At 70.8% G+C, this 114,647-nt stretch carries 110 protein-coding genes and 1 tRNA gene (2 of these 111 cut by a window edge); 68 read left to right on the forward strand and 43 right to left on the reverse strand.

Annotated elements, in window-relative coordinates; genetic code table 11:
- Both SOM35_RS05575 and SOM35_RS05580 read left to right on the forward strand, forming a co-directional pair.
- Positions 1 to 986 carry the 3' portion of a class I adenylate-forming enzyme family protein gene (locus SOM35_RS05575; RefSeq protein WP_320514675.1) on the forward strand. The gene continues 613 nt to the left of window position 1, outside the view, so the window shows 986 of its 1,599 coding nt (coding positions 614-1,599); its start codon lies off the left edge, out of view; it ends in the stop codon at positions 984 to 986.
- Positions 983 to 2,137, forward strand: a complete 1,155-nt coding sequence (locus SOM35_RS05580) for an acyltransferase (protein ID WP_320514676.1) — start codon at positions 983 to 985, stop codon at positions 2,135 to 2,137. The genes SOM35_RS05575 and SOM35_RS05580 overlap by 4 nt, the downstream gene beginning before the upstream one ends.
- 84 nt (positions 2,138 to 2,221) lie before the next feature.
- Here the strand turns inward: SOM35_RS05580 and SOM35_RS05585 are convergent, their stop codons facing one another.
- Entirely contained in the window at positions 2,222 to 3,553 is a 1,332-nt protein-coding gene (locus tag SOM35_RS05585) for an MFS transporter (protein WP_320514677.1), read from the reverse strand.
- 143 nt (positions 3,554 to 3,696) lie between these two features.
- Between SOM35_RS05585 and uvrB the strand changes: the two genes are divergently transcribed.
- From uvrB to SOM35_RS05640, 11 genes are all read left to right on the forward strand, one after another.
- On the forward strand, positions 3,697 to 5,787 hold the full coding sequence (gene uvrB / locus SOM35_RS05590; RefSeq protein WP_111073547.1) for an excinuclease ABC subunit UvrB: 2,091 nt from the start codon (positions 3,697 to 3,699) through the stop codon (positions 5,785 to 5,787).
- Positions 5,777 to 6,712 carry an SDR family NAD(P)-dependent oxidoreductase gene (locus SOM35_RS05595; protein ID WP_320514678.1) on the forward strand — a complete coding sequence of 312 codons (936 nt, stop codon included), beginning with the start codon at positions 5,777 to 5,779 and terminating at the stop codon, positions 6,710 to 6,712. The genes uvrB and SOM35_RS05595 overlap by 11 nt, the downstream gene beginning before the upstream one ends.
- Before the next feature lie 48 nt (positions 6,713 to 6,760).
- A complete protein-coding gene (gene uvrA, locus SOM35_RS05600; RefSeq protein ID WP_253463200.1) occupies positions 6,761 to 9,769 on the forward strand; it encodes an excinuclease ABC subunit UvrA in 3,009 nt (1,002 codons plus the stop codon).
- On the forward strand, positions 9,770 to 11,899 hold the full coding sequence (gene uvrC / locus SOM35_RS05605) for an excinuclease ABC subunit UvrC (protein WP_320514679.1): 2,130 nt from the start codon (positions 9,770 to 9,772) through the stop codon (positions 11,897 to 11,899).
- 151 nt (positions 11,900 to 12,050) lie between these two features.
- Positions 12,051 to 12,938 (forward strand): RNase adapter RapZ, encoded by an 888-nt coding sequence (rapZ, locus tag SOM35_RS05610; protein ID WP_111073544.1) that lies wholly within the window; start codon positions 12,051 to 12,053, stop codon positions 12,936 to 12,938.
- Between the two features lie 78 nt (positions 12,939 to 13,016).
- On the forward strand, positions 13,017 to 13,997 hold the full coding sequence (whiA, locus tag SOM35_RS05615; protein ID WP_320514680.1) for a DNA-binding protein WhiA: 981 nt from the start codon (positions 13,017 to 13,019) through the stop codon (positions 13,995 to 13,997).
- Between the two features lie 253 nt (positions 13,998 to 14,250).
- The gene (gene gap / locus SOM35_RS05620) at positions 14,251 to 15,255 is read left to right on the forward strand and encodes a type I glyceraldehyde-3-phosphate dehydrogenase (protein WP_111073543.1); all 1,005 of its coding nucleotides are present in this window, start codon (positions 14,251 to 14,253) and stop codon (positions 15,253 to 15,255) included.
- 4 nt (positions 15,256 to 15,259) lie between these two features.
- On the forward strand, positions 15,260 to 16,477 hold the full coding sequence (locus SOM35_RS05625) for a phosphoglycerate kinase (protein WP_320514681.1): 1,218 nt from the start codon (positions 15,260 to 15,262) through the stop codon (positions 16,475 to 16,477).
- Positions 16,478 to 16,520: 43 nt separating this feature from the next.
- A complete protein-coding gene (gene tpiA, locus SOM35_RS05630; protein WP_320514682.1) occupies positions 16,521 to 17,300 on the forward strand; it encodes a triose-phosphate isomerase in 780 nt (259 codons plus the stop codon).
- Between the two features lie 141 nt (positions 17,301 to 17,441).
- A complete protein-coding gene (gene secG / locus SOM35_RS05635) occupies positions 17,442 to 17,693 on the forward strand; it encodes a preprotein translocase subunit SecG (RefSeq protein WP_110825023.1) in 252 nt (83 codons plus the stop codon).
- A 1-nt stretch (position 17,694) separates the two neighbouring features.
- Entirely contained in the window at positions 17,695 to 18,057 is a 363-nt protein-coding gene (locus tag SOM35_RS05640; protein ID WP_111073540.1) for an RNA polymerase-binding protein RbpA, read from the forward strand.
- 184 nt (positions 18,058 to 18,241) lie between these two features.
- Here the strand turns inward: SOM35_RS05640 and pgl are convergent, their stop codons facing one another.
- The 6 genes from pgl to tkt all read right to left on the reverse strand — a co-directional run bounded on the left by pgl (position 18,242) and on the right by tkt (position 26,599).
- Complete coding sequence (pgl, locus tag SOM35_RS05645; RefSeq protein WP_111073539.1) at positions 18,242 to 19,012, reverse strand: 6-phosphogluconolactonase; 771 nt, start codon at positions 19,010 to 19,012, stop codon at positions 18,242 to 18,244.
- A gap of 112 nt (positions 19,013 to 19,124) precedes the next feature.
- A complete protein-coding gene (locus tag SOM35_RS05650) occupies positions 19,125 to 20,069 on the reverse strand; it encodes a glucose-6-phosphate dehydrogenase assembly protein OpcA (protein WP_221849493.1) in 945 nt (314 codons plus the stop codon).
- Complete coding sequence (zwf, locus tag SOM35_RS05655; RefSeq protein WP_290156466.1) at positions 20,066 to 21,604, reverse strand: glucose-6-phosphate dehydrogenase; 1,539 nt, start codon at positions 21,602 to 21,604, stop codon at positions 20,066 to 20,068. Before zwf ends, SOM35_RS05650 begins: the two co-directional genes overlap by 4 nt.
- Positions 21,605 to 21,623: 19 nt before the next feature.
- Entirely contained in the window at positions 21,624 to 23,228 is a 1,605-nt protein-coding gene (locus tag SOM35_RS05660; protein ID WP_320514683.1) for a glucose-6-phosphate isomerase, read from the reverse strand.
- Positions 23,229 to 23,230: 2 nt separating this feature from the next.
- Complete coding sequence (tal, locus tag SOM35_RS05665; protein WP_253463198.1) at positions 23,231 to 24,343, reverse strand: transaldolase; 1,113 nt, start codon at positions 24,341 to 24,343, stop codon at positions 23,231 to 23,233.
- A gap of 156 nt (positions 24,344 to 24,499) precedes the next feature.
- Positions 24,500 to 26,599 carry a transketolase gene (gene tkt, locus SOM35_RS05670; protein WP_320514684.1) on the reverse strand — a complete coding sequence of 700 codons (2,100 nt, stop codon included), beginning with the start codon at positions 26,597 to 26,599 and terminating at the stop codon, positions 24,500 to 24,502.
- Between the two features lie 414 nt (positions 26,600 to 27,013).
- Here tkt and SOM35_RS05675 point away from each other — a divergent pair, with 414 nt between their 5' ends.
- Positions 27,014 to 27,943: a heme o synthase gene (locus SOM35_RS05675; protein ID WP_414648556.1), complete on the forward strand. Its 930-nt coding sequence runs from the start codon at positions 27,014 to 27,016 to the stop codon at positions 27,941 to 27,943.
- A gap of 361 nt (positions 27,944 to 28,304) precedes the next feature.
- On the opposite strand, the gene SOM35_RS05680 is transcribed toward SOM35_RS05675, so the two are convergent.
- Entirely contained in the window at positions 28,305 to 29,270 is a 966-nt protein-coding gene (locus tag SOM35_RS05680) for a COX15/CtaA family protein (protein WP_111073532.1), read from the reverse strand.
- 250 nt (positions 29,271 to 29,520) lie between these two features.
- Between SOM35_RS05680 and sufB the strand changes: the two genes are divergently transcribed.
- The 5 genes from sufB (at position 29,521) to SOM35_RS05705 (ending at position 33,731) form a co-directional block, all read left to right on the forward strand.
- A complete protein-coding gene (gene sufB, locus SOM35_RS05685) occupies positions 29,521 to 30,939 on the forward strand; it encodes a Fe-S cluster assembly protein SufB (protein ID WP_110902235.1) in 1,419 nt (472 codons plus the stop codon).
- Positions 30,940 to 32,238 (forward strand): Fe-S cluster assembly protein SufD, encoded by a 1,299-nt coding sequence (sufD, locus tag SOM35_RS05690; protein WP_320514686.1) that lies wholly within the window; start codon positions 30,940 to 30,942, stop codon positions 32,236 to 32,238. It abuts the gene before it with no gap.
- Positions 32,238 to 32,564, forward strand: coding sequence for a non-heme iron oxygenase ferredoxin subunit (locus SOM35_RS05695; RefSeq protein WP_374609630.1), 327 nt, complete (start codon positions 32,238 to 32,240; stop codon positions 32,562 to 32,564). The genes sufD and SOM35_RS05695 overlap by 1 nt, the downstream gene beginning before the upstream one ends.
- A gap of 61 nt (positions 32,565 to 32,625) precedes the next feature.
- Positions 32,626 to 33,399: a Fe-S cluster assembly ATPase SufC gene (gene sufC / locus SOM35_RS05700; RefSeq protein ID WP_111073529.1), complete on the forward strand. Its 774-nt coding sequence runs from the start codon at positions 32,626 to 32,628 to the stop codon at positions 33,397 to 33,399.
- Positions 33,400 to 33,401: 2 nt separating this feature from the next.
- Entirely contained in the window at positions 33,402 to 33,731 is a 330-nt protein-coding gene (locus SOM35_RS05705) for a metal-sulfur cluster assembly factor (RefSeq protein WP_111073528.1), read from the forward strand.
- A 455-nt stretch (positions 33,732 to 34,186) separates the two neighbouring features.
- On the opposite strand, the gene SOM35_RS05710 is transcribed toward SOM35_RS05705, so the two are convergent.
- Positions 34,187 to 34,786, reverse strand: coding sequence for a biotin transporter BioY (locus SOM35_RS05710; RefSeq protein WP_204607775.1), 600 nt, complete (start codon positions 34,784 to 34,786; stop codon positions 34,187 to 34,189).
- 116 nt (positions 34,787 to 34,902) lie between these two features.
- On the opposite strand from SOM35_RS05710, the gene SOM35_RS05715 reads away from it, so the two are divergent.
- The gene (locus SOM35_RS05715; RefSeq protein WP_111073526.1) at positions 34,903 to 36,501 is read left to right on the forward strand and encodes an ABC-F family ATP-binding cassette domain-containing protein; all 1,599 of its coding nucleotides are present in this window, start codon (positions 34,903 to 34,905) and stop codon (positions 36,499 to 36,501) included.
- Between the two features lie 86 nt (positions 36,502 to 36,587).
- Here SOM35_RS05715 and SOM35_RS05720 read toward each other — a convergent pair whose 3' ends face one another.
- The 3 genes from SOM35_RS05720 to SOM35_RS05730 are packed head-to-tail and all read right to left on the reverse strand — an operon-like array spanning position 36,588 to position 38,358.
- A complete protein-coding gene (locus tag SOM35_RS05720; RefSeq protein ID WP_320514687.1) occupies positions 36,588 to 37,571 on the reverse strand; it encodes an SURF1 family cytochrome oxidase biogenesis protein in 984 nt (327 codons plus the stop codon).
- Positions 37,568 to 37,843 (reverse strand): hypothetical protein, encoded by a 276-nt coding sequence (locus tag SOM35_RS05725; RefSeq protein ID WP_111073524.1) that lies wholly within the window; start codon positions 37,841 to 37,843, stop codon positions 37,568 to 37,570. Before SOM35_RS05725 ends, SOM35_RS05720 begins: the two co-directional genes overlap by 4 nt.
- On the reverse strand, positions 37,843 to 38,358 hold the full coding sequence (locus SOM35_RS05730) for a DUF3099 domain-containing protein (RefSeq protein ID WP_221849501.1): 516 nt from the start codon (positions 38,356 to 38,358) through the stop codon (positions 37,843 to 37,845). The genes SOM35_RS05725 and SOM35_RS05730 overlap by 1 nt, the downstream gene beginning before the upstream one ends.
- A gap of 165 nt (positions 38,359 to 38,523) precedes the next feature.
- Between SOM35_RS05730 and fabG the strand changes: the two genes are divergently transcribed.
- Positions 38,524 to 39,237, forward strand: a complete 714-nt coding sequence (gene fabG / locus SOM35_RS05735) for a 3-oxoacyl-ACP reductase FabG (protein WP_253463190.1) — start codon at positions 38,524 to 38,526, stop codon at positions 39,235 to 39,237.
- Positions 39,238 to 39,395: 158 nt separating this feature from the next.
- Here the strand turns inward: fabG and serB are convergent, their stop codons facing one another.
- Both serB and glgC read right to left on the reverse strand, forming a co-directional pair.
- Positions 39,396 to 40,034: a phosphoserine phosphatase SerB gene (gene serB / locus SOM35_RS05740; RefSeq protein WP_320514688.1), complete on the reverse strand. Its 639-nt coding sequence runs from the start codon at positions 40,032 to 40,034 to the stop codon at positions 39,396 to 39,398.
- A 66-nt stretch (positions 40,035 to 40,100) separates the two neighbouring features.
- On the reverse strand, positions 40,101 to 41,342 hold the full coding sequence (gene glgC, locus SOM35_RS05745) for a glucose-1-phosphate adenylyltransferase (RefSeq protein WP_111073521.1): 1,242 nt from the start codon (positions 41,340 to 41,342) through the stop codon (positions 40,101 to 40,103).
- A gap of 47 nt (positions 41,343 to 41,389) precedes the next feature.
- Between glgC and glgA the strand changes: the two genes are divergently transcribed.
- The 3 genes from glgA (at position 41,390) to SOM35_RS05760 (ending at position 43,874) form a co-directional block, all read left to right on the forward strand.
- Positions 41,390 to 42,586 (forward strand): glycogen synthase, encoded by a 1,197-nt coding sequence (gene glgA / locus SOM35_RS05750; protein ID WP_290156474.1) that lies wholly within the window; start codon positions 41,390 to 41,392, stop codon positions 42,584 to 42,586.
- Between the two features lie 138 nt (positions 42,587 to 42,724).
- The gene (locus SOM35_RS05755; RefSeq protein WP_320514689.1) at positions 42,725 to 43,507 is read left to right on the forward strand and encodes an ABC transporter ATP-binding protein; all 783 of its coding nucleotides are present in this window, start codon (positions 42,725 to 42,727) and stop codon (positions 43,505 to 43,507) included.
- Between the two features lie 118 nt (positions 43,508 to 43,625).
- A complete protein-coding gene (locus SOM35_RS05760; RefSeq protein ID WP_071275272.1) occupies positions 43,626 to 43,874 on the forward strand; it encodes a type B 50S ribosomal protein L31 in 249 nt (82 codons plus the stop codon).
- Between the two features lie 96 nt (positions 43,875 to 43,970).
- Here SOM35_RS05760 and SOM35_RS05765 read toward each other — a convergent pair whose 3' ends face one another.
- From SOM35_RS05765 to treS, 13 genes are all read right to left on the reverse strand, one after another.
- Entirely contained in the window at positions 43,971 to 44,789 is an 819-nt protein-coding gene (locus SOM35_RS05765; protein ID WP_320514690.1) for an HAD family hydrolase, read from the reverse strand.
- Positions 44,786 to 47,512, reverse strand: coding sequence for a phosphoribosyltransferase domain-containing protein (locus SOM35_RS05770; protein WP_320514691.1), 2,727 nt, complete (start codon positions 47,510 to 47,512; stop codon positions 44,786 to 44,788). Before SOM35_RS05770 ends, SOM35_RS05765 begins: the two co-directional genes overlap by 4 nt.
- Positions 47,509 to 48,675 (reverse strand): HpcH/HpaI aldolase/citrate lyase family protein, encoded by a 1,167-nt coding sequence (locus tag SOM35_RS05775; protein WP_221849507.1) that lies wholly within the window; start codon positions 48,673 to 48,675, stop codon positions 47,509 to 47,511. The genes SOM35_RS05770 and SOM35_RS05775 overlap by 4 nt, the downstream gene beginning before the upstream one ends.
- A 3-nt stretch (positions 48,676 to 48,678) precedes the next feature.
- Positions 48,679 to 49,122 (reverse strand): hypothetical protein, encoded by a 444-nt coding sequence (locus SOM35_RS05780; protein WP_320514692.1) that lies wholly within the window; start codon positions 49,120 to 49,122, stop codon positions 48,679 to 48,681.
- Between the two features lie 473 nt (positions 49,123 to 49,595).
- Positions 49,596 to 50,156: a TerD family protein gene (locus SOM35_RS05785; RefSeq protein ID WP_111073514.1), complete on the reverse strand. Its 561-nt coding sequence runs from the start codon at positions 50,154 to 50,156 to the stop codon at positions 49,596 to 49,598.
- Complete coding sequence (locus SOM35_RS05790) at positions 50,153 to 50,725, reverse strand: hypothetical protein (RefSeq protein ID WP_320514693.1); 573 nt, start codon at positions 50,723 to 50,725, stop codon at positions 50,153 to 50,155. The genes SOM35_RS05785 and SOM35_RS05790 overlap by 4 nt, the downstream gene beginning before the upstream one ends.
- Before the next feature lie 18 nt (positions 50,726 to 50,743).
- Positions 50,744 to 51,964, reverse strand: a complete 1,221-nt coding sequence (locus tag SOM35_RS05795) for a toxic anion resistance protein (protein ID WP_111073512.1) — start codon at positions 51,962 to 51,964, stop codon at positions 50,744 to 50,746.
- A gap of 113 nt (positions 51,965 to 52,077) precedes the next feature.
- Entirely contained in the window at positions 52,078 to 52,656 is a 579-nt protein-coding gene (locus SOM35_RS05800; protein WP_111073511.1) for a TerD family protein, read from the reverse strand.
- 79 nt (positions 52,657 to 52,735) lie between these two features.
- A complete protein-coding gene (locus SOM35_RS05805; protein WP_111073510.1) occupies positions 52,736 to 53,317 on the reverse strand; it encodes a TerD family protein in 582 nt (193 codons plus the stop codon).
- A 28-nt stretch (positions 53,318 to 53,345) separates the two neighbouring features.
- Positions 53,346 to 53,933, reverse strand: a complete 588-nt coding sequence (locus tag SOM35_RS05810) for a TerD family protein (RefSeq protein WP_111073509.1) — start codon at positions 53,931 to 53,933, stop codon at positions 53,346 to 53,348.
- 43 nt (positions 53,934 to 53,976) lie between these two features.
- Complete coding sequence (locus tag SOM35_RS05815; protein WP_221849513.1) at positions 53,977 to 55,107, reverse strand: DUF475 domain-containing protein; 1,131 nt, start codon at positions 55,105 to 55,107, stop codon at positions 53,977 to 53,979.
- A 95-nt stretch (positions 55,108 to 55,202) separates the two neighbouring features.
- On the reverse strand, positions 55,203 to 55,961 hold the full coding sequence (locus SOM35_RS05820; protein WP_111073507.1) for a 3'-5' exonuclease: 759 nt from the start codon (positions 55,959 to 55,961) through the stop codon (positions 55,203 to 55,205).
- A 9-nt stretch (positions 55,962 to 55,970) separates the two neighbouring features.
- Positions 55,971 to 57,725, reverse strand: a complete 1,755-nt coding sequence (treS, locus tag SOM35_RS05825; protein ID WP_320514694.1) for a maltose alpha-D-glucosyltransferase — start codon at positions 57,723 to 57,725, stop codon at positions 55,971 to 55,973.
- 119 nt (positions 57,726 to 57,844) lie between these two features.
- Between treS and SOM35_RS05830 the strand changes: the two genes are divergently transcribed.
- Together SOM35_RS05830 and SOM35_RS05835 are read left to right on the forward strand one after the other, a co-directional pair.
- Positions 57,845 to 58,777: an alpha/beta fold hydrolase gene (locus tag SOM35_RS05830; protein WP_320514695.1), complete on the forward strand. Its 933-nt coding sequence runs from the start codon at positions 57,845 to 57,847 to the stop codon at positions 58,775 to 58,777.
- Positions 58,774 to 59,862, forward strand: a complete 1,089-nt coding sequence (locus SOM35_RS05835; RefSeq protein ID WP_320514696.1) for a glycosyltransferase family 4 protein — start codon at positions 58,774 to 58,776, stop codon at positions 59,860 to 59,862. The genes SOM35_RS05830 and SOM35_RS05835 overlap by 4 nt, the downstream gene beginning before the upstream one ends.
- Positions 59,863 to 59,899: 37 nt before the next feature.
- Here SOM35_RS05835 and SOM35_RS05840 read toward each other — a convergent pair whose 3' ends face one another.
- Complete coding sequence (locus tag SOM35_RS05840; protein WP_320514697.1) at positions 59,900 to 60,646, reverse strand: hypothetical protein; 747 nt, start codon at positions 60,644 to 60,646, stop codon at positions 59,900 to 59,902.
- A gap of 140 nt (positions 60,647 to 60,786) precedes the next feature.
- Between SOM35_RS05840 and SOM35_RS05845 the strand changes: the two genes are divergently transcribed.
- Positions 60,787 to 61,002, forward strand: coding sequence for a hypothetical protein (locus SOM35_RS05845; RefSeq protein WP_320514698.1), 216 nt, complete (start codon positions 60,787 to 60,789; stop codon positions 61,000 to 61,002).
- A gap of 6 nt (positions 61,003 to 61,008) precedes the next feature.
- Here the strand turns inward: SOM35_RS05845 and SOM35_RS05850 are convergent, their stop codons facing one another.
- Positions 61,009 to 61,647: a histidine phosphatase family protein gene (locus SOM35_RS05850; RefSeq protein WP_111073501.1), complete on the reverse strand. Its 639-nt coding sequence runs from the start codon at positions 61,645 to 61,647 to the stop codon at positions 61,009 to 61,011.
- A complete protein-coding gene (locus SOM35_RS05855) occupies positions 61,644 to 62,549 on the reverse strand; it encodes an NAD-dependent protein deacetylase (RefSeq protein ID WP_320514699.1) in 906 nt (301 codons plus the stop codon). The genes SOM35_RS05850 and SOM35_RS05855 overlap by 4 nt, the downstream gene beginning before the upstream one ends.
- A 96-nt stretch (positions 62,550 to 62,645) precedes the next feature.
- Here SOM35_RS05855 and SOM35_RS05860 point away from each other — a divergent pair, with 96 nt between their 5' ends.
- Both SOM35_RS05860 and SOM35_RS05865 read left to right on the forward strand, forming a co-directional pair.
- The gene (locus SOM35_RS05860) at positions 62,646 to 63,461 is read left to right on the forward strand and encodes a TrmH family RNA methyltransferase (protein ID WP_320514700.1); all 816 of its coding nucleotides are present in this window, start codon (positions 62,646 to 62,648) and stop codon (positions 63,459 to 63,461) included.
- A gap of 40 nt (positions 63,462 to 63,501) precedes the next feature.
- Positions 63,502 to 63,864, forward strand: coding sequence for a hypothetical protein (locus SOM35_RS05865; RefSeq protein ID WP_111073499.1), 363 nt, complete (start codon positions 63,502 to 63,504; stop codon positions 63,862 to 63,864).
- 86 nt (positions 63,865 to 63,950) lie between these two features.
- Here SOM35_RS05865 and SOM35_RS05870 read toward each other — a convergent pair whose 3' ends face one another.
- Entirely contained in the window at positions 63,951 to 64,451 is a 501-nt protein-coding gene (locus SOM35_RS05870; protein WP_320514701.1) for a GNAT family N-acetyltransferase, read from the reverse strand.
- Between the two features lie 77 nt (positions 64,452 to 64,528).
- Between SOM35_RS05870 and SOM35_RS05875 the strand changes: the two genes are divergently transcribed.
- Complete coding sequence (locus SOM35_RS05875; RefSeq protein WP_320514702.1) at positions 64,529 to 65,116, forward strand: DUF1349 domain-containing protein; 588 nt, start codon at positions 64,529 to 64,531, stop codon at positions 65,114 to 65,116.
- 4 nt (positions 65,117 to 65,120) lie between these two features.
- Positions 65,121 to 66,260 carry a GNAT family N-acetyltransferase gene (locus SOM35_RS05880; protein WP_320514703.1) on the forward strand — a complete coding sequence of 380 codons (1,140 nt, stop codon included), beginning with the start codon at positions 65,121 to 65,123 and terminating at the stop codon, positions 66,258 to 66,260.
- Here the strand turns inward: SOM35_RS05880 and SOM35_RS05885 are convergent.
- Positions 66,221 to 66,640 carry a bleomycin resistance protein gene (locus tag SOM35_RS05885; RefSeq protein WP_320514704.1) on the reverse strand — a complete coding sequence of 140 codons (420 nt, stop codon included), beginning with the start codon at positions 66,638 to 66,640 and terminating at the stop codon, positions 66,221 to 66,223. The two genes, SOM35_RS05880 and SOM35_RS05885, sit on opposite strands and share 40 nt — an antisense overlap.
- 68 nt (positions 66,641 to 66,708) lie before the next feature.
- Between SOM35_RS05885 and SOM35_RS05890 the strand changes: the two genes are divergently transcribed.
- Together SOM35_RS05890 and SOM35_RS05895 are read left to right on the forward strand one after the other, a co-directional pair.
- Complete coding sequence (locus SOM35_RS05890) at positions 66,709 to 67,251, forward strand: phosphoribosyltransferase family protein (RefSeq protein WP_320514705.1); 543 nt, start codon at positions 66,709 to 66,711, stop codon at positions 67,249 to 67,251.
- 127 nt (positions 67,252 to 67,378) lie between these two features.
- Positions 67,379 to 68,635 (forward strand): D-alanyl-D-alanine carboxypeptidase family protein, encoded by a 1,257-nt coding sequence (locus tag SOM35_RS05895; protein ID WP_320514706.1) that lies wholly within the window; start codon positions 67,379 to 67,381, stop codon positions 68,633 to 68,635.
- Between the two features lie 16 nt (positions 68,636 to 68,651).
- Here the strand turns inward: SOM35_RS05895 and SOM35_RS05900 are convergent, their stop codons facing one another.
- Positions 68,652 to 69,437, reverse strand: coding sequence for an SGNH/GDSL hydrolase family protein (locus SOM35_RS05900; RefSeq protein WP_320514707.1), 786 nt, complete (start codon positions 69,435 to 69,437; stop codon positions 68,652 to 68,654).
- Between the two features lie 24 nt (positions 69,438 to 69,461).
- On the opposite strand from SOM35_RS05900, the gene SOM35_RS05905 reads away from it, so the two are divergent.
- The 7 genes from SOM35_RS05905 (at position 69,462) to SOM35_RS05935 (ending at position 77,493) form a co-directional block, all read left to right on the forward strand.
- Positions 69,462 to 70,628, forward strand: coding sequence for an acyl-CoA dehydrogenase family protein (locus tag SOM35_RS05905; RefSeq protein ID WP_320514708.1), 1,167 nt, complete (start codon positions 69,462 to 69,464; stop codon positions 70,626 to 70,628).
- Between the two features lie 80 nt (positions 70,629 to 70,708).
- Positions 70,709 to 71,953 (forward strand): DNA polymerase IV, encoded by a 1,245-nt coding sequence (gene dinB, locus SOM35_RS05910; protein WP_320514709.1) that lies wholly within the window; start codon positions 70,709 to 70,711, stop codon positions 71,951 to 71,953.
- A 140-nt stretch (positions 71,954 to 72,093) separates the two neighbouring features.
- Positions 72,094 to 73,887, forward strand: coding sequence for a DEAD/DEAH box helicase (locus tag SOM35_RS05915; RefSeq protein WP_111073701.1), 1,794 nt, complete (start codon positions 72,094 to 72,096; stop codon positions 73,885 to 73,887).
- A gap of 31 nt (positions 73,888 to 73,918) precedes the next feature.
- Positions 73,919 to 74,122 carry a hypothetical protein gene (locus tag SOM35_RS05920; protein WP_111073490.1) on the forward strand — a complete coding sequence of 68 codons (204 nt, stop codon included), beginning with the start codon at positions 73,919 to 73,921 and terminating at the stop codon, positions 74,120 to 74,122.
- Positions 74,123 to 74,245: 123 nt separating this feature from the next.
- Positions 74,246 to 75,574: an NAD(P)/FAD-dependent oxidoreductase gene (locus SOM35_RS05925; RefSeq protein WP_111073489.1), complete on the forward strand. Its 1,329-nt coding sequence runs from the start codon at positions 74,246 to 74,248 to the stop codon at positions 75,572 to 75,574.
- Positions 75,575 to 75,820: 246 nt separating this feature from the next.
- Positions 75,821 to 76,897 (forward strand): zinc-dependent alcohol dehydrogenase, encoded by a 1,077-nt coding sequence (locus SOM35_RS05930; protein WP_320514905.1) that lies wholly within the window; start codon positions 75,821 to 75,823, stop codon positions 76,895 to 76,897.
- A gap of 17 nt (positions 76,898 to 76,914) precedes the next feature.
- Positions 76,915 to 77,493, forward strand: coding sequence for a hypothetical protein (locus SOM35_RS05935; protein ID WP_320514710.1), 579 nt, complete (start codon positions 76,915 to 76,917; stop codon positions 77,491 to 77,493).
- 444 nt (positions 77,494 to 77,937) lie between these two features.
- On the opposite strand, the gene SOM35_RS05940 is transcribed toward SOM35_RS05935, so the two are convergent.
- Positions 77,938 to 78,023 (reverse strand) — tRNA-Leu (locus tag SOM35_RS05940).
- A 166-nt stretch (positions 78,024 to 78,189) separates the two neighbouring features.
- Here SOM35_RS05940 and SOM35_RS05945 point away from each other — a divergent pair.
- The 3 genes from SOM35_RS05945 to mshC all read left to right on the forward strand — a co-directional run bounded on the left by SOM35_RS05945 (position 78,190) and on the right by mshC (position 81,645).
- A complete protein-coding gene (locus SOM35_RS05945) occupies positions 78,190 to 79,488 on the forward strand; it encodes a M20/M25/M40 family metallo-hydrolase (protein WP_320514711.1) in 1,299 nt (432 codons plus the stop codon).
- 64 nt (positions 79,489 to 79,552) lie between these two features.
- A complete protein-coding gene (locus SOM35_RS05950) occupies positions 79,553 to 80,380 on the forward strand; it encodes an undecaprenyl-diphosphate phosphatase (protein WP_204607821.1) in 828 nt (275 codons plus the stop codon).
- On the forward strand, positions 80,377 to 81,645 hold the full coding sequence (gene mshC, locus SOM35_RS05955; protein WP_320514712.1) for a cysteine--1-D-myo-inosityl 2-amino-2-deoxy-alpha-D-glucopyranoside ligase: 1,269 nt from the start codon (positions 80,377 to 80,379) through the stop codon (positions 81,643 to 81,645). Before SOM35_RS05950 ends, mshC begins: the two co-directional genes overlap by 4 nt.
- Before the next feature lie 119 nt (positions 81,646 to 81,764).
- Here mshC and SOM35_RS05960 read toward each other — a convergent pair whose 3' ends face one another.
- Positions 81,765 to 82,697: a proteasome assembly chaperone family protein gene (locus SOM35_RS05960; protein WP_111073484.1), complete on the reverse strand. Its 933-nt coding sequence runs from the start codon at positions 82,695 to 82,697 to the stop codon at positions 81,765 to 81,767.
- 357 nt (positions 82,698 to 83,054) lie between these two features.
- Here SOM35_RS05960 and SOM35_RS05965 point away from each other — a divergent pair, with 357 nt between their 5' ends.
- From SOM35_RS05965 to SOM35_RS06005, 9 genes are all read left to right on the forward strand, one after another.
- On the forward strand, positions 83,055 to 83,828 hold the full coding sequence (locus SOM35_RS05965) for an HAD family hydrolase (protein ID WP_308118734.1): 774 nt from the start codon (positions 83,055 to 83,057) through the stop codon (positions 83,826 to 83,828).
- A 146-nt stretch (positions 83,829 to 83,974) separates the two neighbouring features.
- The gene (locus SOM35_RS05970) at positions 83,975 to 85,027 is read left to right on the forward strand and encodes a tRNA (adenine-N1)-methyltransferase (protein ID WP_320514906.1); all 1,053 of its coding nucleotides are present in this window, start codon (positions 83,975 to 83,977) and stop codon (positions 85,025 to 85,027) included.
- 42 nt (positions 85,028 to 85,069) lie between these two features.
- Complete coding sequence (locus SOM35_RS05975) at positions 85,070 to 86,023, forward strand: FKBP-type peptidyl-prolyl cis-trans isomerase (protein WP_320514713.1); 954 nt, start codon at positions 85,070 to 85,072, stop codon at positions 86,021 to 86,023.
- A gap of 30 nt (positions 86,024 to 86,053) precedes the next feature.
- The gene (locus SOM35_RS05980; protein ID WP_221849532.1) at positions 86,054 to 87,136 is read left to right on the forward strand and encodes a helix-turn-helix transcriptional regulator; all 1,083 of its coding nucleotides are present in this window, start codon (positions 86,054 to 86,056) and stop codon (positions 87,134 to 87,136) included.
- Entirely contained in the window at positions 87,129 to 88,100 is a 972-nt protein-coding gene (locus SOM35_RS05985) for a helix-turn-helix transcriptional regulator (protein WP_221849533.1), read from the forward strand. The genes SOM35_RS05980 and SOM35_RS05985 overlap by 8 nt, the downstream gene beginning before the upstream one ends.
- 94 nt (positions 88,101 to 88,194) lie before the next feature.
- Positions 88,195 to 88,947, forward strand: coding sequence for a twin-arginine translocase subunit TatC (tatC, locus tag SOM35_RS05990; RefSeq protein ID WP_414648560.1), 753 nt, complete (start codon positions 88,195 to 88,197; stop codon positions 88,945 to 88,947).
- On the forward strand, positions 88,944 to 91,379 hold the full coding sequence (locus SOM35_RS05995) for a DEAD/DEAH box helicase (RefSeq protein WP_320514715.1): 2,436 nt from the start codon (positions 88,944 to 88,946) through the stop codon (positions 91,377 to 91,379). Before tatC ends, SOM35_RS05995 begins: the two co-directional genes overlap by 4 nt.
- 86 nt (positions 91,380 to 91,465) lie before the next feature.
- A complete protein-coding gene (gene lnt, locus SOM35_RS06000) occupies positions 91,466 to 92,986 on the forward strand; it encodes an apolipoprotein N-acyltransferase (RefSeq protein WP_320514716.1) in 1,521 nt (506 codons plus the stop codon).
- 121 nt (positions 92,987 to 93,107) lie between these two features.
- Entirely contained in the window at positions 93,108 to 93,458 is a 351-nt protein-coding gene (locus SOM35_RS06005) for an RNA polymerase-binding protein RbpA (RefSeq protein ID WP_111073696.1), read from the forward strand.
- A gap of 70 nt (positions 93,459 to 93,528) precedes the next feature.
- On the opposite strand, the gene SOM35_RS06010 is transcribed toward SOM35_RS06005, so the two are convergent.
- Positions 93,529 to 94,692 carry an SPFH domain-containing protein gene (locus tag SOM35_RS06010; RefSeq protein ID WP_253463129.1) on the reverse strand — a complete coding sequence of 388 codons (1,164 nt, stop codon included), beginning with the start codon at positions 94,690 to 94,692 and terminating at the stop codon, positions 93,529 to 93,531.
- Positions 94,689 to 95,162: an NfeD family protein gene (locus tag SOM35_RS06015; protein ID WP_320514717.1), complete on the reverse strand. Its 474-nt coding sequence runs from the start codon at positions 95,160 to 95,162 to the stop codon at positions 94,689 to 94,691. The genes SOM35_RS06010 and SOM35_RS06015 overlap by 4 nt, the downstream gene beginning before the upstream one ends.
- A 207-nt stretch (positions 95,163 to 95,369) precedes the next feature.
- Here SOM35_RS06015 and SOM35_RS06020 point away from each other — a divergent pair, with 207 nt between their 5' ends.
- From SOM35_RS06020 to SOM35_RS06030, 3 genes are all read left to right on the forward strand, one after another.
- On the forward strand, positions 95,370 to 96,131 hold the full coding sequence (locus SOM35_RS06020; RefSeq protein ID WP_204607832.1) for an SDR family oxidoreductase: 762 nt from the start codon (positions 95,370 to 95,372) through the stop codon (positions 96,129 to 96,131).
- Between the two features lie 5 nt (positions 96,132 to 96,136).
- Complete coding sequence (locus SOM35_RS06025) at positions 96,137 to 96,589, forward strand: NUDIX hydrolase (protein WP_320514718.1); 453 nt, start codon at positions 96,137 to 96,139, stop codon at positions 96,587 to 96,589.
- Positions 96,590 to 96,703: 114 nt separating this feature from the next.
- Complete coding sequence (locus SOM35_RS06030; RefSeq protein ID WP_320514719.1) at positions 96,704 to 96,865, forward strand: hypothetical protein; 162 nt, start codon at positions 96,704 to 96,706, stop codon at positions 96,863 to 96,865.
- Between the two features lie 36 nt (positions 96,866 to 96,901).
- Here SOM35_RS06030 and SOM35_RS06035 read toward each other — a convergent pair whose 3' ends face one another.
- Positions 96,902 to 97,321 (reverse strand): arsenate reductase ArsC, encoded by a 420-nt coding sequence (locus tag SOM35_RS06035; protein ID WP_320514720.1) that lies wholly within the window; start codon positions 97,319 to 97,321, stop codon positions 96,902 to 96,904.
- 363 nt (positions 97,322 to 97,684) lie between these two features.
- On the opposite strand from SOM35_RS06035, the gene SOM35_RS06040 reads away from it, so the two are divergent.
- The 5 genes from SOM35_RS06040 (at position 97,685) to SOM35_RS06060 (ending at position 101,223) form a co-directional block, all read left to right on the forward strand.
- On the forward strand, positions 97,685 to 98,266 hold the full coding sequence (locus SOM35_RS06040) for a sigma-70 family RNA polymerase sigma factor (RefSeq protein WP_166778938.1): 582 nt from the start codon (positions 97,685 to 97,687) through the stop codon (positions 98,264 to 98,266).
- Positions 98,263 to 99,246: a CU044_5270 family protein gene (locus tag SOM35_RS06045; RefSeq protein WP_320514721.1), complete on the forward strand. Its 984-nt coding sequence runs from the start codon at positions 98,263 to 98,265 to the stop codon at positions 99,244 to 99,246. Before SOM35_RS06040 ends, SOM35_RS06045 begins: the two co-directional genes overlap by 4 nt.
- Before the next feature lie 104 nt (positions 99,247 to 99,350).
- The gene (locus SOM35_RS06050) at positions 99,351 to 99,785 is read left to right on the forward strand and encodes a hypothetical protein (protein ID WP_320514722.1); all 435 of its coding nucleotides are present in this window, start codon (positions 99,351 to 99,353) and stop codon (positions 99,783 to 99,785) included.
- A 55-nt stretch (positions 99,786 to 99,840) separates the two neighbouring features.
- A complete protein-coding gene (locus SOM35_RS06055; RefSeq protein WP_320514723.1) occupies positions 99,841 to 100,257 on the forward strand; it encodes a DoxX family protein in 417 nt (138 codons plus the stop codon).
- Positions 100,258 to 100,290: 33 nt separating this feature from the next.
- Positions 100,291 to 101,223, forward strand: coding sequence for a pentapeptide repeat-containing protein (locus SOM35_RS06060; RefSeq protein WP_320514724.1), 933 nt, complete (start codon positions 100,291 to 100,293; stop codon positions 101,221 to 101,223).
- Positions 101,224 to 101,334: 111 nt separating this feature from the next.
- Here the strand turns inward: SOM35_RS06060 and SOM35_RS06065 are convergent, their stop codons facing one another.
- The gene (locus SOM35_RS06065) at positions 101,335 to 102,015 is read right to left on the reverse strand and encodes an SDR family NAD(P)-dependent oxidoreductase (RefSeq protein ID WP_320514725.1); all 681 of its coding nucleotides are present in this window, start codon (positions 102,013 to 102,015) and stop codon (positions 101,335 to 101,337) included.
- A 118-nt stretch (positions 102,016 to 102,133) separates the two neighbouring features.
- Between SOM35_RS06065 and SOM35_RS06070 the strand changes: the two genes are divergently transcribed.
- Positions 102,134 to 102,958: a helix-turn-helix domain-containing protein gene (locus tag SOM35_RS06070; protein WP_320514726.1), complete on the forward strand. Its 825-nt coding sequence runs from the start codon at positions 102,134 to 102,136 to the stop codon at positions 102,956 to 102,958.
- Between the two features lie 13 nt (positions 102,959 to 102,971).
- On the opposite strand, the gene dhaM is transcribed toward SOM35_RS06070, so the two are convergent.
- From dhaM to dhaK, 3 genes are all read right to left on the reverse strand, one after another.
- Positions 102,972 to 103,715 carry a dihydroxyacetone kinase phosphoryl donor subunit DhaM gene (gene dhaM / locus SOM35_RS06075; RefSeq protein ID WP_320514727.1) on the reverse strand — a complete coding sequence of 248 codons (744 nt, stop codon included), beginning with the start codon at positions 103,713 to 103,715 and terminating at the stop codon, positions 102,972 to 102,974.
- Positions 103,712 to 104,338 (reverse strand): dihydroxyacetone kinase subunit DhaL, encoded by a 627-nt coding sequence (dhaL, locus tag SOM35_RS06080; protein ID WP_320514728.1) that lies wholly within the window; start codon positions 104,336 to 104,338, stop codon positions 103,712 to 103,714. The genes dhaM and dhaL overlap by 4 nt, the downstream gene beginning before the upstream one ends.
- A gap of 61 nt (positions 104,339 to 104,399) precedes the next feature.
- Positions 104,400 to 105,401: a dihydroxyacetone kinase subunit DhaK gene (dhaK, locus tag SOM35_RS06085; RefSeq protein WP_320514729.1), complete on the reverse strand. Its 1,002-nt coding sequence runs from the start codon at positions 105,399 to 105,401 to the stop codon at positions 104,400 to 104,402.
- 369 nt (positions 105,402 to 105,770) lie between these two features.
- On the opposite strand from dhaK, the gene SOM35_RS06090 reads away from it, so the two are divergent.
- Positions 105,771 to 106,493 (forward strand): MIP/aquaporin family protein, encoded by a 723-nt coding sequence (locus SOM35_RS06090; RefSeq protein ID WP_320514730.1) that lies wholly within the window; start codon positions 105,771 to 105,773, stop codon positions 106,491 to 106,493.
- Positions 106,494 to 106,683: 190 nt separating this feature from the next.
- Complete coding sequence (gene glpK / locus SOM35_RS06095) at positions 106,684 to 108,195, forward strand: glycerol kinase GlpK (RefSeq protein ID WP_111073464.1); 1,512 nt, start codon at positions 106,684 to 106,686, stop codon at positions 108,193 to 108,195.
- 126 nt (positions 108,196 to 108,321) lie between these two features.
- Here the strand turns inward: glpK and trpD are convergent, their stop codons facing one another.
- The gene (trpD, locus tag SOM35_RS06100; protein ID WP_221849549.1) at positions 108,322 to 109,386 is read right to left on the reverse strand and encodes an anthranilate phosphoribosyltransferase; all 1,065 of its coding nucleotides are present in this window, start codon (positions 109,384 to 109,386) and stop codon (positions 108,322 to 108,324) included.
- A 70-nt stretch (positions 109,387 to 109,456) separates the two neighbouring features.
- Here trpD and ctaE point away from each other — a divergent pair, with 70 nt between their 5' ends.
- The 5 genes from ctaE to SOM35_RS06125 form a co-directional block, all read left to right on the forward strand.
- Positions 109,457 to 110,095 (forward strand): aa3-type cytochrome oxidase subunit III, encoded by a 639-nt coding sequence (gene ctaE, locus SOM35_RS06105; protein ID WP_110902297.1) that lies wholly within the window; start codon positions 109,457 to 109,459, stop codon positions 110,093 to 110,095.
- Between the two features lie 20 nt (positions 110,096 to 110,115).
- On the forward strand, positions 110,116 to 110,931 hold the full coding sequence (qcrC, locus tag SOM35_RS06110) for a cytochrome bc1 complex diheme cytochrome c subunit (RefSeq protein WP_111073462.1): 816 nt from the start codon (positions 110,116 to 110,118) through the stop codon (positions 110,929 to 110,931).
- A 33-nt stretch (positions 110,932 to 110,964) separates the two neighbouring features.
- Entirely contained in the window at positions 110,965 to 112,032 is a 1,068-nt protein-coding gene (qcrA, locus tag SOM35_RS06115; protein ID WP_111073461.1) for a cytochrome bc1 complex Rieske iron-sulfur subunit, read from the forward strand.
- Positions 112,029 to 113,717, forward strand: coding sequence for a cytochrome bc1 complex cytochrome b subunit (gene qcrB / locus SOM35_RS06120; RefSeq protein WP_320514731.1), 1,689 nt, complete (start codon positions 112,029 to 112,031; stop codon positions 113,715 to 113,717). The genes qcrA and qcrB overlap by 4 nt, the downstream gene beginning before the upstream one ends.
- A 198-nt stretch (positions 113,718 to 113,915) precedes the next feature.
- On the forward strand, positions 113,916 to 114,647 hold the 5' portion of the coding sequence (locus SOM35_RS06125; RefSeq protein WP_111073459.1) for a phosphodiesterase. Its footprint extends 228 nt past the window's final position; only the first 732 of its 960 coding nucleotides appear in the window; its start codon is at positions 113,916 to 113,918; its stop codon lies beyond the right edge, outside the window.

Raw genomic sequence — 114,647 nt, forward strand, 5'->3', positions numbered from 1 at the left:
CGAAGGGCGTCGAGCTGCCGGAGTCGCAGCTCGTGTTCGTCGCGCGTGCGATCGCCCGGCACAACGGGCTGACCGCCGAGGACCGGGGCTTCAACTCGCTGCCGCTCTTCCACGTGAACGCCGAGGTGGTGGGCCTCGCCGCCACCCTCGTCGCCGGGGCGACGCTGGTGCTCGACCGCCGGTTCCGCCGGACCGGGTTCTGGGAGCTGCTCGCGGCCCGCCGGGTGACCTGGCTGAACGCCGTGCCCGCGGTCCTGGCGGTCCTGGCGAAGACCGGGCCGCTGCAGCCCCCGGCGTCACTGCGGTTCGTCCGGAGCGCCTCGGCACCGCTGCCGGACCCGGTGCGCGCCGCCCTCGGGGACCTGCCGCTCGTGGTGAGTTGGGGCATGACCGAGGGTGCCAGCCAGATCACCGCGACGCCCCTCGACGCCCCGGCCCGGCCGGGCAGCGTCGGACTGCCCGTCGGCTCCGAGGTGCAGGTGCGCGGCGAGGACGGCGCCCTCCTGCCGGCCGGCGAGATCGGTGCCCTCTGGGTGCGCGGTCCGGGCATCGTCCGCTCGTACCTGGGCGGCCGGGCGGCGGACCGTTTCGACGCCGACGGCTGGCTGTCCACCGGCGACCTCGGGTCCGTCGCCGACGACGGCTGGGTGTCGCTCGCCGGGCGGTCCGACGACGTCATCAACCGCGGCGGTGAGAAGGTCTACCCGTCCGAGGTCGAGGACGTCCTGCTCCGCGATCCCCGCGTGCTCGAAGCGGTCGTGGTGGGTCGGCCGGACGAGGTGCTCGGTGCCGTTCCGGTGGCGTACGTCATCCCGCAGCCGGACGCCGACACCGACGGGCTCGTCGCCGACCTGACCGCCCTGGCCGAGTCCGCCCTGACCCGGTTCCGTCGTCCGGCCGAGATCTCCGTCGTCCCCGACCTGCCGCGGGCACCGACCGGCAAGGTGCAGCGTGCCCGCGTCCGAGCGATGACCGAGTCCCGGTGAGCGCCACCACCGACACGCCCGGCGTGCAGACCCCGACCCGCACGGCGTCCGGCAAGCCGCGGCACCTGTACGAGGTCGACGTCCTCCGCATCCTCACGTTCGCGTGCGTGATCGGCGTGCACACCACGAGCCACACCATCGCCGCCGACGACGTCCCGTTGAACGCCCTGCTCGGGCTGCTGCACTTCACCCGGCTGGTGTTCTTCTCGCTCACCGCGTTCGTGCTCGTCTACAGCTGGTCACTCCGACCGCGCCCGCTCGCGCAGTTCTGGCCGCGCCGGTTCCTGCTCGTCGGCGTGCCCTACCTGGCGTGGTCGTTCGTGTACGTCGCAGCGTCCTGGCTGCTCAGCTCGTCGACCCGCGGGGACGTGCCGGCGCTGGTCACGACCGCCGCCGAGGGGATCGTCACCGGGACGTCCTGGTACCACCTCTACTTCCTGCTCGTGACGATGCAGGTGTACCTGCTGCTGCCGGTGATCATCTGGCTGGTCCGGGTCACCCGGCGGCACCACGTCACGGTGCTGGTCGTCGCGTTCCTGCTGCAGCTCGCCGTGTTCGCCGCCTACAAGTACTGGCCGCACTCGATCGACTGGCTGCACGGGTACCAGAAGCAGTTCTTCTTCTCGTACGTGTTCTTCATCGTCTCCGGGGCGGTGGCCGCAGACCACGCGGACCCGTTCCTCCGCTTCATCCGCGAGCACCGCCGCGCCGTCCTCTGGGCGTTCGCGGGCACCGGGGCGCTCACGCTCGGTGTGTGGTGGCTGCAGGTCGGCCTCGGCCAGTCGCTGTACGCCGCCGGCACCCCGCTGCAGCCCGTGCAGGTGCTGTGGAGCACCGCCGTCTTCGTCGGGTTCCTGGCGATCGGTGCGGCCTGGGCGGACCGCCGTCGGGCCGGCTCCGCCCTGGCGCGGGTCGTCGACTACGGCTCGGACCGGTCGTTCGGCATCTTCCTCAGCCACCCGTTCATGATCTGGGTCCTGCTGTACGGCGACAGCTGGCTCGAGTCGGCGGTGCCGAAGCCGTGGCTGACGCTCGTCACGTACGTGCTCGTGCTGGTGCTGTCGGTCGCGGTGACGGAGGCGTTCCGTTGGACGCCGCTCAGCGTGCCGCTGACCGGTCGGCCGTCGCGGGCGCGGCGGGTGCGCGCCTGACGACGGTCGGTGCGGTCGGACGCGGGGCGGGCCTCCCGGCCTGGAGGCTCGCCCCACGTCGGACGGATCGGTGACCGCCGGACGCTACTGCGTGGCGTCGCGCTCGGCCGCGGGGACGCCCACCTCGAGCACGCCGTCGGTGACGGTGAGGCGCTGCGGCTTCATCACCCACGCGACCACCGCGGCACCCGCGAGCAGCGCACACGAGATCCCGAACGGCAGCTGCCACCCGGAGGCGTCGATGAGGACGCCGAAGACGATGGGGGAGACGACACCGGCGACACCGAACCCGGTGTTCATGAAACCGGACGCCGTGCCGGACCACTGCGGGGCGACGTCCATCGGGATCGCCCACAGGTTCGCGTTGCAGAGCTCGAGGAAGAAGAACGACAGCGCGAGTGACACGGTCGCGACGGTCAGGCTCTGCCCGACGACGACGAGCGGGAGCAGGCAGACCAGCGACCCACCGAGACCGATCACCAGGACCAGGCGGCGTGCGTGCCGTGGGTCGCCGCCGCGGTGGATGATCCGGTCGCTGAGCAGCCCGCCGACCGTGTCGCCGACGACCCCGGCCAGGAGGACGGCGGTCGTGAACCAGGCGAAGGCGCTGATCTCGAGGTCGTACTGGTCGCTGAGGAACGTCGGGATCCAGGTGAGGAACACCCAGAGGGTCCACCCGTACCCGAAGTCGACGAAGGACACCGGCAGGATCTGCTTCGCCAGGGCACGCCAGGGCACCGGCGGGCGGGTGGCGCGGGTCTCGACCGGTGGCAGTTCGGCGAGTTCGGCCCCCGTGATCCCGCGGGCGTCCTCGGGGCGGTCGCGGAACAGGACGAACCAGGTGATGCCCCAGGCCACGGAGAGCACGGCGGTGGCGAAGAACGCCAGGCGCCAGCCGCTGATCGCGATGAAGTAAGCGACGACGAGCGGTGCGAGGGCGTTGCCGAGCCGCGCGGCGGAGTGGACCACACCCTGTGCGAAGCCGTTGCGGTCGCGGGGGATCCAGCGGCTCATCGCCTGGGTGGCGGACGGGAACGCCGCGGCCTCGCTGAGGCCGAGCAGCAGCCGCGCCGCGAAGAGCGTCCAGAAGCCCGTGGCCAGTCCGGTCCAGAGCGTCGCGACACCCCAGACGACGGTGATGACGAACAGTGCGCGGCGCGGGCCGAAGCGTTCGCTGATGGTGCCGCCGAACACCTGCAGCAGGGCGTACGGCAGTGCGAACGCCGAGACGATGAACCCGGCGTCGGTGTCGCTGAGGCCGAACTCGTCGGTGATGTGGGGGAGGGCGGTCGAGATGTTCGTACGGTCGATGTACGAGATGGCGTACATGCAGCAGAGGAGCAGGAGCACCCGCCCGCGGATGCGTCCGCGGAACGGGGTGCCCGTCGCTGGTGCTGCAGCGGGGGCCGTGGTCATGGGGCCTCTTCGGTCGGGTTGCTGAACGGCTCGGAGGCTACGACCGGTGCCGATCAGGTGTCTCTGCGTCCGCTATCGGGTGACAGTACGCCGAGGGCGAGCAGAGCACTCCGATGTCAGCGGCCGCGCCTACTGTTGGCTCCATGGGAGTTGCCGTAGAGCCCACGCGTGCCATCCGACCGTTCGAGGTCATCAGCGAGTACATGCCGAGTGGGGACCAGCCCGCGGCCATCGCCGAACTCGCCGGGCGCATCAACGCGGGTGAGACCGACGTCGTGCTGCTCGGTGCGACCGGTACCGGCAAGTCGGCGACCACCGCGTGGCTGATCGAACAGGTGCAGCGGCCGACGCTGGTGCTCGCGCACAACAAGACGCTGGCGGCGCAGCTCGCCAACGAGTTCCGCGGCCTGATGCCGAACAACGCCATCGAGTACTTCGTCTCGTACTACGACTACTACCAGCCCGAGGCCTACGTCCCGCAGACGGACACCTTCATCGAGAAGGACTCGTCCGTCAACGCCGAGGTCGAGCGTCTGCGGCACTCCACGACGAACTCCCTGCTCAGCCGCCGGGACACCGTCGTGGTGTCGACCGTGTCCTGCATCTACGGCCTCGGCACGCCCGAGCAGTACATGAACGCCTCGGTCGCGCTGCACATCGGGCAGAACATCTCCCGCGACCAGCTCGTGCGGAAGTTCGTCAGCATGCAGTACCAGCGCAACGACGTCGACTTCGCCCGCGGCACCTTCCGGGTCCGCGGCGACACGCTCGAGATCATCCCGATGTACGAAGAGCACGCGATCCGCATCGAGATGTTCGGCGACGAGATCGAAGCGCTGTCCTCGCTGCACCCGCTGACCGGCAACGTCATCGACGACCTGCCCGCCGTCTCGATCTTCCCGGCGTCCCACTACGTCGCGGACACCGACGTCATGCACCGGGCGATCACCTCGATCAAGCACGAGCTGGCCGAGCGGCTCGCCGAGCTCGAGGGCCAGGGCAAGCTGCTCGAGGCCCAGCGGCTCCGGATGCGCACCACCTTCGACATCGAGATGATGGAGCAGATCGGGTTCTGCTCGGGCATCGAGAACTACTCCCGCCACATGGAGGGCCGGGGCCCCGGCGAAGCCCCGCACTGCCTCATCGACTACTTCCCGGAGGACTTCCTCCTGGTCATCGACGAGTCGCACGTCACGGTGCCGCAGATCGGTGCGATGTACGAGGGCGACGCCTCCCGGAAGCGCACCCTGGTGGAGCACGGCTTCCGGCTGCCGAGCGCGATGGACAACCGCCCGCTGAAGTGGGAGGAGTTCCTCGACCGCGTCGGGCAGAAGGTCTTCCTGTCGGCGACGCCCGGCAAGTACGAGCTCGGCATCACGGACAGCGTCGTCGAGCAGATCATCCGCCCGACGGGCCTCATCGACCCCGAGATCATCATCAAGCCGAGCGACGGCCAGATCGACGACCTGCTCGAGGAGATCAAGCAGCGCTCCGAGAAGAACGAGCGCGTGCTCGTCACCACGCTGACCAAGCGCATGGCCGAAGAGCTCACCGACTTCCTCGGCAACGCCGGGGTCCGGGTGCGCTACCTGCACTCGGACGTCGACACCCTGAAGCGCGTGGAGCTCCTCACCGAGCTGCGCCAGGGCGTCTACGACGTGCTCATCGGCATCAACCTGCTGCGTGAAGGCCTCGACCTGCCGGAGGTCTCGCTCGTCGCGATCCTGGACGCCGACAAGGAAGGCTTCCTCCGGTCGTCGACCTCGCTCATCCAGACCATCGGCCGTGCCGCGCGCAACGTGTCGGGCCAGGTCCTGATGTACGCCGACAAGATGACCGACTCCATGAAGCAGGCCATCGAGGAGACCGACCGTCGCCGCGAGAAGCAGGTGGCGTACAACCTCGAGCACGGCATCGACCCGCAGCCGCTGCGCAAGAAGATCGCCGACATCACCGAGGTCCTCAACCGCGAGAGCGACGACACGCGCGAGCTCCTCGAGCGCCGCGGAGGCGGTGTCCGTGACGGCCGCCGCGCACCGACGCCGTCGCTCCGCCGCGAGGGCATCGCCGGCGAGGGCGCGACCCAGCTCGAGGCCACGATCGCCGACCTCAACGACCAGATGCTGCAGGCGGCGGCCGAGCTGAAGTTCGAGCTCGCGGCCCGACTCCGCGACGAGGTGCAGGACCTGAAGAAGGCCCTGCGGCAGATGGAGTCGGCCGGCCATGTCGTCTGAGTCCGGAGCCGCCGACGGTCCGCGGACCGTCGTCGTCACGGGCGCCAGCGCCGGTCTCGGGTACCAGGCCGCCCAACAGCTCGCCGCAGCCGGGCACCGGGTGGTTCTGGCGACCCGCAACCCCGAGAAGGCCGTGGCAGCCGAGCGCCGCATCCGCTCCGTGGTCCCCGACGCGGTGCTCGAGCACGTCCACCTCGACCTGGCCGACCTCGACTCGGTCCGTGCGGCGGCCGACACCCTGGCCACGACGGGGCCCGTGCACGCCGTCCTCAACAACGCCGGGGTGGTCGGGTCGCGCGAGCGGCAGTCCACCGCGCAGGGCCACGAGCTGCAGATCGGCACGAACCACCTCGGCCACTTCGCCTGGACCGGCCTGGTGCTGCCGATGCTGCAGGCCACCGGTGGGCGGGTCGTCCACCTCGGCTCGATCTCGCACCGCTGGGCGACCCTCGACCGCAACGACCCGCTCGGCGCGGGGTACTACAACGGCTACCGGCAGTACGCGCGGAGCAAGCTCGCGGTGATGCTGTTCGGGTTCGAGCTCGCCCAGCGTCTGGCGGACGCCGGGTCCGCCGTGTCGAGCGTCGTCGCGCACCCGGGGCTCGCGCTCGAGTCGCTGACCCAGGCGGCGGGAGCGCAGTCGCGTGTCGAGCCGTCGCGATCCGACCCGTCGTGGATCGGGCCCGGTCAGCGGTTGGTCGCGCAGGGGAAGGACGCCGGCGCGGTCCCGCTCGTGCACGCCTCGGTCGCCGACGACGTCCGGTCCGGCGAGTACTGGGGGCCGGACGGCTGGTTCCAGCTCCGCGGCCGCGCCACGGTGGTGCCGGCGGAACCGCGGGCGCACGACCGGCTCGAGGCGGCGCGGCTCTGGACCGCCAGCGAGCGTGCCTCCGGCGTCACGTTCGCTCTGGACGCACTCGACTGAGCCGACTCGGCGGGCGTTTGTCGGACCGGCTTCGTAGAATCGTCTGCGATGACCATCACCTCTGACCGCGGAACCGCCACGTCCGGCCCGGACGACTTCGACGAGCCGTCGGACCTGCACCTGCCCGGCGGCACGGCCCCGCACGACACGTCGACGCTCAGCGTCCGTGGCGCGCGCGTCCACAACCTCCGGGACGTCGACCTCGAGATCCCACGTGACTCGCTCGTCGTGTTCACCGGGTTGTCCGGCTCGGGCAAGTCCTCGCTGGCGTTCGACACGATCTTCGCCGAGGGCCAGCGGCGCTACGTCGAGTCCCTGTCGGCGTACGCCCGGCAGTTCCTCGGCCAGGTCGACCGCCCCGACGTCGACTTCATCGAGGGCCTGTCGCCGGCGGTGTCGATCGACCAGAAGTCGACGAACCGCAACCCGCGGTCCACGGTGGGCACCATCACCGAGGTCTACGACTACATGCGTCTGCTCTGGGCGCGCATCGGCATCCCGCACTGCCCCGTCTGCGGTGAAGTGATCAGCAAGCAGAGCGTGCAGCAGATCGCCGACCAGCTGATGACGCAGGAGAGCGGCACCCGCTTCCAGGTGCTCGCGCCGATCGTGTCGAAGAAGAAGGGCGAGTTCGTCGACCTCTTCCAGGAACTGGCAGCCTCCGGCTACTCGCGCGCCATCGTCGACGGCGAGCGGATCCAGCTGAGCAGCCCGCCGACGCTGAAGAAGCAGGTCAAGCACGACATCTCCGTCATCGTCGACCGCCTGGTGGCCAGCGACGACATCCTGGGGCGCCTGACCGACTCGCTCGAGACGGCCCTGCGCCTGACGGACGGCACCGTGGCGATCGACCTCGTGGACCACGAGGGGCCGGGCGCGGTCCGGACGTACTCCGAGAACCTGTCCTGCCCGAACAACCACCCGCTGGCCCTGACCGAGATCGAGCCGCGGACGTTCTCGTTCAACGCCCCGTTCGGCGCCTGCCCGGAGTGCTCCGGTCTCGGTACCCGGATGTCGGTCGACCCGGACCTGGTGCTCGGTGACCCCGAGGCCTCCCTGAAGGACGGCGTGCTGCTGCCGTGGACCGGCACCAGCGGCCTGTACTCGTACTTCGAGAAGCTGCTCGCCGGTCTCGGCAAGGAGCTCGGCTTCCGGATGGACACCCCGTGGAGCCAGCTGCCCGCGTCGGTGCAGGCCGCGATCCTCACCGGCAAGGACTTCGAGGTCTCGGTGTCCTGGCGGAACCGCTTCGGCCGCGAGATGCGGTACACGAGTGGGTTCGAGGGCGTCATGCCCTACATCGAGCGCAAGTTCGCCGAGGCCGAGACCGACTCGCAGCGACAGCGCTTCCAGGGCTACCTGCGTGAAGTCCCCTGCCCGGTCTGCGACGGCACCCGCCTCAAGCCCGAGGTGCTCGGCGTGACCGTCGACGGTCGCAGCATCGCCGACGTCACGAGCATGGCCCTCGACGAGGCCTACGCGTTCATGGCGGACATCGCCCTCACCAAGCGCGAGGCGCACATCGCCGCGGCGGTCCTGCGCGAGATCCGGGCGCGTCTCGAGTTCCTGCTCGAGGTCGGCCTCAACTACCTGACCCTGGCGCGTGGCGCCGGTGGGCTCTCCGGCGGTGAAGCGCAGCGCATCCGTCTGGCGACGCAGATCGGCTCCGGCCTGACCGGTGTGCTCTACGTCCTCGACGAACCGAGCATCGGTCTGCACCAGCGCGACAACCGCCGCCTGATCGACACCCTGGTCAAGCTCAAGGAACTCGGCAACACGCTCATCGTCGTCGAGCACGACGAGGACACCATCCGCACCGCCGACTGGGTCGTCGACATCGGACCCGGTGCCGGCGTCAACGGCGGCAAGGTCGTGCACTCCGGTTCCTACGCCGACATGATCGAGAACCGCGAGTCGATCACGGGCGACTACCTGGCCGGTCGCCGCTCGATCGAGATGCCGTCCGAGCGCCGCAAGGTGAACCGCAAGCGGGTCATCACCGTGCAGGGTGCCCGGGCGAACAACCTCAAGGACGTGGACGTCGACTTCCCGCTCGGCGTGTTCACGGCGGTCACCGGAGTCAGCGGTTCCGGCAAGTCCACCCTGGTCAACGACATCCTCTACAAGGTGCTCGCCAACCAGCTCAACGGCGCCCGGCACATCGCCGGCAAGCACACGCGCGTGAAGGGCCTGGACCAGCTCGACAAGGTCGTGCACGTCGACCAGGCACCGATCGGCCGCACCCCGCGCTCGAACCCGGCGACCTACACCGGCGTCTTCGACCGCATCCGGCAGCTCTTCGCCGAGACGCAAGAGGCGAAGACCCGCGGCTACCAGCCCGGTCGCTTCAGCTTCAACGTCAAGGGCGGGCGCTGCGAGAACTGCTCGGGTGACGGCACGATCAAGATCGAGATGAACTTCCTGCCCGACGTCTACGTCGCGTGCGAGGTCTGCGGCGGTGCCCGGTACAACCGCGAGACGCTGCAGGTCCACTACAAGGGCAAGAGCATCTCCGAGGTCCTGGACATGCCGATCAGCGAGGCGGCCGAGTTCTTCGAGCCGATCTCCGCGATCCACCGGTACATGGCGACCCTGGTCGACGTCGGCCTGGGCTACGTCCGACTCGGGCAGAGCGCGACGACCCTGTCGGGTGGCGAGGCGCAGCGCGTCAAGCTCGCGACCGAGCTGCAGCGTCGCTCGAACGGCCGCACCGTGTACGTGCTCGACGAGCCGACCACGGGTCTGCACTTCGAGGACGTCCGGAAGCTCCTCCTCGTGCTGCAGTCGCTGGTCGACAAGGGCAACACCGTCATCACGATCGAGCACAACCTCGACGTCATCAAGTCGGCCGACTGGGTCATCGACATGGGACCCGAGGGTGGTTCCGGTGGTGGCACGGTCCTCGCGACGGGCACGCCGGAGCACGTCGCCGACGTCCCGGAGAGCCACACCGGTGTCTTCCTCCGCGAGATCCTCGAGGCGCAGGACGCCCGCGTGGGCAAGCAGCGGTCGGTCGGCGCACGACGAGCAGGTGCAGAGAAGGCAGGGGCTCGCTAGGTGGCCGACACCGTCTCCTGGCGGCCGAAGGCGGGGGAGATCCCGACCGACCCGGGCGTCTACCGATGGCGTGACGGCAACGGTCGGGTGCTCTACGTCGGCAAGGCGAAGAACCTCCGGGCCCGCCTGAGCAACTACTTCGCACCGCTGCCGACCCTGCACGAACGCACCCGGCGGATGGTCCTGACGGCGAAGAGCGTCGAGTGGACCACCGTCGGGTCCGAGATCGAAGCGCTGCAGCTCGAGTACACGTGGATCAAGGAGTTCGATCCGCCGTTCAACGTCAAGTTCCGGGACGACAAGTCGTACCCGTACATGGCGATCACGATGGCGGACGAGGCACCCCGGGTGATGGTGACCCGGAACCGGAAGATCAAGGGCGCCAAGTACTTCGGCCCGTACCCGAAGATCTGGGCGGTGCACGACACGATCGACCTGATGATCAAGGTCTTCCCGATCCGCACCTGCTCGGAGTCCTCGTACAAGCGGGCCATGCAGACCGGCAAGCCCTGCTTCCCCGGGCAGATCGGCAAGTGCGGCGGTCCCTGCTCGCAGCGCGTGACCATCGAGGAGCACCGCGCGCTCGTCGAGGAGTTCGTCCGCTTCATGGGCAGCTACGACCGCCGCGTCATCACCCAACTCCGGCAGCGGATGGCCGCGTCGGCGGACGCGATGCAGTACGAGCAGGCCGCGCGCTTCCGTGACCAGGTCGAGGCGCTCGAAGCGGTGCTCGAGAAGTCCGCCGTGGTGCTCAAGGACTCGGTCGACCTCGACCTGTTCGGCATCGCCGAGGACGAGCTCGCGGCGGCCGTGCAGCTGTTCTCGGTCCGTGGCGGGCGCATCCGGGGTGTCCGCGGCTGGGTCGTCGACAAGGAGCTCGACATCAGCACGGGCGACCTCGTCGAGCAGATCGTGCAGGGTGTCTACGCCGACGACGGGCTGTCGACCGGTGCCGACGGCGCACTGCTCATGCAGGCGAGCGCCGATCCGACGCCCGGTGTTGCGAACGACGGCCCTCCGCGAGAGGTCGTGGTGCCGGTGCTGCCGGACGACGCCGACGCCCTCCAGCAGTGGCTCAGCGACCGCCGTGGGGGCCGTGGCACGAAGCTCAGCACCGCGCAGCGTGGGGACCGAGCGGGCTTGGCCCGGACCGCGTCGCAGAACGCCCAGCAGGCGCTGATGCTCTACAAGACGAAGCGGTCGGCCGACTACACGACCCGTGCGGCGGCCCTGGCGGACATCCAGGAGGCACTGGGCATGTCCGAGGCCCCGCTGCGGATGGAGTGCTACGACATCTCGCACCTGCAGGGCACGAACGTCGTGGCGTCGATGGTGGTGTTCGAGGACGGCCTGCCGCGCAAGGACCAGTACCGCCGCTACACGATCGCCGAGACCACCGACGACACCGACAGCATGTACCAGGTGCTGACGCGGCGCCTGGCCCGGCTCGACGAGGACGCCGCCGTGCCGGACGTCCCGGACGTCACGGCCGACGGCGTGGTCGAGGGCACGAAGCCCTCGAAGCGGTTCGCGTACCGCCCGCAGCTGCTCGTCGTCGACGGTGGGCAACCGCAGGTCGCGGCGGCGAAGCGGGCTCTCGACGAAGCCGGGGTCCGTGACATCGCCCTGGTCGGCATCGCGAAGCGGCTGGAAGAGCTGTGGCTGCCGGACGACGACTTCCCGGTGATCCTGCCGCGCAACTCCGAGGCGCTGTTCCTCATCCAGCGCCTCCGCGACGAGGCACACCGGTTCGCGATCACGCACCAGCGCACCCGGCGGAAGCGCGACGTCCGCTCCCAGCTGTCCGAGATCCCCGGACTCGGCCCGAACCGGGTCTCGGCGCTGCTCAAGCACTTCGGTTCCGTCGCCCGGCTCCGGCAGGCGACGGCAGAGGAGGTCGCCGAGGTCCCCGGCGTCGGACCGGCGACCGCGGCCGCGGTGGTCCGGAAGCTCACGACCGTGCCCGTCAGTGCCCCCGAGTCGGCCAGTGCCCCCGAGTCGGCCAGCGCACCGGAGCCGGCCAGTGTTCCGGAAGCCGCCAGCGCACCGGCGCCGTCCAGCGCGCCACAGCCGGGAGGCCCGGTGCGCGTCCCCGAGACGACCCCGGACGGTCCGCACCGGCCTGCGTGACCCCGGCACGGGCCTCCCGGTCGGACGGTAGCCTGGATGCGGACCCAGAGCGGACAGCCCAGAGGTCCGCGGGCCCACCCATGCCGAGCGCGCCGCGCCCGGCTCCGACGGGCGACCCGCCCGGCCACACCACGATGGAGCCCCTTCGCAGATGACCGACACCACCTCGCAGCAACAGCACGACGTCCTCATCGTGACGGGCATGTCCGGTGCGGGGCGGTCGACGGTCGGCAAGGCACTCGAGGACCTCGGCTGGTACGTGGTCGACAACCTGCCGACGCAGATGCTCGGGCCGCTCACCGACCTGGCGGACCGCGCGGGGGAGTCGATCCCGAAGATCGCGACGGTCGTCGACGTCCGTGGTGGGCGGTTCTTCACCGACCCGGAGCGCGCCGTGCAGTCCCTGCGCGAGAGCACGAGTGCCCGGGTCCGGGTGCTGTTCCTCGAGGCCACCGACCAGGTCCTGGTGCGGCGGTTCGAGCAGGTCCGCCGCCCGCACCCTCTGCAGGGCGAGGACACGCTGCTCGACGGCATCGCCCGGGAACGCACCCGGTTGCTCGGGCTCCGCGAGGCGTCCGACCTGATCATCGACACCTCCGACCTGAACATCCACCAGCTGGCGAACGCCGTCACCGAGCGGTTCGCCGAGGACCGGTTCGTCGGGGTCCAGGTGACGCTGATGAGCTTCGGGTTCAAGTACGGACTGCCCACCGACGCCGACATGGTGGCCGACGTGCGGTTCATCCCGAACCCCTACTGGGTGCCGGAACTCCGGGCGCACACGGGCCTCGACAAGCCCGTCTCGGACTACGTCATGGAGCAGTCCGGGGCGCGTCCGTTCGTCGACCGCTACGCCTCCGTCCTGGAGCCGGTCTTCGAGGGGTACCAGCGCGAGAACAAAAGACACGCTACGATCGCCATCGGCTGTACCGGCGGCAAGCACCGTTCGGTCGCCATCGTCGCCGAGTTGGCGAACCTGCTCCGCGGGATGCCCAACGTCGCCGTGCGTGTGAAGAACCGAGATCTCGGCCGGGAGTGACCGTCCCACCGGCCGCCTCCACACGCGTGCGCCCCGGGACCGCAGAGCCCCACCCCGAAGAACGTAAGGAATGATGCCGTGCCGTTGACTGCCGAGGTGAAGGACGAGCTGGCCAGGGTCGTCGTCAACCGGAACACGGTCCGCGCCGCCGAACTCGCGACCGTCCTGCGCTTCGCCGGGGGCCTGCACGTCATCTCCGGCCGCATCGCGGTCGAGGTCGAGCTCGACACCCGGATCATCGTGCACCGCGTCCGTAAGGACCTCGCCGAGCTCTACGGCGTCCGGAGCGAGGCGTCCGTCGGCTCCACCGCGTCCTCGCGTCGCGGCACCCGCTACCTCGTGCGTGTGCTCGAGGCCGGCGAGACGCTCGCCCGCCAGACCGGCCTGATGGACGCCCGTCGCCGTCCGGTGCGGGGCCTCCCGAACCGCCTGACCACCGGCAACCGCGACGACCTCGCCGCCATCTGGCGCGGTGCGTTCCTGGCGTCCGGCACCCTGACCGACCCGGGCCGTGCCGCGGCACTCGAGGTCACGTGCCCCGGCAACGAGGCCGCGATGGCCCTCGTCGGAGCAGCGTCGCGCCTCGGCATCGCCGCGAAGGGCCGCGAGGTCCGCGGCGTGCACCGCGTCGTGATCCGCGACGGTGAGGCGATCGGTCAGATGCTCACCGCGATGGGCGCCGCCCGCACGACCGCCGACTGGGAGGAGATGCGCCAGCGCCGCGAGGTCCGTGCCACCGCCAACCGCCTGGTGAACTTCGACGACGCGAACCTCCGTCGTTCCGCGCAGGCCGCCGTCGCCGCGTGTGCCCGGGTCGAACGTGCCCTGGAGATCCTCGGCGACGAGGTCCCCGACCACCTGCAGTACGCCGGGGCCCTGCGCTTGGAGCACCGCGACGCCTCGCTCGACGAGCTCGGCCAGCACGCGGACCCGCCCATGACGAAGGACGCGATCGCCGGGCGCATCCGCCGCCTGCTCGCGATGGCCGACAAGCGCGCCAGCGACCTCGGCATCCCGGGGACCGAGGCCAGCGTGCCGGAAGAGCTCGAGGGCGCCTGAGCACAGCGCCGGATCGCACCCTCCGCCGGGCAGCTCGCTGACCGGCCGCCGGACCCCCGTGGTCGCCGCACCCGACCCGTCCCCGCGACGGCGTCATGCAGGCGGTCCGCGGGGGTCCGACTGCTAGGGTCGGTACGGCGACGTCACGGGGCGTATCGTCCACGTGCGTGGGTCGGCCGTCGTCCATGACGACGCCTCCACACTCCGAAAAAGCAGCGTCTCCCGAGGCGCTCCACACCCAACAGGAGATCCATTGACCGTCAAGATCGGCATCAACGGCTTCGGCCGGATCGGCCGTAACTTCTTCCGCGCCGCTCTGGCCAAGGGCAGCGACCTCGAGATCGTGGCGGTGAACGACCTCACCGACAACGCCGCACTCGCGAACCTGCTCAAGTTCGACTCGATCACGGGTCGCCTCGGCGTCTCGGTCGAGCTCGACGGCGACAACATCGTCGTCGACGGCAAGCCCATCAAGGTCCTCGCGGAGCGCGACCCCGCCAACCTGCCCTGGGGCGAGCTGGGTGTCGACATCGTCATCGAGTCGACCGGCTTCTTCACCAAGGCCGCCGATGCGCAGAAGCACATCGACGCCGGCGCCAAGAAGGTCATCATCTCCGCCCCGGCCACCGGTGACGACGTCACCATCGTGCTCGGCGTGAACGAGGACACCTACGACGCCGCGAACCACCACATCATCTCGAACGCCTCGTGCACCACGAACAGCCTCGCGCCGCTCGCCAAGGTGTTCCACGACGCGTTCGGCATCGAGCGCGGTCTCATGACCACGGTCCACGCCTACACCGCCGACCAGAACCTCCAGGACGGCCCGCACAAGGACCCGCGTCGTGCCCGTGCGGCCGCGCTGAACATCGTCCCGACCTCGACCGGTGCCGCCAAGGCCATCGGCCTGGTCATGCCGGAGCTCGCCGGCAAGCTCGACGGCTTCGCGCTGCGCGTCCCGGTCCCGACCGGTTCGATCACCGACCTCACCCTCGAGACGAAGTCGGACGTCACCGTCGACGAGATCAACGCCGCCTACAAGGCCGCCGCCGAGGGCCCGATGAAGGGCATCCTGCTCTACAGCGAGGACCCGCTGGTGTCGACCGACATCACGACGGACCCGCACTCCTCGATCTACGACTCCGGCCTGACCAAGGTCATGGGCAACCTCGTCAAGATCACCTCGTGGTACGACAACGAGTGGGGCTACTCGAACCGCCTGGTCGACCTGACCGAGTTCGTGGGCGAGAAGCTCTGACCTGATGGCTCTCCGCACCCTCGAGGACCTCGGCGACCTCGCCGGCAAGCGTGTCGTCGTCCGCTGTGACCTGAACGTCCCGCTCAAGGACGGCACGATCACGGACGACGGCCGCGTGCGGGCGTCGCTCACCACCCTGAACACCCTGATCACCGCTGGCGCGCGCGTGGTCGTGGTGTCCCACCTCGGTCGGCCCGACGGCGAACGGAAGCCCGAGTACTCGCTCGCGCCCGTCGCCCAGCGGCTGTCCGAGCTGCTCGGCAAGCCGGTCACCTTCGTCGACGAGACCGTCGGCGACGAAGCGACCGCGGCTGCCGAGGCCCTCGAGGACGGTGACGTCCTGCTGCTCGAGAACCTCCGCTTCAACCCGGAGGAGACCTCGAAGGACGCCGCCGAGCGCACGGCCTTCGCGGAGCGCATCGCCGCGCTCGGGGACGCCTTCGTCTCCGACGGCTTCGGCGTCGTGCACCGCAAGCAGGCCTCCGTGTACGAGCTGGCATCGGCGCTCCCGAGCGCCGCCGGTCAGCTCATCGAGCAGGAACTGACCGTGCTCGAGCGTCTGACCAAGGACCCGGAGCGGCCGTACACGGTCGTCCTCGGCGGGTCGAAGGTCAGCGACAAGCTCGGCGTCATCGACCACCTCCTGCCGCGGGTCGACACGATCTGCATCGGTGGCGGCATGCTCTTCACCTTCCTCGCGGCCCAGGGCCACGGGGTGGCGAAGTCGCTGCTCGAGCAGGACCAGTTCGACACCGTGCGCGAGTACCTGTCGCGGGCGACCGAGCTCGGCGTGACGATCGACCTGCCGACCGACGTCGTGGTGGCCTCCGGGTTCGCCGCGGACGCCGAGCACGAGACGGTCGCCGCGGACGCCATCGAGTCCTCCGCGTTCGGCACGGACGGCATCGGCCTGGACATCGGGGCCGAGACGGCCGAGCGGTTCGCCCGTGCGGTCGCCGCCTCGAAGACGGTGTTCTGGAACGGGCCGATGGGCGTGTTCGAGTTCCCGGCCTTCGCTGCCGGCACGAAGACCGTCGCCCAGGCACTGACCGAGGTCGACGGCCTCGGCGTGGTCGGTGGTGGCGACTCCGCCGCCGCAGTCCGGTCGCTCGGCTTCACCGACGACCAGTTCGGCCACATCTCCACCGGTGGTGGGGCGAGCCTCGAGTTCCTCGAGGGCAAGTCGCTTCCCGGCCTCGAAGCCCTCGGATGGTCCGCATGACCCGCACGCCGCTCATCGCCGGCGATGCTCGGGAGGGCACAGCATGAACCGCACCCCCTTGATCGCTGGCAACTGGAAGATGAACCTGGACCACCTCCAGGCCATCGCCACGGTCCAGAAGCTCGCGTGGACCCTCAAGGACGCCCGGCACGACCACGCCGACGTCGAGGTCGCGGTCTTCCCGCCCTTCACCGACCTGCGCAGCGTGCAGACGCTGATCTCAGCGGACAAGCTCCCGCTGGCGTTCGGTGCCCAGGACCTGTCGCAGTACGACTCCGGTGCCTACACCGGGGACATCTCGGGGGCCTTCCTCGCCGCACTCGACGCGAAGTACGTCATCGTCGGACACTCCGAGCGTCGCACCATGCACGGTGAGACCGACGAGGTCGTCGCCGCGAAGACCGCTGCTGCCGTGAAGCACGGTCTGGTCCCGGTCGTGTGCGTCGGCGAGACCGGCGAACAGCGCGAGCAGCGCGGAGCCGGCGTCGTGCCGGTCGAGCAGCTGCAGGTCGTCCTCGGGGCGGTGCAGCCGTCCGAGATCGTCGTCGCGTACGAACCGGTCTGGGCGATCGGCTCCGGCCAGGCCGCCACGGCCGAGCAGGCGCAGGACGAGTGTGCCGCGTTGCGTCGCGGGATCGCCGCTGCCTGGGGTGACCAGGCGGCCGCCGACACGCGCATCCTGTACGGCGGTTCGGTGAAGTCGGGCAACATCGCCGGCTTCCTCCGCGAGCCCGACGTCGACGGCGCGCTCGTCGGCGGCGCGTCCCTCGACGTGCAGGAGTTCGCCGCCATCGCGCGGTTCCAGCAGCACGTCGGTCTCTAGACCACCACCGCCGAGGCGCGACGGGCACCGCCCGTCGCGCCTCGTGCTGTGTCCCTCCCGCACCGCCCAACCAGCCCGGGTCCCGAGCGCGCTCCGCGCGACCGGTATACTCGGATGGCTGACTGACACGAAAGGTACGTCGTGGCGATACTCTCCGTCGTGCTGCAGGTCCTGCTCGCGATCACGAGCCTCCTGCTCACGCTCCTCATCCTCCTGCACAAGGGCCGCGGTGGCGGCCTCTCCGACATGTTCGGCGGTGGTGTGACGAGCAACCTCGGGGCATCCGGCGTCGCCGAGCGCAACCTGAACCGCATCACGGTGATCCTCGGGCTCCTCTGGATCTCCAGCATCATCGTGCTCGGTCTCATCAACAAGTTCACGGCAGGGAGCTGACATGGCATCCGGAGGAAGCGCAATCCGCGGTTCGCGCGTCGGCGCGGGCCCGATGGGCGAACAGGACCGCGGGGTCCAGGCCGAGCGCGTCGCGATCTCCTACTGGGACGCGATGGGCAACGAGGTCGTGCGGTACTTCGCCGCGAGCCTGCCCGACGAAGAGATCCCCGAGACGGTTGATTCACCGTCCACGGGTCTCCCGGCCGGTCGCGACAAGGAGAACCCGCCGCAGGTCGCGAAGACCGAGCCCTACAAGACGCACCTCGCGTACGTGAAGGAACGTCGTACCGAGGAAGAGGCAGCGCAGCTCCTCGAGGACGCGCTCCAGCAGCTGCGTCAGCGTCGCGGTACCGCGGCCAAGTAGCCCCGCGGCGACAGACTGAGAACACGGCAGAGGCCCCCACACCGGATGGTGCGGGGGCCTCTGCCGTTCCCGGCCGTTCGGCGTCGAGCAGCAGTGGCGGGCGACCAGACGACGGACGGGAGGCCCGGTACCAGCTGGTACCGGGTCTCCCGTCCGTCTGCAGGCGCGTCACGCGCCCCGTGCGTCAGTACGTCGACGCGATGAGGTTCTCCGGGACGTCGCGTGCGGCGTCCTGGTCGACGAAGAAGACCGTGCGCTTCCGACCCTGCACGCCGCCCACGGGGACCTCGTCCACGGCCGCGCCGGCCAGGGCGAGGCCGAGGACCGACGCCTTCTCGGCACCGGACAGGATCACCCAGACACGCTGCGAGGCGTTGATCACCGGGTAGGTCAGCGTCAGGCGCTGCGCCGGCGGCTTGGGGGAGTCGTCGACGGGGACGACCTTGCGGTCGGTGATGCGCAGCTGCGGGAACTCGGGGAACAGCGACGCGGTGTGACCGTCCGGTCCGACGCCGAGCAGCGTGATGTCGAACCGGGGCGTCTCGGCGGAGTCCGGCGCTGCGGCGAGCAGTTCGCGCTCGTACTGCGTGGCGGCCTCGTCGATGCTGATGCCCGCGTCCGACGGCGCCATCGGGTGGATGTTCTCCGTGGGGATGCTCACGTGGTCCAGGAAATCGGTCTGCGTCCCTGTGATGTTGCGGTCGGCATCGCCTTCCGGCACCCAGCGCTCGTCGACCCACCAGACGTGGACCTTCGACCAGTCGACGCTCTGCTTCGCCTGCGACTGCCCGATCGCGGCCAGGACGAGGGTGGAGACGGAGCCACCGCTGATCGCGATGTCGGCCCGTCCCTGCTCGTCGAGGACGTCGATGAGCTTCGTGAGGAAGCGTGCGGCGACGGAGGCGCCGAGGGCCTGCTTGTCGGGGTGCACGAGCACCCGCCGTTCGTTGGTCACGTGACTCCTGTGTTCGTGGTGCGGCCGGTGCGACCGGGTCGGTCCGGCCGGCCGTCCGGCCATCCCGCCGCGGACGGCAGCGGGGGAGGACGGACGGCCGGACCGTGGGGGTTCAGCCCGCGATGCGTTCGCGGAGCTTGGCCACCCCGTGCTTGACGACGTCTCCGAAGAGGACGTCCGGGTCGAGTCTACGGAGTTCCTCGGCCAGGCAGTCGCGCAGGTTCCGGCGCGGCAGCGACAGGTCGTGGGTCGGCTGCCCGGGCATCGACAGCGTCGCCACGTCGACCAGGGAGCGCTCGAGTTCGATCGTCCCGGACTCGCGAACCAGCTTCACGCCGTGGATGCCGGACGAGCCGGTGGCACGGGGTGAGGTGGTGACCTCGACGGGGACCTTGAGCTGCAGACCGAGCCAGGCGGCGAGCAGCACGGTCGACGGGCTGTCGAACGCGCCGGAGACCTCCACCGCGGTGATCGGCTCGAACGGCGGCTGGTCGAGCGCCGCGGCGAGCTGGTTCCGCCAGAGGGTCAGGCGGGTCCAGGCGAAGTCGGTGTCGCCCGGGGCGTAGGAGTCCGCCAGCGCCATGATGGCCGCGTTCGGGTCCTTCTGGGCGGCAGCGTCCGTGATGCGACGCTGCGCGATCCGGCCGAGCGGGGACGCCGACGGCTTCTCCGGCGCGGCTTCCGGCCACCACGCGACGACGGGCGCGTCGGGCAGGAGCAGTCCGGTGACCAGGCTCTCCTCGTCCGCCGCGGTCTCGCCGTACGCACGGAGGACGATGACCTCGCTGGCACCCGCGTCGCTGCCGACACGGATCTGTGCGTCGAGACGGCCCGGGGACGCGACGTCCCCTTCGTTCTTCGACACGATGACGACGCGCATCGGGTGCTCGCGGGACGCCTGGTTCGCGGCCTCGATCGCCTCTTCCTCACGACCGAGGGCGGTCGAGACGATGAGGGTCAGGACGCGGCCGAGGGCGACGGCGCCGCCCTCCTCGCGGATGTGCACCAGGGTCTTCTGGATCTTCGAGACCGTGGTGTTCGGCAGGTCGATCTTCATGGACGCCTCCAGGTCCGTCCGTCGCGGGCCAGGAGCTCGTCGGCCGAAGCCGGGCCCCAGGTGCCGGGACGGTACTGTTCGGGCTGGCCCTGTGTCCGCCAGAACTCCTCGATCGGGTCGAGGATCTTCCAGGACAGCTCGACCTCCTGGTGCCGCGGGAACAGCGGCGGGTCACCGAGGAGCACGTCGAGGATGAGCCGTTCGTAGGCCTCGGGAGAGGCCTCGGTGAACGCGTGGCCGTAGCCGAAGTCCATCGTGACGTCGCGGACCTGTGTCCCGACGCCGGGGACCTTCGAGCCGAATCGGAGCGTGACGCCCTCGTCCGGCTGCACGCGAATCACCAGGGCGTTCTGCCCGAGCGGGGACTGCTCGATGCCGAACACGTCCTCCGGTACGCGCTTGAAGACGATCGCGATCTCGGTCACCCGACGTCCGAGCCGCTTGCCGGCTCGCAGGTAGAAGGGCACGCCCTGCCACCGTCGGGTCGCGATGTCGAGCCGGATCGCCGCGAAGGTCTCGGTCGTGGACTCGGGGTTCATGCCCGCTTCCTCGAGGAACCCGAGCACCTTCTCGCCGCCCTGCCAGCCACCGGCGTACTGCCCGCGGCTGGTCGCCGTGGACAGGTCCTCGGGCAGCCGGACGGCGGAGAGCACCTTCTCCTTCTCGGCGCGGAGGTGTCCGGCCTTGAACGAGACGGGCTCCTCCATCGCGGTGAGCGCGAGGAGCTGCAGCAGGTGGTTCTGGATGACGTCGCGCGCCGCACCGATGCCGTCGTAGTACGCGGCACGTCCGGCGACGCCGATGTCCTCGGCCATCGTGATCTGCACGTGGTCGACGTAGTTCGAGTTCCAGATGGGTTCGTACATCTGGTTCGCGAACCGGAGCGTCAGGAGGTTCTGGACGGTCTCCTTGCCGAGGTAGTGGTCGATGCGGAACACGTCGTCGGGAGCGAAGACGCTTTCGACGATGGCGTTCAGCTCGCGCGCGGTACGGAGGTCGGAGCCGAACGGCTTCTCGACCACCACGCGGCTCCACGAGCCGTCGCGCTTCTCGGTGAGGCCGGAGACCTTGAGCTGCTCCGTGACCACGGGGAACATCTTCGGCGGGATGGAGAGGTAGAAGGCGTGGTTGCCGAGCGTCCCACGCTCGGCGTCCAGCGTGTCGACCGTCTCCTTGAGCAGCCGGAACGCTTCGGGGTCGTCGAACGAGCCCTGGACGAAACGGATGCCCTGTTCGAGCTGACGCCAGACGTCCTCGTCGAACGGGGTCCGCGAGTGCTCCTTGACGGCGTCGTGGACGAGCTGGGAGAAGTCCTGGTCCTCCCAGTCACGTCGAGCGAACCCGACCAGCGCGAACCCCGGGGGCAGGAGCCCTCGGTTCGCGAGGTCGTAGACCGCGGGCATCAGCTTCTTGCGGGAGAGGTCTCCCGTCACCCCGAAGATGATGAGGGTGCTGGGACCCGCGATCCGGTTCAGTCGACGGTCCGTGGGCAGCCGGAGCGGGTTGTGCTCCGGGGTGATCGCCACCGGTGACATGTCGGTGAACTCCTTTGAATCAGGTGGTGAGTGCAGCCGCGATGACCGCCACCGCCGCGGGGACGTCCCGCGTCGACAGGGTCAGCACCGGACGGCCGTGCTCCGCGAGGACACTCGCGTCGCCGGCGGCCTGGGCTCGGATGAGCCGGCCGAACGTGAACGGGCGGCCGGGGACGGCGAGGTCGTCCTGCTCGTCGGAGACGATCTGCAGGAACACGCCGTTCGCGGGGCCGCCCTTGTGGTACTGGCCGGTGGAGTGCAGGAACCGGGGCCCGTACCCGGAGGTGACGGGGCGGCCGGTGCGTGCTGCCAGCAGGTCGCGGAGCGACCCGAGGTCGGCACCGGCGGTGCGGTCCGCGTAGACCTGGAGTGCGACGTAGCCGTCCGGACCGAGACCGGCCAGGAGGCTCGACACGGCCTGCGCGAGTGTCGTCCCGGCGTCGAGTCCACCCGTCGCGGACACGGCGATGCCCTGCTCCTCGAAGGCGGCAGCGGAGGCGACCTCGTCGGACGCGGGGGCGTCGAGCAGCGCACGGGCGGCGACCTTGGCGGCCTCCACGTCGGGCTGGTCGAACGGGTTGATGCCGAGCAGACGCCCGGCGACCGCGACCGCGTACTCCCAGACCAGGAACTGACCACCGAGGGTGCCGGTGATCTCGAGTTCGCCGTCGGCGACGTGCCGCTCGTCCTCGCGGGACCCGACGAGTCGGACGACCTGCAGGTCGGTCAGACCGGCCTGCAGTTCGGGAGCGTCGACGTCGAGCACGACCGGCAGGAGACCGCGGCCGTCCTTGCCGGTCGACTCGGCGATGAGCTGTTCGACCCAGTCGCCGAAGCCGAGGATGTGCGTGCCGTCCGCGACGATGCCGATCTTGTCCCGCAGGGGAGCGGTGCCACCGAGCACGGCGCCGAGCACGAGGCCCGGGTTCTCGTCGGTGTCGACGGCCAGCAGCACGCTGATCGCGTCGGCCTCGTCGAGGAGCTCGGCGATGTCCGCGCCCGCGAGTCCGGCCGGGACCAGCCCGAAGGCGGTCAGGGCGGAGTAGCGGCCGCCGACGGTCGGGTCGGCCGTGAAGACGCGGTACCCGGCCTGCTGCGCGTTGGCCTCGAGCGCGGAGCCCGGGTCCGTCACGACGACGATGCGCCCGGCGGGGTCGATGCCGGCGTCCTGGAACGCCTGCTCGAACACCCGACGCTGCGAGTCGGTCTCGAGGGTGGACCCCGACTTCGACGACACGACGAGCACGGTGCGCTCGAGGTCGGTCAGTGCGGAGCGGACCTGCGCGGGATCGGTCGAGTCGAGGACGACCAGCGGGACGCCGGCGGTCCGGGTGATGACCTCGGGCGCGAGCGACGAGCCGCCCATGCCCGCGAGGACGACCCGGTCGACGCCCTGCTCATGCAGCTGGTCGCGGAGTGCCACGACCTCGGCGACGAGCGGACGCGAGACCGAGACGGCCTCGACCCAGCCGAGGCGGTTGGACGCCTCGGCCTCGGCCGCCGGACCCCAGAGGGCGGCGTCCTGGGCCGTGATCCCGGACGCCACCAGGTCGGTGACGAGGCGCGGGACCACCGTGTCGATGGCCCGCGCCGCGTCACCGCTGGCGGCGATGGAGACGGTCACTCTTACTTGGCGTTCTCGAGGGCCGTCTTGACGGTGTCGACGAGCTCACCCCAGGAGACGTTGAACTTGTCCACGCCCTCCTTCTCGAGGAGCGCGACGACGTCGTCGTAGTCGACGCCGACGGCGGCGAGCTGGTCCATGACCTGGTTCGCGTCGTCGAACGTGCCGGCGATGGCGTCGCCGTGGACCTCACCGTGGTCGAACGTGGCCTCGAGGGTCTTGCCCGGCATGGTGTTGACGGTGTTCGGGGCGGCGAGCTCGGTCACGTAGAGCGTGTCGGGCAGCGACGGGTCCTTGACACCGGTCGAGGCCCAGAGCGGACGCTGCGTGTTCGCACCGGACTCGAGCAGGCCGAGGGCACGCTCGGTGGCGAACGCCTCGGTCCAGACCTGGTAGGCGAGCTGCGCGTTGGCGATGCCGGCCTTCGACTTGAGGGCGGTGGCCTCGTCCGAACCGACGGCGTCGAGGCGCTTGTCGATCTCGGAGTCGACGCGCGAGACGAAGAACGACGCGACCGAGTGGATCTTGGAGAGGTCGTGGCCCGCGGCCTTGGCCTTCTCGAGACCGCCGAGGTAGGCGTCGATGACGGCGCGGTAGCGCTCGAGCGAGAAGATCAGGGTGACGTTGACGGAGATGCCGGCACCGATGACCTCGGTGATCGCCTCGAGGCCCTCGAGCGTCGCCGGGATCTTGATGAGGACGTTCTCCTTGCCGACCTTGTCGAACAGGAACTTCGCCTGCTCGATGGTCTTGGCGGTCTCGTGGGCGAGACCCGGCTCGACCTCGATGGAGACGCGGCCGTCGAAGCCCTTGGTGGAGCTGTAGAGCGGCGTGAAGATGTCGCAAGCGTCGGAGACGTCGCGGGTCGTGATCTCGAAGATCGCGTTGGTGACGTCGGTGCCCGCGGCGGCGAGCTCCTTGACCTGGTCGTCGTAGCGCTCGCCCTTGGCGAGGGCCGACGCGAAGATCGTCGGGTTGGTGGTGACACCGACGACGTTGCGGTCGGCGATGAGGTTCTCGAGACGGCCGGTCTCGAGGAGCTCGCGGGACAGGTCGTCGAGCCAGATGCTCACGCCGACGGCGGAGAGGTCTTCGGTGGGGGTGGTGTCAGTCATTCGCTTCTTCTCTGCTTCGTTTCGTTCGTCGGCTCCGGGGAGCCGTGGTCTGTGTGCGGGGGTCGAGCCCCCGGGACGGGAGGCGCGTGGCGGGGCCGCCACGGGCCTCCCGTGCCGACGGGCCGGGGCCGACGTTCCGGACCCGGCCCGTTCGGGTCAGGATGCTGCTGCTGCGATCGATTCCTTGGCCGCCGAGATGACGTGCTCGGTGGTGAACCCGAACTCCTCGAACAGCTTCTGGTAGTCGGCCGAGGCACCGAAGTGCTCGATCGACACGCTGCGGCCGGCGTCCCCGACGATGTCGCGCCAGCTCATCGCGATCCCGGCCTCGACCGAGACGCGGGCCTTGACGGACTTCGGCAGGACCGACTCGCGGTACGCCTCGTCCTGCTCGTGGAACCACTCGAGCGACGGAGCGGACACGACCCGGGCGTTGATGCCCTCGGCCTTGAGCTGCTCGCGGGCGTCGACTGCGATCTGGACCTCGGAACCGGTGCCGATGAGGATCACGTCCGGGGTGCCGTTCGGCGCCTCGGCCAGGACGTACGCGCCCTTGCCGACGTTCTTCGCCGAGGCGAAGACCTCGCCGGAGGCGTCGCCGTCGCCACGCTCGAAGACGGGCAGGTTCTGGCGGCTCAGCGCGAGCCCGGCCGGGCGGTCCTGGTGCTTGAGCATCTCGAGCCAGGCGTACGCGACCTCGTTGGCGTCCGCGGGGCGGACGACGTCGAGACCCGGGATCGCACGGAGCGCGGTGATCTGCTCGATCGGCTGGTGCGTCGGGCCGTCCTCGCCGAGGGCGATGGAGTCGTGGGTCCAGACGTAGATCGCCGGCGCCTTCATGAGCGCGGCGAGACGGACTGCCGGGCGCATGTAGTCGCTGAAGATCAGGAACGTGCCACCGAAGGGGCGCGTGTTGCCGTGCAGGACGATGCCGTTGAGGATCGAGCCCATCGCGTGCTCGCGGATGCCGAAGTGCAGCACGCGGCCGAACGGGTCGGTCGTCCAGGTCTTCGTCGAGGCCTCGGCCGGACCGAAGGACTTGCCGTCCTCGATCGTGGTGAGGTTCGACTCGGCCAGGTCGGCGGAGCCACCCCAGAACTCGGGCATCAGCGGCGCGATGGCGTTGATGACCTTGCCGGAGGCGGCGCGGGTCGAGACGGCCTTCTCGGTGCTGAACACCGGGAGGGCGGCTTCGAGGCCCTCGGGCAGCTGCTTGGCCTGGACGCGGTCGAACAGCGCCTTCTTGTCGGCGTTGGCCGCGGCCCACGCGTCGAAGGTCTTCTGCCACTCGGCGTGCTCGGCCTGGCCCTTGGCGATCGCGCCGCGGGTGTAGTCGAGGACCTCGGGGGAGACGTCGAAGGTCTTCTCGGTGTCGAAGCCGAGGACCTCCTTCAGGCCCTTGAGCTCGTCGGCGCCGAGCGCGGAGCCGTGGATCTTGCCGGAGTTCTGCTTGGTCGGCGACGGCCAGCCGATGATCGTCTTGATGACGATGAGCGACGGCTTGTCGTGGACCTGCTTGGCGGCTTCGACGGCGGCGAAGAGTGCTTCGGCGTCCTCGTGGTACTCGCCGGTCTTCTTCCAGTCGACGACCTGGACGTGCCAGCCGAGCGCCTCGTAGCGAGCGTGGACGTCCTCGGAGAACGCGATGTCGGTGTCGTCCTCGATCGAGATCTGGTTCGAGTCGTAGAACGCGATGAGGTTGCCGAGCTGCTGGCGGCCCGCGAGCGAACCGGCCTCGTTCGTGACGCCTTCCTGCATGTCACCGTCGCCGGCGATCACGTAGGTGTAGTGGTCGAACGGCGACTGGCCGGCCGGGGTCTCCGGGTCGAACAGGCCGCGCTCGAAGCGCTGCGCGTAGGCGAAGCCGACGGCGGAGGCGAGGCCCTGGCCGAGCGGGCCGGTGGTGATCTCGACACCGTCGGTGTGGCCGTACTCCGGGTGACCCGGCGTCTTGGAGCCCCACTTGCGGAGGTGCTGGAGGTCGTCGAGCTCGAGACCGTAGCCGTGCAGGTAGAACTGCACGTACTGCAGGATCGATGCGTGACCCGCCGACAGGATGAAGCGGTCGCGACCGATCCACGTGGAGTCGCTCGGGTCGCGACGCATCACCTTCTGGAAGAGGAGGTGAGCCAGCGGCGCGAGGCTCATCGCGGTGCCGGGGTGACCGTTGCCGGCCGCCTCGACAGAGTCGGCGGCGAGGACGCGGGCCGTGTCGACGGCCTTCCGGTCGATGGCGTCCCAGGTGAATTCAGCCACTTGGATGTTGACCCTTCATTGATGCGACATGTGCGAGGGCTCGTGCCATCGCACGGACATGGTGCCCACCCGGGGCTCCGTCGCGGCGCCGTTGCCGGCGGCCGACCGGCTCGTTCGCGGCCGACGTCTTCGGGGCACGCTGCGGGAGGGCCTCTCCAGCATAGTGAACCGGCACTCAGAAGGTGCCCAGGTGACCGGCTGGCCTCGATGACCGGTCGGTGACCGGTCGTCGTCCGGGCGTGTCCCGGACCCGCTGGAGAGCGGCGGGACATCGTCGTGGCGCCGTCCATCGCGTAAACTGATCGTGATCCGCGACCATTCCGCGGACACGCACGCCCAGACGCCGACGGTGACGTCCTCCCGAGCGTGCGAGCTGCAGCGAAACAGACTGAGGTTCCCTTGCCGACTGCCACCGTGACCAGGCCAGACACCGTTCGTCGGTCGATGCTGTCCCGCAAGGTCCGGGCGTACGTCTCGCTCACCAAGCCGCGCGTGATGGAGCTCCTGCTCGTCACCACCGCGCCGACGATGTTCCTGGCCCAGCGGGGCGTGCCCGACCTGTGGCTCGTGTTCTGGACGATGCTCGGCGGTGCGATGTCGGCTGGCTCGGCGTCCGCGTTCAACTGTTACATCGACCGCGACATCGACCGTCTGATGAAGCGAACGAGCACCCGCCCGCTCGTCACCGGCGAACTGTCCGACCGCGAAGCACTCGTGTTCTCGTGGGTGCTGGGCATCGTGTCGACCGTCGTGCTCGTCGTCTTCGTGAACTGGCTCGCCGCCGCTCTGAGCGTCGCCGCGATCCTGATCTACGTCTTCCTCTACACACTCTGGCTCAAGCGCCGGACCCCGCAGAACATCGTCTGGGGCGGCTCGGCCGGCTGCATGCCGGTCCTGATCGGCTGGGCGGCCGTCACCGGCTCGCTGACCTGGGCCCCCGTCATCCTCTTCATGGTGATCTTCCTCTGGACGCCGCCGCACTACTGGCCGCTGTCGATGAAGTACCGCGACGACTACGACGCCGCCGACGTGCCGATGCTCGCAGTCGTGCGTGGCCGGACCGTCGTCGGACTGCAGGTCGTGCTCTACGCCTGGGCGACGCTGGTCTGCTCGCTGCTGCTCATCCCGGTGGCGAACATGGGGCCGCTGTACACGGTGGTCGCCCTGGCCGCGGGTGTCTGGTTCGTCGTCGAGTCGCACCTGCTCTACAACCGGGCGATCCAGCACATGGAGCAGGTGCACCCGATGCGCGTGTTCCGCAGCTCGATCACCTACCTGACGCTGCTGTTCATCGCGGTGGGCATCGACCCGCTGTTGCCGCAGGTGTTCACGTTCACGATCTGACCCACCCGGTGTGACGACGGGCCCGGCCTCCGCGGAGGCCGGGCCCGTCGTCGTTTTCAGCGCCCGTCGTCGTTCGCGGGGCCGGCGGGGGACCGGGTGGACTCGCGCGGCACGAGCTGGGGAGCCGGCCGTATCGGGGAGCCGGCCGTGTCGGGTACGCGGGTCGCGTCGCGCGGTGGGGCGTGCCTCCAGGCCGGCGCAGCAGGGCCGACACACCCGTGGACGGGACGGTGAGGGGTGCGCCTTGCGCTGGTGCGTCCGCGGGCCGAACGGGTCGCTGTCCGGGAGGCGCCGATCACCCCGCGCAGACCGGCGCGGCGACGACGTGGTCAGCCCCACAGCCGCGGACGGCCGAGCCGGATCAGGCCCGGACGGCGTCCCGACCGGCACTGGACCGGGTGGAGAGCACGACCGCGGTCATCGCGGCGACGAGCAGGCCGGCGAGCACCATGTGGGTGCCGACGAGTCCGACCGGCAGACCGGTGCGCGCCTGGGTGAGCCCGACCGCGATCTGGACGAACTCGACGACGAGCAGCAGCAGGACGCTCCGGCTGGAGATGCCGAGACGGACCGCGCCGATCACGAGCACCAGGGTCAGCGCGAAGGTCGCGTAGGCGGGGATGGCGTGCAGGTGCTCCATGAGCTGCGTGTCGAAGCCCGTCCGGTGGACCGCGCCGCCGTCGACACGCTCACTGGCACCGGCGTGCGGGCCGCTGCCGGTGGTGAGGATGCCGATGAGGACGGTGAGGGCGACGGCGACCACGGTGCCGCGGACGACGTCGAAGTACCAGCGCGGCACGATCCGGTCGCGGACGCGGGGGCCGTTCACCGAGCGGTAGACCAGGGCGGCGGTGATGCTCGTGAGCACGGCGGACACGACGAAGTGCAGCCCGACGACGAACGGGTTGAGGCCGGAGATGACCGACACGCCGCCGATGACCGCCTGGACGGGGATCGCCGCGCCCTGGGCGAACGCCAGCCAGAACAGCTCGGGACGCGTCTTGCGCATCCGGACGACCGCCAGGAACATCGCGATCGCGACGACGACCAGCACGAAGGTCAGCAGACGGTTGCCGAACTCGATGATCCCGTGGATGCCCATCTCGGGCGTCGACACGAGCGAGTCGGTGGTGCACTTCGGCCAGGTGGGGCAGCCGAGTCCGGAGGCGGTCAGGCGCACCAGGCCGCCGGTGCCGATGAGCACGACCTCGACCACGAACGACGCCCAGGCGAGGACCACGACGCGCGGGTCGACGGTGCGGGGGAGCGACCACCAGGGGGTCGGGGTCCGGACGTCCTGCTCGACGGTTGGTCCGACGCGAGTCACGAGGGTGGTGCCTTCCTGTTGTTCCGGGCCCTGGACCTGTAGGATTCGAGGGTTCAGCAGCAGTCAAGTCTAGGCAGGCGCCGGCTCCGAATGGGCCGTGATCGCCGATCGGTCCCGCGACTGCGTGGGAACATCGACGTTGCGAGGCAGCAACACCATGGGACGCCGTGTCGGCGGCCTGCGGTGGAATGGTGTCCGACACCACCGGGTTGTACCGGAGACGCTGTTGCGAGAAGGAAACGAGGAGACCATGTCCGACGTGCTCATCGACCGTCCAGAACTCGAAGGGCTCGGCCAGTACGAATTCGGCTGGGCCGACTCCGACGCGGCCGGCGCCTCTGCGCGCCGTGGCCTGTCGGAAGAGGTCGTCACCGACATCTCCGGCCGCAAGGGCGAACCCGAGTGGATGCGTGCGAACCGGCTGAAGGCGCTGAAGCTCTTCGACCGCAAGCCGATGCCCTCGTGGGGTGCCGACCTGTCGGACATCGACTTCGACAACATCAAGTACTTCGTGAAGTCGACGGAGAAGCAGGCCGAGTCGTGGGAGGACCTCCCCGAGGACATCCGCACCACGTACGAACGCCTGGGCATCCCGGAGGCCGAGCGCCAGCGCCTCGTCGCCGGCGTCGCCGCGCAGTACGAGTCCGAGGTCGTCTACCACCAGATCCGCGAGGACCTGGAGCAGCAGGGCGTCATCTTCATGGACACCGACACGGCGCTCCGCGAGCACCCGGAGCTGTTCGAGGAGTACTTCGGCACCGTGATCCCGGCCGGCGACAACAAGTTCGCCGCGCTGAACACGGCCGTGTGGTCCGGCGGCTCGTTCGTCTACGTCCCGAAGGGCGTCCACGTCGAGATCCCGCTGCAGGCCTACTTCCGCATCAACACGGAGAACATGGGCCAGTTCGAGCGGACGCTGATCATCGCGGACGAGGACTCCTACATCCACTACATCGAGGGCTGCACCGCCCCGATCTACAAGTCGGACTCCCTGCACTCGGCCGTCGTCGAGATCATCGTGAAGAAGAACGCCCGCGTTCGGTACACGACGATCCAGAACTGGTCGAACAACGTCTACAACCTCGTCACCAAGCGTGCGATCGCCCACGAGGGCGCGACCATGGAGTGGATCGACGGCAACATCGGGTCCAAGGTCACGATGAAGTACCCGTCCATCTACCTCGCCGGCGAGCACGCCAAGGGCGAGACCCTGTCCGTCGCCTTCGCCGGCCCCGGCCAGCACCAGGACGCCGGCGCGAAGATGATCCACATGGCGCCGTACACGACGTCGTCGATCGTCTCCAAGTCGATCGCCCGTGGTGGCGGTCGTGCCGGGTACCGCGGCGAGGTCCGGGTCGACCCGGGCGCGCACCACTCGGCCAACACGGTCCGCTGTGACGCGCTGCTCGTCGACACCGTCTCGCGGAGCGACACCTACCCGGCGATCGACATCCGTGTCGACGACGTGCAGCTCGGCCACGAGGCAACTGTCTCCCGCGTCAGCGAGGAGCAGCTGTTCTACCTCATGTCCCGCGGCATGGCCGAGGACGAGGCCATGGCGATGATCGTGCGCGGATTCATCGAGCCCATCGCCCGCGAACTCCCGATGGAGTACGCACTCGAACTCAACAAGCTCATCGAGATGAGCATGGAAGGATCCGTCGGCTAGATGTCCAGCACCACCCCTCCTCCCCACATCGACCAGCCGACGGAGCCCGCGAGCACGCTCTCGTCGGGCGGTACGGACCAGCACGGCGCCCGGGCGCACTCCGACGGCGGCTGGGACACCAAGGTGCCGGTGCAGACGCGTTCCCAGCGGTTCCGCTCGGGCGACGTCAGCGCCTTCCCCGCCGTCACCGGCCGAGAGGTCAACTGGAAGTTCGCGCCGCTCGCCAAGATCCAGCCGCTGCTCGACAGCACGCTGGACGGCTCGGCGTACCCCTTCCTCGCGACCCAGTCCGCGGGCGCCGACGTCGAGTGGGGTCGCAGCGACGACCTCCGCGTCGGCGGCGCCGGACTGCCGGAGGACCGGGCGGCTGCCGCTGCCTGGAGCGCGCGTGACGCCGTCCTGGCGATCACCGTGAAGGGCACCGACGAGCACGAGTTCATCACCGTGACCCGTTCCGACTTCGGCACGCAGCCGCGGGCGGCGCACACGGTCATCACCGCCGAGCCGCACGCGCAGGGCATCGTCGTGATCGACAACCGCGGGTCGGCGCTCCTCAGCGAGAACGTCGAGGTCGTCGTCCGCGACGGCGCGCGCCTCACCGTCGTCACGGTCCAGGACTGGGACGACGACGCGGTGCACGTCTCGACGCACTTCGCCGAGGTCGGCCGCGACGCCTTCCTGAAGCACGTCGTGGTCTCGCTCGGCGGTGACGTCATCCGCGTCAACCCGTCGACGCACCTCGGTGCGCAGGGCGGCGACGTCGAGATGTACGGCGTCTACTTCGCCGACGCCGGCCAGTACATCGAGCAGCAGGTGTACGTCGACCACGACGCCCCGAACACCCGCAGCCGTGTCAACTACAAGGGCGCGCTGCAGGGCCAGGGTGCGCACACGGTCTGGATCGGCGACGTCCTCATCGGACGCTCCGCTCCGGGCACCGACTCGTACGAGCAGAACCGCAACCTGGTCCTGACCGAGGGCACGCGCGCCGACAGCATCCCGAACCTCGAGATCGAGACGGGCGACATCACCGGTGCCGGCCACGCCAGTGCCACCGGTCGCTTCGACGACGAGCAGCTGTTCTACCTGCAGGCCCGTGGCATCCCGGAAGAAGAAGCCCGTCGTCTCGTCGTCCTGGGCTTCCTGGTCGAGGTCATCCAGAAGATCGGTGCGCCCGAGCTCGAGGAACGCCTCATCGCCGCCGTCGAGCAGGAGCTCATGGAGGGCCGCACGGTCCTCGCTGCGCCGGTCGCCGAGGCCGCTGCCGCCGGGTCCGCTCCCGCCGGGGTCGACGCCTGATGGCCGAGAAGGTCTGCGCCGAGAGCGACATCGCGGTGGACAGCCCGATGCGCGCGGTCGTCGACGGCACCGCCATCGCGATCGTCAAGGACTCGGCCGGCACCGTGCACGCCATCGGGGACACCTGCACGCACGGCGACATCTCGCTGTCGGAGGGCTTCGTCGAGGGCGACTCGCTGGAGTGCTGGGCGCACGGCTCGCAGTTCTCGCTGACGACCGGCAAGCCGAAGAACTTCCCGGCGTACGAGCCGGTGCCGGTCTTCCGGGTCGAGGTCCGTGACGGCGACGTCTACGTCGACGTGCACGACCCGGTCCCGGTCGCCTGAGCGCGATCCCACACTCTTCCCGCGGCTGACGCCGCACCACAGCTGCAACCGAAGGAACGCAATGTCCACTCTCGAAATCCGTGACCTGCAGGTCGCCATCGACACCGACCAGGGTGTCAAGGAGATCCTCAAGGGCGTCGACCTGACGATCAACGAGGGCGAGATCCACGCGATCATGGGCCCGAACGGCTCCGGCAAGTCGACCCTGGCCTACACGATCGCCGGGCACCCGCGCTACCACGTCACCGGTGGTTCGATCACCCTCGACGGCCAGGACGTCCTGGCGATGAGCGTCGACGAGCGCGCCCGTGCCGGCATGTTCCTCGCCATGCAGTACCCGGTCGAGATCCCCGGCGTGACGGTGTCGAACTTCCTCCGCACTGCGAAGACCGCCATCGACGGTGAGGCCCCGGCCCTGCGCGGCTGGATCAAGGACCTGCGCACCTCGATGGCCGACCTCAAGATGGACCCGGCCTTCGCCGAGCGCAACGTCAACGAGGGCTTCTCCGGCGGCGAGAAGAAGCGCCACGAGATCATGCAGCTCGAGCTCCTCAAGCCGAAGTTCGCCGTCCTCGACGAGACCGACTCCGGCCTCGACGTCGACGCGCTGAAGATCGTGTCCGAGGGCGTCAACCGTGCCAAGGCTGCGACCGGCCTCGGTGTGCTGCTCATCACCCACTACACGCGCATCCTCCGCTACATCACGCCGGACTTCGTCCACGTGTTCGTCGCGGGCAAGATCGCCGAGCAGGGTGGCCCGGAGCTGGCCGAGCGTCTCGAGAACGAGGGCTACGACCGCTACGTGCAGGCCGCAGCCGTCGCACCGGCGGAGTGACGATGATCACCACACTCGCACCCGAGAAGTTCGACGAGGTCGTCGAGGGGCTGAAAGAGGTCCAGGACCCGGAGCTCGGCGTCAACATCGTCGACCTCGGCCTGATCTACGACCTTGCCTGGGACGACGAAGCCACGGCGCTCATCATCAGCATGACGCTGACGAGTGCCGGGTGCCCGCTGACGGACGTCATCGAGAACGACACCGCGAACGCGCTGGACGGCATCGTCGACGCGTTCCGCATCAACTGGGTCTGGATGCCGCCGTGGGGTCCGGAACGGATCACCGACGACGGCCGCGAGATGATGCGCGCGCTCGGCTTCTCGATCTAGCTCCGCGACCACAGAACGGACGGGAGGCCCGGTACCAGCTGGTACCGGGCCTCCCGTCCGTCGTCGTGTCCGCCCGCCCCGCGCACCTCGCCGAACGGTCACCGAACGTCGTTCTCGCGCCCGCGGACCGACGACCTGTGACCGCTCGGCGTTGACGAACGGGGTGTCTGACACCTGGGTGTCTGACACCCGAGGGACCCGTCCTCCGACGCGCCGGTCGACTCCGCCGAGCGGTCAGGAAACGTCGTTCTCGGCCCTCCGGACCGAAGAATCGTGGCCACTCGCCGGACGACAGGCGGGGTGTCGTGGCCGCTCGCCGGACGACAGGCGGAGTGTCGTGGCCGCTCGCGGGCGTCGGGACGGCTCCCGACCCCGCGTCGCGTCCCCAGAAAGGACGGGAGGCCCGGTACCAGCTGGTACCGGGCCTCCCGTCCGCCATCAGGTGCGGAGCGCGCTCAGCGGCGGCCGAGCGCCTTCCAGGCCAGGGGCAGCACGCCCGCGGCGATGAGGGCCTTGGCGATGCCGCCGATGACGAACGGGTAGAGACCCGCCGCCAGGACGGACTGCAGGTCGTTCGGGGCGCCGAGCGCACCGAGGGCGACCGCGAGGTACGGCAGGCCGGTGACGAAGGGGATCGCACTCGCGAGCAGCATCGCGACCGCGGCCCGCCCGACCTTGCGGTCCCAGTTGCGGCGGGCGAGCCAGCCGATGAGGCCGGCGGCGGGGATGAAGCCGATGACGTACCCGAAGCTCGGCAGGGTCAGCGCGTGCAGGCCGCCCTGGGCGTCGGCGAAGAACGGCGCGCCGGCGAGCCCGACGATCGCGTAGACGAGCATCGAGAGGACACCGCGGCGTGCACCGAGCGTCGCACCGACGAGGACGACGGCCAGCGTCTGACCGGTCACGGGGACCGGCCACATCGGCACCTCGACCTGCGCCAGCGCGGCGGTGAACAGCGCACCACCGGCGATCAGGGCGGCGTCGGTGGCCAGGCCGTGCGTGCGCAGACGGTCGGCGAGGACTGCGCGGGGAGCGAACCCGGTGGCGTTCGTCATGGATTCTCCTAGAATGGACTGCTGGTCCTGTTCTGGACCATCGGTTCCCGTCAGCGTAGCGGTGCACCTCCCGCACACACCGTTGTGCAAACCCACCAACTGATTGGACGTCCACTGTGCTTGCCGTGCACGAACTCGAGATCCGCGTCGGGGCTCGCCTCCTGATGGAGAACGTGTCCTTCCGCGTCGAGCGGGGTGACAAGATCGGCCTCGTCGGCCGGAACGGCGCGGGGAAGACCACCATGACCAAGGCCCTGGCGGGTGAGGCCGCCCCGACCGACGGCACGATCCAGCGGTCCGGTGAGATCGGCTACCTGCCGCAGGACCCGCGGTCCGGGAACCCCGAGGACACCGCCCGCAAGCGCATCCTCGACGCCCGTGGCCTCGGTGAGCTCGTCGACGGCATCCGCAAAGCCACGCTCGACATGGCCAGCACGGACCCGGCCGTCGCCGAGAAGGCGATGAAGCGGTACTCCCGTCTGGACGACGAGTTCAATGCGCTGGGTGGCTACGCGGCCGAGGCCGAGGCGGCGTCGATCGCGTCGAACCTCAAGCTGCCGGACCGCATCCTCGACCAGCAGCTCAAGACGCTCTCCGGTGGTCAGCGTCGTCGTATCGAGCTCGCGCGCATCCTGTTCTCCGACGCGGACACGATGATCCTCGACGAGCCGACGAACCACCTCGACGCCGACTCGGTCGTGTGGCTGCGCGAGCACCTCAAGACCTACGCGGGTGGTGTGATCGTCATCTCCCACGACGTGGAGCTGGTGGACGAGGTCGTGAACCGCGTCTTCTACCTCGACGCGAACCGACAGACCATCGACATCTACAACATGGGCTGGAAGCTCTACCAGCGGCAGCGCGTCGCCGACGAGGAGCGTCGTCGCAAGGAGCGCGCCGGTGCCGAGAAGAAGGCCGCGACGCTGAAGGACCAGGCTGCTCGCTTCGGTGCGAAGGCGTCGAAGGCCGCTGCGGCGCACCAGATGGTCGCCCGTGCCGACAAGCTGCTCGCGGGCCTCGAGGACGAGCGCGTCGCCGACCGCGTCGCGAAGATCCGGTTCCCCACGCCGGCTCCGTGTGGTCGGACGCCGCTGATGGCCGAGGGGCTGTCGAAGTCCTACGGCTCGCTCGAGATCTTCGCGGGCGTCGACCTGGCGATCGACCGGGGCTCCCGTGTCGTCATCCTGGGGTTCAACGGTGCCGGCAAGACGACGTTGCTCCGCATCCTGGCGGGTGCCGACGCGCCGGACACCGGTGAGGTCCAGCCCGGCCACGGCCTGCGCATCGGGTACTACGCGCAGGAGCACGAGAACATCGACGTCAACCGCACGGTGATCGAGAACATGGTCTCGGCGTCGACCGACCTCAACGAGACCGAGGCCCGTCGCGTGCTCGGCTCGTTCCTGTTCACCGGTGACGACGGCTACAAGAAGGCCGGCGTGCTCTCCGGCGGTGAGAAGACGCGTCTGTCGCTCGCGATGATCGTCGTCTCGGGAGCGAACGTGCTACTGCTGGACGAGCCCACGAACAACCTGGACCCGGCGTCGCGCGAAGAGATCCTCAACGCCTTGGCCGGCTTCGAGGGCGCCGTCGTCCTCGTGTCCCACGACGCGGGTGCGGTCGAGGCACTGAACCCCGAGCGCGTGCTGCTGCTCCCGGACGGTACCGAGGACCACTGGAACAAGGACTACGCGGAGCTCATCGAGCTCGCCTGACGCGGACCGGCACGACAGACTGAACGGGAGGCCCGTGGCGACACCGCCACGAGCCTCCCGTTCCGTCTGTGCGTGCTGTCGGTCCGTCAGCGACGGGACGTGAGCAGCTCGTCCTCGATCTCGGCGTCCGACTTCGGCTTCGCGTCCTTGCGGCGCTGCCGGTCGAGGGCGCGCTCGCGCTCCTCCGGGTCGTCCTGGTTGAGGTTCCGGTACTCCTGCACCATCACGTAGGCCAGGAACCCGAAGCCCCCGACGGCGAACAGGAACCACTGGATGAAGTAGCTGAGGTGCAGGCCGGTGTCCGCACTGGGGCGGTCCCAGCCGAGGGGCGCACGCTCCGACGGTGCCGGTGTCTCGCTGTCGAGTTGGCCGTACGCACCGGTCCAGATCGGGTGGCCGGCCTTGTCCGCGACGTCCGGCAGCGTGACGGACTGCACCTGGTCGGTGTTCGCCGGGTCGGTGCGGCCGGGTATGCGGGGCTCGGACTGCTGCAGACGCACGACGACGGTGACGGTGCCGGTCGGCGGCGCCGGGATGCTGTCCGGGGCGTCCTGCTTGTTGCCCGTGGGGACCCAGCCGCGGTCGACGACGAAGGCGCGCCCGTCGTCGGTGACCAGGGGGACGAGGACCTCGAAGCCGGGCTGCCCGTTGTGGACGCGGTTGCGGACGAGCAGTTGGTGGTCGGTGTCGTACCGGCCGGTGACGCTCGCACGCAGCCAGGTCAGGTCGTTGCTCCAGGTGCCGGCGCGGGGGAGCACCTGGTCGACCGGGACCGGGGCGTGGTCGTAGTTCGCCGCGATCTGGTCGTTCTGGCGGACGGCTTCGTTCCGGCGGTCCCACTGCCACATGCCGAACAGCGTGCAGATGATCGCGAACGCGACGGCGATGGCGAAGTAGCCGAGCCAGCGACGGCTGCGGACGAAGTGCCAGCCGACGAAGGGCTCGGCGGTGCCGCCTCGTACGGACGTGGTCGCGCCGTCAGCCGACGTCGGTGCACCGTCCTGCGCCTGGCGGATCCGTGCCGCGTGGCGCCGGCCGTACCGGGAACCGGGGTCGAACCCCTCGGTCATCGCCCGTCACCCGCGACGCGCGCGGTGGTGTCGTCGAGGTGCTCCACGTCGTCGTCGATGCCGGTCACGCGGACCGGGAACGAGCGCGACCGCAGGTAGTCGGCGAGGAAGTCGCAGTGGTCGTCGCAGGCTGCCCAGATCTTCACGCGGTCCTCGGCGTGGATCCGCGGGTTCCGCCAGTTCACCCGCCACGCAGCCGTCGACGAACAACCGGCCCGCGAACACACCGGCGTCGCGCCGGGTTCGGTGAACAGGTCGAAGGTCGCTCCCATCAGCGGCGGCCGCCGTTCCGTGCGGTCCAGACGCGCGACCGGTCACCGTTGCGCTGCCAGTCCTCCTGCGCACGCTGGGCCTGGTCGCGCAGGCGCTCCTGCTCGGCCCGGTAAGCCTGGGCGCGTGCGTCTTCCTGCTCGTCGCGGAGGCGCGGGTCGACCGCGTCGTACAGCTCGACCGCACCACCCGGTCGGACGACGTCGCCGCCGGTGCGGTTGCCGGCGTTCGCCAGCACGACCGCGACCCAGGGGACGACGGCGGCTGCGACGATCGGCAGCACGGCGATCCAGGAGTGCCAGGCGCTCCAGATCAGCACGGCCCCGACGAAGCAGACGACGCGGAAGGCCATCTGCCACACGTAGCGTGACAGCCGGTGGGCGCGGTCGATCTCCGGGTTGTCCGGGAGCGTCGTGATGTTCTGCGACGACATCGGCTCTGCGGTCACGTGTTCCGGCACCGATCGCTGGAGCTGGATGCGCGGGCCGCTCGGGTCCTGCGGGTTCTTGCGGTTCATGCGGTGGGGTCTCCGTCTGCCGGCCTCCAGTTTACGCCCGGGGGACGACATCCGGACGGTCGTGCGGAGACCGGCCGTCGCGGAGTGCACCGGTAGGCTCGCTGGCGCTGTGTCCGGAGCCGCGAGGCGCCGGCAGGCCAGCGACCACCAGCGAACGGAGCGACCATGACCACCCCCCGTACCGTCCTCATCACCGGCGGCAACCGCGGCATCGGCCACGCGCTGGCAGCCCGCTTCGTCGCCGCCGGACACCGGGTCGCCGTCACCTCGCGGAGCGGGCAGGGCGGCCCCGAGGGTGCGCTCACCGTGCAGGCCGACATCACCGACACCGCGTCGGTCGACCGCGCCTTCACCGAGGTCGAGGCAGCGCTCGGGCCGATCGAGGTCCTGGTCGCGAACGCCGGCATCACGAACGACCAGCTGCTGCTCCGGATGTCGGAAGAGGACTTCACGAGCGTCGTCGACACGAACCTGACCGGCACCTTCCGCGTGGTCAAGCGCGCGACGAAGGGGATGATGAAGGCGAAGTTCGGCCGCATCGTCCTGATGTCGAGCGTCGTCGGGGCGTACGGGCAGATCGGGCAGGTCAACTACGCCTCGTCCAAGGCCGCGCTGGTCGGCATGGCCCGGTCCATCACGCGCGAGCTCGGCTCCCGCGGCATCACGGCCAACGTCGTCGCGCCGGGGTTCATCCAGACCGACATGACCGCTGCCCTGTCGGACGAGCTGCAGGCCGAGTTCAAGAAGGCGATCCCGGCGGCGCGCTACGGCAGCGTGGACGACGTCGCGGACGCCACGCTCTTCCTGGCGGGCGACGGCGCGGGCTACATCTCCGGCGCGGTCATCCCGGTCGATGGCGGCCTGGGCATGGGCCACTGACGGACGGAGCGCGGGCCGAGCCTCGGCTGGGCGGACACTTCGCGGCGGTTCAGAGGCGCGAACTGTCCGCGGGGCCGAGGCTCGGCCACGCCGCTGCCAGACGCGCGCGGCGCTGCCCGTCGCGCGCGGCGCGCGCGGCGCAGCCGGCCTGCGGCGCGTCAGCCGCGCAGGCCGAGGGTGGCGAGGACGACGGACAGGTCACGGTCGACGACGGCGACGTCCGCCTCCGCCCGCACCCGCGGCTTCGCGTCGAACGCGACGGCGAGCCCCGCGACCGCCATCATCGCCAGGTCATTGGCACCGTCACCCACGGCCACCGTGCGGGCGAGCGGCACGCCATCCGCAGACGCCCAGGACCGGAGCGCGTCCGCTTTCGCCTGCGCGTCGACGACCGCACCCGCGACACGCCCGGTGAGCACGCCGTCCTGCGTCTCCAGCCGGTTCGCCCGGCAGTGGTCGAGTCCGAGCCCGGCGGCGAAGGGGTCGAGCACCTCGTGGAAGCCACCCGACACGACGGCGACCGTCCCGCCGCCGGCGTGCACCCCGCGCACCAGCTCGTCGGCACCACGGGTGACGCGGACGGCCTGCTGCGCGCGGGCGAACGTGTCGACCGGGAGGCCCGCCAACGTCGCGACCCGCTCCCGGAGGCTCTCGGCGAAGTCGATCTCGCCGCGCATGGCGCGCTCCGTCACCGCCTGGACCTGTGGCCGGGTCCCCGCCGCGTCGGCGAGGAGCTCGATGACCTCGTCCTCGAGCAGGGTCGAATCGGCATCGAGGACGACGAGGAAACGGGGCACCCGACCACGGTAGCGGGGTCGGGTGCCCCGTGACGTCGTCAGGTCACGACGCGGGAGCGGACCGGGTCAGGCGTCGACGCGGACGCCCTTGCCGACCACCGTGATGCCGGAGTCGGTGACGGTGAACCCGCGGGCCTCGTCAGCCTCGCGGTCGACGCCGACGTGGGCGCCCGGTGCGAGGACGACGTCCTTGTCCAGGATCGCCCGGTTCACGATCGCGCCGGCACCGATGGTCGCGCGCTCGAAGACGATCGAGTCGAGCACCTTCGCCTGCGAGTCGATCGTCGCCCAAGGACCGATGACGCTGCGCTCGACCTGGGCTCCGGAGAGCAGGCAGCCGAGCGACACGATGGAGTCCACGGTGGCGCCGGTGTTGCCGTTGGCGTCGCGCACGAACTTCGCCGGCGGCAGGTTCGTCTGCTGGTTGAAGATCGGCCAGTCCTGGTTGTACAGGTTGAAGACCGGCACCGGGGCGATGAGGTCCATGTGGGCGTCGAAGAACGAGTCGATCGTGCCCACGTCGCGCCAGTAGTACTTGTCGCGGTCGTTCGAGCCGGGGACCTCGTTGCGCTGCAGGTCGTAGACGCCGGCGTCGCCGCGTGCGACGAAGTCCGGGATGATGTCGCCGCCCATGTCGTGGTCCGACGACTCGATCTGGCCGTCGCGGAGGACCGCGTCCACCAGGGCGTCGGCGTCGAAGACGTAGTTGCCCATCGACGCCAGGACCTCGTGCGGGGAGTCCGGCAGGCCGGTGGCGTCCTTCGGCTTCTCGAGGAACGCCTCGATCCGGGTGGGGTCCGCATCGTCGACCTTGATGACGCCGAACTGGTCCGCGAGCTCGATCGGCTGGCGGATGGCCGCGACGGTGGCGCTGCGGCCCGAGGCGATGTGCGCCTCCACCATCTGCGAGAAGTCCATCCGGTACACGTGGTCCGCACCGACCACGACGACGATGTCGGGCCGCTCGTCACGCATCAGGTTCAGGGACTGCAGGATCGCGTCGGCCGAGCCGGCGAACCAGCGCTTGCCGAGCCGCTGCTGAGCGGGGACGGAGGCCACGTAGGAGCCGAGCAGCCCCTCCATGCGCCAGGTCAGGGAGACGTGCCGGTCCAGTGAGTGCGACTTGTACTGCGTCAGGACGACGATGCGCTGCAGCCCGGAGTTGACCAGGTTCGACAGCGCGAAGTCCACGAGGCGGAAGTTCCCACCGAACGGCACAGCGGGCTTCGCACGGTCCGCCGTGAGGGGCATGAGCCGTTTGCCCTCGCCGCCAGCGAGCACGATGCCGAACACCTTCTTCGTTGCCATGTCGCTCACAGTAGGCGTCAGCACTGGGAACCCGTTAGTTTGAACGCGTGCGAGTCGATCTACTGACCAGGGAGTATCCGCCGGAGGTCTACGGCGGAGCCGGTGTCCACGTTGCCCAGCTGACCGCGGCGCTGCGGTCCGGGACGGACACCGACGTCCGTGTCCGGGCCTTCGGTGGCTTCCGCGACGAACAGGGTGTCTGGGCCTACCGCACGCCCGCGGGCCTCGAGCAGGCGAACGGTGCGCTGCAGGCCCTCGGCACCGACGTGCAGATCGCGGCCGACGTCGCGGGTGCCGACCTCGTGCACTCGCACACCTGGTACGCGAACTCCGCCGGGCGTCTGGCGCAGCTCACCCACGGCATCCCGCACGTCGTCACCGCCCACAGCCTCGAGCCGCTCCGCCCCTGGAAGGCCGAGCAGCTCGGCGGCGGGTACCGGCTGTCCAGCTGGATGGAGCGCGAGGCGTTCACCAACGCCGACGGCGTCGTCGCGGTGTCGAAGGCGATGCGCGCGGACATCCTTCGCTCCTACCCGTCGATCGACCCGTCCCGCGTGAAGGTCGTCTACAACGGAATCGACATCGACGACTGGAAGCCCGAGCGCGACGACGACGCCGTCCGCGCCCTGGGCATCGACCCGGACCGCCCCAGCGTGGTCTTCGTCGGTCGCATCACCCGCCAGAAGGGGCTGCCCTACCTGCTCCGCGCGGTGGCGTCCCTGCCCGAGGACGTCCAGGTCGTGCTGTGCGCCGGCGCCCCCGACACACCCGAGATCCTCGCCGAGGTCACCGGACTGGTCGAGGACCTGCGGACCCGCCGCAACGGCGTCGTCTGGATCGACCGGATGCTCGAGCACCGCGAGATCGTCAACGTCCTCTCGAGCGCGACCGTGTTCGTCTGCCCGTCGATCTACGAGCCGCTCGGCATCGTGAACCTCGAGGCCATGGCCTGCGGCATCCCCGTCGTCGGTACGAAGACCGGCGGCATCCCCGAGGTCGTCGCCGACGGCCTGACCGGCCGCATCGTGCCGATCGACCAGGCGACCGACGGCACCGGTACGCCGACCGATCCCGACCGCTACGTCGCCGACCTCGCCGCGACCCTCAACGAGGTGCTCGCCGACCTCGGGCTCGCCAAGCTCATGGGGCGCGCCGGTCGTCTGCGCGTCGAGAGCGAGTTCACCTGGGGTGCCATCGCCACGAAGACCCGCGCGGTCTACGACGAGGTGCTCGCCGGTCGCTGACCGCGTCGCACGAGCCGACGGCCTGGAGGCCCGGTGCCGGTCCCCGAGACCGGCACCGGGCCTCCCGTCCGTCACCCGTCGTCCACCGCACGCGCGGCGCTGACGGGGGAGCGGACCGCGCTCGCGTAGGCTGGCGACATGCCCTCGGTCGTGCGCTTGTCAGACGTCTCCGTGGTCCGTGACGGGTCCACCATCCTCGACGGGATCTCGTGGGAGGTGCAGGACGACGAGCGCTGGGTGGTGCTCGGCGCGAACGGTGCCGGCAAGACCACGCTGCTGCAGGTCGCGGGCGCGCAGACGTTCCCGACGTCCGGTGACGTCGAGGTCCTCGGGACCGAACTCGGCGGTGCCGACCTGTTCGAGCTCCGTCCCCGGATCGGCTTCGCGTCGACCGCCCTAGCCCGTCGGATCCCGATGACCGAGAAGGTCATCGACGTCGTCCTCACCGCCGCGTACTCGGTCACCGGCCGCTGGAACGAGGAGTACGAGGAGCTCGACGTCCGCCGCGCCCAGCGGGTGCTCGAGGAGTGGGGCCTCGGGGCCTTCACCGAGCGCAGCTTCGGTGAGCTCAGCGACGGCGAGCAGAAGCGGGTCCAGATCGCCCGCGCGGTGATGACCGACCCCGAGGTGCTGTTCCTCGACGAGCCGGCCGCGTCGCTCGACCTCGGTGCCCGCGAGAGCCTGGTGCGCACCCTCGGCGGCTACGCGCAGAGCTCGGACTCGCCGGCGATCGTCATCGTCACCCACCACGTCGAGGAGATCCCCGCGGGCTTCACGCACGCGCTCGTCCTCGCCGACGGCCACGTGCAGTCCGCCGGCCCGATCGCGGACGTCCTGACCGCCGAGACGCTCTCCACCGCGTTCGGCGTCGAGCTCACGGTGTCCCAGGACGCCGGCCGCTGGACCGCACGCGCCGTCTGATCCACCGCGACACAGCTCCGGACGCTCCCGATCCGGGCCGTGGTCTGGTAACGTGGTCCGCTGGCGTAGGCCACACGACTTCCCATCTTCCGTCATCGCGATCCACCGAGGAATCCCCATGAAGACCGAAACCCACCCCGAGTACCGCGCCATCGTCTTCCGTGACCTGGCTTCCGGTGAGACGTTCCTGACGCGTTCGACCGCGAACAGCGACAAGACCATCGAGCTCGACGGTGCGACCTACCCGGTCATCGACGTCGAGATCTCGTCCGCTTCGCACCCGTTCTACACGGGCAAGCAGCGCATCCTCGACTCGGCCGGCCGCGTCGAGAAGTTCAACCAGCGCTTCAAGGGCTTCAGCAAGTAAGCAGCTCTGCTCCTGCGGGAGTTCGAACGGGCGGTCCTCCTGCGGGAGGGCCGCCCGTTCTGTGTTCCTGCCGTTCCGGTCAGGTCCGCGTTCCGGTCAGGTCCGGGACGGCACCTCGGCGGCAGCGGCGGCGAGCTGCACGAGTTCCTCGCCCGCCAGGACACCCTGTGCCTGCGTGACGACGAGGTTCGCCGCCGTCCACCCGACGGCGTGCAGCTCGCCGTGCGCCGGGCGGATCGCCACGTCCGCCCAGGCCAGCATCTCCCGGTCGAGCAGCGAGTCCCCGGCGGCGATCGTCCGGGTGGCACCGACCCGCTCGGCGACGGCCGCAAGGGCTCGTTCCTTCCGGATCGGCACGGGCACGGCGTAGAGCTTCCGGCCCTGCACGGACACCCGCCAGCCGAGCTCGGCGAGCTCGGCGGCGAAGGCCTCGACGGCACTGTCCGGCAGCTCGGACCGCTCGACGATGGCGTAGACGAAGAGGTCCTCGGCACGACGGGTGCGGAGGACCGAGCCCTCGGGCAGCGTGGTGGCCAGGCGGTGCTCGACCTCGGGCAGGGGAGCCGACGTCGCCGCCATCTCGTCGCGGAGGGTGGCGGTCCAGGCCTCGTCCGGCTCGCCGTCGTGCAGCACGACCGCGCCGTTCGTCGTCACGGCCCATCCGGTCGTCGGCAGCGGCAGCCGGATGCGCTGGAACTGGGCGACCGTGCGGGTAGTCACCGGGACCACGACGGACGTCTCGGCCAGGGCCTCCAGGGCACGCTCCGCACGACGGGTCATGAACGACAGCGGCAGACCCTGGTACACCTCGGTGACGACGAGCGAGGGTGCGGCTTCGTCCGGACCCTCGAGCATGAGTGCGGCGGCGGAGTAGACGACGGTGCGGTCGAGGTCGAACCCGACGAGGGCGCTCATGCGTCCGCGCCGGTCGTCGCAGCGGTGTCGCCGGTGTCCGCGGCCGGGTCGGTGCCCGTGTCCGACACCCGGCTACCGAGCGGGTGGATGAGCCCGACGCAGCTGTAGGACAGGTCGGGTCGGGTCACGACGGGCACACCACGCTCGCGCGCCAGGGCGACCACGTGCGCGATGTCGACGTCCTCCGGGTCCCGGACCAGCACCTGCCACGGGACACGGCGCAGCAGCACACGGGTGGTCTCGCCGACGCCCGGCTTCACCAGGTGCAGGTCGGTGATGCCGTACTCGGCGCCGATCGCCTCGACCGTCCGCATGCCGCGCCAGTCGACCGCGCGTGATTCCGGACCCGCGTCGGCCGCCAGGGCCGCGTCGACCCGGGGGCGGACGGCGGCGAACCGCTCGGCGATGGTGGCGACGAACGAGCGCGAGTGGTCACGGGGACCGAGCTCGCGGTACTGCTTCGCGCCGTGCAGCGTGCCCTCCGGGGTCCACGCCCGGTTGAACACCGTGCGGGACACGAGCCCGGACACGGTGGAGTTGAGGCAGGCCGACGCTACCAGGTAGTCGTCACGGGTGCCGTGCAACGGGGTGCAGCCGGCCGGGTCGGCGAGGACCGCGAGTTCGTCGCCGAAGCGCACCCCGTCCGAGGCCGCGAACCGGTCGAGTGCGTCCGTCAGCTCGCGGGTGATGGCGCCCTTGCCGGTCCACCCGTCGACGAAGACGACCTGGGACGCGTCGTGGTGTGCGGCGAGCCAGCGCAGCGCGGTCTCGTCGATGCCCACGCCGCGGACGATGCTCGCCGTGTAGTGCTGCAGGCGGACACCGCGCTGCTGCTCGGCCCACCGGCGCATCAGGATCCCGACCGGCGTGCCGGCACGGGCGAGGGAGACGAGCACCGCGTTCGGCCGGTCGCGGAGGACCAGGTCCGTGACGATCCCGACCGCCTCGGCGATCCGGTCCGCCGAGCGTCCGAGAGCGTCGCGGTACAGCTCCTCGTAGGACTCCGACGGCACGTACTCGACGGGCAGCGACTCGGCGTAGTTCGCGCCCTCGAGCTGGATCGCACGCTCGCGGTCGGCGGTGTCGGCTTCCAGAGCCGCATCGGCCAGGTCCTGCAGGAGCCAGGTCACCTCGTCCGGCTCGTACGACCCGAAGCACGGACCCGTCAGCGGGCGCGGCGCCGACTCCGGAGCACCGGCGGGTTCGAGCGCACTGTCCACGAGGACCACGCGCGGCGTGACGGCGGCGAGCACGTCGAGCAGGCCGTCGGGGCCCTCGAGGGCGGCCCGCTCGGTGCCCGGCTCGGGGACGACGACGATCGCATCGAAGCCGTGCACGTTGTACGCGTACCGCTCACCGGGGCCGTCCACCGTGACGTCGTGGGAGCGGTGCCGGATGCCGGAGCGGATCGGCCACGCCGGGTCGTCGAAGACGGCGACGGGGGAGCGGGTGCTCGTCGACGAGCGGACGTCCGCGGTGCTCCGGCGGCGGAGTGCGTCCGCGATCGCGAGCGGTGTCGCCATGTGCTCCTCGGTGCCGAGCACCAGGACACGGTCCGGTACCCGGCCCGATGCGTCGGTGAGCACCCGGGCGAGGTCGGCGGCGATGCCCTCGACGTCGGTGCGCGGGGTGCGGACACGCGCGGCCGGCGTGCCGGTGCGGTCGACGGCAGTGGGCGGTGCGGCGACCACGGTGACCGCCCCGGGACGGGAGGCACGGGGCGGGGCCGGCACGGGCCTCCCGTCCGACGTCGGCTCGCGGTCCGGTGCCATCGCGTCCACGGGAGCCGTCGCGTCCGCGGGCGCCGTGGTGAGCGGCGCGGCGACCGCGGCGACGAGTTCGGCTGCGGTGTCGGTGAGGCCGTCGGGCAGCGCGACGCGACCGCGTCCGAGGGCGACGACCGCGACGGGCGCGCCGAGCTCGGTGGACAGGGCCTCGGTCGCGGCGACGTCCTCGTCGGAGCGGAGGTCGACGAGGGCGGCGACGACCCACTGCCGCTGCGGTGCGACGGCGTGCAGGGCGCGGATCGTGGCACGGGCCGTGGCCCCGGTGCTCAGTTCGTCGTCGACCAGGACGACCGTGCCGTCGGCCGGCAGCCAGTCGTCCTCGGCGGGGAGCAGGCGGTGCGCGGTCGCGTGCGAGTGCGCCTCGTCGAAGCCAGCGGCCGGCGTCGCCCCGGGCGGGTCGTGACGGGTCGAGTGCAGGTACCCGGCGCCGAGGGCCTCGGCGACGGTCGCGCCGAGGGCGGTCGCGGTCTCGGCGAACCCGAGGACGAGCACGTCAGGCAGGGTCGGCCGGACCGCGGCCAGGTCGGTGCGGAGCGTCGTGGCAGCCCGGTGCAGGGCGTCGGAGACGTTGCCCGATTCGGTCGCCGTGTCGGCCTGCTGCTGCAGGTCGAGGACCGCCCGGAGGCGCGTGGCGGCCACGGCGTCGAGGCGCGCTCCGCCGTCGAGGACGTCCGCGACCCGGGCGCCCAGCGCTTCGCCGGCGAGGAGCGCGACCGCGGGCACGGTCGGCACGTGCTTCGCGAGCACGGTCGACACGAGCAGGTGCGCGCGGCGGGGGTTCCGGCGGAGGGCGAGCCGGACGAGCGACGCCAGCGGGACACCGGGGGAGGTTGATCCGTCGCCGGCGGCGGGCTCGTCCGTCAGCACCACGCCGAGCTCGTCGGGCGTCGCCAGGACGGACCCCGACGGGCCTGCGGTGGGGGTGGTCGTGGTCACGGCTGGCTCCGCTCGAGCAGGTCGACGTAGGTCACGTCCGGGGTGGCCACACCGAACGCCCGGGCGCGGAGCATCGTGCGCTCCGCCCAGGCGTGGTGCGGTTTCATCTCGTTCATCTTGTTGCCGTACCGGGAGGCGGCGACCCCACCCGTCGCGTTGGCGAGCACGTCGGAGGCGTCCGAGAACTCCTCGTCGCTGACGACCGACATCGCGTGCACGAGCGGCACGTGGCGCGGGTGGATGACCGTCTTGCCGGTGAGGCCGTTCGCGCGGTCGAGGGTGACCTCGCGGAGCAGCCCGTCGAAGCCCTCCAGGAGCAGCTGCCGGCGGAGCTGGAGGTCCCCGGCCTCCTGGAACGGCGTGGTGCGCAGCTGCGTGCGGAACACCCGGTCGGAGTCCGGGTAGTGCTCCCACACCGGCCCGGCGACGACGAAGCCGTCCCGGGCGCGGCCGAGGACGTTCACGACGTCGCCGATCACGGACGCGAGCACCTGCACGTCGTACACGGTGAGGTGCGAGGGACGCCGGAGGCCGTAGACGCTCGACAGGTCGGTCGCCCCGATCCGGACCGCCAGGACGTCGTCCCGCCGTTCCAGCAGCAGGTCGTGGACGTCGGCGAGGGCCTCGGTGCGCGACTCGCGGTGCATGATCGCGGGGGACTCGAGGATGGGCATCACGAGCAGCCGGGCGCCGGCGGCACGGCCTGCGTTCGCGGCGTCGAGCACCTCGAACCACTGCGCCCCGGCACCGTCCGGGTTCTCGAACTTCGGCAGGACGATGCCGGCCAGGACGTCGAGGGCGCGGCTGCCGAAGCGGTCGAGCAGCCGGGCGAAGTGCTCGGGCGTCCGGACACGGAGGAACAGCTGCGGCAGCGTCGCCGGGTCGAGTTCCTCGGTCAGGGTGCGGAGCGCGGTCTCGACGTTCGCCTCGGCCGTGGGGAGGTCGTCGTCGGCGACGGAGTCCTCCAGGCACAGCACGATCGAGCCGGCGCCGAGTTCGGTCTGGCGGCGGACGTCCCGCACCAGGTCCGGTCGGATGCCCGGCGTGTACAGGGTGGCACCGAGGGCCACCGCGCGGAGGTCCTGCGGGCTGTCCCGCGTCACGTCCTCGGGCGGTCGGAGGAACAGGGGTTCCTGATCGGCGATGTTGGCGAAGTGGCGCACGGATCAGACTCCGACGGTCGGGGCGGACAGGACGAACCCGAACGCGGCGAACACGTCGCCGTCGTGGGTCGCCCTGGGGAACGGCTCGGCGCGGAGCTCGAGTTCGCCGTCGATGACGGAGAGCGCCAGGATCGTGGTGGTGTCGGCATCGCCGGCGTCGACCGCCAGGGTGGTGCCGTCGTGCAGTCCGATGACGAGCCGGTCCGACGCGCGGCCCATCACGAGCGCCCGGCGCAGCTGCCGGACGTGCCGCAGGGCCACCAGGACGTCGGGACCGTCGTAGCCGACCAGGGGCCGGTTGCCGCGGGTCGTCGCGGAGCGCCCGGCGGTCGCACCGTCAGCGGTCGCCGCGCCGACCACGTGGTCGACGGACTCCCACGCGGCACTGGTCGAGCCCGTGACCCGCAGGGCGCCGACGGCGGAGCGGCGGCGGTCGATGCGGACCACCGGGTCCTCGGGGCCGAGGACGCGGACGTCGCGCGGATCGGGTGCCGGGAAGGGGCGGATCCGGGAGGCCCGTTCCGCCAGCCGACGTGCGATGCGGTCGGGACGTGGCTGGGTGGACGCGGTGGACCCGGGACCGGCTGGGCGGGCTGCCCCGCTCGGGGGCGTCGCGGCGGATCGGGGCGGTGACGTCTGCTGGGTCGGCTGCGCTTGCGGTGCTGGCTGTGCCGGCTGTGCCGGCTGTGCCGGCGCGCGGCCGAAGGACAGGCTCAGTCCACCACCGGAACTCGACGGTGCCGACGCGGCCGGGGCCGACGCTGCGGGCGCCGATGCCGCGGGCGGCGCAACGGGGGCCGGGGAGCGGTCGATCGAGAGACCGGACGAGGCTGTGGTGCCGGACGAGGCGGCGGTCGGGCGGGCCTCCTGGCCGGGCGGGGTCGGACGGACGCGACGGCGGAGGAACGGGTGCCCCGCGGTCATCGTGCGCGGCCGATGCCGTGGTCGGCGCGGAGGCCGGTCAGACCCGTGGTGTAGCCCTGGCCCACGGCACGGAACTTCCACTCCGAGCGGTGGCGGTACAGCTCACCGAGGATCACCGCGTCGATCAGGTGGTTCCGCTCCGACGGCAGCGGGAACGCGACGAGCTCGCGGCCGTCCGGCGCACAGACGCGGACCGACATCGAGCGGACGGAGCCGAGGTCCTTCGGGGACCGCGGGTCGGGGTCCAGGTAGACCGCGAAGACGATCTTGTCGACGGCGTCCGGGATGGATGCGAAGTCGACGTCGATCTCCTCCTGGTCGGACTCGTCCAGGTACCGGACCGACGCGTCGGCGCTCTCGAGCTGGTTGAAGAAGACGAGGTCCTCGTCGGAGAGCACGTGGCCGTCCGGACCGCAGACGATCGCCATCGGGACGAGTTCGGCCGAGGGCCCGCGGCTGGCGATCTGGTCCCAGTGGATGCCGACCACCACTGCGGTGAGACCGGGGTTCTCGGCGGTCAGCGCGGCGTTCGCCCCGGGGACGAGCTGCCCGGTCACGAGTCGGCTCCGCGCAGGCGCAGACCCTCGTCACCGTCGCCCAGGCGGTCCCGGAGGAAGCGGCCGTGCGAGGAGAGTTCGGCGATGGCGCCGCTCCTGATCTGTTCGTGCATGTCCTCCACCGTCTCCGCGACGACGTCGAGTTGGCCGGCGAGGGTCGCCGTGGCGGCGCTCTCCGGGGTCCGGTCCGCTGCGGGCAGCGACCGGTAGGTCCGGACGGGCGTGGGCAGGTAGTCGTTCACTATGGCCTGGAAGAGGTACCGCTGCTCGGTGGAGGCGCCGCGTGCGATCACGGTGCCCGCCGCTTCGCGGAGGAGGTCCTCGACGTGGCGCACCCGCGACGACACCACGGTCGGCAGGTCGGCTCCGGCCGCCCGGACGATGGTCCGCAGGTCGTCGAGCCCGGCCGCGGCCGCGGCGTCGTCGGCCGCACCACCGGAGCCGCGGACGTCGATGCGCGCCGCGGCAGCGGCTGCGGCCGACGCCGGGGTCTCGGCGTCCGGGTCGGGGACCCGGCGGTCCTGACTGTCGTCGTCGCGGCCGAACAGCGCGCGCAGGCGATCACGCACGGCAGTCGACCGCAGACGTCATCGCGTGACCGATCGGGGGTCGTCGTCGGTCTGACGAGCACGCTCGAGGTACGGCTTCGCACGCTGGATGCCGGACTCGAGCGCCGAGACGGTCGAGGACATGTTCTGCGCCGCCTGCGAGCGGAAGGAGTCGATGGCGTCCATCGTCTGGAACACGTTGTCGAAGGCCTTCTGCAGGGTCTCGACGCTGACGCCGGAGTTCGTCGCCTGCTCGTGGATCCGCGTGGTCTGGTCGCGCAGCATCTCGCTGGTCTGCAGGATCATCGCGTTCGTGGTGCTGTTCACGGCGTCGATCTGGTCGAGCACCATCTTCTGGTTCGCCAGGGCCTGCGCCACGACGACGGCCGTGCGGAGGGCCGCGATCGTCGTCGTCCGGGCACGCTCGACACCCTTGATGAGCTCGGTGTTGTTCTTCCGGACCAGGTCCATCGCCAGGTAGCCCTGCACCGACACGGCGAGCTGGGTCAGGATGTCCTGGTGCCGCTGGCGCACCGGGAAGAGCACGTCGGACTCGAGCTTCTGCGCCTCGTCCACCCGGCCGCCGTTCCGCAGGCTCTCGATCTTCGTGACCGTCGCCGCGTCGAGCGCCTTGGCGAAGACCGCGTACTCGCTGAGCTGCTGCATGGTCTCCCACAGCTGGACCTTCTCGTCCGCCAGCGTGGCGTTGTCCTTGCGGAGCTCGTCCTGCCCGGCCATCAACGACTTGATGATCTTGTCGAGCTGGGTCTGCGCGGACTCGTAGCGCTGGAAGTACTTCGCCAGCTTGTTGCCGCCGGGGATCATGCCGAGGATCTTCCGACCGGTGCTGAGGTCGGCCTGGTTCGGCGTGAGGTCCTCGACCGTGGAGCGCAGGTCGCCGAGCGTCGTGGCGACCTTCACCTGCGCGTCGTCACCGGAGCGCTTGGCGCCGGCGACGGACGACTGCGACCGCTCGAGCATCCGCGACGAGAACCCGCCCGACCGCGCGATCTCCGAGCCGGCGATGGCGTTGATGCCGTCCACCTTCTCGGTGAACGCGGGCGAGCGCGGGTCGAGGTTCGCGACCTCTTCGACGAACTCCCGAGCCTGGGCCGCGATCTGCGACTGACGGTCGGCGTCCACCGGCACCATGCCCGGAGCGTCGTCCGGGGTGACGACCTCGGCGGCGTCAGCGGCACGCAGGACGAGGGCGTCCTGCGACGGGTCGGTGGGCTCCGGCGGAGCGAGCGGTCCGGGCATCGGTGGTCTCCTGTGACGAGGTGGAACGGCTGGGTGCTGCTGGTGCTGGTGCTGGTGCTGGTGCTGCTGGGCGGTGCTGCTGGGCGGTGCTGGTGCTGCGGTGGCGCCGCCGGTCAGCTGAGGTTGACGCCGAAGTCCGTGGCGACACCCGCGAGACCGGACTGGTAGCCCTGACCCACGGCGCGGAACTTCCACTCGGCCCCGCTGCGGTAGATCTCCGAGAAGATCATCGCGGTCTCCGGGGCGGCGTCCTCGGAGAGGTCGAACCGGACGATCTCGGCGCCGTCCTGGTCGAGCACACGCGAGTACGCGCTGCGGACCTGGCCGAAGTTCTGGCGGCGTGCCTCGCCCTGGTCGATCGAGACGACCACGACGACGCGGTCGACGTCGGCCGGAAGGCTCTGCAGGTCGATGGCGATCTGCTCGTCGTCACCGTCACCCTGGCCGGTGCGGTTGTCGCCCTTGTGCTCGACGGAGCCGTCGATGCTCTTGGGCTGGTTGTAGAAGATGAAGTCGGCGTCCGAGCGGACCTTGCCGTCGGGGCCGACGAGCAGCGCCGAGGCGTCGAGGTCGAAGGCCTCGCCGGCCGTGGTGCGCGGGTCCCAGCCGAGGCCGACGGTGGCCACGGTGAGCCCGGGGCTCGTCTTCGTGAGGGAGAGGTTGCCGCCCTTGCTGAGGGAGAGTCCGGCCATGATCGGGTCCTTTCGGTTGTGGGGGAGCGTCGTCGGTGACGCTGTGCGCGTCGCGTGGCCCGGGTGTGTCGGGCGATCGTCAGTCGAGGACGACGCCGTAGTCGGTCGCGACGCCGCGGAGGCCGGTCGCGTAGCCCTGGCCGACGGCGCGGAACTTCCACTCGCCGTCGTACCGGTAGATCTCGGCGAAGATCATGCCGGTCTCGGACGCGGCGTCCTCGGTGAGGTCGAAGCGGACGACCTCGTTGCCGGTCTCGTCGTTGACGACCCGGCAGAACGCGCCACGGACCTGACCGAAGTTCTGGTGACGGGCATCGGCCTGGTCGATCGTGACGACGATGACCACACGCGAGACGTCGGCCGAGACGATGTCGAGGTCGATGAGGATCTGCTCGTCGTCGCCGTCACCCTCGCCGGTGCGGTTGTCGCCCTGGTGAACGACCGAGCCGTCCACCGACTGCAGCTGGTTGTAGAAGATGAAGTCGTCGTTGGAACGGACCTTGCCGTTCGCGCCGACCAGCAGCGCCGAGGCGTCGAGGTCGAACTGCTCGCCCGCCGTCGTACGCGGGTCCCAGCCGAGGCCGATCATGGCCCGGCGGAGCCCCGGATCGGTCTTGGTCAGGGAGAGGTTGTTGCCCTTCGAGAGCGAGAGGGTCGCCATCGATCGTCCTTCCGTCTGTGGGGTCGGCTCAGAGCGCGGCGGCTGCGGGGCCGACGAGGTCCTGGACCGTCCGGCCGTCGGCACGTTCACCGATCGCCGTGAAGGTCCATCCTGCTCCGGTGCGGGACACCTTCGCCATGACCATCGCGGTGTGCTGGCCGGAGTCGGTCAGCTGGTAGCGGGCGACCTCGGGCGCACCCGCGGTGGAGTCGTCGACCACGCGGCAGAACGCGTTCTGCACGTTGTCGAACGTCTGGCGGCTGTAGCTGCTGATCACGAAGACGATCTGCTGCACGGCACCGTGCACCGCGCTGAGGTCGATGCGGATGACCTCGTCGTCGCCGTCGCCCTCACCGGTGAGGTTGTCGCCGGTGTGCTGCGCGGAGCCGTCCTTGCTGCGGAGCTGGTTGAACCAGACGTAGTCGACGGGCTGGCCGTCGGCGCCGAAGAAGATCGCGGAGGCGTCGAGGTCGACGTCCGCGGACTTCTTGCCGCCGAACAGGCCGCGCTTCGTCGCCACGGCGTCCCACCCGAGACCGAGACGGACGCGCGACAGTGCGCTGCCGTCGGTCTTGGTGAGCGAGAGCGCCTGGCCCTTCTGGAGGCTGAGACCCATTGTGGTGAACCCTTCGTCGGTGGTGCAGTCCTGGTCGCGACCGTCAGGAGGCGACGGCTGCGTGGTCGTCCGCCGGCTCGTGCTCGCCGGCCTTGCGCTTGTTGCGGACCACCGAGGAGATGAAGGCGGCGAGGATGAACACGACGCCGATGAGGCCGGTGACGACCTCGTTCACCTCGGTGGTGATCGTGACGAGCAGGATCGCCGCGAGTGCACCGATCGCCCAGTGCGCACCGTGGTCGAGGTACTCGAACTCGTCCAGCGTGCCCTGTCGGACCAGGAAGACGGTGAGAGAACGCACGAAGAGGGCGCCGATGAGGCCCAGACCGAGGGCGATGATGATCGGGTCGGCCGTGATCGCGAAGGCGCCGATGACACCGTCGAACGAGAACGACGCGTCGATGACCTCGAGGTAGAGGAACAGCAGGAACGCGGCCTTACCGGCGACGTTGCCGACGCGGCGCTTGTTGCTGATGCGGTTCGCCTCGGCGACCATCTCGCCCGTGCTCTCGAACGAGTTGCCGTCGTCCTCCGGGTCGTCGACGTCGAACAGCCCGCCGAGGCCGGTGACCAGGAAGTACGTGACGAGTCCGGCGATGCCCGCGATGAGGACCGTCGACTGGTGGTCGCCGGCGGTGGTCCCCGCGACGGCCAGCAGCACGAGGGCGACGATGACGTTGACCATCGGGAGCTTGCCGATGAAGAGCAGCGGGCGTTCGAGCCAGCGCAGCCAGAGGATGTCGCGCTCCTCGAACATGAAGTCCAGGAAGATCATCAGCAGGAACATGCCACCGAAGGCAGCGATCTGCGGGTGCGCCTCGTGGAGCAGGTACGCGTAGGTACCGGGCTCGTCGATCGGGCCCTTCTCGAGGGCGAGCTGCACGGCTTCGACCGGGTTCAGCGACGCCGTGACGCCGACGATGAGCAGCGGGAAGAGCACGCGCATGCCGAAGACCGCGATGACGATGCCCACGGTGAGGAACATCTTCTGCCAGAACGGGTTCATCCGCTCGAGGATGCGGGCGTTGACGACCGCGTTGTCGAAACTGAGGCTGATCTCGAGCACGCCGAGGATCGCGGTGATGATGACCGCGCTCCATCCGCCGTAGACCAGCGCGATGGCCAGTGCGAGCACGGTGATGGCCAGGGACCACCCGAAGGTCTTCAGGAACACGTGCGCGGATCTCCCCTTGAGCGTGCGGTGCAGACGGTGCCTGCAGTGCGGTCGTCGAGGGGACGGCGCTGTCCGGCCCTCCCCCTCTCGGAATGCTACATGCTCGGGGCCGAGTGCCGACGGGGCCAGGTGCCGTCGGCGGTGAACGACGGATCGCGCTTGCTCCGCATGTACTCCTGGAAGGACGCGGCCTGTTCGGAGCACCACACGACCTGCTTACGGTGCAGCTCCTCGGCGCTGATGCCGAGCTCGTCGGGGTACTTGGCCGCGATGGCCTGGGCGACCCGACCGGCAGCGATGGCATCGGCACCGGCGTCGTGCGCGTCGTCGAGCTGCACGCCGTACAGCTGCGAGGCGACCTCGAGCGTCCGCTTGCCCTTCCGGTACGTGTCGAGTGCCTTGTCCATCACGAGCGGGTCGACCACGTTGCCGATCACGGGGGAGGCGATGCCGTGACGCTTGGCCTCCCGGTCGAGGAGCGTCAGGTCGTAGGGGGCGTTGTAGATCACCAGCGGGATCCCGCGGGCGAACACGGCCTCCACCGCGGCGACGATCTCGGCCACGACCTCACCGGCGGGTCGTCCTTCCGCCCGGGCGCGTTCGGTCGTGATGCCGTGCACCGCCGCGGCCTGCTCCGGGATCTCGATGCCCGGGTCGGCGAGCCAGGCACCCTCGACGATCGAGCGGCCGGTCATGTCGATGAGGCCCACGTGCGCACTGACGATGCGCGCGGTCTCGACGTCGATGCCGGTCGTCTCGAGGTCGAACACCCCGAGTGCGTGCCACCACGGTCGGGTGGTCAGGTCCTGCGGGGGCCGGGTCGCCGTGTCGAGCTCGGCAGCGGGGGAGGTCACGCGGTCAGGCTAGCCAACGGCACCGACAGCCCCGCGAGGCGCGCTCGCGTTCTCGGCACCCTGACCGACGTGCAGCCAGTAGAACGCCTGCGTGCCGAGCGTCAGCGTGACGCTGCCGTCCGCGTCGAAGGACGGGAAGGAGCCGCCGCCGAACAGGTCGACGAGGGGGCGGCCGGCGTACTCGGGCGCGGTGATCGTCACGGATGTCGGGTTGTGGGCGAACGAGAACACGCAGAGCACGTCCTCAGCGCTCGGGCCGAACTGCTGGTCCGAGCCGGAACCCGCCCACGACCGGACGAACGCCAGCACGCTGTCGTTCGAGGTCTGCTGCACCGCGATCGACCCCATCCCGAAGACCGGGTGGGCCTTCCGCACGTGGATCACGTTGCGGATCCAGTGCAGCAGGGAGCGGGACTGCGCCAGCTGGGCCTCGACGTTCACCTGGGCGTAGTTGAACACCAGGGACTGCACGACCGGCAGGAACAGCTTGCCCGGGTCGGCGGAGGAGAACCCGGCGTTCCGGTCCGGGGTCCACTGCATCGGCGTGCGGGACGAGTCACGGTCCGGCAGCCAGATGTTGTCGCCCATCCCGATCTCGTCGCCGTAGTAGAGGAACGGTGAGCCGGGCAGCGAGAAGAGCAGCGCGTGCACGAGTTCGAGCTCGGCGCGTGAGTTGTCGAGCAGCGGCGCGAGACGACGACGGATGCCGATGTTCGAGCGCATCCGCGGGTCGTAGCCGTACCAGCCGTACATCGCCTGCCGGTACTCCTCGCTGACCATCTCGAGCGTGAGCTCGTCGTGGTTGCGGAGGAACACACCCCACGCGGCCGTCTCGGGGACGTCGAGCGTCTCGGACAGGATCGCCTGCAGCTCCTTGGCGTGCTGGGCACGGAGCGAGTAGAAGATGCGCGGCATGACCGGGAAGTCGAAGGCCATGTGGCACTCGGGTTCCTCGTCGGTGCCGAGGAACGCAGCGGTCTCGCGGGGCCACTGGTTCGCCTCGGCGATGAGCACCCGCCCCGGGTACTCGTCGTCCACCATCGCGCGGAGCTTCTTGATCCACTCGTGGGTCTCCGGCTCGCCCTCGCCGTTGCCCTCCTCCGACTGGAACAGGTACGGGATCGCGTCGAGCCGCAGCCCGTCGACACCGAGGTCCAGCCAGTGCCGGACGACGTCGTACACCGCCTCGACGACGGCGGGGTTCTCGTAGTTGAGGTCCGGCTGGTGCGAGAAGAACCGGTGGAAGAAGAACTGCCGACGGACCGGGTCGAAGGTCCAGTTCGACTCCTCGGTGTCGACGAAGATGACGCGGATGTTGGAGTACTCCTCGTCGGTGTCCCGCCAGACGTAGAAGTCGCCGTAGGGGCCGTCCGGGTCCTCGCGCGACTGCTGGAACCACTCGTGCTGGTCGCTCGTGTGGTTGATCACCATGTCGATGACGATGCGCATGTTCCGCTCGTGCGCCTTCGTGACGAGTTCGCGGAACTCGTCGAGGGTGCCGAACTCGGGCAGGATCGCCTTGTAGTCCGAGATGTCGTAGCCGCCGTCGCGCAGCGGGGAGCGGAAGAACGGCGGCAGCCAGAGCGCGTCGACGCCGAGCCACTGCAGGTAGTCCAGGCGGCTGATCAGGCCCTGCAGGTCGCCGGTGCCGTCCCCGTTCGAGTCCACGAACGAGCGGATCATGCACTCGTAGAACACTGAACGCTTGTACCAGAGCGGGTCGAGGGTCAGTCCGGGCTGCTGGATCGGGGCTGTGAAGGACACCGTGCTCCTCGAAGGTCGTCGACGGTCCTCCAGAGCAGGAGGGTCGCCCCGGACACGCTAGCCGCGGGACCTCCGACGCGCACACCGTGGAGCCGGAGAGGTTCCCTAGACTGGCGCGGATGCAAACGCCCGTGCTGTCCCCGTACCAGTCGCTGATGGCGGCCACCCCCGTCGTGCACCGCACGGTCCAGGTCCAGGACCGCACCACGCACTTCTGGGAGTACGGCCCGACCGAAGCCGAAGCCGAAGCCGAAGCCGGAACCGCCCCGGCGACCGTGCTGGCGGTGCACGGGTTCCGCGGCGACCACCACGGGCTCGAGTCGATCGCCGCGCACCTGGTCGCCGGCCACCCGACCGGCGTGCGGGTGATCGTGCCGGACCTGCCCGGCTTCGGCGTGTCCGACCCGCTGCCGACGTCCGACCTGGACGGCTACGTGCATTGGCTGGAGGGCTTCCGCGACGCGCTCGGCCTCGACCGGGACACCGTGGTCCTCGGCCACTCCTTCGGGTCCATCGTCGTGTCGGCCGCGGTCGCCGCCGGCCTCGACACCCGCCTGCTCGTCCTGGTGAACCCGATCGCCGCGCCCGCACTGCAGGGTCCGCGAGCGATCGGCACCGGCGTCGCCATCGCCTACTACCGCCTCGGCGCCTGGTTGCCGAGGCAGCTCGGACTCGGTCTGCTGCGGAACCGGGTGATCGTCCGCGCGATGAGCATCGCGATGCTCAAGTCGCGTCGGCCGTCGCTCCGGCGGTGGGTGCACGACCAGCACGACCGGTACTTCTCGGCCTTCGCGAACCGAACCAGCGTCCTGGAGGCGTTCCGGACCTCCGTCACGCACGACGTCGCCCAGTTCGCCGACCGGATCGCCGTGCCGACCCTGCTGGTCGCGGCCGAGCACGACGACATCACGGCCGTCCCGGAGCAGCGTGCCCTGGCGGAGCGGCTGGCCGACGCGGAACTCGTCATCGTCCCGGGCGTCGGTCACCTGGTGCACTACGAGACGCCGGCCGCGGCTGCGAGCGCGGTCCTCCGACGGATGCAGACGTCGTGACCCGCCTCCGGATCGGCATCGACTGCCGCTACGTCCGCATCGGCCGGCACGACGGCATCAGCCGGTTCACGGCGGGCGTCGCCGCCCACCTGCCCGACCGGCACGACCACGTGCTGCTCGTCTCCGACGAACGACAGCTCGAGTCCCTGCCCGCCGGGATGCCGTGGGAGCTCGTGCCGGCGCCGACCGACGCGGGGGAGCCCCTCGTGGCCCGCCACGTCAACCGCCTGGGCCTCGACGCCGTGTTCTCGCCGATGCAGACCATGGGTTCCCGGGGGCGGCGGTACGCCCTCGTGCTCACGCTGCACGATCTCATCTACTACCGGAACCGCACGCCCCCGCGTGAGTTCTCGTGGCCGCTGCGCCTCGGGTGGCGGGCGTTCCACCTGGCCTGGTGGCCGCAGCGGTTCCTGCTCAACGGTGCCGACGGCGTGGTCACGGTCTCCGAGACGACCGCCGGGCTGATCGCCGAGCACCGTCTGACGGACCGTCCCGTCACGGTGGCGTACAACGCCGCCGACCCGGCCGAGCCCCGCGACACCGATGCACCTCGGCAGAAGTCGCTGGTCTACATGGGCTCGTTCATGCCGTACAAGAACGTCGAGACGCTGGCGGCCGCGCTGCCCCTGCTCGGCCCGGACTGGACGCTGCACTGCATGTCGCGCGTGTCCGACGCCGATCGGGCACGTCTCAGCGGGCTCGCCCCGGCCGGCGCGGTCGTCTTCCACGACGGCGCGAGCGACGAGGAGTACCGCGCGGTGCTCCGGTCGGCGACGGCCCTGGCGACCGCCTCGTACGACGAGGGCTTCGGCATCCCGCTGGTGGAGTCGATGGGCGTCGGCACGCCGGTCGTCGTCAGCGACATCCCGATCTTCCGGGAGATCGGGGGCGACGTCGCCGAGTACTTCGACCCGTCGTCAGCATCCGCCGTCGCGGCCGCGGTCCGCCGACTGGAGGCCCGGTGGCACGCCGCCTCGCAGGCGTCGGTCGCGCAGGCGGCCCGGTTCCGGTGGCAGGACTCCGCCGAGCAGGTCGTGCGTGCGGTCGAACGTGCGGTCGCCGACCGGGAGGCTCGTCACCGCTGAGCGTGGCCGTGGGCGTCCGACGTCAGCTCCCGCGACGTCAGGGGTGGACCGTCTGCACCCGGACGCCCGGGAAGACCTCGTCACCCACCTGCTCGGCAGCGGCGGCGACCGCGGCGAACCCGACGCCGAGCCCCGCTGACCGCACCGTCACCCGCTGCGCGGCGGGTTCGTCGGATCGTCCGTCCGACCGGGCCTCGAACGTGCAGGCGACCCCGAGCACGCCGCCGATCGCGCTGAGCCGATCGGCCAACCGCAGTCGCCGCTGACTGGACTCCTCGGAGTCGGAGACCCCGACCTGCCGGGTCCCGAAGTCCACCTCGGCCCAGATCCGGACGCCCGAGCCCGAGCTGTCGGCGGCTGCGCTGCTGACGGCGGAGACGAGGGCGCGACGGTCCTCCGCACCGAGTTCCGGGTCGGCGCGGACGAGTGCGGTCACGTCGTAGCCCGCGAACGAGGTCTTCTCGGTCCGGGCCCGTTCGACCGCGCTGACGCCCGGCAGGGCCGACGCCGCCGCCACGAACCGGGCGCGGTCGCCCTCCGGCTGCGGGAAGACCCCGCCGACACCGCGCTGGACGCCGGACAGGATGACGACGAGGACGACGACGAGCACCACGGCGACCACGACGACGCCGAGGACGACCGCCGTGCCCGCGCGGACCCGTTCCGGCCGGGACAGTGCCCGCATCGAGGCGGTGTCCGGACCGAACGCGGCGTCCAGGTCGTCGTCGTCGTCCCACGGATCACGGCCGCGGGGACCGTCGGTGTGTCGTCCACCAGCGCCCACAGCGTCACCTCGAAGCGGCCGGGCCGTTGCTCGGACCCGCACCGTCCACCGGAGCGTAGTCCGTGCCCTGGTCGGGCGCTCTCGGTCACGCTACGGTGGAGACGGACGGGGGGACGGGCCTCCCGTCGGACGGGGGAACCATGCTCATCACACTCATCGCCGTCGGTCTCGTCATCGTGGCGATCGCCGTCGGCATGGCGGTCGGCGACCGCCGCCGGGCACGTCTGCTGCGCGACCTGCCGGACGCCGGGGTGCAGCACGGCACCGGGGCGTCGGACCACGACCTGCGGGTCGCCGAGGCGCAGGCCGCGCGGACCGCGGGCGGGACCGGCTACACCGGCGGCTCCGGGGTCTGAGCCGGATCAGCCGCGGCGTTCGAGCGGGTTCTGGTACTCGAACGCGTACCGGCCCGGCGCGTCCGAGACGTCCTCGATCGGGTCGTCGGAACGGACCAGCTCGGCTCGGAAGCGCTCCGGGTCCCACCGGAACGAGTGCACCGAACCGTTCCTGATGGGGACGGTTGAGCGTTCGATCGTGCCCGGCGCTGCGGCGTCGACCACGGTCCGGATGACCGCGCCGTGGGTCGCGACGACCACCGCACCGGCGTCGAAGCGGACGGCGATCTCGGCGAGCGTCTCGGTCACCCGATCGAGCAGGGCCGCCCGTGACTCGCGGCCCGGCACCGCGTCGTGCGGCCAACGGGCCTCGATCTCCGGGTGCGTGAGTCCCTCGGCGTCGCCGTAGGAGCGTTCCCGGAGCCCGTCGTACGTCGACGGCTCGGCGAGCCCGAGGTGCGTGGCGATGATCGTGCCGGTCTCGGACGCGCGGGACAGGGGCGACGAGACGACGGCGTCGAAGCGACGGCGGGCGAGCAGCACGGCGGTCTCGGCGGCCTGTCGTCGACCGGTGTCGTTGAGCGGCACGTCCGTCGACCCCTGGATGCGTCGTTGCCGGTTCCAGTCGGTCTCGCCGTGGCGGACCAGGTAGAGGAGCGTCGTCACCCGTCGATCATCGCAGACGCGGTGAGCCGCGCCGCGAGTTCGACCAGGGTCTCCGTCGTGCCCGCGTCGATCTTCACCGCGGCCCGGCGGTCGCTGCGGGTCGCACCACGGTTCACGATGACGACCGGATGCTTCCGCCGGGTGGCGTGGTCGAGCAGGCGGACGCCGGAGTTCACCGTCAGCGACGAGCCGACCACGAGCAGGGCGTCGGCCTCGGCCACGATCGACACGGCCTCGCGGAACTTCTCGGCGGGGACGAACTCGCCGAAGAACACCACGTCCGGCTTCAGCACGCCGCCGCACACCGTGCAGTCCGGCACCCGGAAGCGCTCGACGTCGGTGATCTCGACGTCGCCGTCGGGCTGCAGCTGCACGGACCCGGGCTCGTCGATCCACGGGTTCTCGCGGTCCAGGACGGCAGCCAGGTCGGCGCGGGAGAACACCTGCCCGCAGGTCAGGCACACGGCGCGGTCCATCGAACCGTGGATCTCGACCACCCGACGGGAGCCGGCACGCAGGTGCAGGCCGTCGACGTTCTGGGTGACGATCCCGCTGACGACCCCCGCGGACTCGAGCGCGGCGAGCGCCCGGTGCCCGTCGTTCGGCCGCGCGGCGGCGAAGGTCCGCCAGCCGAGGTGCGAGCCGGCCCAGTAGCGCTGGCGCTTGGCGGGGTCGGCCAGGAACTCCTGGAACGTCATCGGCTTCCGGACGACACGGCCCTCGCCGCGGTAGTCGGGGATGCCGGAGTCGGTGCTGACGCCGGCGCCGGTCAGGACGGCGACCCGCTTGCCGCGGAGGACCGCGACCGCCCGGTCGACGTCGGTGACGGTCTCGTCGGTCGCCAGCCCGTCGGTCCCCGCTTCGGGCGCACCGCTGGTCGTTGTGCCATCGCTCGTCGCCATCGTGTCCACGGTACCCTCAACCGCCGAGCGTCCCCGGTCCTTCCCCGGGCCGACGTCCGCGACCCGACCACGATCCTCCCGACCGGAACGAGCACCGTGCACCCCGTCCGCATCGACTCCCTCGACGACCCGCGCCTGGACGACTTCGCCCGGCTCACCGACGTGGCGCTCCGCCGCGTGACGGAGCCCGAGGGCGGCCTGTACATCGCCGAGTCGAACACCGTCATCGAGCGCGCCGTCCGTGCCGGCCACGTGCCGCGCAGCGTGCTGGTGCAGGAGAAGTGGCTGGACAGCGTGCTGCCGCTGGTCGACGAGCACGACGGCCCGGTCTTCGTCGGGTCGGACGCGCTGCTCGAGCAGCTCACCGGGTTCCGGATGCACCGCGGCGCGATCGCGGCCATGCACCGACCCGAGCTGCCCACCGTCGCCGACGTCGTGCGCGACGCCCGGCTCGTCGTCGTCCTCGAGGACATCGTCGACCACACGAACGTCGGTGCGGTCTTCCGCAGCGTCGCCGGTCTCGGTGCGGACGCGGTCCTGGTGAGCCCGCGCTGCGCCGACCCGCTCTACCGTCGCAGTGTCCGCGTCAGCATGGGAACCGTGCTGCAGGTGCCGTGGACGCGCATCGGGGAGTGGCCGGCCGCGGGGGAGCACCTCCGTGCGCAGGGCTTCCACGTCGCCGCGATGGCGCTCACCGACCGCTCCGTCGACCTGGAGGAGTTCGTCGCCGACGTGCCTGAACGGGTCGCCCTGGTGATGGGCACCGAGGGGCAGGGCCTGACCCCGGCCGCGGTCGCGGCGGCCGACACCACGGTGCGGATCCCGATGCACCACGGCGTCGACTCGCTCAACGTGGCCGCGGCGAGCGCCGTCGGGCTCTGGGCGGTCGCGCACGCGCAGCGGGCACGCTGATCTGCTGTCCGGTCGACCGCGCCTGAAATAGGCTGGTCGGATGCTCTCCCGACGCGACGCCGCCGTCCGACTCGACATCACGCTCGAGATGGCGACCCACCACGGGATCCCCACGCGCCTCAGCGAGGCCGAGCTCACGGCGATCGAGCAGGACCCGCCCGCGTGGCTGGTGCAGTCCCGCGCGAACCGGACGGGTGCGAAGAAGGTCTGGGTACGCCTGGACTGCGTGGTGTGCGGGTACTCGGAGGAGGCGCGGCCGAAGAAGTGGTGGCCGGACTGGGACCACCTGATGTGCGACTACCACGCGCCGTACCAGGCACCCGAGCCGACGGCGGGCTTCGTGCGGCACGAGGTCGAGGGCGTCGGCAGCCGGTTCGTGGCGCTCGTAGACGAGAAGGCGTAGGCCGCGGGCTGATCGTTCGGCAACTGCGCCGAGCCCTGACGGGCCGGCGGCCGGGTACGGCGGTGGCCGGGTGCGTCCGCGACGCGTCAGGTCAGGTCGGCGGCCATCTGCACGCGCCGTCCGTACCCGTCGAGGCCGAGCCGGTGCTCGGTCTCGACGAGTGAGCGGTGGAACGCCGTGACGGGCTCCTCCTCGACGAAGCCGACAGACCGGTAGAAGGGGGCGTTCCACGGGACGTCCGCGTACGTCCGCAGGGTGATGCGTTCGTACCCGAGCAGCCGGGCGCGGTCCGCCGAGGCCGTGACGAGCTTCCGCCCCAGCCCCCGGCGGGCGTGTTCCGGGCGTACCGAGAGCTGTTCGAGGTGGCACAGGCCGTCCACCTCGACCACGTGCGCGAACCCGACGACGTCCCCGTCGTCGAGCGTGACGACGAGCACGAAACCGGGCTGCGCCAGACGGTCGGAGCCGGGGGCCGCGGGCGGCCAGGACCCGGGGTGGAGCCGTTCCACGAGCAGCCGGTCGGCGTCGTTCTCGATGGCCTCGATCGTGGCGGCGTCGGTCGGACGGGCGGAGCGGATCGACGGCACACGTCGATCGTACGGAGCCGGAGCCGGAGCCGGAGCCGGAGCCCGGTCGTCCTCGCCGAGGCCGTACATTCAGTGGCATGAGCGACATCGACTGGAACGCGGGCACCTGGACGACCGCCCCGGCACACGTGCAGGTGTCCGACGACGGGATGCATGTCACAGCGGTCGAGGAGAGCGACGCCTGGCGGATCACCTCGTACGGCTTCGTGCACGACACCGAGCACGCCCTCCTCGCGCCGTTCGCCCAGGACACCGCGATGGAGGTGTCGTTCCACCTGGACTTCTCCGCCCAGTTCGACCAGGCCGGCATCTTCGTCAAGGTCGACGACAGCACGTGGACCAAGGCCGGCGTCGAACGCAGCGACGACCAGGACAGCCTCGGCGCCGTCGTCACCCGCGGCGTCTCCGACTGGTCGCTCTCGCCCGTGCCGGACTGGCACGGGCGCCTGGTCACGATCCGCGCCAGCCGCTCCGGCGACGCACTGACCATCCGAGCCCGGGTCGACGACGAGCCGTGGCGTCTGGTCCGCGTCGCACCCCTGGACCCCGACGCCGAGGTCGGTGCGGGGCCGATGTGCTGCGCTCCTTCACGCGACGACCTGACCGTGCACTTCACCGCCTGGCGGACCGGTCTGGCCGACGCCAGCCTGCACCCGGAGGACTGACCTCGTGCGCGCATCTCGCATCCGATCCCGGCTCCGCTCCGCGGTCGGGGACCGCGATCGGACCGTCGTCCTGCGGCGCCGATCGGCGCGGAGGTCACGTGACACCGGCTACGTGCTCGCGCTCGGTCGGAAGTGGGTCCTGCTGGCGAGCATCACGGACGGCGGCTTCTTCGACGGGCACACCGCGTTCCGTCTCAGCGACCTGCGGGAGGTCCGCGACGACGTGTCCTTCGTGCCACGCGCTGCGCGGCTGCGTGCCGAATGGCCGCCCCGGATGCCCGCGCACCTCGCAGGCATCGACCTCGATCGGACCGCGGGAGTCGTCAGGGCGTTCGGTGCCGACGGTTCGCTCGTGGGCATCCAGTCCGATCACCGGTACGACGCACTCTGGATCGGCACCGTCGACGAGGTCCGCCGCCACTGGGTCGCCCTGTGGGAGGTCCGCCCCGATGGCGAGTGGCGTGATGCCCCGCTCTGGTACCGACTCCGACGTCTGACCGCCGTCGAACGGGACGGCCAGTACCTGCGCGGGCTCGCCGACGTCTCCGGCACGACGCCGCCGAACGGCATCACCAACGCACCCTGGCACCACCCGCAGCCGGACCAGTCCGACGTGCACCTCGACGTCGTGCCGGAGGCAGTGCTGCACGCCCTCGCGGCGGGTGGGACCGACGCCACGACTCGCCGGACCATGACGCCCTACCTCACCGGGCCGGAGTGCGCGTCGCTGTGGCGCAGGAGGAGCGAGCAGATCCGCGAGCGCCCGGGCGACGCACCCTGGGTCACCCGGTTGATCGTCGATCCGGCCGTCGCCCTGCCGGTCGGCGTCGCCGGCTTCCACGGCCCGCCGGACGCGCACGGCATGGTCGAGGTGGGGTACCGCGTGGATCCGGCCCATCGCCGCAGGGGGTACGCGAGACGGGCACTCGAGACGCTCCTGGCGGTCGCGCAGGACCACCCCGACGTGCGGACGGTGCGGGCCACCGTCAGCCCGGACAACGATGCCTCACTCGCCCTGATCGCCGCGTACGGGTTCGTCGAGGACGGCGAGCAGTGGGACGAGGAAGACGGCCGGGAGATCGTCTTCGAGGTCTCGGTCGACGGTCAGCGCCGCCCCACGGAGGACTGGAACCGCACCAGGTAGCCGTCCGGGTCCTGCACGAGGAACTGCTCGACACCTGCCTCCTCGCCGCCGACCGGGTACCACTTCGTCTCCGGCTCCATGAGGAGCGGCCAGTCGGCGTCGCGCAGCACTGCGGCGAGCGCTCCGCTGTCGGGCACGCTGACCTGGAAGTTCACGCCACGGCCCAGCGGAGCGTCGAGCGGACCCGTCACCCAGTTGCGGCCGACCCCGGCCTGCTCGAGCATCAGGTGTGCCGAGCCGAGGACGACGTACGCGAAGCGCTCGTCGGGCCTGGCGTAGCTGACGGTGAAGCCGCAGAGGCCGCACCAGAACGCCAGGCTGTGGTCGAGGTCGGCGACGAGGAGCTCCGGGACGAGTGCGGGTTCGAGGGCGTCGGTCACGGCACCATCGTGGCATCGAGCGAGGCAGCACCCGTGTGTCCCGAGCGTCGGGGCCCTAGCGTCGGGGTGTGCACACCCACGACGCCGTCGACCGCGGCCACGACCTGGTCCTCGAGCACTTCCGCTGGATCGACGGTGCAGCCGACACCTGGACCATGCTCCGCTCGGCCGACGCGCTGGCCGGGATCGTCGCGGGGCTCGCCGCACTGGTCGAGGACACTCGCCCGGACGTCGTGATCGGCATCGAGTCCCGCGGTTTCGTCCTCGCTCCGGCCGTCGCGCTCACGCTCGGTGTCGGCTTCGCCCCGGTCCGGAAGGACGGCGCGCTGTTCCCCGGACCGCTGGTGGCACGGACGACGGACCGCGACTACCGCGGGAACCGGCGGACCCTGTCGGCGCGCCGGGACCTGTTCGCTGCCGGGCAACGGGTCGTCCTGGTCGACGACTGGATCGAGACCGGCAGCCAGGCGCTCGCGGTGGCGGAACTGGTCGCGGATGTCGGAGCGGACCTCGTCGGCGTCGCGGTGGTCGTCGACGAAGCGAGTCCGGCGGCGCGCGGTGCTCTTCCGATGCTGCGGAGCCTCGTCCGGTCGTCCGAGCTGGAGGCGTGAGGCCGTAGCGGCCTCCGCCGGCGCTCCGACGGAGCAGGACGGCAATGCCGGGAGGCGCACCCCGGCCCCGCGACGAGCCGCACCGGTCCCAGGGGGCCGGCCCGCGCCTCCAGTACGATCCGGTCTCGTGCCGAACGTCGTCCGCCGCCCCCGCTCCGCGATCCGGAGGCCCGTGACGGTCGCCGTCATCGCGGTGCTCCTGCTCATCGTCGCGTTCCTGGTTGCCGCCGCGGTCGTGCCGTTCGCCCCGGCGACGGCCAACACGGCGACGTACCGTCCGCCGACCGCGAGCGCCGCGGACGTCCGGTTCCCCGACTACGGCGCGACCGCGGTCGAGGCGGACGGTTTCCCGGAGAGCCTGACGACGAGCGGCGACCGGAAGGCCCGTTCGATCGCGAGCATCTCGAAGGTCGTGACGGCCCTGGTCGTGCTCGAGGAGAAGCCGCTGCAACCGGGGGAGCAGGGGCCGGACGTCCGGTTCACGCCCCAGATGGAGGCGCTCTACAGCCAGTACGCGGCGCAGAACGGCGAGGTCGCACCGTTGCCGACGGACCTGCGGCTGTCGGAGTACCGGGCGTTCCAGGTGATGCTGATGAAGTCGGCGAACAACTACGCCGGCTCCCTGGCGCTCTGGGCCTTCGGGTCGATGGACGGCTACCGCAAGGCCGCGGCGACGTGGCTCGACGCCCACGGCCTCGACGACACCACGATCATGGAACCGACGGGTCTGGACCCGCGGAACACCAGCACGGCGACGGACCTGGTCGACCTCGGCAAGCTCGCCCTGGCGGACCCGCTGGTGAAGCAGGTCGTGGGGACGGCGAAGGCGACGGTGCCGGGCGTCGGCGACATCGAGAACTCGAACAAGCTGCTCGGCATGGACGGTGTCGAGGGCATCAAGACCGGAACCCTCGACGAGGCCGGCGCCTGCCTGCTCTTCGCGGCGACCTACCAGCGCGGTGGCCGCACGGTGACCGTGATCGGGGCGATGCTCGGCGGGGTCGACCACGACTCGCTGGACGCTGACGTCCGGAAGCTGCTGCACTCGGTGGCGGACGACTTCCACACCATCACGCTGACGAACGCCGGGCAGACCTTCGGCACGTACCAGGCGCCCTGGCAGGAGGAGGTCGACGCGACCGCCAGCCGAGCGGCGTCGCTACTGGTGTGGGGGCCCACGGACGTCACGGCGAAGACGTCGCTCGAGCCGTTGACGTTCGGTTCGGCGGGGGAGCGCGTCGGGGCGGTGCGGTTCACGGTGTCGCACCACGACCCGGTGACGGTGCCGCTGCGCCTCGACCGGTCCATCGAGGACCCGGGCGTGTGGTGGCGGTGGTCGAACCCGTTCCGCGGCGTGGAGCTCGACCGGGCACTGGTCGGCTGACCGGGCTGGGCTGCGCTCAGTCCCGCGGCGCGACCGGCTGCAACGACGTCCGCTTCGCCGTGATGCCGTCTCCCGACGACGTCCCCCGGACACGCCGGACGACCCACGGCACGAGGTACTCCTTGGCCCAGCCGAGGTCCTCGACCCGCGCCTCCCGCCAGGGGCGCGCGGCGAGCGGCTCCGGGACCGCGGCACCGAGTTCGTGGGCGACGCCGAGGGTGTCGAGCACGGCGGCCGCGACCGTCGCGTGTCCGAGCGGGGAGTGGTGCAGCCGGTCGGCGGCCCACATCCGCGGGTCGCGGAGCACCCGGAGCGCCCAGAGGTTCGTGACGAGCGCCCCGTGCTTCAGCGCGATGGCCTGCAGGTGCTCGTTGTAGATGGCCGTCTTGCCGCGCACCATGCCGAGCACCGGGGTCATGCCGACGTCCGGTCCGGTGAACAGCACTACCGTCGCACCGTGCCGGCGGAGGGTCTCGATCATCCGGTCGTACCGTTCGGCCAGGGCGTCCGGGTCGGAGCCCGGCCGGATGATGTCGTTGCCGCCCGCCGACACCGTGATCAGGTCCGGCCCGAGAGCGACGGCGGCTTCAGCCTGCTCGTCGATGATCTGCCCGAGCAGCCGGCCGCGGACGGCGAGGTTGGCGTAGCCGAAGTCCTCGTCGGTGCGGTCCGCCAGGGTCTCGGCGACACGGTCGGCCCAGCCGCGATGGCCCCCGACCGACTGGGGGTCCGGATCACCGATCCCCTCGGTGAACGAGTCACCGATCGCGACGTACCGGGTCCAGGGATGCTCGTCTGACACGACACGCGACCGTACTCTCGTCCCATGACCGAGTCCACTCCCGGCAAGCGACGTCCCTGGACCGTGCCGGACGACCTCCTGGCACGCATCGCCGCGCGCGCTCCCGGCTACGACGCCGACAACGCCTTCCTCGCCGAGGACCTCGACGAGCTCCGGCAGGCCGGGTACCTCCGCATCGGGGTGCCGATCCGGGACGGAGGCTCGGGGCTGGGTCTCCGCGAGACCGCTGCGGTCCAGCGGACCCTCGCCACCGCGGCGCCGGCGACGGCGCTCGGGCTGGGCATGCACCAGGTGTGGGTGCAGGCGGCCCGCAGCGTGTCCACCCGGGGTGGGGCGTTCCTCCAGACCGTGACCGATGCGGCGGCGGCGGACCGGCTGCTCGCCTTCGGGGTCAGCGAGCCGGGGAACGACGCGGTGCTCTTCGACTCGCTCACCACCGCCGAGCCGGACGGCGTCGGCGGGTACCGGTTCACCGGCACGAAGGTGTCGACCTCGCTCGCACCGGCGTGGGACCTGCTGAGCGTCTTCGGGAAGGACACCTCCGGGCCGGAGCCGCGACTCGTGCACGGGTTCGCCGTCCGCAGCGACGGCGGGGTGCGCCACCTGGACGACTGGGACACCCTCGGCATGCGGGCGACGCAGAGCCGGACGACGATCCTGGACGGGCTGCACGTGCCGGCGGAGCGGATCGTCCGCGTGCTGCCGGTCGGCCCGGTGGCGGACCCGCTCGTGTTCGGGATCTTCGCGGCCTTCGAGCTGCTCGTGGCGTCGGTGTACGTGGGGATCGCCTCGCGGGCGGTGACCCTGGCCGTCGAGCGCGTCTCCGGCCGCGTCGGGATGGACGGGACGCCCCGCTCGGCCGACCCGGACGTCCGGCGGGCGGTCGCCGCGATGCGGAGCGCGACCGACGCGATCGCGCTGCAGGTCGACGCGCTGGCACGGGACGTCGACGAACTCGTCGACCACGACCGGTGGTTCCCGCTGCTCGTCGGCACGAAGACCCGGGCGGTGGACACGGCGCAGCACGTCGTGGACGAAGCGCTGCGGGTCGTCGGCGGCTCGGCCTTCCGCGCGTCGGACGAACTGGCGCGTCTGGCGCGGGACGTCCGCGCCGGGCAGTACCACCCGTCGACGCGGGACTCGGCGATGCGGACCATCGCGGCGGCGGAGTTCGGACCGCTGCCGCGCTGACCTCGGCCGGACCCGGTGTCGCCTGGCCGCCTGGCCGCCTGGCCGGCACCGGTGTCGCTGGTCCGTGCGAGCATGACCCGGTGAGCAAGCAGGACGGACGGAACCGACTCGTCACCGACGCGCCCGTCGACGACGCCACGGCGACGGTCCTGCACGTCGACATGGACGCCTTCTTCGCCTCCGTGGAACTGCTCGACCGTCCGGACCTCGTCGGCCTGCCGGTGATCGTCGGGCACGACTCCGACCGCTCGGTCGTCACCGCCGCCACGTACGAGGCCCGCAAGTACGGCATCAACTCCGCGATGCCGATGGCCGTCGCGAAACGACGCTGCCCTGCCGCCGTCATCGTCGAGCCGCACTTCGAGAAGTACAGCGCCCGTTCGGCCCAGGTCATGAAGATCTTCGACCGGTTCACCCCGCGGGTCGAACGACTCGGCATCGACGAGGCGTTCCTCGACGTGGCCGGTGCCCTCCGGTTGTACGGCACGCCGTGGCAGATCGGCACCGAGATCCGCCAGACCGTGTTCGCGGAGACCGGCCTGCACTGCTCGGTCGGCGCCGCATCGACGAAGTTCGTCGCGAAGCTCGCCTCCAGCCGCGCCAAGCCCGACGGCCTGCTCGTCGTCCCGCACGCGTACACCATCGAGTTCCTGCACCCGCAGCCCGTCTCGGCGCTCTGGGGCGTCGGCGGCAAGACGCAGGAGACCCTCGAACGCCGGGGCATCCACACCATCCGCGACCTCGCCACCACACCGCTGCCCTCGCTCGTCGCCCTGCTCGGCCCCGCCGGCGGCCAGCGGCTCCACGACCTGGCCTGGGGCCGAGACCCGCGCACGGTCGAGGCCGGGGTCGGCGAGAAGTCGATCGGGCACGAGGTGACGTTCGGCCGCGACCTCACCGAACGCGACGACGTCGCCCGCGAACTGCTGCGCCTGGCCGAGAAGGTGGCCGTCCGACTGCGCCGAGCCGAGGTGCAGGCCCGCACAGTGGCGCTCAAGGTCCGCTACACCGACTTCAGCACGCTGACCCGGTCCCGCACCCTCGCCGAACCCAGCGACGTCGCCAAGCGCCTCCACCGCGAAGCCGTCGAGCTCTACGACGTCCTGCACCGACCGGGCAACCGCATCCGGCTGATCGGTGTCCGCGGGGAGAACCTCGTGCCCGCGGCCGCGAGCAACGCCCTCTGGGACGACGACGCGCCGTGGCGTGAGACCGAGACCACCGTCGACGCGGTCACCGCGCGCTTCGGCGCCGGCGTGCTGCGCCCGGCATCGCTCGTCCGCGCGACGCCCGAGCAGCGTGCCCCGCACGCCCGGCAGGACTGAGCGTGCCGGTACACTCGGGTGGAGTGAGCGCAGCGGAGAACATCGAGCACCAGGAACCCGCCGAACTCCCGATCGACGGGCCGTCCGACGCACCGGGCGGAGCGGCCCGTGACGGATCGGCACCGACCGAACCGGCGGCCATCGCCGAGGTCGCGGGCAACGCGGCCGCCGAGCACCTGTCCCCGGCGTTCCCGGAACGTGCTGCCTGGGGCACCGCCTCGAAGCTCCGCGCCTGGCAGGTCGAAGCGCTGACGAAGTACTTCGAGAAGGAACCGCGCGACTTCCTCGCCGCGGCCACCCCTGGCGCCGGCAAGACCACGTTCGCGCTGCGCCTGGCGACCGAGCTCCTCGCCCGCGGCACCGTCGACCGGCTGGTCGTCGTCGCCCCGACCGAGCACCTCAAGCGGCAGTGGGCCGACGCCGCCGACCGCGTGAACATCCGGCTCGACCCGATGTTCAAGAACGGTGACGGCATGTTCGGCCGGCACTACCAGGGCGTCGCGATCACGTATGCCCAGGTCGGCATGAACCCCGAGGTGCACGAGCGCATCACCGCCGGTGGCAAGACCCTGGTCGTGCTCGACGAGGTCCACCACGGCGGCGACGCCCTGACGTGGGGTGAGGGCATCCGACTGGCGTTCTCGAAGGCCACCCGGCGGCTCTCGCTCTCCGGCACCCCGTTCCGCTCCGACACCGCACCGATCCCGTTCGTGCAGTACGCCCCGGATGAGCAGGGCATCCGCACCTCGATCTCCGACTACAACTACGGCTACGGCCGGGCACTGAAGGACGGGGTCGTCCGGCCCGTGCTGTTCATGGCCTACGCCGGGCAGATGCGCTGGAAGACCCGGATGGGTGACGAGATGTCGGCCTCCCTCGGCGACCCCGTCACGAAGGACATCACCGCGCAGGCCTGGCGTACCGCGCTGTCGCCCGAGGGCGAGTGGATGCCCGCCGTGCTGTCGGCGGCCGACAAGCGCCTCACCGAGGTCCGCCGTGGTGTGCCCGACGCCGGCGGCCTGGTGATCGCGACCGACACCACCACCGCCCGGGCGTACGCGCGGATCCTGCAGCGGATCACGGGGGAGCGGCCGACCGTCGTGCTCTCGGACGAGGCCGCCGGCTCCAGCCGCATCCAATCCTTCGCCGAGGACACCTCGCGCTGGATGGTCGCCGTCCGGATGGTGTCCGAAGGCGTCGACGTGCCCCGGCTCTGCGTCGGGGTGTACGCGACGAGCGCCAGCACGCCGCTGTTCTTCGCCCAGGTGATCGGCCGCTTCGTCCGGGCCCGCCGCCGTGGGGAGACCGCGTCGGTGTTCCTGCCGAGCGTCCCCGGCCTGATGGCCCTCGCCGCCACCCTCGAGCTGGAGCGCGACCACGCCCTCGACCGTCCGAAGGACGCCGAGGACGGCATGTACAACCCCGAAGACGCCATGGTCGCCGAGGCCAACAAGGAGGACCGCGCGTCCGAGAGCCTGCTCGACATGCAGCCGTTCGAGGCGCTCGACTCGCAGGCCTCATTCGACCGGGTGCTCTACGACGGCGGCGAGTTCGGCACCGGCGGCGAGGTCGGTTCCCTCGAGGAGCTCGACTTCATCGGCATCCCGGGCCTGCTGGAACCCGACCAGGTGCGCGACCTGCTCCGTGCACGCCAGGCGACCCAGGCGAAGCGTTCCAAGGGCCGGGTGCTCAAGGACGGCATGCCCAAGGCCCCCGAGCCCGAGAGCCGTCCGATGTACCTGACGATCAAGGAGCAGCGGTCCGAGCTGCAGCGCCTGGTGTCGATCTGGTCCCGGCACGCCAACGAACCCCACGGGTCGATCCACGCCGAACTCCGGCGGATGAGCGGCGGCCCGGCCGTGGCGCAGGCGAGCATCGAGCAGATCCAGAAGCGCATCGACATCCTGCGCGGCCGGATCGGCAACCGCCGGTGAGCACGGTGAGCCCGGTGAGCCGGGTCCGACCGTGATCGAGCCCGTCGACGACGACCGCACCTGGTACGTCAAGCGCGACGCGGACTCCTCGCCCGAGGCGATCATCGACCGGTTCGGCGGCGGCTACCGGCTGCGTCGGTTCTCGCTGCACGAGTCCCGTCGGACGCAGTACGGCGTGTACACCGGACGCGAGATCGCCGAGACCGCGTGGTGGCGCCTCCGCGACGGCAAGTGACGACCGACGGCGACCGACGGCAGGTGAGCGTCGACGGCGGGAAGTGACCAGGTTCCGCTCCGGATCGCCCGGACAGGTGCGGCGCTGATGACGGGGACGGGCAGGATCGGGTAGACCGGAGGAATGGCAGACTCCATCCCTCACGTCCTCGTCCTCGGCGGCGGCTCGGCCGGCTACACCGCCGTCAAGCAGCTGCAGAAGCACGCCGCCACGGTGCCCATGCGCATCACCCTCGTGGACCAGAACACGTACTACACGTACCTGCCGTTCCTGCCCGAGGTCGCCGGCGGTCACATCGCCCCCAAGGACGTCACCGTCGAACTCCGACGCGCGCTCCGCAAGACCCGGGTCATCCAGGGCAAGGTGACCGGGATCTCCTCGGCCGACAAGACCGTCGCGGTCGCCACGGCCGGCGGCGACGACCGCACCCTCGGCTACGACCACCTCATCGTGGCGCTCGGCTCGGTCACCCGCACGTTCCCGACCCCCGGCCTCGACGAGGTCGGCGTCGGCTTCAAGACGGTCGAGGAAGCCGCGTACGTCCGCGCGAAGCTCCTCGACAACATCGCGAAGGCCGCCGCCACCCGTGACGAGGACGAGCGTCGTCGTCTCCTCACCAGCATCTTCATCGGCGGCGGCTACACCGGCGTCGAAGCGATCGGTGAGCTGTTCGACGTCTCCCAGGCCGCGATCGCCACGTACCCGTCGCTCGCCGGCGAGCAGCCCCGCTGGGTGCTCATCGACGCGCTCGACCGCGTCGCGCCCGAGGTCGGCCCGGAGCTGTCGAAGTGGACCCTCGAGTCTCTCCGCGCCCGCGGCATCGACGTCCGCCTGAAGACCACCATGCCGAGCTGCGAGGGCGGCGTCGTCAAGCTGTCCGACGGCGACGAGTTCGCCACCGGTCTGCTCGTCTGGACCGCCGGTGTCAAGCCGAACCCGCTCCTCGACGCCACCGACCTGCCGCGCGGACCGAAGGGCCACCTCGCCGCGAACGCGAAGCTGCAGGTCGAGGCCGAGGACACCCACGAGGTCGTCGAGGGTGTCTGGGGCCTCGGTGACGTCGCACAGGTCCCCGACCTGACCGCCGAGAAGCAGCCGGCGTACTACCCGCCGAACGCCCAGAACGCCGTCCGTCAGGCCGTCGTCGTCGCCGACAACATCGTGGCGACGATCACCGGCAAGCCGCTGACGGAGTACCGCCACCCGTCCATCGGCACGGTCGCCTCGTACGGTGTCGCCAAGGGCGCGGCGAACATCAAGGGCATCAAGATGACGAACCTGCTGGCCTGGCTCGCCCACCGCGCCTACCACGTGTACGCGATGCCGACGCTGAACCGCAAGGCGCGCATCGTCATCGGCTGGGTGACGGGTGCCGTCTCCGGCCGTGACGCAACCTCCCTCATCAAGGAGACCGACCCGCGTCGCACCTTCGTCGACGCGGCGAAGAGCTAGCGCGCGCGTCCCGACGCGACTGCCTGCAGACGGGAGGCCCGGTACCAGCTGGTACCGGGCCTCCCGTCCGTCGTGGCACCGGTCCGGCACCGGCCTGCCGGCGCGACTGGACGCCGAACGCGGCCCTGGACCGCCTCCCACCCGCCCGGCGTCACCGTGGACGCCACGAGTGAGAGGAGCGCCATGCGCGCCATGACCTACCGCGGGCCGTAGCGGGTCCGCGTCGAGGACAAGCCCGACCCCCGCATCGAGCACCCGAACGACGCCGTCATCCGCGTCGAGCGGGCCGCGATCTGCGGGTCGGACCTGCACCTGTACCACGGCATGATGCCGGACACCCGCGTCGGCCACACCTTCGGCCACGAGTTCATCGGCGTCGTCGAGCAGATCGGATCGTCGGTCGAGACGCTGAGCGTGGGGGACCGCGTGATGGTCCCGTTCCACATCTCCTGCGGGACCTGCTGGTTCTGCGCCCGCGGACTCTTCACGAACTGCCACAACGTGAACCCGAACGCCACCGCGGTCGGCGGCATCTTCGGCTACTCGCACACCACCGGCGGCTACGACGGCGGCCAGGCGGAGCGTGTCCGCGTGCCGTTCGCCGACGTCGGGCCGCAGGTGATCCCCGACTGGTTGGACCCGGAGGACGCCCTGCTGATGACGGACGCCCTGGGCACCGGGTACTTCGGCGCGCAGCTCGCCTCGATCCGCGAGGGCGACACCGTCGTGGTGCTCGGCGCTGGACCGGTGGGGCTGTTCGCGGCGAAGTCGGCCTGGTTCATGGGAGCCGGACGGGTGATCGTCGTCGACCAGCTCGAGTACCGCCTGCAGAAGGCCCGCCAGTTCGCGCACGCCGAGACCATCAACTACGCCGAGGTCGACGACGTCGTGCTCGAGATGAAGAAGCAGACCGACTTCCTCGGCGCGGACAGCGTCATCGACGCGGTCGGTGCCGAGGCGGACGGCAACTTCCTCATGCACGTCTCCAGCGCGAAGCTGAAGATGGAGGGCGGGTCCCCGGTCGCGCTGAACTGGGCGATCGACGGCGTCCGCAAGGGCGGCACCGTCTCGGCGATGGGTGCGTACGGGCCGATCCCGAGCCTGGTGAAGTTCGGCGACGCGATGAACAAGGGCGTCACCATCCACATGAACCAGGCGCCGGTCAAGCGCCAGTGGCCGCGGCTGCTCGAGCACATCCAGGCCGGACACCTGAAGCCGAGTGACGTCATCACGCACCGGATCCCGCTCGAGCACATCGGTGAGGCCTACCACCTGTTCTCGTCGAAGCTCGACGGGTGCATCAAGCCGGTGATCGTGCCGTGAGCAGGAAGGACGAGGAGATGACCGACCACATGCCGTACGTCGCCGACCGGGCGAAGGACGTGCCGAGCGCCGACGAGCTGCGGGCGCGGGTCCCAGGGTGGGGGAGCGACCTGGACCTCGCCGACCGGCCGAGCGTGCCCAAGCTCTCGCGCGAGGCGGGCTCGGCCACCGGGGCGCACTGGGTCCGCCCGGAGACGCAGCCGGGTGCGGATGGCCGCGAACGCTCGATCGAGCACGCCCACGTCACGCCGGTGTTCGGCACCGCGCAGCCGCTGTCCGGACTCGCCGGGGTCGTCAAGCGGTACGCGTACCGGCGGTTCAGCGAGGGGCGCCTGGCGCATTGGATGCTGCTCGTCGTCGGCGACCGGCTCGACGTGGCCACGCACCGGGTGACGGACGCGCTGCGCGGGCGGCCGGACCGGATCGTCGCGGAGACCGGCATCGCGGCGGAGCGGGCGGACAGGGCGGTGCGCGCACGTGTCGGCTCGTCGCGACGGGACTGGCGGCACGGGGTGCTCGACCCCGTCGTGACGATGTGGCCGTACCTGCTGATCGGTGGCGTCGCGGTGTGGGTGGTGCGTCGCGCGCGACGCTGACGCTCGGCCGGGCCGCGGCGGACGGTTCCGCGCCTGGCGACACCGTTCGGGTGGTGCGCCGCGAGCGGTGTCGCTGGGTGCGAACGACGGGAGGCGCGTGGCGGGCGCGTGCCGTGCCTCCCGTCCGGCGTCGGGTCGCGGCGCGATTCGCGCCTGGCGACACCGTTCGGGTCGCGTGGCGCGTGCCGTGTCGGTGAGCGCGAACCGACCGGAGGCGCGTGGCGGGCGCGTGCCGGGCCTCCCGTCCGGCGTCGGGCCGCGGCGCGTTTCGCGGCTGGCGACATCGTTCGAGGCGCGTGGCACGAGCCGTGTCGCTGGGCGCGAACGAACGGAGGCGCGCGACCCCCGGGCGCACAAAAACGAACGGCCCTCCCGAAGGAGGGCCGTTCGCCGCTTGTCTCAACACAAGTGATCGAGCATCTGCTCCGAGGAGCCAGTGCTGCGTGTCCGAGAGGGGACTTGAACCCCTACGCCCTAATACGGGCACTAGCACCTCAAGCTAGCGCGTCTACCAATTCCGCCACCCGGACTGGGTGTGACGCCGAGCAACTGGTGCTGGCATCGGGCCGTTCGACCGGGTTTCCCCGGCGTTCCTGCCGAGAGAAGACACTAGCACGGGTGTGAACGCCCGTTGAACACGGCCGCGCATCCCGGGCGCGGCGAGGGGAGCGTGTCCGTCGCCGGTAGCGTTGCACCATGACGTCCGAGCTGGAACGCACCGCGGCGATCGCGCGGGACCTCATCCGGATCGACACCACGAACTGGGGTGAGGGGAAGTCCCGCGGCGAGACCGATGCGGCGCACTACGTCGAGTCGGCGCTGCAGGGCCTCGGGCTGACGACCCAGCTGTTCGAGTCCGAACCCGACCGTGTCAGCGTCGTCGCCCGGGTGCCGGGTCGTGACCGCAGCAAGCCCGGGCTCGTCGTCCACGGGCACCTCGACGTCGTCCCCGCCGACCCGGAGAACTGGTCCGTCGACCCGTTCGGCGGCGAGGTGCGCGACGGTTCCCTCTGGGGCCGCGGCGCCGTCGACATGAAGAACATGGACGCGATGATGCTGACCGCACTGTCGGACGTCATCGAGCAGCAGGGTGCTCCCGACCGGGACCTGGTGATCGCGTACTTCGCCGACGAGGAAGCCGGTGGGGTCCTCGGCGCACACCACGTCGTCGACACCCACCCCGAGGTCTTCGACGGTGCCACGGCGGCGATCAGCGAGGTCGGCGGCTACTCGATCACCCTCGGGGACCGGCGCGCCTACCTGCTCCAGACCGGCGAGAAGGCCCTGATGTGGGTGAAGCTCACCGCGCGGGGCACGGCAGCGCACGGGTCGCACGTCATCAGAGACAACGCGGTCACGAAGATCGCCGCCGCCGTCGCACGGATCGGCAGCGAGGAGTGGCCGGTCCGGTTGTCCGACACGACGACCGCGATGGTCGCCGAGGTCGCCCGGTTCCTGGGCGTCGACCCGGTCGCCACCGGCCCGGACGAGGTCGCCCTCGCCACCGGTTCCGCCGCCCGGTTCATCCACGCGGCCCTGCACACGACCACGAACCCGACCGTCCTCAGCGCCGGCTACAAGCACAACGTGATCCCGGACCAGGCGACGGCGCTCGTCGACATCCGCTGCCTGCCCGGCGACGAGGACGCCGTCCTGGCCCGGGTGCGCGAACTGGCCGGCGACGACGTCGAGGTGACGATGACCCACCAGGACGTCGGGCTCGAGCAGGACTTCGGCGGCCCGCTCGTCGACGCCGTGCGGGACGTCCTCGAGCGCCACGACCCGGGCGCCCCGGTGCTGCCGTACCTGCTGTCCGGGGGGACCGACAACAAGGCGCTCTCGCGGCTCGGCATCGCCGGGTACGGCTTCGTGCCGCTGCAGCTGCCGGCCGGCGTCGACTTCCCGGCGATGTTCCACGGGGTCGACGAGCGTGTGCCGCTGGAGTCGTTGGCGTTCGGTCGCCGCGTCCTCGGAGACCTGTTCGCGACCTACTGATACCGTGCATGGTCGTCGTCGGTGACGGCACAACCGAGTCCAGCACCGGCGAAAGGCCGCACACGTGCACATCTTCGAGGCGATCTTCCTCGGCTTCGTCCAGGGGCTGACGGAGTTCCTGCCGGTCTCCTCCAGCGCCCACCTGCGCATCGTCGGGCTGTTCCTGCCCGACGCGCAGGACCCCGGCGCGGCCTTCACGGCGGTGACGCAGCTCGGCACCGAGACGGCCGTGCTCATCTACTTCTGGAAGGACATCGTCCGGATCGTCCGGAAGTGGTTCGGCGCGCTGGCCGGCAAGGTCCCGCGGAACGACCCGGACGTCCGCGTCGGCTGGCTCGTGATCATCGGCACGATCCCGATCGGCGTCGTCGGGCTGCTCCTGCAGGACACCATCGAGACGACCTTCCGGTCGCTGTGGATCGTCGCGATCGTGCTCATCGTCTTCGGCGTCGTCCTGGGCGTGCTGGACCGCGTCGGCCGCAAGGTCCGCCCGATCGAGCAGATGACCTTCGGCGGCGGCATCCTCATCGGCCTCGCCCAGGTCCTGGCCCTCGTGCCGGGCGTCTCCCGCTCCGGCGCCACCGTGTCGATGGGGCTCGCCCTCGGCTACACGCGGCCGGCCGCGGCACGGTTCGCGTTCCTCCTGGCCATCCCCGCGGTGTTCCTGTCCGGCCTGTACGAGGCAGCGACGAGCCTCGGGGACACCGGCGCACCGTTCGGCCTCGCCGACACCCTCATCGCGACCGTGGTGGCGTTCGTCGTCGGCTTCGTCGTCATCGCCGCGTTCATGAACTACATCAGCAAGCGGAGCTTCATGCCGTTCGTCGTCTACCGGATCCTGCTCGGGATCGTCCTCATCGTGCTCCTGTCGCTCGGGGTGGTGCAGGCATGAGGGCCTGGTCCACTCCGTCCGTCCCGGAGGTCCCGGGCAACGGGCCCCGCCCGGTCGTGCACGACACCGCCACCGGCAAGCCCGTCGACCCCACCCGCGGTGCCGACCGTGCAGCCCTGTACGTCTGCGGCATCACGCCCTACGACGCCACACACCTGGGCCACGCTGCCACCTACCTGGCGTTCGACACGCTCGGCCGGGTCTGGCGCGACGCCGGCCTGCAGGTGCAGTACGCCCAGAACACGACCGACGTCGACGACCCGCTGCTCGAGCGCGCCACCCGCGACGGCGTCGACTGGCAGGAGCTCGCCGCCTCGCAGATCGACCTGTTCCGCCGCGACATGGAGGCACTGCGCGTCCTGCCGCCGGACGACTACGTGGCCGTCACCGACGAGGTCGACCGCGTCGCCGAGGCCGTCGCCTACCTCGAGGAGACCGGCTACGCCTACACCGTGCCGACGCCCGACTCCGACGGCGAGGACCTGTACTTCGACGTGCAGCGGGCGAACGACGTCTGGACGCTCGGTGACGAGAGCCGCCTGGACCGCGACACCATGCTCGCCCTCTCCGCCGAACGCGGGGGCGACCCCGACCGCCCCGGCAAGCGCGACCCGCTCGACCCGCTGCTGTGGCGTGCCGAGCGGCAGGGCGAGCCGAGCTGGGACACCGAGATCGGCCCCGGACGCCCCGGCTGGCACATCGAGTGCAGCGTGATCGCCGGTGACCGTCTCGGTCTGCCGATCAGCGTGCAGGGCGGTGGCAGCGACCTGGTCTTCCCGCACCACGAGATGAGCGCCGGTCACGCCGCGGCCCTCGCCCAGCAGCCGCTCGCGAACGCCTACGTGCACACCGGCATGGTCGCGTACCAGGGCACGAAGATCTCGAAGTCGCTCGGCAACCTGGTCACCGTCCGAGGCCTCCTCGACGGTGGCGCCGACCCGCGGGCGATCCGCCTGGCGCTGCTGTCGCACCGGTACTCGGACGACTGGGAGTGGTTCGACGGGGACCTTGAGGACGCCGAGCGCCGACTCGCGTCGTGGGATGACTGGGCCGCCCGCTTGGACGGCAAGCAGGCGGACGGCAAGCAGGTGGACGACGAGCAGCCCGCCGCCGACGTGGTCGCACGCCTCCGGGCCCGCGTCGCGGACGACCTCGACACGCCCGGTGCCGTCGCGGTCGTCGACACCGCGATCGCCGCCGGCACGGCCGCCACGCCAGAGCTCGTCGACCTGGTCGACGCGCTCCTCGGCATCCGCATCGGCTGACGCACACCCGTCACCGGCACGCCACTGACGGACGGGAGGCCCGGGACCAGCTGGTCCCGGGCCTCCCGTCCCTCAGGTGCTCGTCGTGACGCGGCTCGCGTCCCCGACGCGGCTCACGCCTACTGCGGCGGCTGCGGCGGACGCCAGGGCCCTTCGCCGGCTGCGCCGTTGCCGTCCTTGCCGTCCTTGTGCTCGCGACGCCGGAGGTACTGCTCGAACTCCTGCGCGATCGCGTCGCCGGACGCCTCGGGGGAGTCGACGGTGTCCCGCGCCTGCTCGAGCTGCCCGATGTACGAGGCCATGTCCTCGTCGTCCGAGGCGAGGGCGTCGATGCCCTCCTCCCACTGCGCGGCGTCGTCGAGCAGGGTGCCGCGGGGGACGGTGACGTCGGTGAGCTCCTCCATCTTGTCGAGGAGCGACAGGGTGGCCTTCGGCGACGGGGCGTTGTGCACGTAGTGCGGCACCGATGCCCAGAGCGACAGGGTCGTGAGTCCGGCCTTGTCCATCGAGTCGGCCAGGACCCCGAGGATGCCGGTCGGCCCCTCGTACGTCGACTTGTCCACGTCGAACGCGGCACGGACGGTCGCGTTCTCGCTCGACACGAACACCGAGATCGGGCGGGTGTGCGGCACGTCGGCGAGCATCGCGCCGACGAACACCACGGCGTCGATCGAGTAGACGTCGGCCAGGTCGATGACCTCGGCGCAGAAGCCGCGCCAGGTGCGGGAGGGCTCCGGGCCGACCAGGACGAAGACGTCGCGCTCGGTCGGGGCGCCGGTCGCACCGATCACCGGGCGACCCTCGGCACTCGGCCCGTGCAGGACGATCCGGGGCCACTGGACGCCACGTTCGCCCTCGTCGTCGAAACCGACCTCGGGCCGGTTGAACTGGTAGTCGACGTAGCGTTCGCCGTCGATCTCCCGCAGCTCGGAGAGTTCGAGCGCGTCGACGATGCGGCGGGCGAGACCGCTCGCGGCCTCTCCCGCGTCGTTCCAGCCCTCGAACGCGACGACGAGGAGCCGTCCGTCGCTGAAGGGGGAGTGCTGTGGCACGGCAGGGCCTCCTGGTGGTGGAGTGGTCCGCCGCGCTCGCGCGCGCGCCGACCGGACACGATCAGGCATCCACGATAGTCCCGCCGTCGGCCTGCCGCCCTCCACGTGCTGTGCCGCCGTCGCCGGGGTGTCCGACGCGCCCGCCCGGCGGCGGCGACCGGTCACGACCTGTCGGGTACGGGGGTGTCCGACGCGCCCGCCCGGCGGCGGCGACCGGTCACGTCCTGTCGGGTACGGGCCTCCAGAGCGACGGTCCGTGACCACTCGGCGGAGGTGAGCGGTGTGTCCTGACCGCTCGACGGCGCCGCAGGCACCACCGGACCGCCCCGGACGGCGTCGCCGGTAGACTCGTCGCCCGTGACCGCGCAACCCCCTGCCCCCGCCCAGCCCACGAGCGTGCTGCCCGATGCCGTGCTGTGGGACATGGACGGCACGATCATCGACACCGAGCCGATCTGGCAGGAGTCGCAGGTCGTGCTCACCGCCCGCTACGGCGCCGAGTGGACCCACCAGGACGGTCTGTCGCTGGTGGGCAGCGGCCTGGAGCGCTCGGGGGAGATCCTCCGCGACAAGGGCGTCGACATGGAGGTCGAGGAGATCGTCCAGTGGATGACCGACTACGTGGTCGAACGCCTGCACGGCGACGACCTGCCCTGGCGTCCCGGCGCCCGTGAACTCGTCGAGGAACTGCACGACCGCGGGATCCCGACCGCCCTCGTGACGATGTCCCGGCGGACGATGGCGCTCGTGACGGCCGAGGCGTTCGGCGCCCGTGGCTTCCGGGTCGTCGTGGCCGGCGACGACGTCGATCGTCCGAAGCCGCACCCGGACGCCTACCTTGCTGCCGCTGCGCAGCTCGGCGTCGAGCCCACCGCCTGCATCGCGATCGAGGACTCCGCCACCGGCGTCGCCTCGGCCCGCGCCTCGGGTGCCGTCACCGTCGCGGTCGAGCACATCGTCCCGATCGCCGAGGGCGCCGGCGACGTGCACCTCACCACCCTCGCCGGCGTCGACGTCGACCGCCTGCTCGAACTCACCGGTCCGGCGCTCACCGCGCGTGCCGCCGAACGCCAGGGAGGCCCGGCCTCCGACCCGACGTCGGCCCCCGTCACCGAAGGGGACGCGCGATGAGCGACGACACCACCACGACGCCGGACGCCGGAGCGCACGACGCCGGAGCGCCGGACGCCGGAGCGCACGACGCCGGAGCGCCGGACGCCGGAGCGCCGGACGCCGGAGCGCACGGCGCTGGTGCGGCCGACCACATCGTCTCAGCCATGGAGGCGGAGCTGCCGCACACCGCCGGCGGTGCCCCGCACACCCCGCCCCGCGGGCCGTTCCGCGCCGGCGACCGGGTGCAGCTCACCGGCCCGAAGGGCAAGCTCACGACACTGTCGCTCGAGCCCGGCGTGGTCTACCACACGCACCGCGGCATGCTCGCCCACGACGACGTCATCGGGCAGCCGGACGGTTCGGTGATCCGTGCCAGCACGGGCGACGAGTACCTGGCGCTCCGCCCGCTGCTCAACGACTACGTGATGTCGATGCCCCGCGGTGCCGCGATCGTCTACCCGAAGGACGCGGCCCAGATCGTGGCCTTCGCGGACGTCTTCCCGGGCGCTCGAGTGGTCGAGGCCGGCGTCGGCTCGGGTGCCCTGTCGCTCTGGTTGCTCCGCGCCATCGGCCCGAGCGGCAGCCTGCAGTCCTTCGAGCGTCGCGAGGAGTTCGCCGCGATCGCCCGGGGCAACGTCGGCACCTTCCTCGGCGCCGTCCCCGACAACTGGTCCGTCACCGTGGGCGACCTGGTCGAGGAACTGCCCGAGGCCGTCGAGCCGCAGAGCATCGACCGTGTCGTGCTCGACATGCTCGCGCCGTGGGAGTGCGTCGACGAGGCGGCGGACGCGCTCGCTCCCGGCGGCCTCATCGTCTGCTACGTCGCCACCGTGACGCAGCTGTCCCGCACCGCCGAGGCGCTCCGCGACACCGGACGCTTCACCGACCCGCAGTCCAGCGAGACCCTGGTGCGCACCTGGCACGTCGAGGGTCTGGCTGTCCGTCCGGACCACCGGATGGTGGCGCACACGGGGTTCCTGATCACCGCCCGTCGTCTGGCGGACGGGGTCGTCCTGCCGAACCTCAAGCGTCGTGCCGGCAAGGCCGAGTTCTCCGACGAGGACGTCGAGGCCTGGACGCCCGGCGCGGTCGGCGAGCGCGGGGCCAGCGACAAGAAGCTCCGGAAGGTCGCCCGCCAGGCGGCTGCCCAGGCCCGCAAGGTCGCCGCTGCCGAAGCGGCCTCGGCGGCGTCCGACCCCTCCGACGGCGACCGGTAGGCTTCCCCCGTGCCCGTCCTGCATCGACCGGAAAGAGGATCCGTGCGCGCCATCCCCGCACTCGTCGTCACCATCGGACTCCTCGCGTCGCTGACCGCGTGCGCCACGCCCGGGGCCGGAACGGCCGGCACGTGCGCCCCGTCCGGCGCCGCGTCCGAGTCCGTGACGGCGAAGGGCGCCTTCGGTTCGGAGCCGAAGGTCAACGTGCCCGCCGGTCTCACCGTCCGCGGCACCCAGGTCTCGGTCCTCCGTCAGGGCGACGGCCGCACGATCGGTGACGGCACGCCCGTACTGCTCGAGTACACGCTCGTCGACGGTGCCACCGGAGCGGTCGCGCAGACCACCGGCTACACCGGCAGCACCGCCCCGCTGACGGCCGGTTCGACCAACGGCGGCGCACTCGGCAAGGCGCTCGAGTGCTCGCGCGTCGGCGACCGCCTCGCCGTGGTGATGCCGAAGTCGGCACTCTCCGGCACCGCCGCCACCGCCGACTCGGGCTCCACGTCGTCGAAGGCCGAGGACTCCGCCGTCTTCGTCATCGACGTCAAGCGCGCCTTCGACGCACGTGCCTCCGGGACGCCCCAGCTGGCGGGCGACGGCATGCCCGCCGTCGTGCTCGCACCGAACGGCGCGCCCGGCATCACGATCCCGTCGTGGTCGGCGCCGAAGGACGACGTGCAGCACCTGCTCCGCAAGGGCGACGGCGCGACGCTCACCGCGAAGGACACGGTCGTCGTCAAGTACACCGCCGTCTCGTGGGGCAGCAGCACGGCCGACTCGGCCGTCGTGGGCTCCAGCTGGACCGACGGCTCCGGCGCGCAGCCGTTGCCGCTGGCGAAGGGCCAGATCGCCGAGGGCATCCGGAAGGCGCTCCTCGGCCGTCACGTCGGCGACCAGGTCCTGGCGATCGACCACGAGCAGGGTGCCGCGTCCGGGTCCGCGTCCGCGTCCGCGTCGGCGTACGTCATCGACGTGCTCGGCGTGATGCCGCGCTGACGCGCACCGCAGGCTGCGTAGGATCGGCACGTGCCCACCACTCGTGCTCCCCGTGTGCCCGCTGAGGAACGGCTGTTCAGCCTGGTCCTGGCGCTCCTGTCGACGGAGTCCGGGCTGACGAAGTCCGAGATCCTGGCGAACGTCCAGGGCTACCGGCAGCGCTACAGCACCGGCGGGGACAACGCCTCGCTCGAGCGTCAGTTCGAGCGGGACAAGGACGACGTCCGCGAACTCGGCATCCCGCTCGAGACCATCGAGACGCCGGGCGCCGCGGGCAACAACCAGACGCTGCGCTACCGGATCCCGAAGGGCGAGTACGACCTGCCGCTCGACGTCCGGTTCACCCCGGACGAGTCCGCACTGCTCTCCCTCGCTGCGATGGCGTGGCGTGAGGGTGCGCTCTCCGCCGACTCCCGCCGCGGGCTGCTCAAGGTCCGTTCGGCCGGGTCCGACGACGACGGGTCGGAGCACGACGCGGGCGACGGTGCCGCCGCCATCGGTGCCTACGCCCCGCGTCTGCGCACCCGCGACGCGGCCTTCGAGCCGCTGCGCTCGGCCCTCGACCGTGCGGCCGCCGTCCGGTTCTCGTACATCACGCCCGGGCACCACGAGGCCCGGGTCCGCGAACTCGCCCCGCTGGCGCTCGTGCAGCACGGTGGCCGGTGGATGCTCGCGGCGCACGAGTTCGCGACCGACTCCGAGAAGAACTACCTGCTCGCCCGGATCGTCGGTCCGGTGACCCAGTACGAGGTCGGGCAGCACCCGGCGCCCGCCGACGCGGGGGAGCGGGCACTGGCCGGGCTCGACCGCGTCTGGGCGGAGCGCACCGCAACGGTGCACGTCGGCCCGGGCTCCGACGCCGAGCGCCGACTCACCCGACGCCGGGACACGACCTCGACGACCGAGGGCGAACTCGTGATCCACCACGTCGACCCGCAGATCCTGGCCGAGGAACTGGCCGCCTTCGGGCCCGAGGTCCGCGTCGTCGAACCCGAGGACCTGCGGCAGCGTGTGGTGGACCGGCTCCGGGTGCTCGTCGAGGACCACACCGGCGCGCCCGACCTCGGTGCCGCGGACGAGACCACGGGGAACGACGGAGCGACGCATGGCTGACGCGCAACCGCTGCAGGCGCAGGACAAGCTCGCCTTCCTGCTGGCCCTGGTGCCGTACCTGATCGACCGGGAGCGCGTCTCGGTGTCCGAGGCCGCCCGGCACTTCGGCGTCCCGGAGTCTCGGATCCGTCGGGCCGTCGAGTTGATCGCGGTCTCCGGTGTCCCCGGCGAGACCATGCAGTACCAGCACGGCGACCTGTTCGACATCGCCTGGGACGACTTCGACCAGAACGACATGATCGTGCTGACGAACCTCGTGGCGATCGACGACGCCCCGCGGCTGTCCGCCCGCGAGGCATCGGCGCTCATCGCCGGCCTGCAGTACCTGTCGGCGCTGCCCGAGGCCGCCGACAAGGACGCGATCCGCGCCCTGATGGCGAAGCTGTCCCGCGGTGCCGGTGGCGCCTCGGGCAACGTCGCCGTCGGCCAGGACCTGCACGACGCCGCCCTGACCGTCATCCGCGAGGCCATGTCCGGTCGCCGCGGCCTGCGGTTCGAGTACGCCGGCCCGCGGACGCAGGGCAGCACCCGCCGGGTCGACCCGCTGCGGGTGGAGTCGATCGACGCGGACTGGTACCTCCGCGCCTGGGACCTCGACCGGGCCGCCGTCCGGACGTTCCGACTCGACCGGATGTCCGGCGTGCGCGTCGACGACCGGCCCGCGGAACGTACGCTCGACGACGTCGTGCTGCCGGACACGCTGTTCCAGCAGAGTGCCCAGGACGTCATCGTGACCGTGGAGCTCGACGGCTCGTCGCTGCCGCTGGTCGCCGACTTCCTGGCCGACACCGCGGACGCCCCCGACGACGGCGGACGGGTGCGCATCCGGCTCGCCGCGTCCGCCGGTTTCGACGGGGTCGTGCGCCTGGTGGCCGGGCTGCCGGGCCGGGCCGTGGTGCTCGACCCGCCGGCGGCCCGCCAGGCCGTGCACGACTTCGCCGCGGCCGCGCTCGACATCCACTGACGGAGCGCTGCCGTAGGATCGGGGCATGGCTTCGACGACCGCGAGCGGGCGAGAGAAGCGGCAAGGGCGCCGTCCCAAGGAGCCCGAAGGCCGCATGTCCCTCGGCCAGCACCTGATCGAGCTGCGCAACCGTCTGTTCAAGGCGGTCATCGCGGTCCTCGTCGGCGCGATCGGCGGCTGGTTCCTCACACCGTTCGTGCTCGACTCGCTCCGGTCCCCGGTGACGCAGCTCGCCCGGGTCGGCGGTCACACGGCCGAACTCAACTTCCCGATGATCACCGGAGCGTTCGACCTGCGGTTGCAGATCGCGATCACGATCGGTGTCGTCATCGCCAGTCCGGTGTGGCTGTACCAGATCTGGGCCTTCATCGTCCCGGCCCTGGTCCGGCGTGAGAAGCAGTACGTCTGGGGCTTCCTCGGCACCGCGATCCCGCTGTTCTTCGCCGGGTGCGCGTTCGGCTGGTACGTCCTGCCGCACGTGGTCGGGATCCTCGGCAGCTTCGTCTCCGCCCAGGACACCTCGATCGTCGACGCGAAGGCCTACTACGACTTCGTCATCAAGCTCATCGTCGCTGTCGGCATCGCCTTCGTGCTGCCGGTGTTCCTGGTGCTGCTGAACTTCGTCGGCGTGCTGTCGGCGGCGGCGATCATCCGCTCGTGGCGCGTCGCGATCGTGCTCATCCTGATCTTCACCGCCCTGGTGACCCCGTCAGCGGACATCCTGTCGATGTTCATCCTGGCGATCCCGATGGTCGTGCTGTACTTCGCGGCCTGCCTGGTCACGTGGATCCACGACCGCCGTGTGGCGAAGCGCCAGGCGAAGCTCGACGAGGAGTACGACCTGTGACCGAGACGAGCCTCAGCCCCGCCGAGCGGTTCGCCGCCGCGAAGGTCCGCTCACGCTCGCGGAACCTCGAGCTGTTCCGGACCGACCTGCGCTTCGACCTCGACCCGTTCCAGTTCGCGGCCTGCGACTCGGTGGACCAGGGCCGGAGCGTCCTGGTGGCCGCGCCGACCGGTGCCGGCAAGACGATCATCGCCGAGTTCGCGATCTGGTTGGCGATGCGGCAGCCGACCGCGAAGGTGTTCTACACGACGCCGATGAAGGCGCTGAGCAACCAGAAGTACGCCGAGCTCGTGCAGGCCTACGGCGAGACCGAGGTCGGGCTGCTCACCGGCGACACGAACGTCAACCCGCGGGCCCGCGTCGTCGTGATGACGACCGAGGTCCTGCGGAACATGATCTACGCCGACTCGGACCTGCTCGACGACCTGGCCTGGGTCGTCCTCGACGAGGTGCACTACCTGGCCGACCGGTTCCGCGGGGCGGTCTGGGAAGAGGTCATCCTGCACCTGCCGACCGAGGTCCGGCTGGTCTCCCTGTCCGCCACGGTCAGCAACGCCGAGGAGTTCGGCGACTGGCTGCAGACGGTCCGCGGCGACACCGACGTCATCGTGTCCGAGGACCGTCCGGTGCCGCTCGACCAGCACGTCCTCGTCGGCAACAAGATGGTCGACCTGTTCGACTCGTCGGGTGCGGCGGCGACCAACCGGGTCAACCCGGAGCTGCTCCGTCTGGTGGGCAGTGCCTCCCGGGGGTCCGGCGGTCCCCGCGGCCGACGCGGGCGCGGCGGGTTCCCCGAGCGTCGCGGCCCGCGCACCGAGAAGGCGCACCGCGAGCAGATCGCGAAGATGCTCGACGAGCGCATGCTGCTGCCGGCGATCTTCTTCGTGTTCAGCCGCAACGGCTGCGACCAGGGCGTCCGGCACGTCGTGCGCTCCGGGCTGTCCCTGACGACGGCCGACGAGCGTCGGGAGATCCGCGAGACGGCCGAGTACCACTGCCGCACGCTGCTCGACGAGGACCTGGCGGTGCTCGGCTACTGGGAGTGGCTCGAGGGCCTCGAACGCGGCGTCGCCGCGCACCACGCCGGCCTGCTGCCCGCCTTCAAGGAGGTGGTCGAGGACCTGTTCCAGCGCAAGCTCGTAAAGGTCGTGTTCGCCACCGAGACCCTGGCGCTCGGCGTGAACATGCCGGCGCGCACCGTGGTGCTCGAGAAGCTCGAGAAGTTCAACGGCGAGGCCCGGGTGCCGATCACCCCGGGGGAGTACACCCAGCTCACCGGCCGCGCGGGTCGCCGTGGCATCGACGTCGAAGGCCACTCGGTCGTGCAGTGGACGGACGGGCTCGAGCCGCAGGCGGTGGCCTCGCTCGCGAGTCGTCGGACGTACCCGCTCAACTCGTCGTTCAAGCCGACGTACAACATGGCGGTCAACCTCATCGAGCAGTTCGGCCGCGACCGGACGCGCGAGGTCCTCGAGACCTCGTTCGCGCAGTTCCAGGCGGACCGCTCGGTCGTCGACCTGGCCCGCAAGGTCCGCTCGCAGCAAGAGTCGCTCGACGGGTACCAGGACGCCATGCAGTGCCACCTCGGCGACTTCACCGAGTACGCAGCGCTCCGCCGACGGCTCTCCGACCTCGAGCGCACGAACGTCCCCGGTGGTCGTGAGGCGTCGCACGGTGCCCGTCAGGAGCGCCAGGCCGCGATCAGCGAGGTCCGACGCCAGCTCCAGCGCCACCCCTGCCACGCCTGCCCGGACCGCGAGGCCCATGCCCGCTGGGCCGAGCGCTGGTACAAGCTCAAGCGCACCAACGACAAGCTCGTGCAGCAGATCCGCTCGCGCACGGGTGCCGTCGCGACGACGTTCGACCGGGTCACCGACGTGCTGCTGGCGCTCGGGTACCTGGTGCAGGACGCGCAGGGCGACGTCACGGTGGCCGCCGGTGGTCGGCGCCTGCAGCGCATCTACGGCGACCGCGACCTGCTGGTCGCCGAGTGCCTGGAGGCGGGGGTCTGGAAGGACCTCACGCCCGCGCAGATGGCCGGCATGGCCGCGACGATCGTCTACCAGCCGCGTCGTGAGGACGCGCCCGGCACCGAGCACGCCGTCCCGCGTGGCGCGTTCCGTCCGGCACTCGACGAGACGCTGACGATCTGGTCGCGCCTGGACGACGTCGAGCGCGACGCCCGGCTCGCGGGCTCCGAGCCGCCGACCCCGGCCATCGCACTCGGCATGTTCCGCTGGGCGTCCGGTTCAGCGCTCGACGACGTGCTGCGCTCGCTCGACCTGGCCGCCGGTGACTTCGTCCGCTGGTCGAAGCAGGTCATCGACCTCCTCGACCAGATCCGCAACGCCGGCGACCCCGACCTGGCGCAGGTCGCACGTCGTGCCACCGACGCGGTCCGCCGCGGCATCGTCGCGTACGCGACGGTCTGACGGGAGGCCCGGTGACGGTCCTCGGGACAGCCGCGCGCCCGGCGCGGGCGGGCGTCCGGCGTGCGCACGGGCCGTCGGCGCCGGACGTGCCGGGTTCGGCATCCGTCTTCGCCGCGCTGCCGCTCGGACAGGCGGTGCCCCTCTCGGTGATCGGTGGTCTGCTCTTCGCCCTGTCGTTCCCGTCGCCGGGCTGGTGGTTCCTGGCCTACCCCGCCGTGGCGTGCCTGCTGCTCGCGGCGATGGGCCAGCGTGCCCGTCGGGCGTCCTGGCTCGGCCTGCTCGCCGGTGCCGTGTTCTGGGTGCCGGCGATCTCCTGGGCCGGTCGGTACCTCGGCCCGGTGCCGTGGTTCGCGCTGGCGTTGCTCGAGGCGGCCCTCTTCGCCCTCGGCTCGGTCGCGATCGCACTGGCGTACCGGTGGGTCCCGCGGGTGGTGACCTCGACCGCCGGGCGGGTGTGGGGCCTCCCGGCCGTGGTGGCCGCTCTGTGGACCGGACGCGAGTGGTTCTCCGGCAGCTGGCCCTACGGCGGGTTCGCCTGGGGCCGGGTGGGCCTGTCGCAGTCGCAGGGTCCCTTCACGCACATCGCCGCCTACGTCGGCGTGCTCGGGCTGAGCTTCGTCGTCGTGTACTGCGTCGCCGTGGTGGTGTCCCTCGGGCTGGTCGGCGGTGTCCGGCTGCCGATGCGCATCGCGACCGCCGGGCTGCTCGTGTCCGCGGTGCTCGCCGTACCCGCGTGGCCGACCGCGGTCCACGGCACCGTCCGGATCGAGTCCGTGCAGGGCAACGGCCCGGCGGGCTACTTCGACCGCGCACAGCCTGGCGACGTCCTGCGCTCCCAGGTCGCCGCGACCGACGTCGACGCCCGCGGGGTCGACCTGGTGGTCTGGCCGGAGGCGGGCGCCGAGTACGACCCACGCCGCGAACCGGTCATCGCCGGAGCGCTCGACGCGGTCGTGCAGAGCGTCGGCGCGCCGATCGTCGCCGGAGCCGTGACGCAGACCTCGTCGGGTGTGCTGCACAACACCTCGTTCGTCTGGGGCGCGGACGGCTGGCAGGCCTCCTACGACAAGAAGCGCCCGGTGCCGTTCGGTGAGTACGTGCCGGACCGCTGGCTCTACTCGAAGCTCGCGCCGTCGCTGATCGGCCTGCTGCAGCGCGACTACACGCCGGGGACGAAGCCGAACGTGCTGCCGGTCGCGGGCATCAGGGCCGGCGTGATGATCTGCTTCGACGTCGTCGACGACGGGTTGACCGCCGACCTGGCGCGTGGGGGAGCGCAGGTGATCCTGGCGCAGACGAACAACGCGGACTTCGACGGCACCGACGAGAACCTGCAGCAGCTCGAGATCGCGCGGATGCGGGCGGTCGAGACCGGACGGTCGCTCGTCAACATCTCTACCGTCGGAGCGTCCCAGGTGATCGACCCGGACGGTCGCACCATCGACCGGGTGCCCGCGTACACGGCGACCTCGATGGTGACCGACGTCCCGCTCGGCACCTCGACGACCCCCGCCACCGTGGTGTCCGGGGACGTCACCCTGGTGCTGTCGCTCGGCGGGCTGCTCATGCTGCTGGCCTGCGCTCCCTGGCGTCGACGGCACCGCTGACGCCGTCCTGCGGGTGCCGATCGGACCCCGCGCACTGGGAAGGGACTGTGAATGCAGCCCCACCGGAACGAAACCCGGGTGGTGTGGGTTGGACCGGGGGAACGAGCGAGAGGAGTCGGACATGGCTGATCGGAGTCTCCGAGGCATGCGGCTCGGGAGCCAGAGCCTCCAGAGCGAGGACGGTGTCGAGCTCTCCGAGCGGAAGCGCGCCGTCTACCAGGCAGCATCGGGTGAGACCTTCGACGTGGTGTTCTCCGCCGACGCCGAGGTCCCGCAGGTGTGGTCGGACCCACGGAGCGGTTGGGAGGGGCGTCTCCTCGGCGAGGACGGCAAGCCCGTCGAGATCGCTGCCGAGGACGTCAAGGCACCACGTACCCACTGGGACATGCTGCTCGAGCGGCGCTCCCGGGAAGAGCTCGAGGAACTGCTGGAGGAACGTCTCCAGGTCCTCCGGGCCCGTCGCGGCGCCTAGCCGCAACAGACGAGAACGGCCCGCTCCCCAGCAGGGGAGCGGGCCGTCGTCGTGTCCGACGTCAGTCGGTTCAGTCGCGCGCGGGGTCCGTGCCGAACGCGGCGTCGGCTTCGCTCTCGGCGGCCGAGAGTCGTTCACCCATGCTGCGGTCCGACTGGGCCAGGCGGTCGTCGAGCTCCGACGGCGGCACGATGTCCGCGACGGAGGCGTCGGCCGCGGGGGAGCCGGAGCGTCCGGCGCCGTCCCGTGCCTGGGTGTTGGCGAGGCTCTCGTCAGCGAGCTTCGAGATCCGCGACAGGAAGTCCGATCCGGCAGCGCCACCGGCCGCCGACCCACCGGAACCGGTCCGCTGGGCACTGAAGCCCTTCGCGATGCCGGACAGCGCCTCGGTGAACTCGCTCGGGATCATCCAGAGCTTGTTCGAGTTGCCCTCGGCGATCTTCGGGAGCATCTGCAGGTACTGGTAAGACAGCAGCTTCTCGTCCGGGTCGCCCTGGTGGATGGCGTCGAACACGGTCGCGATGGCCTGCGCTTCACCCTCGGCCCGGAGGACCTGGGCCTTCGCGTCACCCTCGGCACCGAGGATCGCGGCCTGTCGCTGGCCCTCGGCCTCGAGGATCTGCGACTGCTTCGTGCCCTCGGCCTGCAGGATCGCCGCACGACGGTTCCGCTCGGCGCGCAGCTGCTGCTCCATCGCGTCGACGATCGACACGGGCGGCTCGATGGCCTTCAGCTCGACTCGGCCGACACGGATGCCCCACTTGCCGGTCGCCTCGTCGAGGACGACGCGGAGCTGGCCGTTGATGTTGTCGCGGCTGGTCAGTGCCTCTTCGAGGTTCAGGCCACCGACGACGTTGCGGAGCGTGGTGGTCGTGAGCTGCTCGACGGCGCCGAGGTAGTTCGCGATCTCGTAGGTGGCGGCGCGGGCGTCGGTGACCTGGAAGTAGACGACCGTGTCGATCGAGACGACCAGGTTGTCCTCGGTGATGACGGGCTGTGGCGGGAACGAGACGACCTGTTCACGCATGTCGATGAGCGGCCGGAGCCGGTCGATGAACGGCACCAGCAGGTTCAACCCCGGGGTGAGGGTCTTGTGGTACTTGCCGAGTCGTTCGACCACGCCAGCGGTGGCCTGGGGGACGATGCGGATGGCCTTCGCGAGGACCGTGATCACGAAGATCACGATGACCACGATCAGGACGATGAGCACGACCGTCCCGGTGGAGAGCGTCATTGGGCTGCCTTCTGTTCGATGCGGACGACGGCGGTGGAGCCTTCGATGGACTCGACGACCACGCGCGTGCCGAGCGGCGGCGTGCGGTCGACGGCGCCGGCGGCGAACCGGGCGCTCCAGGTCTCACCGTTGGCCAGGCGGACCTGACCGGGGGCGGAGGGTGTGAACGCGAGGGCGACCGTGCCGGCCATGCCGACCAGTCCCTCGACGCCAGTGCGGTGCGGGTCGGCACCGCGGTTCAGCGCCTGCAGCACACGAGGACGGACGACGGCGAGCAGCAGCAGTGCGAGCACCGCGGCGATGATCACGCTGAGCCACCACGGCGCGCCGAGCAACGCGGCGATCAACCCGCCGGCGGCACCGGCCGCGAGCATGAGGAAGATGAAGTCGAGGGTGAAGACCTCGACCACCCCCAACACGAGCACCAGGGCGATCCACACGATCACCTGGGTCCAATCCGAGACGTTCACGCGATCTCCCTCCCTTGCATCGCGCACGGCCTTCGCAGCATCGCGATGTCCGGTCCTGTTGCGTCCAACGTATCAGCGACCACTGATCGGCAGGTGGCACCGACCCGCCCCGGTGACTGCCCGGCCGTCTGCGGGCGCACGCTTGCTAGGCTCGATGCCGCCCGGGACGACCAGGACCGGCGCCGCCCCACGACAGGAGACAGCACTGTGAGCAGCCCCCTCGCCCCCGGATCCCTCGACGGCACGCGCGCCCTCGTCACCGGCTCCTCGCGCGGCATCGGAGCGGACACCGTCGGCTACCTGGCCGAGGCCGGCGCGAAGGTCGTCGTCAACTACCGCAACAAGGCCCGTCGTGCCGAGCAGATCGTCGAGAAGGTCGTTGCAGCCGGGGGAGCGGCCCTGGCTCTGCAGGCCGACCTCACCGACCACGACTCCGTGCAGGCCATGGTCGACGCGGTCGTCGCCGAGTGGGGCGGCATCGACCTGCTCGTGCTCAACGCCTCCGGCGGGATGGAGTCCGGCATGGGCGAGGACTACGCGCTCCGCCTGAACCGCGACGCCCAGGTCGACATGCTCCAGACCGCGGTGCCGCACATGCCCTCCGGCTCGCGGGTCGTCTTCGTCACGAGCCACCAGGCCCACTTCGTCGAGACCGCCGAGACCATGCCCGAGTACGTCCCGGTCGCGAAGAGCAAGCGCGCCGGCGAACTCGCCCTCCGCGAGCTCCTGCCCCAGCTCGAAGCGGCGGGCATCGAGTTCGTCACGGTCTCCGGCGACATGATCGAGGGCACCATCACCGCGACCCTGCTGAACCGCCTGAACCCCGGCGCGATCGAGGGCCGTCGGGACGCCGTCGGCAAGCTCTACAGCGTCTCCGAGTTCGCGGCCGAGATCGCCCTCGCCGCGGTCGAGCCGATCCCCGCCGACCACACCAAGCTCGTCGGCGACGTCAGCTCCTTCACGGCCTGATCGAAGTGACCGCCGCACCCGGCCTGCGCCGGACCTCCCGCATCCTGCTGCTCGACCCCGACGGGCGTGTGTTCCTCATGGACACGAACGCGCCGTCGTCCGACGGCGCGCACCGCTGGATCACGCCGGGCGGCGGTGTGGACCCGGGGGAGTCGCACCGTGACGCCGCGATCCGCGAACTCCGCGAGGAGACCGGCATCGTCATCGACGAACCCGGCGAGCCGGTCTGGTCGTGGGACTTCGCCGTCGAGTGGGACCAGGCCGACCACGACCGCGGGCACGCCGAGTTCTACGTGGTCCGGACGCCCGGCTTCGCGCTGTCCGATGCCGAGTGGACCGACGACGAGCGGGTCGACATCCTCGCCTCGCGCTGGTGGACGGCCGACGAGCTCGACGCCACCGACGAACTTTTCGAGCCGGCGGAACTGCCGGAGTTGGTGCGTCGCCACCGCGACTGACCGTCGGACGGGAGGCGCGGTGCCAGGCCGCCACGGGCCTCCAGTCCGACGGTCCGTCCGGTGCGCGGTCCGTCCCTGCGAGCGACACGCCGTCGTCGGCGTAGCGTCGCGCCCATGACGTACAGCCAGCCGGATCCGGCAGAAGAGACCACGCAGGCAGAGCCCGAGCAGCCCGACACGGAGCAGTCCACCGTCGGCGAGCGGGGCGAGGAGCACGCAGCGCTCGAGATCGACAGCTCGGACGTCCCGACGACGTCCGACGACTCGTCGAACTGACGCTCGCGCACCACGCCGGACGCCTGGTGACGGCACTCAGACGAGTGTCGACACCAGGCGTTCGACGCGTCCGCGGACGTCGTCGCGGATCGGGCGGACGGCCTCGAGCGGCAGGCCTGCCGGGTCGGTGAGTTCCCAGTCCTCGTAGCGCTTGCCGGGGAACACCGGGCAGGCGTCGCCGCAGCCCATCGTCACGACGACGTCGGCGTGCCGGACGGCGTCCGTGGTGAGGACCTCCGGCGTCCGGCCGACGATGTCGATGCCGACCTCCTGCATGGCGGCTACCGCAACCTGGTTCACCTGGTCGGCGGGTTCGGAGCCGGCGGAGAAGACGTCGACGCGGTCGCCGGCGATCGCGCGGAGGAACCCGGCCGCCATCTGCGAGCGGCCGGCGTTGTGCACGCAGACGAACAGGACGGTCGGACGGCGGGCGGGCTGGACTGCTGCGTCGCTCATGCGTCCATCCTGCCGGACGGTTGGCGGCTCCGGTCGGCGCGTGCCGCGTTCCTGGCGGGTGCCGCACAACAGAAGCTCGTCCGAACCGCGGCATCCCGTGGTTCCAGCAGGCTTCTGTTGGGCGCAGCCGTCGTGAACCGCCGCGCCGGAGCGTCAGGCTGCGCTGGGCGGGGTCCGGCAGCCCCGAGCTGTGCGCCGATAATGCATATTATGTCAGTTCGGTGGATCTGAGCGTGGGTGACCCACCACCTCGACGGGCCCCGCGCTCCCCTCGTTGTCGCTGTGGCACGATCATGCGACGAGGCAGCGGGACGGATCTGTCACACGGACCCGGTCGGCGACACCTCATGATCGGAGGTGGTCGTGACCAGACCGAGGGGGCCGGGCGAGATCCCGGACACAGAACTCATCACGTCGATCGGACGCGGTGACGCCGAGGCGTACACCGAGATGCTCGACCGACACAGCCGCGCGGTGTTCCGCTACGCCTGGGGGCTCGCCGACCAACGGTCGGACGTCGATGACATCGTGCAGGAGACGTTCCTCGTCGCCTGGCGCCGTCGGAAGGACATCCGGATCGTCGGGTCGAGCGCACTCCCCTGGCTGCTCACCAGCGCCCGGAACATCGCGATGAACACGAACCGTCAACGCCGGTCGCACCGCATCGACGAGATCGACGAACACACCGGCGCATCCGACGCGTGGTACCGACAGGTCGAGCACGACGAGGCTGCACAGCAGCTGCGGTGGGTGCAGAACGAGATCGCCGCTCTCGACTCCCCCGACCGGGAACTCTGCGAGCTCTGCCTCCTGCAGGACCGGACCTACGACGAGGCTGCCGCCATGCTCGGCCTCTCCCCCGTCAACGCGCGCAAGCGCATCCAACGATCCCGCGCCCGGCTCCGGACGAACCGCGCAGCGCAGGGGATGGAGAACATCTCATGATCACCATGCCGCCGCCCGAGGGCGCTGCCCTCGATGCCGCCATCACGCCGATCCGCCGAGCGGTCCTGGAGCAGACCGTCGCCCGGCGCCGGAACCGTTCGCGCTGGACCTTCGGCGCGCTGGGGACCGTCGCCGCCGTGACGGTCACGGCCACGGTGCTCGTCGTCGGGAACGTCACCGGCACGTCTGACTCGGTGCCGATCGTGGGCTCCCAGCCGCAGGCCGCGACCGCCGCCGAGGTGCTCGAGCGCGCCGCCGACGTCACAGTCCGGACGAGCGACCCTGTCGTCGCCCCCGGCCAGTTCCGCAAGGTGGAGGTGCAGGAAGCCAGCCAGGCGTTCTTCACCTCAGAGATGTCCGCGCTCGTGCCCTACTCGATCACCGTGTACCAGCCGGCTGACCCGACGGCCCAGTGGACCCTCGTCCGTGACTCCGGACAGCCGACCCAGTACTTCCCGGCGGCGAAGGCGGCCGAGGCGGAGGCGGCGTGGAACCGTGACCCGCAGGGGTACCCGGTGGAGACCCTGCACGCGGCCGGCGGCGCCTTCTACGGCACGCCGTGGACCCCGGCCGAGCTCGCCGAGATGCCCCGCGACCCGGCGGCGCTCTACGGGTGGGTGTCCGACCATGCGGCCGGTTCGGCCAGCCACGAGGAGGCGATGACCACCCTGATCACCGACGACCTGGGCACCGGGATGGTCCCGGCCGACCTCCGGAGCGCGATGTACCAGGTACTCGCGAAGATCCCGGGCACGACGATCACCCACGACACGGTGACCCTCGACGGGCGCAAGGGCATCGGCATCGGCCGTGACGAGGCGGCCCGCCAGGGCGAGCACTCTGAGATCGTCATCGACCCGCAGTCCGGAGACTTCATCGGGACCAGAACGCTCGTCGGGTCCGGCAACCCGACGCTGCCCGAGGGCACGGTGTTCGACTCGACCGCCGTGACGACGACGGTCGTTGACTCCGCCCCCTGAGGGCACACCGGAGCGCGACTCGTGAGACGGCCGGGAGGCCCGTGGCGACCCCGCCACGGGCCTCCCGGCCGTCGGGCGGAACGACGTGTTAGGTTGTGCGCAACATGATTGCACGCAGCAGGACCACCAGCGCGGTCGGCACCGCACTCACCGCGCACGGCACGGCGACGCTCGTCACGGAGCCGCTCGGTCAGCGCGCCAGCCGGATGACGGAGCGCGGCTTCGCGCCCGGCCTCCCGCACGCGGTCCTCGTCCCGCTGCTTGAGGTCGCGTCCGGCACGCTGCTCCCCCGCACCGGAGTGGTCGGCGCCGCAGCAGCCGCGGCTGCCACCGCTCTCGGTGCGGTCCGCGTCGGAGCGGACGTCGAGGACCACACGGTCACCACCGGCACCGCTGCCGCGGTCGGCCTGACCGTCGCCGGGCTGAGCGCTGCCGTCCGCGCGACCCGTGGCCGCTCCCGCGCCGGACTCCTCGCCGTGATCGGCACCGTCGTCGTGTTCGAGCTCGTCCGCCGCCGCCGCGTGCTCCGGGCGCGCTGACCCGGTCCACCTCCTTCCCGTCCCGCTCCCCCACCACCGAAAGGCACCCGAACCGATGTCCCGTCGCCGTTCCTCCCGCTCCTCCGCCCCCCGCACCGTCGTCCGCATCCTGCTCGGTGCGACGATGACCTGGGCCGGCATCAGCCACCTCACCGTCGCCCGCGAGGAGTTCCGCGCCCAGGTGCCGAAGTTCGTACCGCTCGACCCCGACGTGACGGTCCTGGCCTCCGGCATCGCCGAGATCTCGCTCGGCGCCGCCCTCATGCTGCTCGTCCGTCGTCAGGCGACGGTCGGGTGGGTCGCCGCGGTGTTCTTCACGGCGATCTTCCCCGGCAACATCGCGCAGTGGATGCACCACCGCGACGGCTTCGGGCTGGACACCGACACCAAGCGCTTCGTCCGCCTGCTGTTCCAGCCGGTGCTCATCGCCGTCGCACTCTGGGCCACGAACGCGCTCCGCAAGCGCCGCTGAGCCGTCCCTCGTGGTGAGCTAGCCTCGTCCGCGATGACGACACGTACCCGGGTCACCCTCGGTCGCCGCGAGGACCTCGGCGCCGACTGCGCCAACTGCTTCGGCCTCTGCTGCGTCGCGTTGGCGTTCACCCGGTCGGTCGACTTCCCGGTGGACAAGGACGCGGGCGACCCGTGCGCCAACCTCGACCCCACCGACGGGTGCACGATCCACCCGCGCCTGCGGTCCGAGGGCTTCCGGGGCTGCACGGTGTTCGACTGCTCGGGCGCCGGACAGAAGGTGTCCCGACACACCTTCGCCGGCCGGTCCTGGCGTGACGACACGGCGACCCGCGACGCGATGTTCGCCGTCTTCCCCGTCGTCCGCCGGCTGCACGAGCTGCTCCGGTACCTTGACCAGGCGATCACCCTCGCCCACGACCCCCGGGCAGCCGCACCGCTGACGGAGCGGTTCGACCGGGTGCGCGCCCTCAGCGACGCGGACCCGGACACGCTGCTCGCGGCGGACGTGGACGCGGAGTACGACGCTGCCCGGCCGCTCCTCCTCGATGCGAGTCGGGAGGCGCGCGCTCGGGACGCCCGCACCCGGGACGCCCACACCCGTGACGCCCACACACGGAACGCCGGTGCCCAGCACACCGGCAGCGTCCGTGCCCCGACGAGCGACGACCGCCGCGTCGGCCGTCTGCGTGTCGGCCCGGGCGCGGACCTGCTCGGCGCCGACCTGCGGCGGGCGGACCTTCGGGGTGCGAGCCTCCGCGGAGCGCTCCTCATCGGCGCCGACCTGACGGGTGCCGACCTCCGCCGGTGCGAGTGCATCGGCGCGGACCTCCGCGACGCGGACCTGTCCGGTGCCGACCTCCGGGGCGCGGTCTACCTGACGCAGATGCAGGTGAACGCGGCACGCGGCGACGCACGGACCCGCCTCGACGACGGGTTCCAGCGACCGTCCCACTGGGCAGCCTGACCCGCACCACCGCAGACCGACGACGCACCGCGACCAGACGGACGGACGGGAGGCCCGTGGCGGATCCGCCACGGGCCTCCCGTCCGTCGTCGGCTCGGCGGCCGGTCGTCGTCAGTAGTCGACGCGCCCGTGCCGGTTGTGGAACTCGCCGGTCGGCCCGTCCGGCCCGAGGAGCGCGAGCATGACGGTGGCATCCGTGCCCTCGGTCACCGTCTGGTGGCCGGAGTGCCCGTTGAAGTCCGTCGCGGTGTAGCCCGGGTCGCTGACGTTGACGCGGAACCCGGGCAGGTTCTTGGAGTACTGCACGGTGAGGGTGATGACGGCGGCCTTCGACGCGGCGTACGGGATGCTCGGCACGGGGAACTCGTCGTGTCCCGGCGTGCTGAGGAACCGCGGCCAGCCGACGCCGGACGCGACGTTCACGATGACGGGGTTCTCGGAGGCACGGAGCAGCGGCAGGGCGGCCTGCGTGACCCGGACGATGCCGGTGACGTTGGCGTCGAGGACGGACGCCATCGCATCGGCGGTCAGGTCGTCGACCCCGTGCGCGGTGCCGAGCACCCCGGCGTTGTTGACGAGGACGTCGAGCGCGGGGATCGACGCGACGGCCTCGTCGATGCTCGACTGGTCGGTGACGTCGAGGCGGACGACGGTGGCGCCGAGGGCACGCACCTCGTCGGCGTCGTCGGGGTTGCGGACGCCGGCGTACACGGTGTGGCCGGCCTCGAGGAGTCGGCGGGCGGTCTCGAGTCCGAGGCTGCGGTTCGCCCCGGTGATGAGTGTGGTGGTCATGAGGACCATCGTGCTCGCTCTGCCCCGACTCCCCCAGGCCCCGTTCGACGTGCTGTCCCGTGGACCCTGGGACTGTGAGTACCACGGTCCCGCGACCGATCCGCGCGAGGATGGGTGCATGAGCGAGTTCGCCGACGTCCTGCGGTCCTGGCGCGACCGGGTCACCCCTGCCGAGGTCGGGCTGCCCGCCGGTGCCGGGCGGCGGACCGCGGGGCTCCGGCGTGAGGAGCTCGCGGCCCTCGCCGGTGTCAGCGTCGACTACGTCGTGCGTCTCGAGCAGGGCCGTGCCACCAACCCGTCACCGCAGCTGCTCGCCGCCCTGGCCACCGCGCTCCGTCTGACCGAGCTGGAGCGGGACCACCTGTTCCGGGTCGCCGGCGCCGCGCCGCCGTCCCGCGGGCTCGTCCCCCGGCACATCACGCCCGGCGTGCAGCGGATCGTCGACCGGCTGACGGACGTGCCGCTCGCCGTCTTCACCGCCAGCCACGACCTGCTGCACCGCAACGAGCTCTGGGCCGCGGCCACGGGCGACGGCGACCGGTGGCAGGGGCGCTCGGCGAACCTGGTCTGGCAGTTCTTCACCGACGGCCACGCCGGGGTCGACTTCGACGACGAGCACGCCGAGGCCTTCGCGTCCGACCTGGCCGCCGACCTCCGCACCGCGCTCGGTCGCTACCCGGACGACCGGCACCTCGCCGAGCTCGTGCGGGACCTGCGGGCGACGAGCCCCGAGTTCGAGCGTCGCTGGGGTGAGGCCCGGATCGCCGAGCACCGGACCAGCCGCAAGACCCTGCGGACGCCGGTCGGCCCGATCGAGGTCGACTGCGACACCCTCTCGGTGCCGGGCAGCGACCTGCGGATCGTCGTCTACACGGTGGTCCCCGGCAGCGAGGACGCGTCGCGACTCGACCTGCTGCGGGTCACGGGCCTCCAGCGCGTCTGACCCTCCGCGAGGGCTACTCGCCGAAGCCGGACCGGACCAGGTCGGCCAGGGCGTCGACCGCGGCGCGTGCGTCGGGGCCCGAGGCCTCGATCGTCACCGCCGCCCCCTTCGGCAGCGCGAGCGCCATGATCGCCAGCAGGCTCTTCGCGTCGACGCCGTTCACCCGGACGGACGCGTCGTGCTTCGCGGCGGTCTTCACGAACTCCGCGGCGGGACGTGCGTGCAGGCCGGACGCGTTCACCAGCTCCACGGTGACAGAGGAGTGGGTCCCGTCGGCCGCAGCAGCGTGGGTCCCGTCGGCCGCACCGGCGTCGGCCGGGTGGGGCGCGCCTCCCGGGAGGCGCGTGGCCGCGTCGTCGGGACCGGCGTCGGTCCCGCCACCGGCAGCGCTGGCAGCAGCCGCCAGGACCGCGTCGACGTCGCCGCCCGTCTGGGCGGCGACCGCCGCAGCGACGGTCCCCTCGACGACCGGGGCGTCCGAGACGTGCACGCGTGCACGGAGCTCGTCGTCGAGGAAGTCGAGCGCGGTGTCGGTCGTCAGGTAGGCAGAACCGAGGTCGCAGAGCACGACGATGCCGACCGCGCCGACGAGCTGTTCGATGCCGGCGGTGATCGCCTCGAACGAGGTGCCGATGCCGCCCTCGTCGGTGCCGCCCGCCGCGACGAGCTGCACGTCGCCGGCCATCTGCCGGGCGATGTCGACCGTGCCCTGAGCGACGGCGGCGCTGTGCGAGACGACGAGGATGCCGACGCTCATGCCGCGTCCACGGCCGCGCGCAGGACGTAGGCGCTCGACTGGGCGCCCGGGTCGCGGTGCCCGACGGCACGGTCGCCGAGGTAGCTCGCACGGCCCTTCCGGGCGACGAGTGCGTCGGTCGACTCCGCACCGGTGGCGGCGGCGTCGGCGGCCGCGGCGAGCACGCGCTCCGGGGTCTCCCCCGCTGCGGCTGCCGCAGCTGCCGCGTCGACGGCCGGCGTCCACGCGTCGATCATCGTCTTGTCGCCGACCTCGGCCTTGCCGCGGGAGACGACGCCGTCGCGGGCCGCGGTGAGGACCGCGACGAGCGTGTCGGCGTCGAGCTCCGTGGCGTCGCCGGCGGCCTGGGCTGCCTTGAGGTACGCGGTGCCGAACAGCGGACCGGCCGCACCACCGACCGTGGAGATGAGCTTGGTCGCCACGAGCTTGAACACGGCGCCCGGGGTCTCGAGGTCCGCGTCGTCGAGTGCGACGAGCACCGCCTGGAACCCGCGGTCGAGGTTCTCACCGTGGTCGCCGTCACCGATCTCGCGGTCGAGCGTGATCAGCTCCGCCCGGTGCTCGTCGATCGTGGCGGCGGTGCGGCGGACCCAGTCGATGGCCCAGGCGGTGTCGAGCGACAAGGTGTGTCCCTTCGTGCGGCCGACCCGTGGTCGGCGTCTTGAGCGGAGTCGTCGTGCGGTGTCAGCGCCCCCAGCGGAGCGACGGCGTCTCCACCGGCGCGTCCCAGAGTGCGGTGAGGTCCTCGTCGAGCACCGTGACGGTGAGCGAGAACCCCTGCATCTCGAGGGAGGTGACGTAGTTGCCGACCAGGCTACGCGCGACCGTGTAGCCACGATCCGACAGGACCTCGGCGGCGCGTCGGTAGGCGATGTAGAGCTCCGACTGCGGCGTGCCGCCCATGCCGTTGACCAGCAGGAGCAGCTGCGAGCCGGCGGGTGCCTGCAGGTCGGTCAGGATCGGCTCGAGCACGCGGTCGACCAGTTCGTCGGCCGGGGCCATCGGGATGCGCTCGCGACCGGGCTCGCCGTGGATGCCGATGCCGAGTTCGACCTCGTCGTCGGCCAGCGTGAACGAGGGCTCGCCGGCGTGCGGGACGGTGCCGGAGGCCAGCGCGAGCCCCATGGACCGGGTCACCTCGTTGACGTGCCGGGCCACCGCCGCGACGGCGTCCAGGTCGTCACCGCGCTCGGCGGCGGCGCCGGCACACTTCTCGACGACGACCGTGCCGGCCACGCCACGGCGACCGGCGGTGAAGAGCGAGTCCTGCACGGCGACGTCGTCGTCGACCACGACGCTCTCGACCCGGACGTCGTCCATCGCGGCGAGCTCGGCGGCGGTCTCGAAGTTCAGGACGTCCCCGGTGTAGTTCTTCACGATGTGGAGCACGCCCGCTCCCCCGTCGACGGCCTTCGTGGCGGCGACGATCGGGTCGGGGGTCGGGCTGGTGAACACCGGGCCCGGCACGGCGGCGTCGAGCATGCCGTGTCCGACGAAGCCGGCGTGCAGGGGCTCGTGGCCGCTGCCGCCACCGCTCACGATCCCGACCTTGCCGCTGACCGGGGCGTCGCGGCGGTGCAGGTGCACCGGGTCCTCGACCAGCACGACGTGCTCGGCATGGGCGAGGGCGAACCCCCGGACGGTCTCGATGACGACGTCGTGTGGGTCGTTGATGAGCTTCTTCATGCTGCGCCTCCGGGAGTGCGACGAGGGTGTGACACGGGTACGACACGGATGTCCGGCACCGGTCCACCGTCTGCACACCGCCGACGTCGTCCGGAGTCGGCTCACTGTACCGCCGGGACGTGTCCGTGCCAGGGGCAGCTCCGGGCACCTGTGCCGTCGTGCTGCACGTTCGTGCAGCCGTCGCTCGTCCCGAGCCCGTCCCCGAGTCCTCGCGCATCCACGTCCGGTGCACGTCCGTTCACTTTCGCCGGAATGCGGTTCGTGTCCATCACCCTCCGGAAATCCCCAGCACTATGCTCGGGCTCAATCACTCGACGGGGAGTGCCGGTGCTCAGCCGGGCCCCCGACCACAGCAAATCGGAGGTACCGGTGGACGACATCGGCGTCAAATTCCTGTCTGAGCTCGTCGGCACGGCGCTGCTCATCATCCTGGGTGGCGGCGTGGTCGCCGCGGTCTCCCTCACGAAGTCCAAGGGCTTCGGCGCAGGCTTCCTCATGGTCACGATCGGTTGGGGCTTCGCGGTCTTCGCCGGCGTAACCGTCTCGTACAAGTCCGGCGGCCAGCTGAACCCCGCCGTGACCATCGCGCAGGCCATCATCGGCAACATCACCGTCGGCGAGATGTTCCTCTTCTGGCTCGCGCAGCTCATCGGCGCGATCATCGGTGCCGTCATCGTCTGGCTCGCCTACAAGCAGCACTTCGACGAGGAGCCCGACCCCGCGGCCAAGCTCGGCGTGTTCTCGACCGGCCCCGCGATCCGCAACTACGCGTGGAACCTGGTGACCGAGATCATCGGCACGTTCGTCCTCGTGTTCGTCGTCCTCGCCTTCACGAACGGCAAGACGCCGACCGAACTCGGCGCCATCCCGGTCGCCTTCCTGGTGATCGCGATCGGTGTCTCGCTCGGTGGCCCCACCGGCTACGCGATCAACCCGGCCCGTGACCTCGGCCCGCGCATCGCGCACGCCTTCCTGCCCATCAAGGGCAAGGGCACCAGCGACTGGTCCTACGCCTGGGTCCCGGTCGTCGGCCCGCTCGTCGGTGGCACGATCGCCGCGCTGCTCGCCGGACCGCTGCTCCCGATGGCGTAGCTCGTCCCCGCACCAGCACGACGCACGACCAGCACCACCCGCGCGGCCGCCGCACTGCACCTCCGGCGTGGCGGCCGCGTCCCACCCAGCGCGTCCAGGCGCGCCGCACCACCCGCACAACCCGCACCACCTGAGCGACCGGGTCGACCCGTCCCGTCCGCAGCACCGAACACCGTCGTAAGGAGCACCAATGGCCGACTACATCGTCGCCATCGACCAGGGCACGACCAGCACGCGAGCGATCGTCTTCGACCACTCCGGATCGATCGTCTCCGTCGGTCAGAAGGAACACGAGCAGATATTCCCGCGCGCCGGTTGGGTCGAGCACGACCCGGCGGAGATCTGGGACAACACCCGCGAGGTCATCGGCCAGGCACTCTCCCGCGCCGACATCACCCGCCACGACGTCGCCGCCGTGGGCATCACCAACCAGCGTGAGACCGCCGTCGTCTGGGACCGCACCACCGGCAAGGCCGTCTACAACGCCATCGTGTGGCAGGACACCCGCACCCAGGCGCTCGTCGACAAGCTCGCCGACGGTGACACCGACCGCTACAAGGCAATCGTGGGCCTGCCCCTGGCGACGTACTTCGCCGGTACCAAGATCATGTGGATCCTCGAGAACGTCGAGGGCGCCCGTGAGAAGGCGGAGGCCGGCGACCTGCTCTTCGGCACCACCGACACCTGGGTCCTCTGGAACCTGACCGGCGGCACCGACGGCGGCGTGCACAAGACCGACGTCACCAACGCCTCGCGCACCCTGTTCATGGACCTCGAGACGCTGCAGTGGCGCGACGACATCCTGGCCGACTTCGGTGTGCCGAAGTCGATGCTCCCCGAGATCGTCAGCTCCTCCGAGGTCTACGGTCACGTCGAGTCCTCGAGCCTCCTCCGCGAGGTCCCGATCGCCGGCATCCTGGGCGACCAGCAGGCAGCGACCTTCGGCCAGGCGGCGTTCGACCAGGGCGAGTCGAAGAACACCTACGGCACCGGTAACTTCCTCATCTTCAACACGGGCACCGACATCGTCCGCTCGGAGAACGGGCTGCTCACGACCGTCGGCTACAAGCTCGGCGACCAGGAGACGCACTACGCACTCGAGGGGTCGATCGCCGTCACGGGCTCACTCATCCAGTGGCTCCGCGACAACCTCGGCATCATCGGCAGCGCGCCCGAGGTCGAGACCCTCGCCAAGTCGGTCGAGGACAACGGTGGCGTCTACTTCGTCCCCGCCTTCTCGGGCCTCTTCGCCCCCTACTGGCGTCCGGACGCCCGCGGCGCGCTCGTCGGCCTCACCCGCTACGTCAACAAGGGCCACATCGCGCGTGCCGCCCTCGAGGCCACGGCACTCCAGACCCGCGAGGTCCTGGACGCCGTCAACGCCGACTCGGGCGTCGAGCTCACCGAGCTCAAGGTCGACGGTGGCATGACCGCCAACGACGCGCTGATGCAGTTCCAGGCCGACATCCTCGACGTCCCCGTGGTCCGCCCGGTGGTCGCCGAGACGACGGCCCTCGGTGCCGCCTACGCCGCCGGCCTGGCCGTCGGCTTCTGGGCGAACCTCGACGAGCTCCGTGCCAACTGGCAGGAGGACAAGCGGTGGACGCCGTCCATGGACGCCGAGGAGCGCGAGCGCACGCTGCGCCTCTGGAAGAAGGCCGTCACGAAGACCTTCGACTGGGTCGACGAGGACGTCCGCTGACGTCGGTCGTCTGACCGACCACGCAACAGACGGGAGGCCCGTACCGGTTCTGCGGAACCGGTACGGGCCTCCCGTCGTTGCGTGGTGCGCGCGACCCGACGCGTGCTCCCGTCGGGTGTCGGCGGCTCAGGGCGACGTGACGGCCGGCGCCACACCGACCCACTCGTCCAGTTTGCGCATGGCGGCGCCGGAATCGATCGAGTCCGACGCGATGACCAGCTGCTCGCGGAAGCGCTGCAGGATCGGGCGGTCCGCCTCGGTCGGGTCCTGCGCGAGACGGAAGGACACGAGCCCGGCCGCGGCGTTCAACAGGACGATGTCGCGGACCGGTCCGGTCTCCCCCGCGAGCACCGTGCGGACGATCGCCGCGTTCTCCGCCGGCTCGCCGCCGAGCAGGTCCTCGGTCCGGGCACGGGCGATGCCGAGGTCACGCGGGTCGAGGTCGTGCTCGGTGATGCGGCCACCGGACACCTCCCAGATGTGGCTGTGGCCGGTGGTGGTGAGTTCGTCGAGGCCGTCGTCGCCACGGAACACGAGTGCGGTCGCTCCCCGGGTCTGGAACACGCCCGTGATGATCGGCACGAGTTCGAGCTGTGCCACGCCCACCGCGTTCGCCTCGCACCGTGCCGGGTTCACCAGCGGGCCGAGGAAGTTGAACACCGTCGGGACCCCGATCTCCCGCCGGACCGGGGCTGCATGGGCGAATCCGGGGTGGAACGCGCTGGCGAAGGCGAAGGTCAGACCGACACGCCGGAACGTCTCGGCGACACGCGCGGCGTCCATCGTGAGGTCGAGGCCGAGCGCGGCGAGCACGTCGCTCGAGCCGGACTTGGACGAGCTCGCGCGGTTGCCGTGCTTGACGACGGGCACGCCCGCGGCGGCGATGACGATCGCGGCCATGGTCGAGACGTTGACCGTGCCCACCACGTCCCCGCCGGTCCCGACGATGTCGAGCGCCATCGGGTCGACGTCGAGCGGGACGGCGGCGTCGAGGATCGCGTCCCGGAACCCGACCACCTCGTCGACGGTCTCGCCCTTGGCGCGGAGGGCCACGGCGAAGGCCGCGATCTGTGCCGACGTGGCCTTCCCCTGCACGATCTGCTCCATGGCCCATGTGGACTGCCTGATCGAGAGGTCCTCGCGCGCCATGAGCGCGCTGATCACGGCCGGCCAGGTGAGTGCGTCAGACATGGCTCGATCGTACTGATTCTGGAGGACCCGCCAGTTGCCTGCGAAAACACTGTCGGGGGTTTCCGCCATAATGGAAGACGTGACAAGCACCCCTCTCTCCAGATCCGTCAGCGGTCCGGTCTTGAACAGGCCGAACCCCGTTGCCGTGGGGACGATCGTGTGGCTGGGCAGCGAGGTCATGTTCTTCGCCGGCCTGTTCGCGATCTACTTCACGCTGCGAAGCACCTCCCCCGAGCTCTGGGCAACCGAGAGCGCCAAGCTCGAGGTGCCATTCGCGTCGGTGAACACCATCGTCCTGGTGCTGTCGAGCTTCGCCTGCCAGTTCGCGGTCTTCGCCGCCGAGCGGTTCCAGGTGCACCGCACCAGCTGGAACCCCAAGGACTGGGGCATGACGGAGTGGTTCTTCGTCACCTACTGCATGGGCGCGATCTTCGTCTGTGGGCAGATCTTCGAGTACGCCAACCTCTGGCACGAGGGCATGACGCTCTCCTCGAGCGCCTACGGCTCCGCGTTCTACATGACCACCGGCTTCCACGGTCTGCACGTGACCGGCGGTCTCATCGCCTTCCTCCTCACGCTCGGGCGTGGGTTCGCCGCGAAGAACTTCGGGCACAAGGAAGCCACCACCGCGATCGTCGTGTCGTACTACTGGCACTTCGTCGACGTCGTGTGGATCGGTCTCTTCGCCGTCATCTACCTCCTCAAGTGAGAATCAGGCAGCCCCACAGCATGTTCAACACATCGAAGAAGAACAAGAAGGGCCGTCGCTCCCCCCTGGCGACCGTGTCCCTCCTCGCCGTCGCACTCATGACGACGGGTGGTGCGTACGCACTGTTCAGCACGTCGGCCAACGCCGACGACAGCACCAACACGACACTGGCCGCATCCAGCCAGTCGCAAGTCAACGAGGGCCAGAAGCTCTTCGCGTCGAACTGCGCCACCTGCCACGGCCTCTCCGCCCAGGGCACCAGCGAGGGCCCGTCCCTCATCGGTGTCGGCGCCGCCTCGGTCGACTTCCAGGTCGGCACCGGGCGCATGCCGCTCGCCGCCCAGGGTCCCCAGGGTGAAGAGAAGCCCGAGCAGTTCACGGACCAGCAGGTCGACGCCATGGCGGCCTACGTCGCCTCGCTCGGCCCCGGCCCGTCGATCCCCTCGACGAAGCTCACCGACGGTGCAGAGGGCGACGCCGCCGAAGGTGCCGAGCTCTTCCGCATCAACTGCGCGATGTGCCACAACGTCGCCGGTGCCGGTGGCGCCCTGACCGAGGGCAAGTACGCGCCGAACCTGCGCGACGTCTCCGGCAAGCACATCTACGAGGCCATGCTCACCGGCCCGCAGAACATGCCGGTCTTCAACGACCTGAACCTGACCCCGGACCAGAAGGCCGACGTCATCACGTACCTCAAGTACGTGCAGGACAACAAGTCGCCCGGTGGCTTCGGTCTGGGTGACCTCGGCCCGGTGGCCGAAGGCCTGTTCATCTGGATCTTCGGTCTCGGAGCGGTCGTCGCGATGACCGTCTGGCTGACCGCGAAGACCAACTGATCGTCCGTGTCGCACGACACTGAAGGGAACACCATGGCAGAGCACGACGACGAGGCACTGAACTCGTCCTCGGCTGTCGAGAAGCACGGCGCCACGGAGCCGGTCGGGACCGCTGTCCTGCCGCACGAGCCGTTCGAGAACCCGGGCGAGCCGCCGCACCGCGCCCGCCGCACGGACGTCGACCCGAAGAAGCAGCGTCTGGCCGAGCGCCAGGTCGCGACGTTCTTCTACGTGTCGATCGTCGCGAGCGTCCTGTCGATCGCCGCGTACATCGCCTTCCCGATCGACCCGAACGACTTCGGCACGGTCCGCACCGCGAACCTCTTCCTCGGCCTCTCCATCACGCTCGCGCTCCTGGCTCTGGGCATCGGTGCCGTCTACTGGTCGAAGACGCTCGTCTCCGACCGCGAGATCACCGAGATGCGCCACACCACGCGTGGCACGGACGCCACCCGCGCCAAGGCGGTCGAAGCCTTCCAGCTCGCCGACAAGGAGTCCGGGTTCAGCCGCCGCAAGCTGATCCGCAACTCCCTCATCGGTGCCCTGGTGGCCTTCCCCCTCCCCGGCATCGTCCTGGTGCGCGACCTCGCGCCGAAGGAAGACCCGAACGAGCTGCTCCGTCACACCTTCTGGAAGTCGGGCCTGCGCCTGACCAAGGACCCGACGGGTCTGCCGATCAAGGCCTCCGACGTCACCATCGGATCGGTGTTCCACGTCATCCCCGAGGGCATGCTCGACTCCGAGCACATGCTCGAGGAGAAGGCGAAGGCCGCCGTCCTCCTGATGCGCCTGGACCCGAAGGACCTGAACCCCGCCAAGGGCCACGAGAACTGGGGCTACGACGGCATCGTCGCGTACTCCAAGATCTGCACCCACGTCGGATGCCCGGTCGCGCTCTACGAGCAGCAGACGCACCACCTGCTGTGCCCGTGCCACCAGTCCACCTTCGATGTCTCGAACAACTGCGAGGTCATCTTCGGACCGGCGGCCCGCCCCCTTCCCCAACTTCCGATCTCGGTCGATGACGACGGCTACCTGGTCGCACAGAGCGACTTCCACGAGCCGGTCGGCCCGTCCTTCTGGGAGCGTGCCCGCTCATGAGCAGCACAACGACCACATCCCCCACCACCGAGTCGGCGAACAAGCCGACTCCTGACCGTGGTTCGCGACTGATCAACTACACCGCGAACTACATCGACGAGCGCACCAGCATCTCCGGCCTGGTGAAGGAGGTCGGTCGCAAGATCTTCCCCGACCACTGGAGCTTCATGCTCGGTGAAGTCGCGCTCTACAGCTTCGTCGTCGTCCTGCTCTCGGGGACCTTCCTGACGTTCTTCTACCAGGCGTCCATGGCCGAGGTCGTCTACAACGGCACCTACGTCCCGCTCAAGGGCGTGGACATGTCGGTGGCGCTGCAGTCGACGCTGAACATCTCGTTCGAGATCCGCGGCGGTCTGTTCGTCCGGCAGATCCACCACTGGGCAGCACTGCTGTTCGTGGCCTCGGTCATGCTGCACATGGCCCGCGTGTTCTTCACCGGCGCGTTCCGCAAGCCGCGTGAGCTCAACTGGGTCTTCGGCTTCGTGCTCTGGGTCCTCGCCATGGCCGAGGGCTTCACCGGCTACTCGCTCCCCGACGACCTGCTCTCCGGCAACGGTCTGCGCATCATCGTCGGCATGATCGAGGGTGTCCCGGTCATCGGTGTCTGGATCGCCTACCTGCTCTTCGGTGGCGAGTTCCCCGGTACCGACATCGTCGGCCGCCTGTACACGCTGCACATCCTGCTGCTGCCGGCGATCCTCGTCGCGGTGCTCGGTGTCCACCTCGTGCTCGTCGTCATCAACAAGCACACCCAGTACGCCGGCCCCGGCAAGACCAACGACAACGTCGTGGGCGTCCCGATCCTCCCGGCGTTCGCCGCGAAGGCCGGTGGCTTCTTCTTCATCGTCGCGGGCATCCTCGCCGCCATCGCGTCGTTCTTCACGATCAACCCGATCTGGAACTACGGCCCGTACGACCCCTCCCCCGTGTCCGCCGGTACCCAGCCTGACTGGTACATCGGCTTCGCGGACGGTGCGCTCCGTCTGGTGCCGCCGCACTGGGAGGTCAACTGGTTCGGCTACACGGTCTCGTTCAACATCCTCGTGCCGATCGCGATCCTCATGGGTCTCATCGTGACGATCTTCGTGTACCCGTTCATCGAGGCCTGGGTCACCGGCGACAAGCGTGAGCACCACATCGCCGACCGCCCACGCAACGCCCCGACCCGCACCGCGATCGGTGTCGCCGGCATCACGCTCTACGGTGCCCTGTTCACCGCGGCGTCGTCGGACCTCATCGCGACCCACTTCATGGTGTCGATCAACCACGTGATCCACGTGCTCCAGGCAACGACGGTCCTCGGCCCGTTCGTCGCCTTCTGGATCACGAAGCGTGTCTGCCTCGCACTGCAGAAGAAGGACCGCGAGATCGTCCTCCACGGGTACGAGTCGGGCCGCATCGTCCGACTGCCGCACGGTGAGTACATCGAGGTCCACGAGCAGCTCGACGAGTACGAGCGCTGGCGTCTGCTCGAGTTCAACGACTACAAGCCGCTGATGATCCGCCCGGACTCCCGCGGCCGAATCACCTCGCTGCAGAAGGCCCGTGCACGCGCCTCCCGCTTCTTCTTCGAAGACCGCATCGAGCCGGTGTCGAAGAACGAGCTCGAAGCCGCACACGCCGCCCACCACGGTCCGGACCTCGAAGGGACCCACCAGGCCCCGCAGGTCGGTGCCGGTAGATAACACTTCTCGGCAAGAACACACGAGCCCCCGTTCGCTTTGCGAACGGGGGCTCGTGTGTTCGCCTCATGTCGTTTCGCCTCAGGACACCGGACACGCCGCCCCAGTTCACGGGGCGTTCAGACGGCAGTGCTGGAATCGTCGAGGACGGTGTGGCACTGTGTTGCACCACGCACCCGCTGCCAACGGAAGAAGAGACCGATGGACGCCCGGACGGCTGAACACCCCAGGCCGAACCACTTCCTGCTCCACCTCAGCGACACCCACCTCATCGCCGGCGACGGCGCGCTCTACGGAGCCGTCGACTCCGCCGCACGACTCGGCCAGATCATCGCCGAGATCGAAGCCTCCGGCTCCCGCCCGGAAGCGATCGTCATCACGGGCGACGTTGCCGACAAGGGTGAACCCGGCGCCTACGTCAAGGTGCGCGACATCATCGAACCCGCCGCCGAACGCCTCGGCGCGCAGGTCATCTGGGCGATGGGCAACCACGACGAACGCGGGGCCTTCCGGCAGGAGCTCTTCGGCCTGCAGCCCACCGACCGTCCGGTGGACTTCGTCTACGACGTCAACGGCCTCCGCGTCATCACGCTCGACACGAGCGTCCCTGGGCACCACCACGGCGAGGTCTCCCCCGAGCAGCTCGACTGGCTCGCCGAGGTCCTCTCCGAAGCGGCTCCGCACGGCACGATCCTCGCGATGCACCACCCGCCGGTGCCCAGCGTCCAGGACCTCACCGTCCTCGTCGAACTGCGCGACCAGCCCGCCCTCGCCGAGGTGGTCGAGGGCAGCGACATCCTCACCATCATCGCCGGCCACCTGCACTACTCGACCAGTGCCGTGTTCGCCGGCATCCCCGTCTCCGTCGCCAGCGCCACCTGCTACACGCAGGACCTCAACGAGTTCCAGGGCGGCACCCGTGGCCGCGACGGT

The organism is Curtobacterium sp. CFBP9011 (genome assembly GCF_034045095.1).
Classification (GTDB): domain Bacteria; phylum Actinomycetota; class Actinomycetes; order Actinomycetales; family Microbacteriaceae; genus Curtobacterium.

Bases quoted from the DNA above. Each gene is read 5' to 3' on its own strand.
- tatC (WP_414648560.1), top strand. From the start codon at position 88,195: ATGTCCCTCGGCCAGCACCTGATCGAGCTGCGCAACCGTCTGTTCAAG.
- SOM35_RS05800 (WP_111073511.1), bottom strand. From the start codon at position 52,656: ATGGCCGGACTCTCCCTCAGCAAGGGCGGCAACCTCTCCCTCACGAAG.
- SOM35_RS05765 (WP_320514690.1), bottom strand. From the start codon at position 44,789: ATGAGCGCCCTCGTCGGGTTCGACCTCGACCGCACCGTCGTCTACTCC.
- tal (WP_253463198.1), bottom strand. From the start codon at position 24,343: ATGACTGACACCACCCCCACCGAAGACCTCTCCGCCGTCGGCGTGAGC.
- SOM35_RS05595 (WP_320514678.1), top strand. From the start codon at position 5,777: ATGTCGTCTGAGTCCGGAGCCGCCGACGGTCCGCGGACCGTCGTCGTC.
- glgC (WP_111073521.1), bottom strand. From the start codon at position 41,342: ATGGCAACGAAGAAGGTGTTCGGCATCGTGCTCGCTGGCGGCGAGGGC.
- SOM35_RS05695 (WP_374609630.1), top strand. From the start codon at position 32,238: ATGGCCGAGAAGGTCTGCGCCGAGAGCGACATCGCGGTGGACAGCCCG.
- SOM35_RS05710 (WP_204607775.1), bottom strand. From the start codon at position 34,786: ATGACGAACGCCACCGGGTTCGCTCCCCGCGCAGTCCTCGCCGACCGT.
- SOM35_RS05945 (WP_320514711.1), top strand. From the start codon at position 78,190: ATGACGTCCGAGCTGGAACGCACCGCGGCGATCGCGCGGGACCTCATC.
- trpD (WP_221849549.1), bottom strand. From the start codon at position 109,386: ATGTCTGACGCACTCACCTGGCCGGCCGTGATCAGCGCGCTCATGGCG.
- SOM35_RS05905 (WP_320514708.1), top strand. From the start codon at position 69,462: ATGACCGAGTCCACTCCCGGCAAGCGACGTCCCTGGACCGTGCCGGAC.
- SOM35_RS06005 (WP_111073696.1), top strand. From the start codon at position 93,108: ATGGCTGATCGGAGTCTCCGAGGCATGCGGCTCGGGAGCCAGAGCCTC.
- tpiA (WP_320514682.1), top strand. From the start codon at position 16,521: ATGAACCGCACCCCCTTGATCGCTGGCAACTGGAAGATGAACCTGGAC.
- SOM35_RS05625 (WP_320514681.1), top strand. From the start codon at position 15,260: ATGGCTCTCCGCACCCTCGAGGACCTCGGCGACCTCGCCGGCAAGCGT.
- sufB (WP_110902235.1), top strand. From the start codon at position 29,521: ATGTCCGACGTGCTCATCGACCGTCCAGAACTCGAAGGGCTCGGCCAG.
- SOM35_RS06030 (WP_320514719.1), top strand. From the start codon at position 96,704: ATGACGTACAGCCAGCCGGATCCGGCAGAAGAGACCACGCAGGCAGAG.
- SOM35_RS06065 (WP_320514725.1), bottom strand. From the start codon at position 102,015: ATGACCACCACACTCATCACCGGGGCGAACCGCAGCCTCGGACTCGAG.
- rapZ (WP_111073544.1), top strand. From the start codon at position 12,051: ATGACCGACACCACCTCGCAGCAACAGCACGACGTCCTCATCGTGACG.
- SOM35_RS05925 (WP_111073489.1), top strand. From the start codon at position 74,246: ATGGCAGACTCCATCCCTCACGTCCTCGTCCTCGGCGGCGGCTCGGCC.
- SOM35_RS06070 (WP_320514726.1), top strand. From the start codon at position 102,134: ATGAGCGAGTTCGCCGACGTCCTGCGGTCCTGGCGCGACCGGGTCACC.
- SOM35_RS05795 (WP_111073512.1), bottom strand. From the start codon at position 51,964: ATGCCCGGACCGCTCGCTCCGCCGGAGCCCACCGACCCGTCGCAGGAC.
- uvrA (WP_253463200.1), top strand. From the start codon at position 6,761: ATGACCATCACCTCTGACCGCGGAACCGCCACGTCCGGCCCGGACGAC.
- SOM35_RS05875 (WP_320514702.1), top strand. From the start codon at position 64,529: ATGAGCGACATCGACTGGAACGCGGGCACCTGGACGACCGCCCCGGCA.
- SOM35_RS06045 (WP_320514721.1), top strand. From the start codon at position 98,263: ATGATCACCATGCCGCCGCCCGAGGGCGCTGCCCTCGATGCCGCCATC.
- SOM35_RS05805 (WP_111073510.1), bottom strand. From the start codon at position 53,317: ATGGCGACCCTCTCGCTCTCGAAGGGCAACAACCTCTCCCTGACCAAG.
- SOM35_RS05730 (WP_221849501.1), bottom strand. From the start codon at position 38,358: ATGAACCGCAAGAACCCGCAGGACCCGAGCGGCCCGCGCATCCAGCTC.
- dhaM (WP_320514727.1), bottom strand. From the start codon at position 103,715: ATGAGCGTCGGCATCCTCGTCGTCTCGCACAGCGCCGCCGTCGCTCAG.
- sufD (WP_320514686.1), top strand. From the start codon at position 30,940: ATGTCCAGCACCACCCCTCCTCCCCACATCGACCAGCCGACGGAGCCC.
- SOM35_RS05935 (WP_320514710.1), top strand. From the start codon at position 76,915: ATGACCGACCACATGCCGTACGTCGCCGACCGGGCGAAGGACGTGCCG.
- fabG (WP_253463190.1), top strand. From the start codon at position 38,524: ATGACCACCCCCCGTACCGTCCTCATCACCGGCGGCAACCGCGGCATC.
- qcrA (WP_111073461.1), top strand. From the start codon at position 110,965: ATGGCAGAGCACGACGACGAGGCACTGAACTCGTCCTCGGCTGTCGAG.
- sufC (WP_111073529.1), top strand. From the start codon at position 32,626: ATGTCCACTCTCGAAATCCGTGACCTGCAGGTCGCCATCGACACCGAC.
- SOM35_RS05725 (WP_111073524.1), bottom strand. From the start codon at position 37,843: ATGGGAGCGACCTTCGACCTGTTCACCGAACCCGGCGCGACGCCGGTG.
- SOM35_RS05845 (WP_320514698.1), top strand. From the start codon at position 60,787: ATGCTCATCACACTCATCGCCGTCGGTCTCGTCATCGTGGCGATCGCC.
- SOM35_RS05855 (WP_320514699.1), bottom strand. From the start codon at position 62,549: ATGGCGACGAGCGATGGCACAACGACCAGCGGTGCGCCCGAAGCGGGG.
- SOM35_RS05830 (WP_320514695.1), top strand. From the start codon at position 57,845: ATGCAAACGCCCGTGCTGTCCCCGTACCAGTCGCTGATGGCGGCCACC.
- qcrC (WP_111073462.1), top strand. From the start codon at position 110,116: ATGTTCAACACATCGAAGAAGAACAAGAAGGGCCGTCGCTCCCCCCTG.
- SOM35_RS06035 (WP_320514720.1), bottom strand. From the start codon at position 97,321: ATGAGCGACGCAGCAGTCCAGCCCGCCCGCCGTCCGACCGTCCTGTTC.
- mshC (WP_320514712.1), top strand. From the start codon at position 80,377: ATGAGGGCCTGGTCCACTCCGTCCGTCCCGGAGGTCCCGGGCAACGGG.
- SOM35_RS05640 (WP_111073540.1), top strand. From the start codon at position 17,695: ATGGCATCCGGAGGAAGCGCAATCCGCGGTTCGCGCGTCGGCGCGGGC.
- SOM35_RS05970 (WP_320514906.1), top strand. From the start codon at position 83,975: ATGGAGGCGGAGCTGCCGCACACCGCCGGCGGTGCCCCGCACACCCCG.
- SOM35_RS06010 (WP_253463129.1), bottom strand. From the start codon at position 94,692: ATGACGCTCTCCACCGGGACGGTCGTGCTCATCGTCCTGATCGTGGTC.
- SOM35_RS05985 (WP_221849533.1), top strand. From the start codon at position 87,129: ATGGCTGACGCGCAACCGCTGCAGGCGCAGGACAAGCTCGCCTTCCTG.
- SOM35_RS05720 (WP_320514687.1), bottom strand. From the start codon at position 37,571: ATGACCGAGGGGTTCGACCCCGGTTCCCGGTACGGCCGGCGCCACGCG.
- SOM35_RS05585 (WP_320514677.1), bottom strand. From the start codon at position 3,553: ATGACCACGGCCCCCGCTGCAGCACCAGCGACGGGCACCCCGTTCCGC.
- glpK (WP_111073464.1), top strand. From the start codon at position 106,684: ATGGCCGACTACATCGTCGCCATCGACCAGGGCACGACCAGCACGCGA.
- SOM35_RS05650 (WP_221849493.1), bottom strand. From the start codon at position 20,069: ATGAAGATCGACCTGCCGAACACCACGGTCTCGAAGATCCAGAAGACC.
- SOM35_RS05865 (WP_111073499.1), top strand. From the start codon at position 63,502: ATGCTCTCCCGACGCGACGCCGCCGTCCGACTCGACATCACGCTCGAG.
- SOM35_RS06060 (WP_320514724.1), top strand. From the start codon at position 100,291: ATGACGACACGTACCCGGGTCACCCTCGGTCGCCGCGAGGACCTCGGC.
- SOM35_RS05760 (WP_071275272.1), top strand. From the start codon at position 43,626: ATGAAGACCGAAACCCACCCCGAGTACCGCGCCATCGTCTTCCGTGAC.
- SOM35_RS05755 (WP_320514689.1), top strand. From the start codon at position 42,725: ATGCCCTCGGTCGTGCGCTTGTCAGACGTCTCCGTGGTCCGTGACGGG.
- SOM35_RS05810 (WP_111073509.1), bottom strand. From the start codon at position 53,933: ATGGGTCTCAGCCTCCAGAAGGGCCAGGCGCTCTCGCTCACCAAGACC.
- SOM35_RS05705 (WP_111073528.1), top strand. From the start codon at position 33,402: ATGATCACCACACTCGCACCCGAGAAGTTCGACGAGGTCGTCGAGGGG.
- SOM35_RS06050 (WP_320514722.1), top strand. From the start codon at position 99,351: ATGATTGCACGCAGCAGGACCACCAGCGCGGTCGGCACCGCACTCACC.
- zwf (WP_290156466.1), bottom strand. From the start codon at position 21,604: ATGTCACCGGTGGCGATCACCCCGGAGCACAACCCGCTCCGGCTGCCC.
- qcrB (WP_320514731.1), top strand. From the start codon at position 112,029: ATGAGCAGCACAACGACCACATCCCCCACCACCGAGTCGGCGAACAAG.
- SOM35_RS06055 (WP_320514723.1), top strand. From the start codon at position 99,841: ATGTCCCGTCGCCGTTCCTCCCGCTCCTCCGCCCCCCGCACCGTCGTC.
- ctaE (WP_110902297.1), top strand. From the start codon at position 109,457: ATGGAAGACGTGACAAGCACCCCTCTCTCCAGATCCGTCAGCGGTCCG.
- uvrB (WP_111073547.1), top strand. From the start codon at position 3,697: ATGGGAGTTGCCGTAGAGCCCACGCGTGCCATCCGACCGTTCGAGGTC.
- dhaK (WP_320514729.1), bottom strand. From the start codon at position 105,401: ATGAAGAAGCTCATCAACGACCCACACGACGTCGTCATCGAGACCGTC.